Origin of the sequence: Bradyrhizobium sp. OAE829 (assembly GCF_040546575.1) — a bacterium.
In the GTDB taxonomy this organism is placed as follows: domain Bacteria; phylum Pseudomonadota; class Alphaproteobacteria; order Rhizobiales; family Xanthobacteraceae; genus Bradyrhizobium.
The window spans coordinates 5,886,630-5,999,387 of record NZ_JBEPOE010000001.1 but is presented as its reverse complement, the minus strand read 5'-3'; the positions used below and the strand labels follow the sequence as shown (position 1 = coordinate 5,999,387).

Sequence of the window (112,758 nt, the reverse complement as noted above, 5' to 3'; positions counted from 1 at the left end):
CAGTGGCCATTCCATTTCGAAGGTGTTGCTTCGAAAATCGGCAAGATTCCAGTAGGCCTCACCAGGCCCGGTCTCCCCGGCAAAGTCACGTCGGGCCGCTGCAAGCGGATTGGTGTTCTCGCTGCATGCTACAAGCGGGCTCAGCCCGGCATCTTGAACTGCTTCGGCTTGCTGCATGACGGCGCCGGCACGGTAGCGCCTTGCAATATGTTAGATTCTGGCACCACTTGGTGTACGCTGTCACCGTCCATGGCGTGGAGACTCGATATGCTGCGACGAATTTTCATCGCAGGAGTAGCGGCCACTGGTGCTTTGTCGTCATTTTCGCTGGGCACAAATGCGCAACAGCCGGCGGCCAGCCGCCCCCGCGTTGGGGTGCTGATCTACGGCTCGCTAGAGCGCAATCCGAATACACAAGCACTTCTGGAGGGCCTCCGGCAGAACGGCTATGTCGATGGCCAAAACCTCACCATCGAATACCGGTATGCTCAGGGGCGGGCGGAGCGACTTCCCGCGCTCGCCGCGGAACTGGTCCAGAGCAAGCCCGCTGTCATAATTGCCCTAGGTGGCGATGTTGTGCCGCATGTTACGAAGGCGACGCAGTCTATCCCCATCATCTACGCCATGAGTGCCGATCCGGTTCAACTCGGCATTGCCAGGAGTTTAGCAGGGCCTGGAGGGAATGCGACCGGCGTCACATTTTTGTCGGATCATCTCGCAGCCAAGCGGCTCGAAATCCTCAAGGAGGCGGCGCCCCGTATTGCGCGCGTTGCACTCGTCCGCGATCCAGGCCACCGCGACAACGAGCTGCCGGTGGCAGAGCGCGCAGCAAAGTCGCTTGGTCTCGAACTCATACCGGTAGACATCCGCGATCCAGCCGAGCTTGATCAGACACTTGAAACGGCGAGGAAAGCCGACATCGACAGTCTCTATGTCGTTTCTTCGCGGCACACGGATGCCAACGCGCCACGGATCGTCGAGTTTGCTAACCGGCATCGTCTTCCGATGGTAGCTGGATGGGGTGCATGGGTTCAGGCTGGTGGCTTGATCTCGTATGGACCCAATGTTGGGGAAATGGTCCGTCAGGCGTCGCGTTACCTCGAGCCTGTGCTTAAAGGAGCAAATCCCGGAGAACTTCCCGTGCAGCAACCGACCCGGTTTGAGTTGTTCGTGAATTTGAGGACGGCCAAAGCGCTCGGCCTTAACATTTCGGAGGCGTTTTTGCTTCGTGCCGACAAGGTGGTCGAGTGACGACCCAGATGCTTTTAACAGTAACAGGCTCGCTCTTTAGCGGACAGTCTTGCCGAAATCGACGAATGGGTGACTTGGCGACCTGATAAGACCTGCGGCAGGTAGAATGGCAGCTACCCATGTTCACTTTTGGGCATATATGCGGGGACTAGCCCCCTTCCCGCCGTTTGAGCATGGAAATTTGCAGGCGGGATAAAGTGGCAGAACACCTTTTAATCGTACTTATCGTTGAGGACGATGCAATAGTTCAACCTATCGTCGAAGACGCATTGAACGAGGCTGGCTTTGAAACTGCGATTGCTCAATCGGCTGAGGTCGACAGCCCATCGTTGCGACGTACCAGCGGCGGTTGTGGGCTTAATGGCCTACGGTCCTAGTCTAGCGGAAGCGCCTAGCAGAACAGACAAAGCGCGCCTGCGTGATGGAGGCGCGCGGCACCCGCCCTGAATTGAGCGTGAGAGGCTAATCCGCAGGGCGCGGCAGCCGGAGACCGGCGCCGATATGCAGGATTAGCTAAGGCTGCCCGGCCTCCAGCCTCCGAAGCAAACGATGCCAGCATGGGGTATTATGCCTACGTCATTGGCGACGACGGACATATCCGTAATCGCATTGAGGTCCACTGCGACAATGACGAGGAAGCCAAACGCTGCGCCGAACAGTTAGTAGACGGGCACGCGAGAGCTGTGGCAAGAGGCGCGCAAGGTAGCCACCTTTCGACCTAAAGGTCCGACGCTGTTTTTCAAACACTGTTTTCAAACATTCGCAATCATCAAACTACACCTGAACGTCTAAAAGCGAACCGACACCTTTAAAGCCCCTTACTATCTTGACGGTACGCAACTGGGGATCGTGGGGCGCGGCCGTGTTGGAAGTGTTGGTTACCAAGCGAAGCTCGACCAAGTGGGAATGGCGGGTCTGCGACCGCTGCGGGGTCACGATTATCGGCGGGTTTGAAAGCACCCAGCCAGCGGCCAAGTACCGGGCTAATCGGGCGCTATTTCTTTTGCTGTCTACGCGCTGGACACGATGATTAGCGAAGTTGCGCGCTAGAGTGCGATCAGCAGTCGAAGTAACTAGCGGCATTAGCATTATTGGGATGGCGGGAGCTAACAAATGGCCCCGAGGCAATTGCGCGTCGAGGCCGTTCAAGATCTTCCGGCCGGTTAAAAGCAAGCCCTGATCACGATGCCGGACTCGCCGAGTCATTATGGGCGGGCCGCGGAGGCTTCAGTGTGCCCCTGACCGCGGTCACCGGACGGATAGTTGGCCCCTGACTCTGTAATATGGCGGCGTACGGCGGCGACCAACGCGTCGATATCACGTGTCTCGATCGCAGAGACGATGTCGACGTGGTGCGCGGCGCTTCTTTGGAGATCGGCATACGAGGGCCACAGCGCGATCGGTCCGGGAATGACGCGATTGCGGATTTCGACCACGAATTTGGACAGCGATCGGTTCGGCGCATGACGATAGATCTCGTCGTGAAAAGCCGCGTTGGAGTTGGCCTGGTCCGCCTTGCTGCCGCGGGCCACCGCGTTCTCGAACGCTTTCTGAGCGGACTTGATCCGTTCGAGTTCGGCCGGACCGATAAGCGGCAAAGCTTGTGTGACGGCCTCGACTTCCAGCAGAATTCGGATCGCCAGCATCTCGCGAACGATCGTCAGGTCCGGCCGCATTACCTGGTATCCGCGATTTGCCACGTGGGTCACCATGCCGCGCGCAGCCAGTTCGCTGAGTGCGCTGCGGACATCGAAACGTTTGGCAGCGAACGTCTCCTCGAGATCGATCTGTCGCAACCATTCTCCTGGGCGATAGGCGCCTTCCGTGATCGCGGCCGCGATCTCTGCTGCCAGATGCCGTTTTAGATGTTCCTTCCGGATTTTTGTCATCGCCTCGCCTGCACCGCCCCTTGACACCAATCCATTATTGCGCACAAATTGGCGCCAATATAAGCGCAGATCTACAATAGCGCAGATCGGGAGAAATACAAAGATGCCAAGCATCGATCGCAGAAGCGTGCTGGTGATGTCACTTTTGGGAGCCGCCATGGGCCTCCCCGCCGCCCGCGCTCAAACCGGAACGAGCGGCTATCCCGATGTCTATCGCCAGATCATCGCCGATGCTGAGCGCGAAGGAAGCCTGCTGATCTATTCCATCATGTCGCCCGAGAACTGGCGGCCGGTTATCGAAGGCTTCAACAAGCTCTATTCAAAGATCAAGGTCGAGACGCTGGATCTGCCGGCCTCGCGTGAAAGCTTCGAGCGCTATTTGGCCGAGCGCAGCACCAACAGCCGAACCTGCGATCTGATCGCCACCGCAGATCCCGGCGGATGGATCGATTTCCAGAAGCGCGGCGAGATCCTGGACTACATGTCCCCCGAGGCGCAGGCGTGGCCGGACTGGGCGAAGCCGTTTCCCGGCGTCTACACCGTCTCGTCCGACCCCATGGCGATGATCTGGAACAATAGCCTGGTGCCGGAGGGCAAGCGGCCCAAGACGTTCGCGGAGTTCGTGGCGCTCGCGACGGCGAACGAGCGGCCCTGGCGAAACAAGATCACCAGCTATGGCGTGCATCAGACGACCTTCGGCTATGGCATCAACTACGCCTTCGCAAAGAAACACGGCGAGAAGGCATGGCAGTGGTTCGCGGAACTCGCGAAGCTCACACCACGCTTCGAACGCTCGGGTGGACCGATGACCGAGAAGGTTACCGCCGGCGAGTATGCGGCTGGGTATTTCGTCTCGGCCATCACCTTCTGGCCGCGCCTGAACGATCCGGCGCGGGCACGCATCCTGGGCTGGAGTTTCATCGCCGATGGTCAGCCTGTGGTACTGCGCGGCGTGGCGATCCCGAAAGGATCTCGCAATGTCAACGCCGCCAAGTTGATGATCGATTACATCATTTCCGAAGATGGCCAGCGCGCATTCGGACGCGGCGGGCTGACGCCGGCGCGTCCAGGTATCAAGCCCGGCGATGGGATTCGGCACACCTACTCTTCGATTGCCGAAGCGGTCGGCGAACAGAATATTTGCTATATCGGCTACGACCCGGACGCCCTGCGGGATTACGACGCCTTCGTGGCGCGCTGGAAACAAACCTTCAATGTCTCCTGATCCCGGCGGCGCGCAGACAGCGGTAATAGCCGATGCCTTGCCGACACCCCTACCCGGCCGCGACACCGCCGTACAATACGGCATGGCGCTGCTGACTGTTATCCTGGTCGCCGCGCCGCTCATTCCCGTTCTGTACCAGTCGCTGCTGGATCGCGCGCTCTACGACGCTGGGCAACAGTTCACGCTCGGCAATTTCGGACGACTGTTCCAGACCAACGGCTTCGGCTTGGTGGTCTGGAATACGGTCGTTTTCGCAACACTTACCACCGTGATTTCGCAAACGCTCGGCACCCTGGCGGCGGTGCTGTTCGGCCGCACCGACATGCCCGCCGCGCGGTTGTTCGGCGAACTGTTCCTCTGGCCGATCTATCTGTCGGCGCTGGTATTGTCGTTCGGGTGGTACACGATCTACGGCCCCGCCGGTTATCTCACACTGTTGACGCAGGATATCTTCGGCGATGCGCCGTGGAATCTCTACACTCTGCCAGGAATGGCGATGATCGCCGGCGTCTCGCAAGCGCCGGTCGCCTACATTTACTGCATGTCCTCGGCGACCATCACCGATCCCTCGCTCGAGGAAGCAGCGCGCGTCGCCGGTGCCGGTACCCTCAGGACGCTGTGGCGGATCACGCTGCCGCTGTTGCTACCGGCTATCACCTACAGCGCGGTGTTGAATTTCACCGTAGGACTGGAACTGCTCGCCATTCCCTTGGTATTCGGCGATCCCGCCGGCATCACGGTGCTGACCACTTTCCTCTACAACAACGGCGTAGCGTCGGCCCGGCCCGACCACGGACTGGTAGCGACCGCTGCCGTACTGATGCTAGTCGTGGTCTGCGTACTGGTCTGGCTGCAAGGACGACTGCTGGGCAATACCAGGCGCTTTGTCACCCTCGGCGGCAAAGCCACGCGGCCGCGGCCTTTCCGTCTCAACCGGCTGCGCTGGCCGCTGTGCCTGGTTTCAGCGATCTATATTCTGGCGACAGTGGTCGCACCAATCGGTGTGTTGGTGCTCCGCTCGTTCACCAGCCTGTTGTCGCCGATGGCGCCGCTCGCTGAGGTGCTGACCCTCGGCAATTTCACCAGTATGCTCGAATATCCGGTTTATCTGCGCTCGATCTGGAATTCCTTCCTCGTCAGCGCCGTCGGCGGAGTGTTGGCGACGGCTATGATCGCGCTGATTGCCATTATCGTGCTGCGTTCGGATTTCCGGTGGCGCGGGCCGCTGCATTATGTCGCTCTGTTTCCGCGCGCAGTCCCCGGCGTCGTCGCCGGCATCGGGTTTTTCTACGCGTTTGCACTGGTGCCGGGCCTGGGAAGCTTGCGCAACACCATCTGGATCCTGATCATCGCCTTCACCATGCACTACATCCCCGTTGGTCTCGGCGCGGTGGCGCCGATGTTGATGCAGATGAGCCCGGACCTCGACCGAGCCGCGCGCGTTCAGGGTTCGGACTGGTGGACGGCCAGCCGCCGTATCGTGCTGCCTCTGATGCGACCGGCTCTAGTTGCTTGCTTCATTATTCTCTTCATCACCTTCTTCAAGGAGTACACCACTGCGATCTTTTTGTTTGCGCCCGGCAGCGAGGTTATCGGCACCACACTGCTGCAGGCATGGACGCAAGGTGAGGTCGGCTTGGTGTCGGCGCTGGCGACAGTTCAGGTGCTGGTGATCGGAATCTGCGTCACGGCTGCGCGCGCGATATTCGGGGTGAAGCTTTATGGCTGAGTTGTTGATTGAAAACCTGCACAAGCAGTTCGGGCCGGTTCACGCCGTCGATGACGTCAACATCCGTGTCGCCGATGGTGAATTCGTCACCCTGCTCGGACCGTCGGGCTGCGGCAAGTCAACCACGCTCGGCGCCATTGCCGGATTGGATCAGCCGACCAGCGGGCGTATCCGCGTCGGTAGCAAGACCTACTTCGATGGCGACAAGGGGATCTTCCTGCCACCGGAAGCGCGCAATTGTGGACTGGTGTTCCAGAGTTATGCGTTGTGGCCGCACATGACGGTTTACGACAATGTCGTATTTCCGTTGACCTTACGAAAAGTTTCCTCAGCTGATCGAAAACGGCGCGTGGCGGAATGCCTCGCGCTGGTCGAGATGGAGCGATTTCAGAATCGTTATCCACATGAGTTGTCCGGAGGACAGCAGCAGCGCGTCGCTCTGGCTCGAACGCTGGTCTATCAGCCGGAAATCCTGTTGCTCGACGAGCCACTGTCGAACCTCGACGCTAAGCTGCGCGACCGCGCGCGAACCTGGCTTGCCGAACTGCGTACGCGCCTTGGCCTCACCACCATTTATGTTACGCATGATCAGGTTGAGGCGTTGGCGCTTTCCGACCGCATCGTGGTCATGAATGGCGGCCGGATCAGTCAGATCGGCACACCGCAGGACATCTACGAACGGCCCGCCGACAGTTTCGTGGCCGACTTCATCGGTACCACCAATTTCCTGGCCGGCAACGTCGTCGAAGCACCGCGCGCCAACGGACAAACGCTGGTCAGCCTCGCCGATGGGCAGCGCGTCACGATCCAGTCCGCACGCCGCCCGGCATTGGGTGACAAGGTCACCTTTGCCTATCGGCCTGAACAGATGCGGATCGCCACCGACAATGAGACAGCGACAGATGGCACCATCGTCAATGCAGCGGTGATGAGTCATTCCTATGTCGGCGGCCGTTGGCAGATCGGACTCGATGTCGGCGGCAATCAGATCCGCATTGAAACGCAAGTTGCAACCACCGACCGCCGGTTGCGCTTGTGGCTCCCCCTAACTGGCGGCATTCTTTTTACAGAACAGGCCCATGCCCAATCCCATTGACGCAACCCCAGCCGTGTCCGGACTGCCGCGCGCGGACTACACGCCCGGCGCGCGTGGCCCGCTGAGCGGGCTTCGCGTCATCGATCTCTCGCGTCTAGTTGCCGGCAATCTGTTGACGCAGCACCTCGCCGATTTTGGTGCCGACGTCATCAAGGTCGAACCGCGCGAAGGCGACACGCTGCGCGGCTGGCGCATCAACAACATCGAAACCACCTGGAAGGTGCATTCGCGCAATAAACGCAGCCTGTGCGTCGAATTCCGACACGATGACGCCGTGCCCCTGATCCGCAAGCTGATTCCCGGCGCCGCGATGCTGATCGAGAGTTTCCGGCCCGGCACTTTGGAGCAAATGGGCCTTGCGCCGGACGAATTGCTGCGTCTCGAACCCAAGCTCGTGATCATCCGTATCTCAGGCTGGGGACAAACCGGGCCGTACCACCGTCGACCCGGCTTCGGTACGCTGGTCGAAGGCTTCTCCGGGTTTGCCGAGATGAACGGTTTCGCCGATCGCGAACCGGTGTTGCCGCCTATGTATCTGGCCGACGCATTGTCTGGCCTCACCGGCGCCTTCGCCGCCATGGCGGCATTACGCGAAGTCGAAATAAATGGCGGACGGGGCCAGGTCGTCGACCTGCCGCTGCTCGACCCGATCGTCAATTCGCTGGGACCGCAAGCGGCGAATTACCGGCTCACCGGCAAGGTCAAGCCGCGCAGCGGCAGCCGCTCGAGCGGATCAGTACCGCGCAATGTCTATCGGACGCTCGATGATGGTTGGGTTGCCCTGTCGGCATCCACCCAGGGCATGGCGATGCGGGTGTTGCGTTCGATCGGCCGGCCTGAGCTCTGCGACGATCCGCGTTTCAAGACCAACGAACAGCGCCTCATTCATGTCGTCGAACTCGACCGAATCATCGGCGATTTCATCGGCGCACGGACGATGGACGACAACGTGGCGTTCTTCGAAGCGGCTGAAGTGACCATCGGCCCGGTCAACGATATCGTACGGTTGATGAACGACCGCCATGTGCAGGCGCGCGCCCTGCTCGCCGATTATCCCGACGAGGACATGGGATCATTCCCGATGCATGCGGTGCCAGCACGCCTCTCCGAAACGCCAGGGACGATCCGGACACCGGCGCCACGCCTTGGACAGCATACCCGTGAAATTCTGGCTGAAGCCGGCCTGACGGACGAAGACATTAAGGCCGTCTTAGCCTCTGGCCTTGCGAAGGAGAAGACGACATGACGATGCCGCAAAAATTCCCTGTCTGGCGTTCTGCGCTGTTCGTGCCCGCCAACGTCGAACGCTTCGTGGTTAAAGCCGTCGCCCGCGGCGCGGATGCGCTGATCATCGATCTTGAGGACAGCATCCCACTGGCGCAGAAGGACGCCGCCCGCGCGCTTGTGCCAGACATCGTCAAGCGCTTCCGCGACACCGGCCATTCTGACGTGATGGTGCGGATCAACCAGCCGCTCGAATTGGCGGTGCGGGATTTGGAAGCCGCCGTCATCCCCGGCGTTGATGCCATCATGATTACGAAGGTGGAAGGTCCGGAACATCTGCGCCTGCTCGATGAGATGGTGACGCGGCTGGAACTGAGCCGCGGGTTGCCGGCCGGCAAGATCTGGTTCATCGGACTGATCGAGGCGCCGGGACCGCTCGCCAGGGCATATGACATTGCGCGATCGACGCCGCGGCTGGCCGGCATTTCGCTGGGCGCTGAGGACTATGCCACCGCCATCGGTGCCAAGCCGTCGGAAGAGACCATGCTGATGCCCAAGCAGCAGATCGTGCAGGCGGCTTGTGCCGCTGGCATCATGCCGCTTGGCACCATCGGCTCGGTGGCGGACTTCGCCGATCTCGATGGTTACACCCGCATCGTGAGGCGCTCGGCGGATTTCGGTTTTGTAGGGTCGGCCTGTATTCATCCATCACTGGTGCCGATCCTCAATGCCGGTTTCAGTCCGTCGGCGCAGGAAGTCACGGATGCCGAGCGCATCGTGACGCTCGATCGGCAAGCAGCGGCCGAGGGGCGCGGCTCGTTCGCCATCGACGGCAAGATGATCGACATCCCGGTCGTACAGCGCGCCGAGGCCCTTCTCGAGCGGGCCAACGCGATTGCAGCGCGAACCCGAAGGGCCCCGGCGCCGACATGAGAGCTGTCGTCTGTTGAAGACATCGTACCGCGACCGGTCCGGCTTGGCCGACCCGATCCGCCTTCTCCCGCACCCAACGTGAGATGTCGGATGTCAATCATGACCGGCGCGGTGTCCTTAGAACGGTTCAGTTGCCCTGCCAAAGCCTGCTTGCCCGGCTCAGCGGATTATAGGTGATGAACGCACAACGCGGTGGCAGGTTCACAAAGCCAACGCGACTGGCGGGCGCACTCGGGCGGCACAAAGAACCAGAGCCTTCCACCAGGGCAGCGCGCGGCAGGCTGGTTGGGTGAGCTGCGTTATGTCAGTTTTACCTTCGAAACACGCTGGGAGCGAACGGTACGTCGTTACTCAGGCCGCGAAGCCGAATTCCACATTTCCGCAGCTAGGCTCTCTGCACGCAAAGTAGTCCTCCAATTCGGACAACGCACGGCGTTCCCACTCTTTAGCTTGACCCAGCAGAGACCAGCTTTGGCTAGGCCGAAACGCTGCGGTCTGTCGATATAAAGATGCTGTCACGCGATATCGGCGGACGTTCTCTAGAATGGCCTCCCCATTCATGGCCAGAGCTCCATCATCATCCCATTAGTTGGCCAGAACGTGCGTCAGAACGATTTTGAATTCGTTACTGGTCGTTCCTAAGATGTAGAATGGTTTGCGGATTCTTGCCGATCTCTTGGGGTGATTCAGGGATCGTTATCTCTCTTCCCGTCTCCAACACGTGCAAGCACCAGCAAGTGGGCGTTTTCCTCATGCCTCTTTCGCGGCCTTGCGCCAGCGGTCATGCTCTCTGATGGATGAACCACTGGCATGACCGTCGGATTGAAGACCAGCCTTAGCAAGTCGTCCCTCTCACGCACCTGCGAACGGCTCGACGCGTGTGCCGCACGGTCGTTCGTGCCACGCACACGCCGTTAATTCGGGTCCGGCCTACGCCGCAAGCAGCCGCGACTTCCGTAACCATGCTATCTGGCTGGGCAATGGTCGGCGCAACCGTCATAGCCTGCGCCGAGACAGCGATGGACACGGCGAAACCAGCAATTGCAATTAACCGAATCATCGTTACCTCCCTGAAAGCGTCCAATTGCCTGCCCGCTGCGGACAGAGCATGGACTGGGCCACAGGCTGACAGCGCGGATGCTTCCAAGAGTTGAGATAGATCAAGGTCTCTCAGCCGCCAAATGATTTCTGTCCAATTGCTGAGCCAGGTGGAAGCGCCCCATCGCGACGCGTTACTGGGCGCGGCAAAGTTTGCGCTGGACACCCTGTTCGATCGTATCCAAGCAGAAATCATCCAACGCTGAGATCATTGGCAGCTTGTCACCGAACCCCCACGATGTCTGAGTTGGGTCAAAAACGGAAGCCGATCAGCGCCCTTTCCTCGCCCGCTTCAACCTCAATAGCGGACATGTCACACGATGGGCTCCATAAGAGGAATTGGCGGCGGCGGACGCAAACCCAGGGAGTGAAACCGCGCTCGCGCAAACCCGCATCGCCCGGTCAGCGGCCTTGCCGATAGCGGCAATATTCGTCGCCGTTGTCGTACTCGACGCAGACCTTCACGCGCCTCCGCGGCGGGCCTTCATCGTGGGTTCGATGTTGGTCTTCTTCCACGCGATCCCAGTTCCAATTGTCCCGATCACCATATCGACCGCGATCCTTGTCGCGATCGCGATATTCGTCCCGGTCACCGCGCCGCAAATCATGACCAGAATCCCGATCGTCCCGGCGCATGCGGTCCTCATCACCCCGGCGATCCCAATCACCGTATCGACCGCGATCCCTGTCGCGATCGCGATATTCGTAGCGCTCACCGCGCCGCATGCCTTGACCAAATTCCCGGTCGTCCCGGCCCCTGCGGTCCCCGTCCCCCCGGCGCATCCTCCAATCGGGATCCATCTCGCGGTTGTCGCCTTTGGATTGACTCCGATCGGTTCGCTGATCCGGCGGTTGCTGGGCCTTCGGGTCAGATGGGGTGGGTTGAGTGGGATCGCTTTGCGGAGGCGGCATCGGAGGCTTCTCTTCTCCTTGGGCAAATGAGGACAGGCTCAACGAGGCCAATAGAAGGCTGGCGAGGACAAGAGCGCGCATGGATTTTCCTCCCGTGAAGTCGCCAATAGTAACCATTGGCTGATAAATTGGTTCAACCCGAAGGAGCCTCGCCTGGAGAAGCCATGCGTGTCGTGATCTGCGGCGGCGGCGTGATCGGCACCTGCACCGCCTATTTCCTCAGCCAGCGCGGTATCGATGTCACCGTCGTGGAACGAACCGAGGTAGCCGCTGCTGCGTCCGGCAAGGCGGGTGGCTTCCTGGCCCTCGACTGGTGCGCCGGCTCCCCACTTGATGCGCTGGCGCGGCGGAGCTTCGCGCTTCACGCCGCGCTGCCCCACGAGATTGCGGGCGATTGGGGCTATCGCCGCATGACCACCTATAGCGAGATCGCCGTTCGCGAGCGTGATCCCCGCCGTCACTTGCCGGCCAAGCTCGGTTGGCTCTCCGACGGCATCCTCATCACATCTCGGCTCGGCACGATGGAGACGACCGCGATCGTTCACCCGCAGGCCTTCACCGCCGCCATGATGAACGCCGCCGTGGAGAACGGTGCCGAACTTCGTTACGGGCGAGTCACCGGCATCGTTCGGACTGCGAATGGGTCGGCCGCGAAGGGCATCGAGGTCGATGGCGGGGTTGTTGAGTCAGATGCCGTTGTCGTGGCGATGGGACCTTGGTCGGTGATAGCGGCCGAATGGATCGGCTTGCCCGACGTGTACGGGAGAAGAAGCCCCAGTCTCATCTACGACACCGGCATGGATGTCCCTGCGGATGCGCTCTTTCTCGAATATCAACAGGAGACCGGCGGCGCTGTTACGGTCGAGGTCTTCCCAAGGGCCAATGGGCACACCCTGATTACCGCCTTCTCCGACGAACCATCACTTCCGATCGATCCAGTCGCCGTGACGCCGGATCAGAGCGAGGTCGATCGCCTTCAGATTATCGGCGAGCGGTTGTCACCGGCACTGCGACCAGAGAAGATCATCGCTCGGCAAGCCTGCTTCCGTCCCTTCACTCAGGACGGCCTGCCGTTGATCGGCAAGGTCTCGCAGATCGAGGGCGCCTACGTGGCTACAGGTCACAGCGTCTGGGGTATCCTCAACGCGCCAGGGACTGGGGAAGCGCTGGCGGAGCTAATTGCTGACGGCGGTACGCGCTGCACCGATCTGAGGCCCTTCGACCCGACCCGACTCCAGCCGCTCGATCCGTCGCTACTACGCTCTTGTTAAGCGAAGATGATCTGCGGCGCCTTCGTTCCGCACCGACAGAGCCGCGCGGTGCGGGGAGACGACCCAATAATTGCGTTGACAGCAAGGCTCCGCCAAATGTCCGAGTTACCGAGCTTACGGCCTCATAAGATTACCGCGTCACGCTTCAGCACCTATATTGTGGACGAACAAGGCAATTCTGGAAAGTCACCGGCGCGAAAGGTCTAGTAAGCCTCGACATTCTTAACCAACGTAGCCAAATGACCGCTGTTGGTGCAAAGCGGCCGTTCGTGCGAGGCTTTGTACATATTCGGTGACGTTATCTTTTCCTTCCCGCCGAACCGGGTACCCGATCTCGTAGCGCAGGCCGGCTTGCCTGCGATCGGCTTAGAGCTGAGCTTTGCGCAAAATGGGGGATTGTTGGCTTACGGGCCAGACTTTATGGCGCTCGCCCCGGCGTGGGGCTCACTATGTCGATCAAATTGTGAAAGGCGAGATTTTCCTTGATCTCTCGATGCGGACATCGTGCACGCGCCACCCTCGACATTCTCCATTTCGTCATAGAACGTCGGCGCCTGTCTCCGACTTATTGCCCTGAGACGATTGAAACGACTCGATTGCGAGCGGGATATCTCTTGCAACGGCGTAATGCTGAACAATCCAAACGTATCACGAGGTTCGCTTGTCGCGCGCCGTCTTTTTTGCGCCTTGTAAGCTTCCGCACATTAAAAACCGTTTGAAAAGCTCTGTTTGGTAGCGCCTTTTCAAACGGTGAAAACGGCTATCTATTTGAAAGGCTTGGTGGGGCGCACCAGGGCTCGAACCTGGGACCCGATGATTAAGAGTTAGCAGGTCCTAGGGCGATAATCCGGTGCACGATCCCAAATTCCCTAAACGTTTTATCACCGCACCAGTTTCGCACCAGAAACGTCCTGAACAAACCAAAACAAACACGATCGAAATCGAACAAAAACAAAGGAAAATCAACGAACCCGATCGATAGTCTGCCGCTCATAACGGTCTGGTTGCAGGTTCGAGTCCTGCCGGGCCCACCAAAAATCAATGGGTTAGTTCGTCCTGCTTCATTGCCCACTCAACCACCGCACCAGAAACGCCCGGCTTCGTCGCTCATTGCCGTAGTCCAGTGCCCGCAAATTAATGTTTCCCGTTCGATCGGGCCATGGTCTCTCCGCTTTGATCGTAGACTTGGCGGCAATATCGCACAAACAGGCGAACCCGCACTGCTCGCTTTGTTCATCGCACGGCCCGTCAACGGTCGGCTATATTTCGTGTCGTGATGGACCGCTTTGCGCCAATAGCCGCCCTTCGGAATTTCGAGGTAAAACTCCCGCTTTACACCCGAAAGCGGACTAAAACTCAGAAATTGCGGCACGTCCGAAAAGTGCCCACCACCGCGGCCCTTCCATAATGGTTCATTCTACGAATTGAGCTCTGCGCAACGGAAAAATCGTGACAACGCTGAGGGTGGAGATAGCCGTTGGGCAAATTTCCTCCGAGGCATCTGGATCGACCGCGAAAATTTTCAATCGCGAAGCCACCGCGCATGAATCTCCGGATTGAGAACGTTCGGTGGCCACTTCCCAAGAAGAATGGTTTTTGCCGTCTCCGCCGCGAGGCGGTGCATTTCTGCCTGCGACTCCATCGAGTAGTACGCAGTGTGTGGATTGATGATGCATCGGCCCGCGATCCACGGCAATCGACTCTGCCAGGCCTTGATTAGACGATTCGGCTGCGGCGGCTCCTGAGGCATTACGTCGAAACCAATTGCAGAAAGCTGCCCACTTTGTAGCACATCCGCGATCGCATCGAGATCCAGAACGACACCGCCGCGCGACGTGTTGACCAGGATGGCGCCTGGCTTCATTGTTTCGACAAATTTTCGATCGACGAGCCCCGCTGTCTCGGCACTGAGGGGCGTATGAAGGGAGACGACGTCGCTCCCCTGCAGCAGATCTTCAAGCGTTTCCGCCCGCTTGCTCCCTAGCACTTTCTCCGTACCGGATGGCACATAGGGATCGAAGAACTGCGTGGCGAACCCAAGGGCTCGGAACTTCAGGAGAGCGGCACTACCAATGCGGCCCGCGCCAACGACACCGACCATAGTTTGACTGGTGCGCCGGATCGTCTTTTGAACGTTCTCTTGCCAATTGGCAGGGAGTTTTTGAGCGATCGGACACGCCGTGAGCGGCCGCTTTGCGCCACGAGCGGCCGTTCGCTTACCACGCATCAGGCGAAGACTTCTCGTCACATGGCACGCAGCCAATCGCCGGCCCTGGTTGCCGAGACGCTGACCCTGGTGGTTCCCTAACCCGATATCACCGAAGTCAGACCGCCGTCGACGGCAAGGATCTGGCCGGTGATGTGCTTGCCGGCGTCGCTGGCGAAGAGAACCGCGGCGCCTTTGAGATCGTCCTCGTCGCCGATGCGGCGCAGCGGCGCGCCGGCAGCGAGCTTTTCGACACCGACAGCCTCGATCGTGCCCTTCGTCATCCTCGACGGGAAAAAGCCAGGCGCCAGCGCGTTGGCAGTAATTCCGTGACGCCCCCAACTCCCCGCCAGCGCCCGCGTGAGATTGACCACCGCGCCCTTGCTTGTATTATAGGCGACCATCTGCATATCCCCGGAGCTTCCGAACAGGCCCGCGATCGAAGCAAGATTGATAATGCGGCACCCCGGTGAACGGACATTCTCGGGATAGGCAGGCATGTTCAAAAGTGCCACTTCCGGAATCTTGCGCGGCAAAAGAGGAAACTCACTCAATGACGTCATCGGCGCGGCTCACGAGCGCCGGCGGGATGTTAAGACCCAGCTTCTGAGCGGCCTTCATGTTGATCACGAGTTCAAATTTTACGGGAGTCTGGACAGGAAGCTCGCTCGGCTTCTCACCTTTCAGGATGCGGTCGGCATAGTTCGCCGCCCGCCTGTATTCCTCGGTAAGATAAGGACCGTAGGAAATAAGGCCACCGCCTTCGGCAAATGAACGGGACCAATTGATGGCGGGGACTTGATAACGAGTAGTCAGGGCAACAATTTCCGCGCGATGAAGCTCCGTGAAAGCATCCGGTAACACGATCAGCGCGCCATTCGGCTTACGCGCTTCCGTCGCAACCAGCGACTCGACGGCAGTCATGTTCTCTACCGGTCCAACCATCGCCTGCATGCCGAGAGTGGATGCGGCGGCTTTGAACGGCGTCACGTAGCTGTCGATAAAGGTCGCCGAAAGCGGATTAAAGAGCATTGTGGCCCGAACGACACGTGGCGCGACCTCTTTGATTAGTTCAGTCCACTTGCCGCCGAGTGAGGGCACGATCGGGGCAAAGCCGGTCATGTTGCCGCCCGGTCGCGGAAGGCTTGCAATTAATCCAGTGCCGACCGGATCGGCGACCAGAACAAAAACGACGGGAATGCTACGGGTCGCTTGCAGCATCGCCGCAGCAGCCGGCGTCGAGCTTGTGAAGATAAGGTCGGGTTGAAGCGCAGCGAGTTCCTTCGCGATCCGTTTCATCGCCTCGACATCCGCTGCAGCCCATCTTACGTCAAAGGTGACGTTGCGGCCAACGGCCCAACCTGCCTGCTGTAAGCCCTGGACGAACGCGGCGAGGCGGCTTTGTCCATCCGGATCGTCCGCAGCCAGATGCATCAGAACGCCGATGCGGCGGACGCGCTCACGCGGCTGCGCGCGCGCCACCCGGGGCCACGCCGCCACCGTAGCGCCTATGAGACCGATGAACTCCCGCCGCCGCATTGCAACTCCGACTGTGGAAGTGAGTGTAACCGTGCAGATAGCTTACTTGGAAGAGATCAAGGCCGCTGGAAATGAAATATCTTCTGCGCTTGCGGACCTCCGATACGGATCAAAAGCTGTGCTATGACCGCGAAACGGCCGTCTTGCTGCGGTGCGACTAAACATCAAAGTAATGAGTTGGACATCGGTATATATCTCTTCATACCCAGGAGAATTCCTGCATGACAGGAACAGTGCCTCAACAGTTTGCGTTGATCACTTGTTTCCATTGTTTGTGAGACCGTCCATGCGTCTTATTTCTAAAATAGTCGCGATTGCGACAGTCCCGGCTTGGTTGTGCATTCATGTAGATTCTGCTGCAGCACAGACGTTCATCGATAGATGGTCTATCATTCCAAAAGCGCACGCAGAACCGGCACCCGAGCCACCCGACCAGACCACCAGGCAAAATCCGCTTGAGCAACCTCCGACTGGAGAAGAGACGGCTCGTCTTCCGGAAGATCAATCAGCGCCTCGATCTTCAAGCCGGGTTTTCTCTGGAAAAGCCTCTTACTATTCATATCCTACAGGGAAAACAGCGAGCGGTGCCCCGTTCATTCGGGATTCACTGACCGCTGCCCACCGCAACCTACCGTTCGGCACAAGAGTTCGTGTAACTGATCTTGCCAGCAGCAAGTCAGTAGTAGTTCGTATCAATGACCGGGGACCTTGGATTCGCGGCCGCGTCCTCGATCTTTCGCTCGGTGCTGCGCGCAGTTTAGGAATTACGGACCGTGGCGTGGCCCAGGTTCGCGCTGAGGTACTTTAGCTTGTGTCTAAGGTCAGGCTTGGAAGTTGAGCGACGCAATAGTGGCTTCCCAGCACGCGCTAACGGACTGTCGTGATAGTCAGTTAGTGCAGGGTCGCGGACGGCGCTCAATCATCGCCTCGACAAATTGCCGCAAGCCATCCATAGCCTTGCTGCGCCACACCTCCAGCTCGACGGCGTATTTGCTCAAGGCCGCGCGAAATTCTTCCCCTCGTGTTCCGGTTTTGAAGCGCGGCCGGTCTCATGGCTTGGCGCTTGGGACCCTCCGTTGATCTAAGTTCAAGGAAAGCAGCCGCCGAACGTTTTTTGAGGGCGGAAGAATTGGAGCGCCTTGGCGACGCGATCCGCGAGGCGGAGACTAGCGGTATTCGACTGTAGATGAGACCAAGGCGACTTCCAAGCACGTTGCGAAAGAAGAACGCTTTACCCGGATCGCGCCAACTGCGGCAGCGGCATTGCGCCTTTTGCTTTTCACTGGGTGCCGCCTACGTGAAATCCTTCACCTGCGGTGGGAGCATGTCGATTTCGAGCGAGGCTGCCTCTTCCTGCCCGATAGCAAGAGTGGTCGAAAAACCGTGATCCTCAATGCGCCCGCACTCGCTGTCCTGAATACCTTAGAGCACGTAAGTGCTTACGTCTTGCCCGGCAACGATCTGGAAAGGCCGCGCCATGATCTGAAGCGGCCGTGGCACGCGGTCACCAAGCGGGCTGCACTAACGGGGGTTCGCTTGCACGATCTCCGACACACGTACGCTAGTTTTGGCGCTGGTATCGGGCTAGGTTTGCCCATCCTCGGAGGACTGCTGGGACATGCACAGGCGGCGACCACCGCACGCTATGCCCACCTCGACAACGACCCACTGCGGCGCGCCTCAGAACTCATTGCCGGACGTATGGCTGCAGCGTTAGGTGGAAGCCAGCCTGCGAAAGTGCAGCCGCTGCAAGAGGTGAACAAACGAGCTTAGTCGAAATATTGCTTGGCCTGTCCTTCGGAGGAAAGGCCTATCTTCTGTTCAATTGTGTCGAGGACTTTCCTAATAAAGAGGGTGGAAGATACACGCGTGATGTCGCGGCGGGTGGAGAAAGGGAGACGCCTATCCAGCCAGTTTACGAGCGCTGATTTTGTCCAGCCCTTTTCCGAAAGTGCGAGCGCCAACTGTTCGTGCAAATCGGTGACGAATGCGACCATGACTTTGCCCGCTGTATCCACGTCTATGCGAGCTTCGTCCACTGCCCGAGACGGCGGCTGGAACAAATCGAGGATGAATCGACGGATCGCGGTCTTCCCGCAATCAGAACAATTCAGCTTCGAAAACCGGAAGCGCGGTATTTCGTCTGATCGAATCAAACGCTCCCAACTCAAATCATTATATGTAAGTGATCTTGAGCAGCAATCAATTGCGCTTTGTTTACTCCTAGCAGAGTGATCGTATTTTGATCGCCATCCGAAATGTAGGCATTTCCTAAGCCGTCGTCGTGAGTGGCATCAAGGACTGCCTCGACGTCGTCAAATAATGCTTGGAAAACAATATTATCGACGTCCAGATTAAGATCCGTAATCGTTTGATGCTGCGAATTAGTGTTGAATACGAACGTGTCGCCTCCTCCCCCGCCGGTCAAGGATGCTCCGGCAAAGCCTACAAGCGTGTTATCGCCAGCATTTCCATGAACGCTGATCGCATCTTTTATGACATCAACCGAGCCCTGCAGGAAGACAGCGTTGCGCTGATCTTCTGTGAAAATAAAGCCCTGGCCAATTACGGTATCTTGTCCACTGCCTCCCACAATATGAGCAGCCGTACCCGGGTCGGTAACAGTGAATGTGGTGCCGGCAAGGTTTTGAGAAGTGACTTTCGAAGACACGGTGATGTTAGAGAGATCGAACGTTGCCGCATCCGTTGTCAACACGCCATCGCCATCGATATTGGCAATGCCCGCGAGTGAAGCACTAGCAACTTTTAGCGATGCACCGCTGGAGATATTGTAATTTTCGATATTCGCGAATGTGGTGCTATGGGATGTCGTCAAGTCGTAATTGAAATTGCCACTGAAGGACACAGTATCGAAACCGAACCCCTCCGGACTGCTTCCTCCATCGAGGCTGGATGCTGTCTGAAGCTGCGATGGATCGGTAAGAGTAAAGTGATCATTGCCGTAGGCACTGCCATGTAGAGCATACGTCCCGGACGAAAAATTATAGTAATTCTCCAGCCAGCTGTAAGGGTCAGTAGACGTTGAGGCGTAGACCGTGGCTGTCCCGCTGGAAAGATTGTAATAGCTGAATCCATTTCCGAAATCGTGAATCGTGGCATCGCCAGTCGAGAAAACAAAAGTTGCGGAATATATACTAGCAGCAGCGTTCACGGTCGTATCAGCATTTGTGCCGAGATATACGTTGGCTTGATAGACAAACTCGCCCAGGCTGCCGATCGTAACCGAGATGTCTTCCCCATCCCGCAGATAAATCTGTGAGGAGGAATTCCCTAAATTTTTAAAATTGACCTGCTCGAACCCGTTGAGTTGCGAAACCGTATCGAGATGGTAGGTCCCAGCACCATACAGCGTGAGCACGTCAAATCCAGCTCCGCCATCTATCTGATCCGACGAGTTCAGAGTCGAAGACGTGCCTATAACAGCGTCATTCCCAGAAGACCCAACAAAAGCATCGGTAGCAGCGGTCAACTTGTTCGGACTAATATAGGTACCGCTGCTATCGACTAACGTTTCAACCGAGCCCTGCAGGAAGACAGCGTTGCGCTGATCTTCTGTGAAAATAAAGCCCTGGCCAATTACGGTATCTTGTCCACTGCCTCCCACAATATGAGCAGCCGTACCCGGGTCGGTAACAGTGAATGTGGTGCCGGCAAGGTTTTGAGAAGTGACTTTCGAAGACACGGTGATGTTAGAGAGATCGAACGTTGCCGCATCCGTTGTCAACACGCCATCGCCATCGATATTGGCAATGCCCGCGAGTGAAGCACTAGCAACTTTTAGCGATGCACCGCTGGAGATATTGTAATTTTCGATATTCGCGAATGTGGTGCTATGGGATGTCGTCAAGTCGTAATTGAAATTGCCACTGAAGGACACAGTATCGAAACCGAACCCCTCCGGACTGCTTCCTCCATCGAGGCTGGATGCTGTCTGAAGCTGCGATGGATCGGTAAGAGTAAAGTGATCATTGCCGTAGGCACTGCCATGTAGAGCATACGTCCCGGACGAAAAATTATAGTAATTCTCCAGCCAGCTGTAAGGGTCAGTAGACGTTGAGGCGTAGACCGTGGCTGTCCCGCTGGAAAGATTGTAATAGCTGAATCCATTTCCGAAATCGTGAATCGTGGCATCGCCAGTCGAGAAAACAAAAGTTGCGGAATATATACTAGCAGCAGCGTTCACGGTCGTATCAGCATTTGTGCCGAGATATACGTTGGCTTGATAGACAAACTCGCCCAGGCTGCCGATCGTAACCGAGATGTCTTCCCCATCCCGCAGATAAATCTGTGAGGAGGAATTCCCTAAATTTTTAAAATTGACCTGCTCGAACCCGTTGAGTTGCGAAACCGTATCGAGATGGTAGGTCCCAGCACCATACAGCGTGAGCACGTCAAATCCAGCTCCGCCATCTATCTGATCCGACGAGTTCAGAGTCGAAGACGTGCCTATAACAGCGTCATTCCCAGAAGACCCAACAAAAGCATCGGTAGCAGCGGTCAACTTGTTCGGACTAATATAGGTACCGCTGCTATCGACTAACGTTTCAACCGAGCCCTGCAGGAAGACAGCGTTGCGCTGATCTTCTGTGAAAATAAAGCCCTGGCCAATTACGGTATCTTGTCCACTGCCTCCCACAATATGAGCAGCCGTACCCGGGTCGGTAACAGTGAATGTGGTGCCGGCAAGGTTTTGAGAAGTGACTTTCGAAGACACGGTGATGTTAGAGAGATCGAACGTTGCCGCATCCGTTGTCAACACGCCATCGCCATCGATATTGGCAATGCCCGCGAGTGAAGCACTAGCAACTTTTAGCGATGCACCGCTGGAGATATTGTAATTTTCGATATTCGCGAATGTGGTGCTATGGGATGTCGTCAAGTCGTAATTGAAATTGCCACTGAAGGACACAGTATCGAAACCGAACCCCTCCGGACTGCTTCCTCCATCAATGCTGGATGCTGTCTGAAGCTGCGATGGATCGGTAAGAGTAAAGTGATCATTGCCGTAGGCACTGCCATGTAGAGCATACGTCCCGGACGAAAAATTATAGTAATTCTCCAGCCAGCTGTAAGGGTCAGTAGACGTTGAGGCGTAGACCGTGGCTGTCCCGCTGGAAAGATTGTAATAGCTGAATCCATTTCCGAAATCGTGAATCGTGGCATCGCCAGTCGAGAAAACAAAAGTTGCGGAATATATACTAGCAGCAGCGTTCACGGTCGTATCAGCATTTGTGCCGAGATATACGTTGGCTTGATAGGCAAACTCGCCCAGGCTGCCGATCGTAACCGAGATGTCTTCCCCATCCCGCAGATAAATCTGTGAGGAGGAATTCCCTAAATTTTTAAAATTGACCTGCTCGAACCCGTTGAGTTGCGAAACCGTATCGAGATGGTAGGTCCCAGCACCATACAGCGTGAGCACGTCAAATCCAGCTCCGCCATCTATCTGATCCGACGAGTTCAGAGTCGAAGCCGTGCCTATAACCTTTGTGTTCAGCTCAGACGGAAATTGAAGGTCAACCCCTGTGGTCAGAAACACATTTTCGTTATACTGGCTCACTACAACATTCGTCGATTGACTTGATATTGCCTCGTGGGTTCCTTTGCCATCAACATAGCTCGCTACCACTGAAATGGTGTGCCCGACATCAACGTCGAGGACTTCGTAGTCAACTCCTACAGCTCCGACGATGTTCGAACCATCACGCAGCCACTGGTAGCTGACCGCCCCCAATCCATCGGCATCGGCTAGCGTATTCGCGGCCGTCAGCGTTTGATCTTCGGTCGGCGTCCCCGAGATCGTCACCGATCCCGTCGGGGCATCATTGACGTTGGAGACCGCCGTTGTCGCTGCGCTGTTCACGGCCTCTGACGCGCCTCTCGCGTCCGTGTAGGTTGCCCGAACGCTGATCTGCGATCCGACGTCGGCATCGCCCAGCACATAAGTCGCGCCGGTCGCACCCGTATCAACGCCGCCGCGCAGCCAGTGATAGGTAATCGGGCCAAAACCGTCCGCATCAGCTAGCGTATTCGCGGCCGTCAGCGTTTGATCTTCGGTCGGTGTTCCCGAGATCGTCACCGAGCCGGATGGGGCGTCGTTGACGTTGGCAACCGTCGCTGTCGCGGTGCTGGTGACAGCTTCCGCCGCGCCTCTCGCGTCGGTGTAGGTCGCCCGGACGCTGATCTGGGCGCCCACGTCGGCATCGCCCAGCACGTAGGTCGAACCGGTCGCGCCGGTATCCACGCCGCCGCGCAGCCAGTGATAGGTGATCGAACCAATTCCGTCGGCATCCGCCAGCGTGTTCGACGCCGTCAGGACCTGGTCCTCGGTCGGCGTGCCCGAGATTGTTACCGTCCCGGGAGTAAACTCGCCACTCGTGATAATGAGGTTATTATCGTAAAACGTTTCAGCACTAACTCCTACGCTCCAGATCCTCGGGGAGGAATACTGATCGGGACCCTCGGCCGCGTCGATAAACACCTCATCACCGTTAGACCATGGATAGACGGTGAGGTAGTGGCCGTCGGATACAACAGTCCCCGTCGAGAAACCGTTGTTGTACGGACTTCTCTCGCCCTGCGGCTCGTCAAAGTTTTCCAGGACGATGTAGTCCATCGTCGGATCGAAACCGAAGATTTGCGCGCCGTCTGGTTGGGCCGAGTCTAGGTGATTAACGTCAAACACAAAGTAGTCCGCGCCTTCGGTAGCCTGATACTGCTGTGTAAACCATCCGTTGATCTCAATGATGTTGCCTTCGAAGGGTCCGGAGAGCGTCACTGCGCCGGTCGGCGCATCATTGACGTTGGCAACCGCCGTCGTCGCCGCGCTGGTCACGGCCTCCGCCGCGCCGCGTGCGTCGGTATAGGTTGCCCGAACGCTGATCTGGGCTCCCACGTCGGCATCGCCCAGCACGTAGGTCGTACCGGTCGCGCCCGTGTCAACGCCGCCACGCAGCCAGTGATAGGTGATGGCACCAATACCGTCGGCATCTGCCAGCGTGCTCGACGCCGTCGGCGTCGCATCTTCCGTCGGCATCCCCGAGATCGTTACCGAACCGGTCGGTAAGTCATTGACGTTGGCAACCGTTGCCGTTTCCGCACTGGTCACGACCTCGGCCGTGCCACGCAGGTCGGTATAGTTCGCCCAGACGCTGATCTGAGCGCCGACGTCGGCATTGCCCAGCAAGTAGCTCGTGCCGGTCACGCCCGTGTCAACTCCGCCGCGCAGCCAGTGATAGGTGATAGCACCAACGCCGTCGGCATCTGCCAGCGTGTTCGAGGCCGTCAGCGTCTGATCTTCCGTCGCCGTCCCCGAGATCGTCACCGAGCCCGATGGAGCGTCGTTGATATTGGCAACCGCCGCCGTCGCCGCACTGGTCACGGCCTCCGCCGCGCCCTGACCGTCCGTGAAGCTCGCCACAACACTGATCTGGGCACCGACATCCGCGTCGCCCAGCAGGTAGGTCGAACCGGTGGCGCCCGTATCCACCCCGTCCCGCTGCCAATGGTAGGTAATAGCCCCCAGCCCGTCGGCATCGTTCAGCGTGTTCGACGCCGTCAGCGTCTGATCTTCCGTCGCCGTCCCCGAGATCGTCACCGAGCCCGTCGGCGCATCGTTGCCGTTGCCAACCGCCGCCGTCGCCGCACTGGTGACAGCTTCCGCCGTGCCGCGCGCGTCTGTGTAATTTGCCCGGACGCTGATCTGGGCGCCCACGTCGGCATCGCCCAGCACGTAGGTCGAACCGGTCGCGCCGGTATCCACGCCGCCGCGCAGCCAGTGATAGGTGATCGAACCAATTCCGTCGGCGTCCGCCAACGTGTTCGACGCCGTCAGCGTCTGGTCTTCGGTCGGCGTCCCCGAGATCGTCACCGATCCCGTCGGGGCATCATTGACGTTGGAGACCGCCGTTGTCGCTGCGCTGTTCACGGCCTCTGACGCGCCTCTCGCGTCGGTGTAGGTCGCCCGGACGCTGATCTGGGCGCCCACGTCGGCATCGCCCAGCACGTAGGTCGAACCGGTCGCGCCGGTATCCACGCCGCCGCGCAGCCAGTGATAGGTGATCGAACCGATTCCGTCGGCGTCCGCCAACGTGTTCGACGCCGTCAGCGTCTGGTCTTCGGTCGGCGTCCCCGAGATCGTCACCGACCCCGTCGGGGCATCATTGACGTTGGAGACCGCCGTTGTCGCTGCGCTGTTCACGGCCTCTGACGCGCCTCTCGCGTCGGTGTAGGTCGCCCGGACGCTGATCTGGGCGCCCACGTCGGCATCGCCCAGCACGTAGGTCGAACCGGTCGCGCCGGTATCCACGCCGCCGCGCAGCCAGTGATAGGTGATCGAACCAATTCCGTCGGCATCCGCCAACGTGTTCGACGCCGTCAGCGTCTGGTCTTCGGTCGGCGTCCCCGAGACCGTCACTGAGCCCGTCGGTGCGTGATTGGGTGCCAGTATATTGATGGTCGCAGTCGTCACGCTCGCATCTGCGCCACCGTTTGCTTTCCCATCTCCGTCCACGACGGTGAATTGCACTGTGCGCGTAAACGACGTCGGATTTGCCGAAGAATTCGAGTAAGCAACATGGTCTAACAATGTTGAAACGGCGCTAGGCGTCGCGCTGTTGCTAAAATTGATCGTCAAGTCAGACCCATTGCTTCCAGTCTGACCTGCAAGGATCGTTCCGACCTTAACACCGCCTACGAAGATATTTCCGTTGCTCACGCTTACGGTAGCATCCGTTGCGATACTAAGCTTGTCTGTCGATGCCGCTTGCGCGACGGCAATTTTCAGTGAGCCTCCACCGAAGTTTGTGGAATCCACGTCGGTCACGATAGCCGCAGGGGCAATCAGCGTTGCGGGACCATTGACCGAATAATTGGCGATCGCCGAGCTTCCAGCAGCTGAACCGTTGAGGTCAAGGATGGGAGCATCGTTGACTGACGACACGGTCAGACTCGCGACCGCCGGAACTGAAACGCCCCCTTGATTATCCTTCACGGTGTAAGAGAAATTTGCGGTACCGCTAGAATTAGCGCTCGGCAAAAAGTAAAAGGTACTAGTGCCATAAGCTACGTTTAGACTAGCGACTTGAGTGAGCGAGGCATCTAAATAAAGTACGCCGTTCGATGGCAGGGATGTCAGGGAATAGCTCGATATCGAACCGTCTGCATCGCTTCCGCTGAGGGCAACGGTAATGCGCTGATCCTCGAAGCCAAAAACGGAAACTTTGTTTGCTTTGGGAAGTTTATTTGGCATAACCGCCCCCGTGTGGGCCGCCAACTCTGATCCCACTTCGGATTGAATGGGCAGCAAAAAAAAACAAAATATGGATCAATTTTTCATATGCGTCGGGTCGGGAAAAATAAGCAAGGTAAAAGTGCACACAATGACCCCCCGTACATTTACGGGATCACGTGTGTCACTTCTTCCCGATTCAAAAATCGTCACGGCCTGGCGTTCTCGCAACGAACACGTTTCAAAGCTGCGATGGCGGAGAACATCCCCTTGCTTCCGCATCGCCCAACCTGCCCGCTGACGCTTATTTTCAAGGATGACCGGGATAAATGCCTTGCAGAAATCGGACTCGTATGGACGAGTCGGCGCGCTCCGCACGTCGTGTTGCCGTAACTAACGCCCAGTCAACTGCCACTTGTTCCCGATCAGGTTAGCCAGATTGAGTACCTCTTGCTGGCCGCAGCTTTCAGTTGAAGTTCCGCGCAATCGCGGTAATCCACACAAGCAGGTCTGGGGGGAACGGAGGTTCCTATGACCAGCTCGGATGGCCCCGTGCGTCTCTATCGATTGATCGTAGCTCGCATGGCGGGATGGAGTGCGGTTGCTTTTCTCGGAATCAGCACAGCGTATCCGCATGACGCGATGCGGCCAGAACTCAACACGTGGTTCAAAAGTCTCAAGAACAAGGCAGGCGAAGCGTGTTGTGACACCGGAGATGGCCACCACGCGGAGGCCGAGTGGGACATGGCGAAAGGTGGCTATAGGGTCCTGCTGAAGCATCCCCATCGGCCAACCGAACCCGGGCAATGGTTCGACGTGCCATACTCCGTCGTGATCGACCAGCCGAACCTCAGCGGCATCGCGATGGTTTGGTGGGCGCCGTCCTACGACAGCCGCGATGGGAGTATGACGCCTATGTGGCGCTGCTTCATTCCGGGACCAGGGGGTTGAATCCCTTTTCCCTGACGCTCGGTGTGCGTAACTGTGATCGGAGAGGCCCCATGATGGTCAAAGAAGCAGAACTGGCAGAGCTTCGAAAGGCGATCCGGGGCTCCGTGCTCACGCCCGGCGACATCGGTTACGCCGCCGCACGGCAGATCTTCAACGCGATGATTGACTGTAGGCCAGCGCTGATCGCGCGATGCGCGACGGCCGCCGATATCCGCGCTTGCGTCGGATTTGCGCAAGCGCACGGGCTTGTTGTTTCGGTGTGCAGCGGGGGCCACAACGTCTCTGGCAAGGCGGTCATCGATGGCGGGCTGATGATCGACCTCTCGCTGATGAAGGGATGCCGCATCGACCCGGTGCGCCGCACGGCCCGTGCCGAGCCGGGGCATCGGCGCTGGTCGATAGCGTGGAGTTGACGCTCAGCTCGTCTGGGCAGCTGCGTGCGAAGTCGTCGTAAAAGGCGAGTACGGTCTTGTAAACGGAAACACGACGCTACCGCCCAGCACCGGCCCCACTTCATGCAGGCGGTACTCGAACGACGTGACGATGTCGACGTGGGTGCTCAAGAGGGCTGGCAGGCCCATCGTGGTGGCCAAGCCGAAAACTTGGCAGTTATGGTCGAATTCCGCGAGCGTCAGCCACAAGACAATCGGAGAGATCTCAAAACGAATGGCGGGGATCGACATTGCGATCCTATCTACACATACCGAGGGCGGTCAGATTGCCAACCGGCCGATGAGCAACGACGGCGATGTAGAATATGACGGCACGTCGTACTATTTCACCTACGAGCAAGCGCGAACCGTCGCCGACATAGAAGCCAAACCCAAAGTTGCGCTCGGATTTACCGGTGAAGGCGGGATCTTTTCCGGTGCGATTTATGTGGCAGTCGAAGGCACGACGGAACTCATCCGCGACAAGGCTGTATTCAAAGCACCACTGGACAAGCGACCTAGATCGCTGGTTCGACAAGGGCGTCGACACACCTAACATCGTGCTCATTAAGGTAAAGGCGAATCGAATCGCCTATTGGGACGGCGAATTGGAAGGCGAAGTTCGGGTGTAGGCGATCGACGTCGCTACCCCCGTAGTCGCGGCTTCGTTGATGAATGCGGCAAGCGGGTTGCCGGTTTACGGACCATGTCTGTTCAGAGACTGAGAGCTTTCCGCCGGCGCAAAGCCCAACGACTAGAACGGAAACGGATCGCGTGGTTCCGGCAGTCCACACTAATTAACAGTGATCGTCTTTCGGGAGACGTAGTTCAAGCCGCTTGGCTGAGGCCCCCTTTCACTTCCTCCGTCACAACATTAAACCGGGCAAGCGCTGCACTGCCAAACTGGGTCGAGATCGCAACGTCTGCGGCGTCGCGTCCGCGTGCTATGACGATCCGCCCGATACGGGGGACGTTGTGCCTGGCATCGAAGGTGAACCATCTCCCGCCGAGAAACACCTCGAACCAGGCGCTGAAATCCATCGGCGCGGGATCTTTGGGCACGCCGATGTCGCCCAAATAGCCGGTGCAGTAACGCGCCGGAATGTTAATGCACCGACACAGCGCGACAGCCAGATGAGCGAAGTCACGACAGACCCCAACCCGCTCTTCGTGACCCTCTGACGCCGTGCGGTCGGAGCGCGCGTGGTGGTAGCCAAACTGAATGCGTTGATGGACGTAGTCGCAGATCGCCTGCACGCGTTGCCAACCGCCCGCGATCGGCCCAAACAGCGACCAAGCTAGATTAGTGAGGCGTTGGGTGTCGCAATAGCGGCTTCCATAGAGGAATGGCAGGACCTCGTCGGGCAGGTTATTGACGTCCCATTGCTGGGCTGCCGGAGCCGACTCATCGGGCTGGCCACTGTCCTCAATCAGGAAGTCGTTCCGGATTTCGATCCGGCCGGCGGGCGCAACAAATCTGCTCCAAGTATTGCCAAAGGGATCGAGGCCGTCGCGGGTGACAACGCGTGGCGACACTTCAATCTTGTGCTCGCTGCGGAGATCTTGCTGGCGTGACGGATGCACGGACAGAAGCACCACCATTGGCACCTCTTGATAAGAATCAAATGCGATGTCGTATCCTGCACGGATGATCAACGGTGACTCCTGAAATGTAGTATTTCTGATGGCCTCAAATAATCCTGCGCACGTGGGTTGGTTCCGGTCCGAGCTTGCGCAAAAATCAGCCAAAAAGGCGCGGACGCTGCCTTGTGTTCACTTTTGTGCTCTGGCGTGCGAGCCACGCTACGTCCGTACCGAAAGCTCCAGGCGTGTAACCGCTGCAATCCGCGTGCTGGTCACCAAATCGTCAAGCAACTCGGGCGCTCTCCCTTCGTTACATCCGCTCACAAAGGAGAGTAATCATGGATAAAGACCGCATTGAAAGGTGCGGCTAAGCAGGCAAAGGGCGCGATCAAGGAAACTGTTGGTAAGGTGACGGGCGACAGTAAGACCGAAGCCGAAGGAACTGCAGACAAGGCCGAGGGCAAGGTGCAGAATACCGTCGGCGGCATCAAGGATAAGGCTCGTGAAGTGCTCAACAAGTAACGTATCGACCTTGGGTCGTTGGAAGCCGGACGTGCGGGTTAATCCCGTACGCCGGCTTTTTTTGCAACGTTAAGCCCCGCTGCCACTTTCAAAACCTCTTCTTCGTGCTCTTGTCGAAATTGTCGAATTTCCAAGTCCAGTACGGCCGGTCTGGATAACGCTTCTTCCTCGGCAACTTTACGATCGGTAGGCGCTGCTGGCTACCGTCGGCAAAGGTCTTGACGATGAAGCGCTCCTCACCCTCTTGAACGATCTCGATACTGAGGGGAGTTTTCGCCATGCCCATCAAGTGCCGCGATCGTACGATGGTTCCCACGAGTCGCGGACAGCCTGCCGGATATTGACCGGACGCTGTGCTCGACGCGTACAGAAGCGGGCGTGCTCAGTCCCTTTCCGCATCTACGAGCCGCGCGCAATAGTCGGCGACGCGGCAGAGACTGATGATTTTTGACAATACGGCGCCGGGCTCGCGGTGATGGAAAACACGCTCTCTCGCTAATGATCAGCTCTCGTCAATCTGACCACCGCCTCCAACAGACGATCGATAAAGAGGACCTGACCTTTCAGAATCTTTAGGCGCGCCTCGTACACGTTGAACCAAGCTGCCCGATCGAGCTCGGGAAATGGCTGGCGCCGCCCGGATCGCGGTGGCCATTCCACTTCGAACGTATTGCTTCGAAGACCAGCAGGATCCCAGTCACCTTGAATAGCCCAAGCGTGAACCACCTTCCCGCCCGCTTGCTTCACCGCGCCGAGCGGGATGAAATCTCCCGTAGGATGGTGCCCGGTCTCCTCGGCAAACTCACGCCGCGCGGCCGCAAGTGGCTCCTCGCCGGGAGAGATCAGCCCTTTCGGTATGCTCCACGCACCAGCATCCTTACGGCTCCAGAACGGGCCCCCCGGGTGGCCGAGCAGGAACTGGATGTCACCATCACGGTTTTTGAACAGGAGAAGACCCGCACTCTCAGCCTTAGTAGTTGAAGCTTTCGCCGGCAACGATACCTCCCCACAACCGTTACTCGTTGCGCAGGTTTATCGAAGTTGCACAGAAGACCAAACGGATTACGAAAATTGTGGTTGAAAGCGAAAGAACATCCAAACGAAATACAGCGGAGCGAAATCCAAAACGGTTCGCACGGCTCTTTGGCAGCGCGCCAGCCATACAATCCTCACAATTGGGTGTCTTCCGCCCTTTAACCGCCTGAATCCATACTGAGGCTACCCGCTGATACCTGTCTGGGGCAGAAGATGATTAGGACGGTCTGGCTTGCGATCGTATGTCTAGCGCTGCTCAGCGCCTTGGCTGTCGGCCAGGTGCTCAGAACGCCTGCCGGCATCCCAGCCGCAGAGATGTCAGCAGACGGGTCGACCGTCGGCATTGCTGACGCTGACCACGCGCTCAGCAAGGCCGATCGACTTGAGATTAACTACGTGCGTCAGGAAACCCCGCCCCAAGCTGTCTTGCAGCCAATCGAGCCAACCGCACCTGTCGTAATTCCGCCTAGCCCGCCGGTGGAAACCAAGATCATAAGCCGACACTGGCGCGATCCTCATGCCTCTTCACCTTCGCTCCAAGATTCGCGGCGGAGCGAATTCAGGAAGACGAGAAAGAACGTCGACCGAAAACGAAATCAAGCTATCGATCGATCCAAACCGCCTGATCCGGTCAAGCCTTGCAGCCGGCCTGGTCCTTTTGGGGATCTGTTAAGGGCTGTGAATTTGGCGCCCGCTTGCGCATCGTAGGTTTCAATCTGTTGCATTCACTGCCATTAGCCAATCGGATTTTATTGTGGTCGATGCGCGCGTTGGCGACCAGGTAAAGCTGACGATCGACCGGGCCGGCGTCGTCCACACCGCGACCGTCGCCGTGGGTCCCGCAACCGAACCATCATCAACGTCTGCGACAAGGAAACGGCCCTTGTTAAGTCCGTAAAGCGAGCGCAGCTAGTGAACGGCTAGCCCGGCTTCCTTCCCACTGGAACGTCCCGCGAACGCTAGCGCTATTAGACCAGAAAGAAGCAACGACGGGTCATAGGATGACTCACCGGGATGGTCTCATGCGAGAGAGAGGCTGCCGACTGGAATCTGACAGCCCTTGACTCCCGCGCCTCATTAAAAATTACGCTGCCTTGCGGTTCACACTCTTGAGTGCCATCGCGTTCAGCTTGCTGTCAGTCGCCTTTTCCTCATCGAGATTTTGCTGCAGAAGTGACGCGCAGTCACTGCGGCCAAGCATATTCGCCCATGCGATCAACGTTCCGTAACGCGTGATTTCGTAGTGCTCGACTGCCTGGGCTGCAGCAATCAGGGCCGCGTCGAGCACGCTCTTGTCGTCAACGTCGCCGGCAACTTCGCTGGCTTCGTCCAGGATGCCGTCGATGGCGGGGCAATCGACACCCGTGGCTTCGACACCGTGCATTTGGAATACTTTCTCGAGGCGGACAATCTGTTCCTCGGTCTCGGCAAGATGGGTCTCAAAGCCGTTCCTGAGGGTTTGATCAGTCGCCTTCTCGATCATGTCCGGAAGACTTTTCGCGATCTGCTGCTCTGCGTAATAGATATCGCGCAGAGTATGGACGAAGAGATCGTCGAGGGTTTTAATGTCTTTGGTAAAAAAGCTCATGGCTTCCTCCCTGAGGGTGTCATTAAGAAACAAACCAGTTGGGAGAACTAGTGTTCCTATCGACGTTACAAGGCGGCTAATTCTTGGACCCTGATGACGACTCCTCCGGAAAGCTCCTGATCTAGCCTCGGTAGAAAAATGGCCGATAGGCAGGCGTTTGGTACAACCCGGCGCCGGAGCCCTCACGAGCTTGCCCTGCGGCGAATGCAAGTGGGCACGCAGCATCGACCTCTGCCAGTTTCGACATGTTGCACTGCCCCGCATCCACGACCTCGCCAGCCCCTGCATGAAGTCTTTGACTGAACGTAGTCGAAAGTATGATCCGGGTTATTATGCTGTGCCCTATGTATCAGCGGCGACTGCGTTGAACCGCTCTCCGCATGGCTAAGGCCAAACCGGTTACACGCAGCAATCTCAAGGCGAAATCAAGGTCAGCGCTCTGGCATCATGTCTAATATTTTCTGCGAGATGAGACAAAGAGCAGGTGCGGACGCAGTGATTTCCACTTAGGTAAAGCGGACCTCAGCGAGAGCCTTTGCCCGATGCCAGGCTCGGGCCATCACCTTAGCAATTATAGGCCCGCTTGGCTTGCATGGAAATTCGCACGGAAACGCCACGCCGGGCATGCTGTATGGTTCACCATTTCTGTTTTTCTTTTGCGCTTTTTCCATCGGAGCCTCGCGCAAGCCTTCAGCGGCCCGTTGCCCCTCTTTTGATGATTTTCGTTCGTCATCCATTTGAAGCTCCTTCCCTAATAAAAGCTCTCCGAGAACACTTCGTTTTCTATCTCAGTTAAGCTGTAACAATTCCCAATCAGTTCGCTTGGACATTGTTCCACTTACGTTGAGGCTCGTGCACCTCCTGGCGTAAAGCTGATCTCATTCGAGGCGCGCGGTCCATGTCCGCTAAACAGCGGAAAAGCCGAACCTCGAAGATTACAAACAGCATGTCCGCTAAGGTTCAAATAGCGAAATCGGCCGACAACAAGACTATGCCCGCTTTGCCCTAGGATCGGAAATCCGCGCGGCTGGCGTCCGCTAAGGTCCGATTGTGTTGAAGAAGTCGGCGTCCCAAATGTTTGGGATGTTGCAAGGAATCAGGGCGCACGTGAGTTTGTTTGCTCTCAGGCCGGCATTGGGCCACGCAGCGGGATCAGCTTTGCCAGTTTTCGGAGGTTCTGGGCGGTGGCAGCCAGCAGGAACTCGTCCTGAGCACCAAATGGACCTCTCAGCCTGAGCCGATCGAGGCGCAGGATGCGCTTCAGATGCGCGAACAGCATTTTGATCTTCTTCCGCTCACGGCGCGACCTGACATAGGCATCGGTCTTCGCGATGTCGCGCGCAACGTCTCGGGCCTGTTCGTGGATTGAACGCGGGACCTTGCGGGCAGGCATTTTCGGACAACACCGCGGCTTCAGTTCGCAAGCATCGCAGTCATATTTGCTGGCGCGGTAGAGCAGTGTTGCCCCATCATTCACCAGAGTTCCGGTAGAGCTCAGTACCTTGCCGGCTGGACAGACGTAGAGATCGTGTTCCTGATCGTAGGCGAAGTCTTCGCGGGAGAACGTCCCATCGTCCCGGGCCGACTTGTCGAACACCGGAATGTGCGGCTCAATCGCGTGCTCGTTAACCAGCCACCCCAGCATCTCGGCTGAGCCGTAAGCACTGTCGGCGGCCAAGCGCTCGGGACAGAGCCCGAAGCGATCTTCGGTGCGCTCAATCATTGTGCGTGCCGCACCGACCTCGGCCTGCCGGATAGCTCGCGTCGCCTCGACATCGACGATGATCGCTGCCTTCAGGTCGATCAGGTAATTGTCGGCGTAGGCAAAGAAGGCATGCCCTTTGTGAGCGCCGGTCCATTGCGCGGCCGGATCCGATCTGGAGATGAACTTCGGTACCGTCTCGCTGGCTGCGCCCCAGGCAGCCTCATCCAGGGTATCGAGATATTCCCGGACGGATCGGCGCGTCTTGGCGACGGCCTCCCAGTCGATATCATCAGACCCGGCAGAAGAGCGCTGCTTGTTGGCATCGGCGGCAATCAGGCTGGCATCGACAGCAAAGGCCGTCCCATCAACCAGCCCTTCTGCCATGCAGCGTCGGACTACGGTCTCGAACAGCTTACGCAGCAGATCGCAATCGCGGAAGCGGCCATGCCTATTCTTGGAGAAAGTCGAGTGGTCCGGCACCTCGCCATCGAGGCCGAGCCGGCAGAACCAGCGGTAGGCGAGGTTCAGGTGCAGCTCCTCGCACAACCGCCGTTCGGAGCGAATGCCGTAGCAGTAGCCAACCAGCAACATCCGGACGAGCAGTTCGGGATCAATCGAAGGCCGGCCGGTCGAGCTATAAAATGGCGCCAGATGGCCGCGAACTTCTGACAAATCGACAAAGCGATCAATCGACCTCAGCAAGTGGCCGGCCGGAACGTGTCGCTCAAGTGAGAACCCATAAAACAGTGCCGCCTGATCGACCTGCCGAGGACCCATCATCGATTCAAGTCTCCACCCGCTAAGGGGAATGAATCAGCGATCTCCTTCGGCTTCAACAGTCGAGTTTTTCAACAAAATCGTCCACGAGCGGACTCATGCATCGCAGCAAACTGCCTCATTCGATCACCTCATCAGCACGAAGGAGTAACGGGGTTGATCACGAACTTGAATTCAGTCGGCTGCTCTACCGGCAAATCGGAGGGCTTGGTGCCTTTGAGGATCTTGTCGACGTAACCGCCTGCACGGTGGAACAGATCGTCTATATCGGGCCCGTAGACGATTAAACCCCAACCTCGCCATGGCGTTTCACCTAAGCGGTTGGATCAGATGTTTTGTCGGTGAGCCCGACCTGGCAATCAAACATCTTGAGCGGGCCGTTCGCCTCAGTCCCTTGGATCCACAGCGCCCGGGAATGCTGGCCGCAATAGCCGCCGCTCATTTTGCGGCCGGCCGCTTCGACGTCGCCGCTTCCCTTGCCAACAAGGCTATGCTCGAACAATCGGACAACTTCATTGCATCGCTCGTCGCGGCCGCGTCGAACGCCCTCGTCGGGAACCTGGGCGCGGCCAAGAGGGCGACGAAGCTAGTGCGTGCGAGTGACCCGAATTTTCGGATACAGAACGTTAAGTATCGCCTGCCGCATCGGCAGCCCGAGGTGCTGGCGCAATGGGAAGATGCGCTACGCACGGCGGGTATACCGGAATAACTAACGTAGACTTCGCTATACCGACAATAAACGGCGTCACGCGGACGAACGGCAGCTTTGCGCCAGTAGCGGCCAGTCGTGTCTGCCTTTCGCTCGGAAGCGGGCATCCCCGTCAGATTAGCCAGATGAGATCAGGAGAAGGCGAGAACGCTATCGCCCGGACATTAGGGCGCTCAGGATCATCAAAGTGATCGGAAGCAGCAGGCTCTGCCGAAAGGAACGAACATGCCAGATCTTCTGCAATTCGCGCTCATTCGGTAGGCTCGCCCGACGTCCTGCTCAGATATTTGAACCATTACAGTGCTTGCGACGTTCTCCACAACTGGAGGAAGCGACAACGTGCTAATGAGGAGCAGATCAACATGAGGGTATTGATCGTCGACGACCATCCCGTTGTCGTGACCGGCTTTCGGGCTTTGTTCACGTCGGACCCTTCCGTCGAGATCCTGGAGGCTTCCGGTGCAAAGGACGGGCACCGTGCTTACTTGCAGACGCATCCCGACGTGACCGTGGTTGACGTGAGCCTGCCCGATCTTACCGGCTTCGAGTTGACCCGGCGAATCCACACGGATGATCCGGCCGCCAAAATAGTCATGCTCAGCGAGAGTGAGGATCCGGCCTTCGTGGTGCGCGCTATGGAGATGGGCATTCAGGGATATGTCTCGAAGAGCGATGATCCTCGGCTCCTGGCCAAGGCCATCCGGAAGGTTGCAGCCGGGGAGCGCTTCGTCTCGCCGCGTCTGACGGGAGCGACGACCTTCGCGGGTGCGGCGATCAAGGCCAGCCCTTTGACGCAGATGAGCCCACGCGAACTCGATATCCTGAAGCTCTTGGGTCGTGGCGACCGCATCTCAGAAGTCGGGTCCGAACTCGGCGTCTCCTATAAAACCGTTGCCAACACGACCTCCATGCTGAAGTCCAAGCTCGGCGCTAAAAATCACTCCGACCTCGTCCGGATTGCAGTCGAGATCGATTTGCACCGGTGAAGGGTCGCCGACTGGGAGCCTGTTTTTCGGCAGTTTTCGCGCAGTAGCGGCATCGGAGAGAGTCGTGCTCACCCTGCGCACTTTTGTACGACCTCTGACGCGCGCGCGACGAAAGAGGGCGAGCCATATAGAGCTATCCCGACGACCTAACTGACTCATCGTCAGAAACATCCGCCACAAATTCTTCTGACAATTTGGAACGCAATCGGCCGAGCGGAGTTACACCGCCGCTTGTCATGTTATGATGCGAGGCCGAGCGAAGGAAGCCCATGCGTCGCGTTCGACTTGTGATAGCAGATCGACGTCCCATTGTTCTGCAGGGTTTTGCGTCGCTGCTCGGAGCGCAGCCCGATTTCGAAGTGGTTGCGTGCTGTCTGGATGGAGCTAGTTGCCTTGCAGCCATACGCAGTTTGACGCCCGATGTGGTGTTACTGGACGACGGATTCACCGATGTAACCGCCTCCGACATCCTCGCCGTCGTGGATGACGAAGCCCTTTCCCCCCGGCTGGTGTTCTTCACTGATACTGTCGCCTGCGGCGATCTTGCCAGGGCACTGGCGACCGGTGCTTGCGGTGCGATTCCGATGAACGCCCAACCAGGAGCGCTGGTCCAGTCCCTGAGGCTGGAAAAACCGGGGTCAGACCTGGCGAGGGTCGGCAATGAAGCTAATGGAATCGCATCGTTCGGCAATAATGTTCTGGCGGTTTTGACCGTCAACGAGCGGACGATTATGGATCTCGTCGCCGAAGGTTTGTCGGACAGTGAAATTGCTCGGGTCTTCGGTGTGTCTCTGGAAATCGTCAGCATGCACATCGACCACGCGCGACAGAAGCTTGGAATCAACAGCCGGACGGAGCTCGCCGCGCTGGCACTGTCGCGCCGTTATGGCGCGATGAGTATCCTGGCAGCTGCGATCCTGGCAGCGTTGGACGATTCGCCCGGTCACGCCGCAACGGAAAGTTTCACGGTTCTGGCGGCAAACGGATGCACGGAAGTCGTCACTTTTAAAATCAGCCGCAAGGAAGCAGTATCAGGCGGCACCCCGGCCAGAGGCGCGAGCAAGGACCGCGCCGGCGCCGCAACCGGGACGTCATCGCCGACCGGCAAACTCGTCGACTCCGTGGCCGAGATTGCCGCAAGCCAATTTGCGCAGGCAGCACTGAACGCGCCGAGGCCGGGATCGAGCAGCTATAGCATCTTTATGGTTGCAGCTTTCGCCGCCTTGATCTACGAGCTCGATGGCGCCAACCACGCCGTGCAGGCGTTCGATTTCGGCGACGACATCGTCACTTCATCTACCACAAGCGACGCCAACGGACTGGCATCTGTACTTCCTGGCTTCGCAAATTTCGGCGGCACAGCCGTGTACGATGGAGCGTACGCACTCGAGTTCGCCAATGGCGATACAATCGCCACAGACGGCAGCGAGCTTTATGTCGGCAATTCCCAGGTCGAGGATGGCGGCAGTGACCGAGAAACTCCTATTCCCCAAGGTTCCGGGACCGTTGATGTTGTTGCGGCAGCCGCGAATGAAGTCGCGCAGCGTGACCCAACGCAGACAGGCCGGGATAACGGGTCAAATCAGGGTCGATCGCAATCCGATTTGCGCGCTTCCAACAACAGCTCCGAAGCCGCTAAGCGTGAGGCTCCGGGAGACGATTTAAATCATGGTCAATCGCAGAAGACCTTACATGACTCCGACCACAGCTCCGGCGCTGCCCAGGGGCACGCCAAGAATGACGCCGCGGGAGACGGTTTAAACCATGGTCAATCACAGAAGGCCTTGCATGAGTCGGACAACGGCTCCGGAGCTGCCAAGGGGCACGCCAAGAATGACGCCCCGGGAGACGGTTTAAACCATGGTCAATCGCAGAAGGCCCCGCATGAGTCCGACAACGGCTCCGGAGCTGCCAAGGGGCACGCCAAGCATGAGGCCTCGGCAGAGGGTTCACCGGATCAGGATATACAAATGGCGTCCGTAAATTCTGCCAACGACGCAAATTCGGCATTGAAGATTAAGACTGAAGGAAAGGGCGGGCCTTCTTCCGACAATGCAGATCAGGCCAAATTGGTTGGCACCGACCTTGGCGATTGCTTTCATTTTACGAGTGGCGCCGACAATACGTCTTTAGGCATGTATGACCTTCAGAAACTGAGCCACGGAAATGGAAAAGCCTATGGAGATGGTCAGCATGCTGTTGCGCACGAGAGGCCGGAGCCGGTCCATGATGCTGACGGGATTGATATTTCAGATGCGCACCACAATTACTCATGGCACGCCGATCTCCATGCGACTCATGATTTGATTGTGTAGCAATTTTACTGATCGAACGGCCGGGCCGCGCTTTTTGTGTATTGCGTAACCGGCTGCATGGGCGCCCCGCATTCGGGAGGCATTGAAAGCGTGCCAACAGCAGCATTGCGCCGGCTTTTCTGTAATTCGGTGGCGTTTGCCCCATCGGCACCAAAGGTTGACTCGAAGCGGCGGTGCGCTCAGCCAGGGCCTGAGCAGGGACGTTCTGGGACCGCAAAGGTCGAGAAATGGCGACCGATAATTTCATCCGCCTCGTAGCCCTTGAAGCACCTGGCGCCAAGGTTCCAACTGGTCACGCGACCCTCGCGATCCAACATGTAGATCCCGTAATCAGTGATCGACTCGACGAGGAGCGGTAGCGACCGTCGCTGGTCTGAGCGGCTTCGAAGCGGCGGTTTGAGATTTCCATACAAATCCTATCCCAGCCCCAATGTGGGTTAGGACACAGTCAAGAATACACGGCTAAATCGATTCGGTTCCATTAAACCGCGGCGCCACTAGCCCTCGACGGTCGCGGCCCGCGCGTTCGCTATTGAATGTCCGCTTCAGGCCAACTCAGAAAATAGCCAGGCTAAATCAATAGCATTTTACCAGGAACCGACGAGCGGCGACCGCTTTTTCATTATGCACAGCCCCTGATTTTAGGTTCAGGAAGATGTACCGGAGACTTTTAGGTTCAGGAAGATGTACCGGAGACCTGTGCTGTAGTTGGAGAGTCGGGATGTGCCCAATTCGCTCAGTGACGGCGCTGCTTCTTATTTTAATTTCCACCCGGGCATTCGCGGAAAGCACGGAATGGCAGAGATACCTTATTCCTAGCACCGGAGCCAATGTGGACATTCCGGTGGATATTTTCACAGAGGACGCGGGCTCACCGGAGGGTGAAACTGGCCGGCGCTTCTTTACGCGTGACCGCCGCGCAGATTTGACGGTGCAGTCTGTCCCGAACCCCGACAATGATTCACCTGCCACCTTCCTCGCCAAAAGGCGGCCGCCAGCGAACATTCAGTACAAGCGAGTAACGCCGCGATTTTTCGCAGTATCCAGCGTTCGTAACGGGCGCACTTGGTACAATCGATGTAATCGAGTAGGCGCATATATGAATTGCGTAATGATAAACTATCCCGCTGTAGAAGAACGAAAGTGGGATGCCGTTGTAACTCGCATTAGCTTATCGCTGAGCAAATAAGGAGGGTCGTCGGCCGGAAATAGTCAGCAAAACCCTTTGGCCTGGTGTGGGATCTTCAACATACTGCTGCCCGAGGTCAGATCAGTCGAACGGCGGGCGTTCACGTCGCAGCAGTGTCCGTCTGAAGTCGGATGGTCATCTTGCATGCACCATATCTCAATCCGCCTTGATCAGATACTTCCTATGGTCGCGCGCTTGCATGATCAGATTGCCACTAGCACCATACTGCGTCCCGGAATAAAATTTTCGGCGTTGTGTGCGTATGCCGGGAAACCCGAAGCCTGTGGGAAGCTCACGCGACCCGCGAATGCGAGCACGGCTGGATGCGGAACCACCGGATCCGCCGCCCGGCGTCCCTCCGGATCAGGCAGTTGCGGAAATTCGGGATGTCCTGAACTCGATCGGCGATAGTTGCCCCGAGCGCCCGCCGGATTGCGGCTAGGCCGCCTGGCCGGTGCGCCTTTCGGGAGCGCCGCCCGCGTACGCGGGCGAGCTCTCGTCAGGCCTTGGAAGCTTCATGGTCGTTTCGGCCTCGCGTTGGGGATCGTAGTCGTCCATCGAACGGAAACGTAGTCGCAGATCGTAAACGATCAGCTGAAGAGAGCTGCGTAGGATTCCGGTGAACGATTGAGGGTTAGAGGACCGACTGCAGCCAGGTCGCGAAGGCCTGGATGGTCTTCTCGCGCGGATGATCCGTCGTTCGAACCACATAGAACCGATATCCCGGCAAGCACAAATTGAAAGGTCTCACGAGCGTCCGCGCCGCGAGTTCGCGCGCCACGAGGACGTCGCTGAAGATGCCGATGCCCTGACCGGCAACCACCGCCTCGATGGCATGCAGCTCCTCCCTGAAGCTCAGGTGGTCCATTTCCTTGAATTCCGGCACGTCGCGCCATTTGCTTCGCGTTGCGGCGAGCCATCTATGCCAGGTCGGTGCCTCGGTATCGGACGGTGACCACCAGCAATGAACGAGAACCTGTCCGCGAAGGCCGGCGGCACGCTTCAGGCCCGAGGCCAAGGGCTGCAGACAGGCCAGTACGTGTCGCTCAGGAATTCCTTGGCGGGCCCCTCCATCGGCAAGGTGCGGGCATAGCGGATCGCGACGTCGGCATCGCCGGCATGCAGGTCCAGAACGCCGTCGGTGCCGATCACGTCGAGCGGCGCATTGGGACGCGCCTTCTTCCAGCGCGGCAGCCGCGGCACAAGCCAGCGGCTCGCAAACGCGTTGGTCGTTGTGACCCGAAGAGGTTGCGCGTCGTCATCGCGCCTCATGGCGGCAAAAACAGTGACGAACGTTTCCAGACCCTCACGCACTCTGGGAAAAAGGCGTGCTCCGGCGTCCGTCAGAGACAGTGGTCGCGGCCTCCGCCGAAATAGGGCCCGCCCGCAATACCGCTCCAACTGCCGTATCTGATGGCTGATCGCCGTCGGCGTCACGCCAAGCTCGGCCGCGGCTTTCTTGAAGCTCAAATGCCGTGCCGCCGCATCAAAGGCGCGCAGCTCGATCAGTGGCGGAAGCTTGTCCATACCCTAAGTGTAGATGAAGATCCTTCACCCTGGGCTGAATTATTCGAGTTTGCTCCCGGTACGGTCTGGGCGGAAGAAGGCATGAGACCCCCAACCCGGAGCGCCCCATGAGCTCAGTTCAATCCGTGGCCGAAGTCACCGGTGAGCTTTCCGCCACTTTCTCCGGCCAACTCCTGAGGCCGGCGGACGCAGGCTACGAGGAAGCGCGAAAAGTCCACAATGGCTTGGTGGACAAGCGTCCCGCGCTGATCGCCAGGTGCCGTGGCGTCGCCGACGTGGTCGATGCCGTAAACCTCACGCGCAAGCTGGGTCTCGAAGTCGCGGTTCGAGGTGGCGGTCACAACGTGGCGGGCCGCGCGACCATCGACGGCGGATTGGTCATCGACCTCTCGCTGATGAAAGGCATCGAGGTCGATCCCAAGGGTCGGACGGTACGTGCCAAAGGGGGCGTCACCTGGGGCGAGCTCAACCGGGAAACCCAACTGCACGGTCTGGCGGTCACGGGCGGGGTTGTTTCCAGCACTGGAATAGCCGGGCTCACCCTCGGTGGTGGCCTGGGCTGGTTGATGGGCAAGTATGGCCTCGCCCTCGACAATCTTCGATCGGTCGAGCTCGTCACCGCCGAAGGCAAGGTGGTGCGGGCAAGCCGGGACGAAGAACCCGACCTTTTCTGGGCCGTTCGCGGCGGGGGCGGAAACTTCGGCGTGGCAACTTCACTCGAATATCAGTTGTACCCGGTCGGCCCCACCGTAACCGCTGGCCTCGTCATCCACACCTTCGACGCAGCCCGCGAACTGCTGCGATTCTTTCGGGAGAGCACCGCCTCGGCCTCCCTGCCCGATGAACACACGATTTTCGCAACCCTCACACATGCTCCCGACGGCTCTGGCACCAAGGTGGCGGCCATGGCGACGTGCCACTGCGGCTCGGTCGAGGCCGGCGAGGAAGCCATGCGGCCGCTGAAGCGCTTCGGGTCCCCCGTCATCGACGCGATCGGTCCGATGCCCTACTGCCAACTCAATGGGATGCTCGACGGCGCCTATCCCCCTGGCGCCTTCAACTACTGGAAATCGAGCTTCCTCGCCGGATTGAGCGACGATGCCATCGAGACGATGATCTCCTGCTTCGCGCGATGCCCAACCCCGATGGGCCAGTTGCTCCTGGAGCACGTCCATGGCGCGGCGGCCCGGATCGGCGCCGGCGACACGGCCTTCCCGCACCGCGCCGAAGGCTATAACTTCCTGGTTCTCTCCCAATGGAGGGATGCGGCCGACACCGACGCGTGCATTGCGTGGGCGCGGGAGACCTATTGCGAGATGCAGCCCTTCGTCGCCGCAGGCCGGTACGTGAATTACCTTGACGACGACGAGACGGGCGATCCGGTGCCCGCCGCCTATGGGCCCAACTACCGGCGCCTCCAGGAGCTCAAGACGAAGTACGATCCGAAAAACTTCTTTCGCATGAACCAGAACATTCGACCGTCAGCCTGAGTATGGGGAAATTGCCGATGCCGATCACGTACCGGCCCGCCCGCGATGGGGACCTGGAGATAAGCGATAGGTTGGTGGTCGCCAGCATAAACGACCTCACGCAGCGGCACGGCTTCGGCCCGATCGCTGCATCGAGGCCACCCGCATTTCAGCTGTTTTCGCTAAAGGATGATGCTGACGGGCTGTGGGTGGCGGAGGAGGCCGGCGAAATTCTCGGCTTCGCATGGAGCTGGGTTTGCGGCGACCTGTGGTTTCTCGCGCAGCTATTCGTGTCGCCCGATCATCAGGGGCGCAGCATCGGCAGTGAACTGCTCAAGCGGACATTCGAACATGCGAAGAACTCGGGCGCTACCAACAGGGCGCTGATCACCTTCACGTTCAACACGGTGTCGCAGGGGCTTTACATCCGGCACGGCCTATTTCCGCGCTGTCCGATCTATAATTTCAGTGTCTCGCGTGAACTTCTGAGGGACCGTTTGAAAGGGCGGCAACTCCGCAGCGTGCCTCTCGAGGAAACAGCTTCGGACCTGCAAAAACTCACCCGCATCGATGCAGGGGTTGTGGATGTCTCGCGAGAGAAGCATCACCGCTATCTGCTCAGCGACAAGGCGACGAAGGGCGTGGCGCTTTATTCCGGAGAAGAGTGCGTCGGGTATGCCTATGTCAGCTCGAGCGGCCACATTGGTCCGCTCGCCGTCGCACGGGCCGATGCTCTCGGCGGTGCGTTTACGACCGCGCTGGCTCTTGCGCTGGAAATTGGATCTCCACAGGTTTCGGCCTTTCTTCCCGGCGCGGCCGAAGCGGCTCTCAAGACCGCGGTCGAGCACGGGATGCGCATCACCGTTCCGATGCTGTTGATGTCGGCGCGCGAGTTCGGCGATTGGAGCGGATATCTGCCCCGCAATCCAGGCTTTATGTGATCCAACTTAAACCTCATTGGCGGAGGCACGATCCGCGCAGTTGAAGCGATGATTGCGAATGCAGGCGACTGGCACGGCATCCCGTAAGCAACAGGTCAGAGCTCAGGGATTATAACGAGATGCTAGTGGCGATCCGTGATCGCGTAGGTACGCTGAAGAGGCAGAAGTGGACCCGGCAGGCCTGCCGACGCTTGGTCGAACGTCGATTCCTGAGTGGCGAAGCCGAGCCAAGCCGTGTAGTATCGGCGTCATTGACAGTCATTGCGCGGCGGACCGTCACGTGCTGTCAGACCACGAACGCAGGTTCCTGTTGACGCGACGGGTCGGGCATCTTGCCACGGCCGATAGCCGGGCCATCCCGCACGTCGTGCCGGTGTGCTTTACGATTTCGCAAGGCACTCTTTACATCACCATCGACGAGAAGCCGAAGCGTGTGGCTGGACCAGCACTGAAGCGCGTCCGCAACATCGAGCGCAACCCGATGGTCGCTATCATGGTTGATCGGTACGACGAAGACTGGACGCGGCTTGGCTGGGTTATGTTGCGTGGACGGGCTGAGATCTTGCGTGCCGGAGCGGAGCACGATCGCGCGCAGGAACTGCTACGATCTCGGTACCGCCAGTTGGCGGCGATGCAGATCGCTGAACGTCTCGTCATAGCGGTCCGCCTGGAGCGGGTGACGAACTGGGGCAACCTGTCCGTGGACGCGGACGAGGCCGATTATGATAGTCAAGCCTAGAGGCTGTGCGACCGTAATGGCGTAAGGCCCGGACGTCCCACTCTGAGACCCTGCAATCCCGCCCGATGTGCGAAGCTCGACAAGCCGTCGCTGCGATGAGGGACAGCGTTGCGACAAACAGCGCTACGTCCGCTCATTTCTTTGATAGAGTTGAAAAGGACATTGGCGCGCCCCTGATATGTGCGACCACCCCGTGCGGTCGCGTGTGATGGAGCCTGGCCTCAACCGAGGAGCACTGAACATGCATGTCGGGCTTACGATGTTTCCGACGGATTACTCGATTCCACCGCACGACCTTGCCGTCGCGGCGGAGGCGCGGGGATACGAGTCATTGTGGTTGCCGGAGCACAGTCACATTCCCACCAGTCGCAAATCGCCGTGGCCCGGGGGCGCCGAGCTGCCGAAGTATTATTACGATACCTACGATCCGTTCCTCTCGCTGGCCGCTGCCGCCGCGGTGACGAAAACCATCAAGCTTGCGACGGGGATCTGTCTTGTCGTCGAGCGTGATCCAATCCACACCGCCAAGGAGGTATCGACCGTCGACCAGCTTTCCTCGGGCCGGTTCATTTTTGGCATCGGCGCTGGTTGGAACGAGGAGGAGATGGCCAATCACGGCACTGCGTTTGCAACCCGCTTCAAGCTGATGGGTGAGCGGATCCGGGCGATGAAGCAAATCTGGACGCAGTCAACGGCGGCATTCGACGGCGAATTCGTCAAGTTCGAACCCATGATGCAGTGGCCCAAACCGGTTCAAAAACCTCACCCGCCCATCGTTGTCGGGGGCGCATTCCCCCACGCAGCAAAACGGGCGATCGCCTATGGCGACGGCTGGATTCCGATCGGCGGACGCGCGCTGGATCCGCTCGAGGTGCTGCCGCAATTCCGTCAAATGGCAAAGGACGCTGGCCGCGATCCCGCGTCGCTCTCCTTCAACGTCTTCGGTGCACCCCGAGACTTGGAGCTGCTAAAACGCTATCGTGACGCCGGTGTTGATCGGGTCGTCCTGATGCTTCCGCCCAAGCCCCGCGACGCGATTTTGCCCATGCTGGATGAAAGCGCCTCCTTCGTGACGGCGCTCTAAAGAGTCTGTGCATCTGCCACCCGACGAAACCAAAGCTCGGGACTGCTGTGGCCACCGTCCCGCAACGAACTCTCACCGTTGCATGTATTCCCCCTTTTTGAGGACCGCGCCAAACCTAAGGGGCATGGCCCTACCCCCGAAAGCGGGACACGGTGTGTCCGCTCCGAGTCATATTCAGAAGTTCCGGTGCGCTACATCGCCAACCGTTCTTCTGGTAAACTGGGTTTTGCAATCGCCGCCGCAGCCCAGGCCGCGGGTGCTGATGTCACGCTGGTGTCCGGCCCGGGCTCGACCTCTTCGGCCGCGGCGACAATCACCGCCCGGGCGAACGGGTCCGGACTGGTCTGGATGTCCATGCGTCACCTCTGATTGGCAGGGCATTGCGGCCGCCGCGCGCGCGAACCGGGCTCCCCTACCCGCGGTATCTCCACGGCGTGCCACCGGCCGCAGTCTCGTCAATCGTCCACTGCGGCAACGCCAACCCTGGCGCAACATCGGTGAACACCATGCGTACCCGGGTGCCGATGCCTACCCGCTCGACTTCGGCCTTCGGCGCGAGCACACCGTCCGGCCGCACCAGATTGCCGATCACGCGGAGCCCCTCTTCCCTGGTCGGCACGCCGCTCTGAGTGGCCAGTTCGACCAGCAGCACGAGATATGGCGTGTACTGCTTGAAAGCCGGTTGAATGGCATGATGGACTTCGGTGTAGGAATGCACGGTGCCGCGACCCTCGACCGACACCCATTCCGAATCCGGCCCGCTGCACCAGGGGCAAGCCGTTGTCGGTGGGTAGCGCAGCAGCTTGCATGAGGCGCAGCGCTGCAGACGAAAATCGTGCTTCGCACAGTAGCCAAAGTAGTCGAGGTTCTCATGGTCGAGATCATTGATCTCAAGCGGCATGCCAAGATATTGCGCGGATATCATTTGCCTATCCCCTCCGCATCACCATGGCCGATCCCGTGCCGGGCATCGCCCAGCCAAGATTGGCCGATACTTCGGCGTTCTTCACCTGCCGACAACCACCCTCCCGATAATCGTAGGTGTGCTGCCGCCTGCCATCGGGCCCGATCGGGCAACTATCATCTGCATCGTGGCGGAGCTGGCGCACGTTCTCGATCACCATAGCGATGCCATGGGTATAGCCTTCGCAGAGATGGCCTCCCGAAGTGTTATTCGGCCTTTTCCCGCCGAGCATAATGGTGCCGTCGGAGACGTAATGGCCGCCGTCGCCTTTCTTGCAGAAGCCGTAATCCTCGAGCTGCAACATGGTCGTGAAGGTGAAGGCATCATAGGAGCCGGTGAGATCGACATCATCCGGGCCCACACCAGCATTCGGCCAGAGGATTTCCCGGGCGTAGCGGCCGGCGACGGTTGAAATCGGCCCGGTCTGGTAGTGCATGTCGACTCGCGGCTTCGAGCAGCGGCCGACTACACCGCGGATTTGCACCAGCGGCTGCTTCAGATCTTTGGCCCGTTCGGCCGTGGTCACAATGATGGCATTGGCGTTGTCTGTCTCCACGCAGCAGTCGAGCAGATGCAGCGGTTTGCAGATCATGCGGCTGCCAACGACATCCTCCACCGTGATGCGCTTCTTGTAATAGGCTTTGGGATTGTTCGAGGCGTGATGGCTGTGGGCCACGCGGACATGGGCGACCTGCTCGGCAGTGGTCCCGAAGTCGTGCATGTGTCGCATGAAGCTCGGCGCGAACGACTGTCCCGCGCTCTGCCAGCCATAGGCGCGGCTATGCAGCATGTCGCCCGAGACAGGCACCGCGGAGCGCACACCGGTGCCGCCGATCCGCACCTGCGAGAAACCGTTCATGGAACGGAAGATCACCACCGTCTTGCACATGCCGGCCTCGATGACGCCGATGGCGATACCGATCAGCGCCTCGGTCGACGATCCGCCACCGAATACGTCCATGTAGAAATTGAGACGGATACCAAGGTCGCCCGCGACGAACGGCGAGAATACCGAGTCGTTAAATTGATAGGACAACATGCCGTCGATCTCAGAAGGTCTAAGTCCTGCGTCGACCATTGCGTTGCGCACTGCGATAGACGCGAGCGCCCGCGTCGACTTGTCCGAGCCGCGCGTGTAGGTGGTCTCTCCGACGCCGACAATGGCGTACTTGTCGCGCAGGAATTTCGGGGTAGTCGCCTCGACATCTTCTCTAGGCAGCGGCATTTCGTTGGGCTCCCGGTTCGCTTTCCGTTTCTTGTCCTGTTCTCGCGCCTGAACGAGGATGCTGGATAGCTTGCTCTTTGTCCATCACTCGCGATCACGACGGAGTCGCAACGCCAAACGCTTCCGACACTCACGCGTTCGCGTAAGGCTTGATGATCTCCTCGCCGAAACGGGCCAGTGTGGTTTCGAGATCGGGCATGAACGCCGTCACTGGCAGCGCAAGGCGGCCAGCACCACGCGCGATGCGCTCCTCGACGGCCGCGCGCGGATCGGAGCCGGAATTCGGCAACGCACCGGGACAGCCAAGGATCAATTCTACCATCGCCGGATCGCGGCCGGCCTGCTCGGCCGAACGGCGAACGACGTCGAGTAGTGGCATGGTGTCGACCTGGGCGCCGATCGAGGGGAAGAAGCCGTCGCCTAGCCGACCGGCGCGGCGGGCCGCCGCTTCCGAGTGACCACCGACGACGATTGGCACTGATTTCGCAACCGGCTTCGGATTGGAATTGACCTTGTTGAAGTTCACAAACTCTCCGGCAAAACTGGCACTGTCGCTGGCCCACAAGGCGCGCATGGCCGCGACATACTCATCGGCGCGCTTGCCGCGACGCTCGAAGGGAATGCCGAGCGCCTCGAACTCCTCCTTGAGCCAACCGACCCCAATGCCAAGTTCGATCCGGCCGCCGCTGAGATAGTCGAGCGTGGCGACTTCCTTGGCCAGCACCAGCGGGTTGCGCTGCGGCAGGATCATCACCGCCGTCATGAAGCGCAGCCGTGTGGTCGCGGCGGCGACCCACGTCAGCCAGATCAGTGGATCGGTAAAGTTCACCGTCGGGCCGCCCGGCAACCGGCCGCCAGGTGCATAGGGATAGACGCTCTCATAATTATCGGGAACCACGACGTGTTCGACAGCGAACACCGAGTCGAAGCCCGCCGTTTCCGCCAGGCGAACCAAACGGCGGGCGCCTTCCGGATCAGGGAATGCGAAGTTGCCGAAATGCAGGGCAAATTTCATGTGGCGATACCTTCCCCGATCAAGCGCTCGGTCGGCGCCTTCCAATCATGATCATGACACAGGGCGACGACATCGGGGAGCCACCGTTCATCGCAGCAACCCATGCGTCCGCCGAGACTGTTCAAGCGACCGCGCGCTTCGTATCCTCCGGCCAGGGAGGACCTGACGATGAAGCTGGGGCTGTCAATCGGCTATTCGGGCCCGCAACTGGAAGTGCCGGTCGCACTCGTGCAGCGGGCGGAAGAACTGGGGTACGACTCGGTCTGGTCGGCCGAAGCCTATGGCTCCGATGCGATCACGCCGCTTGCGTTCCTCGCCGCCAAGACCAACCGTATCAAGCTCGGCACCGGCATCATGCAGTTGGCCGCTCGAACGCCGGCCAACGCCGCGATGTCGGCCGCCAGCATTGATGCGATGGCCGGCGGTGGCCGCTTTATCGCAGGCCTCGGTGTTTCGGGACCGCAGATCGTCGAGGGCTGGTATGGCCAGCCATGGGGCAAGCCCTATTATCGGGTCAAGGACTACGTCGCGATCATGCGCAAGATCTTCAAGCGCGAAGCACCCGTGACGCACGAGGGCCGCGAGATCAGCCTACCCTACACGGGCGAGGGTTCCGCGGGACTCGCCAAACCCTTGAAGTCGATCCTGCACATGAACCCCAACATCCCGATCTATCTTGCCACCGGCGGCGAGGCGATGGTCAAGCTGACGGCCGAGATCGCCGACGGCTGGCTGCCGATGGGGTTCGTACCGGGCGCCATGGAGGAGTACGGCCCGTGGCTGGAGGAAGGTTTTCGGCGCGCCGGCAACGGCAAGAGCATGAAGGATTTCACCATCCAGGCCTCCGTCCATGTCGAGGTTGACAACGACGTCAAAGGAGCGCTGGCACGCCTGAAGCCGGAGGTGGCGCTCTATGTGGGCGGCATGGGTCACCGGACCAAGAATTTTCACAACGACATCATGGTCCGTCGCGGCTTCGGCGGCGCCGCTAACCGCATCCAGGAACTCTACCTCGCCGGCCACAAGGATGAAGCCATCGCCACCGTGCCTGACGAATGGGTCGATCTGAAATCGCTGGTCGGTCCACCGGCGCGCATCCGCGATCGCTACCGCGCCTGGGAGGACAGCGGCGCGGATTCGCTCAGCGTGCGATCGCGCCAACCTGAGGCCATCGAGGTGATGGCAAAGGCCGCGCGGCTGAACTGAGGTCCTGACCAGCGGAGAACAAGCGTGATGCGTCCACCCCTTCGTGTCGGCACCGTCTACGATTTCCGCAACACGCCGGAATCGGGCATGGACATGCCGAGCCTGTATGCCGCGATCATGGACCAGGTGGTCATGCTCGACGGGATCGGATTGGATCTGGTGTGGTTCACCGAGCATCACTTCCTCGATGACGGCTATTTGCCTTCGTGGGTGCCGATGGCGGGCGCGATCGCCGCACGTACCAAACATGTGCGGCTTTCGAGCGACGTCTGCCTGCTGCCGTTCAACCATCCGGTGCGGCTGGCCGAAGACCTCGCGGTACTCGACAATATCAGCAATGGCCGCGTCGAGGTCGGCGTCGGCATGGGCTACGCGCCGCACGAGTTCCGCGGCTTCGGTCTGCCTGTCGCGCGCCGTGTGTCGCTGACGGACGAAGGCATCGAGGTGCTGCGCCATTGTTTCACCGGCGAGAAGTTCAGTTTCCATGGCAAGCGCTACGATTTCGACGAGGTGGTGATCCGGCCCCGCTACGTGCAGCCGGGCGGTCCGCCGCTGTGGATTGCGGCGATGTCGGAGGCCGGAGCGCAGCGCGCAGCGCGCAATGACAGCAACTTCCTGCCGCAGGGCGCGCGGTCGATGGTGCTCGACCCGTGGCGCGCGACGCTGAATGCGTCCGGCCGCAACCCCGACAGCTATCGTGTTGGCATCATCCGCTCCTGCCTCGTGACCGACGACGCCGAGCGCGACTGGCCGGCCGTGCGCGCCGCCGAGCGCTATCGCGGCCAGGTCTATCGCAGCTTCAACAAGGACGAGAGCGCCGCCGGCGGCGTTTCGGGCAACACGCGGGAAGCCAGCATCCCGCAGACATGGGTGGTCGGCAACGTCGAGCACTGCGTGAAGGAGCTGTCATCCTTCGTGCGCGAATACGGCATCACCGACCTCGTCACCTGGGCGGTGCCGCCGGGCATGCGGCCGGAGCAGATGAACGGCAGTCTCGAACGCTTCGTGCGCGATGTCGCGCCCCGAGTCAAAGCCGCAGCAGCAGCGGCCTAGCGGGGAAGGAAAAGACGCATGGGTGTCGGGATCGGATTGGGCTGTGCGGAGTTTCCATTTTCCGGCGCGGCGGCCTTCTGGCGCTGGGTCGATATGTGCGAAGCCGGAGGCGTGGATTCGATCTGGCAGAGCGACCGGATCGTCGGCCGTCAGCCGTTCCTCGAATCGATGACCACGATGGCGGCCTTGGCCGGGCGCACGCGGCGCATACGGTTCGGCATGAATGTCGTGTCGCTGACGTTCCGCGATCCCGTGCTGCTGGCCAAACAATGCGCCACCGTCGACATGCTGTCCGAAGGCCGCCTGCTGCCTGCTTTCGGCATCGGCAGCCCCTTGGCCCCCGAATGGGAGGCTCTCGGAATTGATACAAAGACTCGCGGGCGCAAGACCGACGAGTGCCTCGATATCATCCGAAGTCTCTGGCGAGAGGAGTCGGTCGACTTCAGCGGCACCTTCTACCAGCTGAAAGGCGTCACCATCACGCCAAAGCCCGTGCAGCCTGATCTGCCGATGTGGATCGGTGGCTCGACGGACGCTGCGATCCGGCGGACGGCGCGGATCGGGACCGGCTGGCAGGCCGCTGGTGACCCGCCGGCGGAGGCCGGCCGCATCGTTGCCGCGATCAAGGTCGCCGCGCGCGAAGCCGGCCGGTCCATCGACGAAGATCATTATGGCGCCGGCTTTGCGTTCTACTTCGGCAGCCGGGACGCGCCCGGTGTCGGCAGGGCGATGGATGCCTACGCCAAACGTACCGGACGTGACGCCAAGCACGCGTTCGCGATCGGCGACGCCGACGCGATCCTCGCGCGTATCGCCGAATATGTCGACGCCGGCATATCAAAATTCATCTTGCGGCCGCTGGGCAGCGACGACGACGCCCTTCTGGCCCAGACCCGACTGCTGATCGAACAGGTGCTGCCGCGTGCGGAAACGCGCTGGCCAAGACGTCCAAAGACAGACGGTAAATAGCGCAACAACAAAAGGGAGCGAACGATGCGCATCGGCGGGGCCATGTTTTTCACTGACTACTCGATGTCGCCGGCCGAACTGGCGCGGGCGCTGGAGGAGCGCGGCTTCGATTCGCTCTGGGTCCCCGAACACTCCCATATTCCGCTGTCACGCAAGTCGCCGTTCCCCAGCGGCGGCGACGTGCCGAAAAAATATTACGACGTCATGGACCCGTTCGTAATGCTGGGTGCGGCTGCGGCGGTCACCAAAACGCTGCTGCTCGGTACCGGCATTTGCCTGATCGCCCAACGCGACCCGATCCAGACCGCCAAGCAGGTCGCTTCGATCGACCAGATCTCGGCCGGCCGTTTCCTGTTCGGCATCGGCAACGGCTGGAACGAGGACGAGATGGCCAACCACGGCACGGTTTTCGAAAGCCGCCACAAGCTGGCGCGCGAGCGTGTCGAGGCGATGAAGGAAATCTGGACCAAGTCAAAACCCGAGTACCATGGCGAGTTCGTAAATTTCGACCCGATGATGACCTGGCCAAAACCCGTGCAGAAACCGCATCCGCCGATCATCGTCGGCGGCGCCTTCCCGTTCGGTGCCCGACGCGCCCTGCGCTATGGCGACGGCTGGATGCCCCACCGCACGCGAAGCTCGTATGCGGATGTGCAGGCCCTGCTGCCGAAATTCCGCGAGATGGCAAACGAAGCTGGCCGCGATCTCGCGTCGGCGCCGATCACGATCTGGGGCGCCAAGGAGAACCTCGACCTGCTCAAGCGCGACCGCGACGACGGCGTCTCGCGCCTCGTCGTCAGCCTCGATTCCGCCAAGGCCGATACGATCCTGCCGGAACTCGACCGCTGGGCGAATTTGATCCGTCAGCTCGACAGCTGAGCCCCTAGATCAGCGGCAAGACCTCGGCCCGGAATTTCTGCATGCCTGCGAGCACTTCCTCGGCCGTCGCGCCGCCGAAACCGAAATCGAGGCTGCCGACACCCATGTCGCGCAGCGCCCGGATATCGGCGGCGACCAGCGCCGGTGAACCGGCGAACAGGCGATGTTCGCCGTCATTGGCCTGTGGCGGCGCGGTCTCGCCGAACACCGTTACGCGCAGGCTCAGGCCAACCGCCTTGGGATCGCGGCCTGCTTCGGCGACCATCTTGCCCAGACGCGCCGCCTGAGCCTTGAACCGCGTCAGGCTGTCGAGCGGATTCTGCGGGTTGGTCCCGATCGGATACCAGGCATCGCCGATGCGGGCAGCCCGCCGCAGCGCCGGACCGCTCTCGCCTCCGACCCAGATCGGCGGATGCGGCTTCTGCACGGGCTTCGGATCGAACCCGATATTCGAGAATTTGACATGCTTGCCATCGAACTTCGGCGCGTCCTTTGTCCAGAGTTCGACGAAGGCGCGAAGATATTCGTCCGTCACGGTTCCACGCGCATCGAAATCCGGCGCATCGATGGCCTCGAACTCCTCGCGCATCCACCCCGCACCGATACCCAGCGTCAGCCGGCCACCAGAAAGGACGTCGATGGTCGAGAGGATTTTGGCGGTCAGCACGGCCGGCCGGTGCGGCACCACCATGACCGATGTCACGAGACGCAACCGCGTCGTTTTCGCGGCGATCCAGCTAACCTCGGTCAGCTGCTCGTGCCTCTCGCCGCGGGTGCCGCTGGGGAACTCCCCCGAGGCGCTGTAGGGATATTCAGCTGCGATCGCGGTCGGAATCACGACGTGGTCGCTGAATGTCGCATAGTCGAAGCCCATCGCCTCGCCGCCAACCACTATTCTTGTCAAATTATCCGCGGTCGACAGGGGCCCGGCGGTTGGTGCGTTGAAGCCGATCAGCATTTTGTTGCGTCCTTCTTTGCATTGCATTGCTGGCGTCGATGCGACACCATGCGACCGCTAACGGGTGACGGCAAGCGCGTCCCGCGACGACATTGCGACCCTCTGCGGGCGGAGACGACAGACCATGACGGCGGCCGGTAGGCAGGCGATACGGCAGCGGTTCGACGCGCCACTGCCCGAACTGATAGCAGAAGCTGCGGCCTTGCGCGATTCCGCGCACGGACGGCTGATCTCCTACTCGCGCAAGGTCTTCATTCCCCTCACCAAGCTCTGCCGCGACGTCTGTCACTACTGCACGTTCGCGCAGGTGCCGCGCGCGGGCAAGCCCGTCTACCTCTCATCCGACGAGGTACTCGCCATAGCGCGCGCCGGTGCGGCCGCGGGTTGCACCGAGGCGCTGTTCACGCTGGGCGACAAGCCCGAGATGCGATACCAGGGCGCCCGCGACGCATTGAAAGCACTCGGCCACGAAACGACGATCTCCTATCTCACCGAGATGTGCGCGCTGGTGCTACGCGAGACCGGATTGCTGCCGCACGCCAATCCCGGCGTGATGACGCGCGAGGAGATTATCGGCCTGCGCGAGGTGACGGCGAGCCAGGGCATCATGCTGGAGTCCACCAGCGAGCGGCTCTGCAGGCAGGGCGGCGTTCACTACGGCTCTCCCGACAAACACCCCGCGGTCAGGCTGGAGACCCTGCGTCTGGCTGGCGAGTTCAAGGTGCCGTTCACGACTGGCATCCTGATCGGCATCGGCGAGACTCGCGACGAGCGGATCGACGCGCTGGAGGCGATCAGGGATCTGCACGCCGCCCATGGTCATATCCAGGAAGTCATCATCCAGAACTTCCGGGCCAAACCGGACACCAGGCTCGCCGATTCCGAGGAACCCGATCTCGAGGACCTGCTGTGGACCATCGCGACGGCGCGTTTGGTTCTCGGTCCCGACATGAATATCCAGGCGCCGCCAAATCTGTCGCCTGGAATCTATCAAAAGCTGATCGGCGCGGGGCTCAACGACTGGGGCGGCATTTCGCCGGTCACGCCCGATCACGTGAACCCGGAAGCGCCATGGCCTGCCATTGCCGAACTCGCCCGCAAGAGCGCGGAGGCCGGCAAGCTGCTGGTGAATCGCCTGCCCGTCTACCCCGTCTATGCACGCGACGCTGATCATTGGCTGGCTCCCGAGATCGCCATCCGCGTGCGGCGTATGAGTGATACCGAAGGCTTCGCGCGCGACGATGACTGGGCACCGGGCAACACCCAGCCACCGCCGGCGCCGCTGGTGCTCGCCCGTAACGTCGATGTGGGAATTGCTGGAATAGTCGAACGCGCGACCTCGGGCGAACGGCTCGCCTCGAACGACATCGTGCGCCTGTTCGCGGCGCGCGACGCCGACTACCGGTACGTCACGCAGGCCGCCGACGCACTGCGACGCGCGGTCAGTGGCGACGTCGTGCGTTACGTCGTGAACCGCAACATCAACTACACCAACATCTGCTACTTCCGGTGCGAGTTCTGCGCCTTCTCGAAAGGGCGCACGCACGAGGATCTGCGCGGCTCACCCTATGACCTCGCCATCGAGGAAATTACGCGTCGCTCGATCGAGGCGTGGGATCGCGGGGCGACGGAAGTGTGCCTGCAAGGCGGCATCCATCCCGACTACACCGGCGTCACCTACGAGGCGATCTGCCGGGCGATCAAAGCGATCGTCCCCGAGATGCACATCCACGCCTTCTCGGCTCTGGAAGTGACGCAAGGTGCGGCCACACTCGGACTGCCGATCCACGAGTTCCTTACGAAGCTGAAGGCAGCCGGTCTCGGCACCCTGCCCGGAACGGCGGCCGAAATCCTCGACGATGACGTACGCGCCATCATTTGCCCCGACAAGATCAACACCGCCCAGTGGCTCGACGTGCAGCGCGCCGCCCACCAGGCGGGCTTGCGCACCACCTCGACCATCATGTACGGGCACGTCGAGACGTCGAAATCGTGGGCAAAACATCTGCTTGCGCTGCGCGACTTGCAGGCTGAAACGGGCGGCTTCACCGAGTTCGTGCCGCTTCCCTTCGTCCACATGGAAGCACCGATGTATCGCCACGGCATGTCGCGCTCCGGCCCGACATTCCGCGAAGCCGTGCTCATGCATTCGGTCGCGCGGCTGGCCCTGCATCCGCTGATCCCGAACATCCAGACGTCCTGGGTGAAGATGGGCCCGGCGGGCGCCGCGAGCTGCCTGAAGTCCGGCGCCAACGATCTCGGCGGCACACTGATGAACGAGAGCATCTCGCGCGCCGCCGGCACCCAGCACGGCCAGGAGTTTGCGCCTCACGACATGGAAGCGCTGATCCGCTCGATCGGCCGCGAACCGATGCAGCGCGACACCCTCTATCGGCCGGTCCCGGAAGAGCGCCGAGCCGCCTCCCTGATCGCGGCCGACTTGGCGCCGATCGTGCAAACGCCGCCGCGCAAGAAGGCGGCGGTCGCTTAAGTTATGCCCCGCTTGGCCAGCAGCGCGGGCACACCAAGTTCTTCAAGCAGTGTTCGGGTACGCGTGCCGGCTGATTGCGGCAGGCGCAGGAAAAGCGCCAGATCGACCGGGTGATCTATGTCCATCGCGATTCCGGGTTGACGGATTACGGTCGGCTCGATGCCTTGCAGACGCGCGGCGTCGAGGTGCGGAAAATAGCTGTTATCACCGAAGCGAAGTGGCACCGATTCCGGCGGCGAGCAGACGACGGCATTGGATCCGAGATCGTCATGCGCCGGCGAGATTGTGAAAGAGCGCGCGGCGCGATGCGACGATAACACCGCGTCTATCTCGCCGGCGCGGGTAGCTGGAATGTCTCCAGGCATCGTGATCATGCCGTGACGCCCTTCACTCGCTAGAAGGCGGCGGCCGGCATTCACGCTGCCGGTATGTCCGTCCCGCGCCCCCTCGGTCACGATCCGTGCACCGATCTTGTCGCCGAGCACCGTCGCATGCGGATCGAGGGTCACGATCATCACCCCCGCCAAAAGGCGCGAGCCTGCAACGGCATCGATCACGTCCGTCAGCATGGTCTCGGCGAGGAGCCGACGTTGCGACGGCGACAGAAAGTCCGACAGCCGATGCTTGGCGCCATCGAACTCCTTGACCGGTATGACCGCCCAGATGTCGCTCATCGCTGCGAGGCCAGCGCGTCCGCCGCATCGAGCGTCACGCGCGCCAGCGTCTCCCGGTCATCCAGAGTCTTCATCAAGGTCTTGGCGATGGTGACCTGCGGTCCAACATGGCCAACTCCACCGGCGTCGACGTGGTCGACGATATAACCATCTAGCAGGTCGCCGTAGCGCGCGGCGACGCCGGCGGCGCTGGCCTCGAGGCCGAGTTCGCGCATCATCTTCGTGGTCGGGCCCTTGACGGCCTGCCCGCCGATGATCGGCGACACCGCGACGACCGGTGCCCCACTCGCCTTGATCGCATCGCGCATGCCGGGGATCGCGAGAATCGGCTCGACGCTGACGAAGGGATTGGACGGACAGATGATTACCACCCGCACATCGCCCGAGCGCAGCGCCGCCGTGATCTCGGACTGCGGCCGCGCAAGCGTCACGCCGTCGAATGCCAGCTCATGCACGACCGGTCGGCACTGCTGGCGGACGAAATAGTCCTGGAAGTCGATCCAGCCCGCCTCAACGCGCACGCGGGTACGCACGCGGTCGTCGCTCATCGGCACCACGCGGCCACCGATGCCGAGGCGCCGGCAAATGTCTGATGTCACCTCGGACAGGGTCTGCCCCAGGCGCAGGCGACGGGTGCGCTCGACATGCAGCGCCAGATCGCGGTCGCCGAGCCGAAACCAGTCTTCGCCGCCGAGCGCGCCGATGCTGTCCATGAACGACCAGGTCTCGTCACGCCGGCCCCAGCCGGTGACCGGATTGTCGATGCCTGCGAGCACGTAGGTCAGCGTGTCGATGTCGGGCGAGATGCTCAGTCCAAGATGCTCGAAATCGTCTCCGGTATTGGCGACCACGAGTAATTCGTCGGCTGGCAGAATACGACTGAGACCGAGCGCAAGTTTGGCGCCGCCAACGCCGCCGGAGAGCGCCACGACAAGTCGTTTGCTCATCTGAACATGTCCTCGTCAGCCGGCCGCACCAGCTCGGACGCAGCATTGTCGGGACCGCGCCAGGTCAGGCCGCGCACGATCACGACGGGCTGGCCTTCGGCACCCTGCCCCATCACCAGCGACGCTGCAGCGGCAATCTCGTCCGCATGCCCGGTGACGCTGACCTGGAGCGCACGGCCGAACAGGTCGGGCGAGCCACGTAAGTCCATCAGCGACGGCAGGCCGGCGGCGCCAATCGCTACGCCGCAGGTGCCGCGCCGCCAGGCACGACCAAAACTGTCGCTGATGATCACGGCGATTGGCACGCCGAATTTTTGCGACAGACGCTCCTTCAATGTCGCTGCGCTGCCGTCGGGATCGACCGGCAGCATCAGGGCGCGCGGGGGGGCACCGGGCGAGGCCAAATTGGATTGGTCGATACCCGCATTGGCCATCACGAAACCCAAGCGGTGCTCGACGATCAGGATGCCGGGCCTTGCCCGCACGACGCGCACCGATTCCGACAGGATCAACTCAACGAGGCGTGGATCCTTCTGGACCTTGCCGGCAAGTTCGATCGCCTCCGTCGAGGGTTTGACACTAGCAAGATCGACCATGCGACCTTCGGCCTTGGACACGATTTTCTGCGTGAGCACAAAGACGTCGCCGCCACGCGGCACAATGCCACCGCGCGCGACCCCTTTGCCAATAAGGGCGACGAGATCGTCGTCCCTGGCTACCCGCGGAAGGCCGGGGACGGCAAGAAGCTCGACGGCGTTGCTGCGTTGCATCGGCCGGGCCCGCGCGCTCAACCGAAACGCTTGCGAAGGCGTGGAAGCACATGCTCACCGTAGAGCTTCAGGAAGCGCGCTTGATCCGGTCCCGGGGCGTGGAATACCAGATGACGGAAGCCGAGGACGACATAATAACCGATCCGCTCGACGTGCTCGTCGGCATCGCTGGATACGATCCATCGGCTGGCGGCGCGCTCCAGCGGCAGCGCGTCAGCGAGGCGCTGCATCTCGACGGGATCCTCAACCGTCATCTTTTCCTTGGGCGTCAGCGCCAGCGCCGCCCAGTGGCGCGTATCCTCGAGCGCACGCGCCTTGTCGGTATCGAACGACACCTTGACCTCGATCATGCGATCGTAGGATCGCGACGGATCCTCCGACGCCGCGATGCCTTCGGCGACCTTCGGCAACAAGGTCTCGGTATAGAGTTCCGGCTTCTTGCCGCTCGTGCAAATGAACCCCTCGCCGGAGCGCCCGGCGTAGCGCGCCACGAGGGCGCCGGCGGCGGCGATATAGATCGGCACGGGCTTGTCGGGGCGGTCGTAGATCGTCGCCTTCTCGGTCTTGTAGTACTGGCCTTCGAAGCTGACACGCTCCTGCGTCCAGAGTGTCCGAATTAGCGTGACGGCTTCGCGCAGGCGAGCGAAGCGCTCCTTGAATTCCGGCCAGGGCTGGCCGGTCGACGGCACTTCGTTCAGTCCCTCGCCGGTGCCTATGCCGAGCACGACGCGTCCGGGGAACATCGCGCCCATCGTGCCGAACGCCTGGGCGACGATGGAAGGATGGTAGCGGAACGTCGGCGTCAGCACGCTGGTGCCGATCACGGCGCGCGACGTTCTGGCGCCGAGCGCGCCCAGCCAGGTCAACGAAAACGGCGCATGGCCGTCGACATGCTTCCAAGGCTGAAAGTGATCGCTGATGAAAACGGAATCGAAGCCGACCTCCTCGGCAAGACAGGAGAAGCCCAGCAGCGCGCCCGGCGCGAATTGCTCCGCCGATGCCTTGTATCCGAGCTTGATCACGGCAAATCTCCTGGTTGGCGCCGGCAAATGCCGATGCCATGACACCCGTCGTGGAAATCTATAGATTAGCGGGAAAGCAGCGACCAGCCAAAAAGGGGAAGCGACCATGCATCTCGGAATAGCCCTGCCCTACGGCGACATCGGTGGCGATGGCTCGATCGTGCGCGAATACGCCGAGCTCGCCGAGGCCGAAGGTTACGACGGCCTGACGCTGGCGGACCACGTCCTCGGCGGCAACCCTGCGAATCCCGCCAGCGGCCGCGCGGGCGGGCTCGGCCTGTTCCACGATCCCTTCGTGGCGTTCGGCTTCATCGCCGCCTGCACGAAAAAGGTCGAACTCTCCACCCAGGTGCTGATCCTGGCGCAGCGTCAGACTGTGCTGGTGGCCAAGCAGGCTGCCAGTCTCGACGTGCTCAGCGGCGGCCGCTTCCGGTTCGGCGTCGGCGTCGGCTGGAACGAGATGGAGTTCGTCGGCCTCAACGAGAATTTCCATAACAGGGGCAAGCGGTCCGAGGAACAGGTGCAAGTGATGCAAGCGCTGTGGGCCGATCCCTACGTCACGTTCGAGGGCAAATGGCACCGCCTTCCCGACGCAGGCATCAATCCCCGGCCGCCGAGCCGCAAAATTCCGCTGTGGTTCGGCGGTCACATGGACGTGACGCTGCAGCGGATCGCCAAATGGGGCGATGGCTGGATGATGCTGTCTGAACCGCCGGGACCCAAGGCCGTTACCGAATTCGACAAGCTGCGCCGCTTCGTGGAAGCCGAGGGACGCGATCCGGCCTCCGTGGGCCTCGAAGTCTGGACCTCAACCGGCACCGGAACTGAGAAGGATTGGCGCGAGGAAATCAGCTTCTGGAAGAAGGCCGGCGTCACGCATGTCACGCTGCACAATACTTTCGGCGGCTACCATCACAAGCGCATGGCCGGCCGGAGCATGAGCGACCATGTTGGCGCGATGCGCCGCTACCGCAACGCCGTCGCCGATCTGCTCTGAGGTTCCCCTCAGGTATCGGCGAGCGCGGTCAGCATGCGGTCGCGGGCGACGAAATCGCCGTCCGGATGGACCGGTTGCAGACAGACATGCGTGGCTCCGGCCGCAAAATGCTCTCGCAGGCCGCGCCTGACCGTGTCGGCATCGCCCCATAGCACCATGGCATCGATGAACCGATCGCTGCCGCCGTCGGCGAGGTCAGCTTCGGTAAAACCCTGGCGCAGCCAGCTGTTGCGGTAGTTCGGCAGCACCATGTAGCGGGACAATTCCTTGCGCCCGAGCGCTCGCGCCTTTGCCGGATCGGTCTCGAGTGTCACTTTCTGTTCCACAGCAAGCCATTTCGATGGCCCGAGGATCGCCGCGGCCTCGGCCGTATGCTTTGGCGTCACATTATAGGGGACCGCGCCGCGCGACTTCTCGCCGCTCAACGCCAACATTTTCGGGCCCAGCGCTGCGACCACAACCGGCAGTTCGCCTGCAGTCGCCGACTTGTTGATGCTGTCCAGATAAGCGCTCATCGCCGAGAGCGGTTTATCGTAGCGATGGCCGCGCAGGCCCTCGACCATCGGAATATGGCTGACGCCCAGACCGAGCACGAACCGGTTGCCGTAGAGCGCGTTCAGTGAGATCAGGGCGCGCTGCGCGGTGAAGGAATCGCGGGCATAGATATTGGCGATTGAGCTGCCGATCACCAGCTTCTCGCTGCTCGACAGCAGCACGGCCGCCAGCGACATCGACTCGTAGCCCCGCGATTCCGGGTACCACAGGTTCGAATAGCCGTTGTTTTCGACCGTGCGCACGAAATCGCGCAGCTGCGCGCCGTCGAGCTTGTCGGTGCTGTACCACACGCCAAGGCGTCCGAGTTTCATGTCGATCAACTCCGGTTGAAGGTGCGTGCGAGCCGACATCCCGTGTCCCGGCAAAGGGAAGGCGTGCGAATAATGAGAAGCCGTCCCTGCGAAGGTCGGCCACCGCCCTAATGAACTGGATCCAGCACGACCACCGGTATCTCGCGCTCGGTCTTGAGTTGATAGTCGGCGTAGGGCGGCCAGAATTCGAGCCCTTTTTTCCAAAGCCTGAGGCGTTCCTCGCCCTCCGCCGTCCGGGCTCGCGCATTAATTTTCTTGGTCCCGACTTGTATTTCAACGTCGGGGTTCGCAAGAATGTTGCGATACCAGCCGGGGTGTTGGGGCGCGCCTCCCTTTGAGGCAATGATGAAATAACTGTCGCCTTCCATGCCGTAAAAACAGCGGAAATACGAACTTGTCGCCAGACTTGCGGCCGGTAGTGGTCAGCAGCAGCGCCGGCACGGTCATCTCACCATGCTGGGGCACCGTTACCTTGTACATATGACCTTCGGTTCCGCCGCTCGTTATATAGCGGTTCGCGTGCTCGAGCATCCAGTCCGGCAGGTTCGGAGCAAGTTTCGCTTCAGCCATCGCGCCCTCCCAACAAAGCTACGGGAACATACCATCGGGCGCCGGATCGGCCAAATTCGAATTCAAGAGCAAGGTGATTTGGCGCTTTAGGGTAACGAAGTTGTTGTGTTCCGCTGGATAATCTGTTGTTGGCCTTCAGCGACGTGCAAGATCGACCGAAGGTCCGCTCTGCGCCAGAAGCTGCCGCTCACCATTTTGGCCGAAAGATGCAGGGGTGCAGGGATTCGCCCATGTCGATTGTGCAGCCGAAGTCTCAATACAGGACCGTCAAGGATCAGGCTTCAGAAACGCCGCACCAGTTTCGCACCAGAAACAACCTCATCAGAACGCAACGAACGCGATCGAAATCGAACAAAAAGGCAGCAAACTCAACGAACCTGATCGATATTCTGCCGCTCATAACGGTCTGGTTGCAGGTTCGAGTCCTGCCGGGCCCACCACGCTTCGCCCTTCGGGCTACGCGTGGCGCAGCCAAGCGGAGGCCGAGGGGCGAAGCGTGGTGTCCGGCGTAGCTTGAGCGAAGCGAAAGCGAAGACGGACGGGGACGCTCATCAGGCGAAGGCGGCCGCGAGCTACGGCTCGGCAAGCCACAGCCCTTCGGGCTACGCGTGGCGCAGCCCCGCTCATAACGGCGCGATCGCCGGCGAGCGGGAAGCCCCCCCGGCGACGCATCGCCATCAGCAGAGTGCCATCCTGTTACCGCGTCAGGCGAACCACGTCCTGCCTCAGAAGATAGAACGAAACAGCGAGCAGAACGACGTCCTTCATCAGGAAGGGAACGTTCCCCGTCATCGCGGGGAATCCGCCCGCGGCAACATCCCAGCCTTCCGGCATGAACGGAATGATCGTGACCGTCGCGATGAAGGTGCCGGTCGAGCCGAGCGCGCCAAGGATGCCGAGCCGCTTGTCCCAGAAGCCTGCGAGCAGCAGGGACCCAAAGGTCCACTCCGAGACGCCGAGGAAGTAGCTGGCGCCGGCGTGGCCGAATACCGGATAGAGCCACCAGATCAGCGGCCCGTTGTCGATGAAGGGGACCAGTCTTTCGAACTCGTACGCAAACCACTTCTGGTAACCGAAGAAGAAGAACATGATCACCATCGAGGCGCGGACAACGTGGTAGTCGAGATCCTCAGCAAGGAGGCCGGACCGGTGCAGCGCACGGACAAGTGGAGATTGAGCGGTATTGGCAAGCGTGGTCATGGTCGTGATCCTTTCAATATCTGACGAACATCGGCTTCACGCGACCGCGGGGAAGTCGATCTCGGTGTCGTTGATGCGATTGAAGACGTTGGTGAAGACGGTGGTCGCGAAAGCCAGGCTGATCTCGACCAACTGAGCGTCGCTGTAGTCGGCCGCCTTGATCGCGGCGAAATCCTCGTCGCTGACGGTGCCGCTGGACTGCGCAAGCTTGCGGACGAAGCCGACCAGTGCATCGCGCCTGGCGTCACCGGTAGGTTGGCCCTCGCGGATCTGCGTCAGTACCTCCGGCTTCACACCGGCCAGCCTCGCGAGGTGACTATGGGCGGCAACGCAATAGTCGCAGCCGCCGGCGGCGCTGATGACGAGCTTGATAATCTCCTGATCGCGCTTGGTCAGGCTGCCTGCAGCGAGGACGGCATCGGCGGCGAGGACCGATTTGAGGGCGGCAGGGCCGTGCGCGGCGATGGCCGCGAACGTGTTCGGCACGCTGCCGATCGCCTTCTTGATCTGGGCATAGATCTGGCCCGACGCGCCGGCGTCGGATTCGAGATTCGGGACTGAAAGACGTGACATGGGACGCTCCTTGGTTTCGTTGGTGAACGATTGCGGAGCGACGATACGATCGTGATTTGAGACGTTGAATGTTACATAACCTCGATTATATGCTCTATCGCCTCAAGTATGCTGCTAAGGGGACGCCGTGGATTGGCTCAGCCGGCTGTTCGAAATGATGCCGGTGCGCGGGCGGCTCGACCTGCGCTGCTCTTACGGCCCCCCTTGGCGCATCGACCAGGGGCCCGGCGAGGCCAACGAAATCCCGTACCACGCCGTGCTCGCCGGCTCCGCGATGCTGGAAGATCCGGCGGGCGGCCGACCGCTGCAGCTGAACGCCGGCGACATCCTGCTGCTTCCAGGCAACCCGCGGCACGTGATGCACGACGGCAGCGGGGCCACGCCGCTGCCGGCCCGCAACCGCGCGGCCCTCAACTTCACGATCAGCGAAAATCACGGTTCGGAGGGGCTCGATCTATTGTGCGGACACTTCGCCGTCGCTCCGCCGCACGACCGCCTGCTGCGCAGCTATCTGCCGCCGCGCCTGGTGGTGCATGCCGGGCCCTTCGCTGGACAGAAGGAAACGGCTGCGCAACTCGCGAGCCTCGTCTCGCTGATGCGGAGCGAGTCGGCGGACGATCGCATGGGCGGCCGCGCCATGCTGAATGCGCTGTCGACGGCAATGTTAGCGCTTGTGCTACGCCTCGCGAGCGAAACCCAGGTTTCCCCGCGGGGTCTTCTTGCCCTGGCCGGTCATCCCCGCCTGGCTCCGGCGGTGGCCGCTCTATTCAACGAGCCCGCACGCGCATGGTCGCTGCCTGACCTTGCGCGCCTCACCAACATGTCGCGAGCCACGCTTGCGCGGCAGTTTCAGGAGAAGCTGGGAAGATCGGCCAGTGATCTCCTGACCGACATCCGCATGACGCTCGCGGCCAACGAACTCAAGAACCCTTCGCTTTCAACCGGCGCTGTGGCGGAGGCGGTCGGTTATCAATCCGAAGCGGCCTTCCAGCGCGCCTTCAAGAGCCACATGGGCGTCACTCCGGCGCAGTGGCGCAAGATGCAGGAGCTGCCTGCCAGGGGCGTGTTCGCAAAGCGCGCAGCACCTGTCGAAGGGAAGACTGAGGAAGCGCAGGGTTAGCATCCGCGCTTTGCCCCATTAGCGGCCGTTGCGTCAGCTTTGCGCGCCGTGCCTGATCCGCCAGCCCTATTGCTGTATCTTGAGCCGATGTCGATGAGCAGCCTGTTTCGCACGGTTGCCGCAGATCGCTATGCTGCACCATCTGCGCGCACGGCCTCGCGTGTGGTCGGCGACCGGCGCGCAAATGCGGATTCTCCAGCACTGCCGCAAATCCCTTGTTGGCGAGCGCGAGACCAAAAGGCAGCGTCGCATTATTCAGCGCCTGGCGGGAGGTCAGCGAAACAGCGCCCGGCATGTTGGCGACGCAGTGTAGTGAAAAACTGGTTCGAAGAAATAAGGCAGGCCATCTGCTGCTCGCGACCGCGGCTTGCCTTGCCAAAGCGCAGGAAAAACGCAAGGTTCGTGCGGTTCGGAGTTCATTCAGAGAGTCTCGGCTATGTTTATTTTTTCTATCAGGACCGCTCTCCTCGCCGTCGCAGTGTCTGCTTCATCTCTTTCCAGTGCAGCTGCTTTGTCCGCGCAGTCAGAATTGTTGTGTAGCCCAGAAGGCTTGATGCGTTTAATCCCTCAGTTTAGTGCAAATGGGAAATTCACAATTCCAGATCCCAATACCGACTTGCAGACATTCTTTTCAGCGCAACAAGGTCTTTCAAATGCGATTGATATGATCTTGGCTCAAGAAAACATAAGCCAAAATCCGTCTGACGTCGGAAGCCTTCCATCCCGGCCGTTAACATTCGCAAGCAACTGGTTATCCAGTGAAGTGGGAATACAGACAGATGGAACAAATTTGAGTTCTCCTGAGAAAGGCGGAAAGTTTGGTGGTTATCGCGTTCAGTCGTTTTTGACCGGACTTACTCCTGTGCCTTTGTCTCAAGGAAGCATATATGCAATCAAGCAATCAAAGCCGACCTATCCGGCACTTGTTTACCCGATGCCCACGAGCCACCCTTGCGTGAACAGGCTTGTTTTAGGCGCTTACAATACTGCTGGCTCCTGGCCGACCCCGACATATGCTCTTGGTAAGTATCAGCTCGATAACAATGGTCTCCCAATGCGCGATAAGCCATTGGTCACCTACTTGATCGTCAATATTTGTCTTGATCTTGGCAAGTCAGCGACGATCAAAAAACAATGGGTGTTACGCCCAAATGCAATGATCATTCTGGCGCTTCATTGGCCATGTGAGGGCTCAGAATGCGCTAATAATGGAATTGGCCATCAACATTGACTGTGCCTGAATGTGCGCCGTGGGGTCATGCTCGGAAGTCAACACACGCGTCGGCGAGGTCCGCTCTCCCCGGTAAACGGACATCGCCAGCCCGGCTGTTCAACTCCGAAAGCGCCAATCCTCGAAGCCTGGGTTGCCGCCGACAATGCCTGCCCGAACACCGTGCCGTGCGCGATGCCATCATCGCGCGCGAACCGCATCGCGCCTATCAGGCCGTGGTCGATCTCATGCGGACATCGGATTCGGATCTGATGCAGATGCTTGGCATTGCAAAAGCCTCCTGAATGCCAAGCTGAGGCGCGAACCGTCCAGGCAATACCGGTGCCCAATCCTGCAGGACGCCTTAATGTTCGACCCGGTACAGGCGCCATCGCTCCGGCACGCCTTTCAGTCGATGAACGCCGCGATCCTTGAAGAGGATCCCCGACTGCGACATCAGATCCTTGACCGCGCTCGAGACCAGGACTTCGCCGGCACGGGCTTTCGCGGCGACGCGCGCGCCGATGTGAAACGCGAGACCGACCATCTCGGCTCCGCTCACTTTGTATTCGCCCGCATGCAGCCCCACCCTGATCTCCAACCCCAGCGTGCGCACGGCCTCGCGGATCGCGGTCGCGCAACGGACCCCGGCAGCCGGCGCCTTGAAGGTCGCGAGCAGTCCGTCCCCCGTGGTCACGACTTCCTTGCCGCGCAGGGTCTTCAGCTCTCTGCGGACGGCGACGTAATAGTGACTCATCACCTGCGTCCAGCGGGCATCGCCAAGCCGCGCCGCTTTTTCGGTGGACCGGACGATATCGACAAACAGGATCGTGGCGAGCGCCTTTTCGGGTTCGGCGCCACGGCCGGCGGATCGGCGCCGCATCGCAATGGGTCCCGGCAGCGGTTCATAGCGATGGCTACGTCGCCGCGCGATCGCAGCTTTTGTGTAGTCCATGGCACGCTGCGCAGTACCGCAACGAACGGTTTTCACCCTCGGTGGAAGCGTCCAGAAAACCTTTCGCCCATCGCCGGCGCCATGGACCTCCACGGCGCCCCACTTCAGGAAAACCGCCGAGCCAACGCGTCGAATACACCATGCCTTGGACGTGTATCCGGAAACGTTCGACTGATGGACTCCAATGCGAAGGAACTTGGGCATGAACGTGCGGCCAATCGAAAGACCGTTTGGGTCTACCAGAGGTAAAGCGTAGTCGCACATTCCTGGGTTGGCAACAGTACTTCCGATCGAGGATTTGCCGACGGCTCTCGCGTCAACTCACGTTCGCCGGGCTGCGATGTCAGCTTCGAGTCAAAGCGGTGAGAACGGCATGCCGAGGCTTCTGGCCACCGGCTCGCACGTCAGCCGGCCCCGGTAGACGTTCAGACCTGCGCGCAGATGCGGGTTCTCCAGCACGGCCGCAAATCCCTTGTTGGCGAGCGCGAGGCCAAAAGGCAGCGTCGCATTATTCAGCGCCTGGCTGGAGGTCAGCGGAACAGCGCCTGGCATGTTGGCGACGCAGTAATGGATGACGCCCTCCACCTCAAAGGTTGGATCGGCATGGGTGGTCGGGTGCGATGTCTCAAAGCAGCCGCCCTGGTCGATCGCAACATCCACGATCACAGCCCCCTTGCGCATCGAACCCAACATATTCCGCATCACCAGTTTCGGCGCGCTCGCTCCCGGGACGAGCACCGCGCCGATCACGACGTCGGCGGCGAACACCTCTTCCTCAATGCTGTCGATGGTCGAGAATCTCGTGCGAGCACGCCCCTCGAACAGTTCGTCCAGCTCGCGGAGGCGGCCGATCGAACGGTCGAGAATGGTGACCTCGGCGCCGAGGCCGACCGCCATGCGTGCCGCGTGCGTCCCGACGACTCCGCCTCCGATCACCACGATACGTGCCGGCTGGACACCCGGCACGCCCCCGATCAACAGGCCCCGGCCTCCCGCATGCCGCCGCAAGGCTGCGCCGGCCGCTTCGATCGCAAGCCTGCCCGCCACCTCGCTCATCGGCGCCAGCAACGGCAGGCCGCCATGGGCATCCGTCACGGTCTCATAGCCGATTGCGGTGCATCCGGACTCGATGAGGCCCTTGGCCTGCTCGGGATCCGGCGCCAAATGCAGGTATGTGAAGAGAATCTGGTCTTGCCGCAGCTGCGACCATTCCGAAGCTTGAGGCTCCTTGACCTTGACGATCATCTGGCTGGACGCAAACACCTCGCGGGCGGAGTCCAGCACAGTAGCGCCGGCCTTGCGATAAGCGTCATCCGTCGCGCCGATGCCGGCGCCGGCATTGGTTTCGACGACGACGCTGTGCCCCGCCGCCACATATTCGCGAACGGCCCCCGGCGTCAGACCGACACGGTATTCGTGCGTCTTGATCTCCCTGGGCACCCCGACCTTCATGGCAACCTCCGCTGTATGGCACGCCTCTTTTCTAGGAGGGAACCGTGGTTGTTTCTCAGCAAACTTGCGCGCATACCGGCAAATAGTGCAGAAATTCAACGCTGCTTGGCACTATGGCGCAGGATTTTAAACATATGGACCACGACAAGATCGACATGACCATTCTCGCCGAACTCAGCGCCAACGCGCGGGTCAGTCACACCGAACTGGCGGACCGGGTGGGACTTTCGAGCACCGCGATCGCGCGGCGGCAACGCGCGCTGGAAGACGAAGGATATATCAGAGGCTATCAGGCCCATCCTTGATCCGGGCCGGTTTGGCCTCAACACGACTGTGCTGGTCAGAATCGCGCTCAACAGCCAAAGTGACGAGGCGCTGAAATCGTTCGAAGCCGCCGTCGTCAACTGTCCGTCGGTGATCCGCACGTTTCTGATGTCGGGAAACGACGACTATCTCCTGATCGTGCTGGCGCGCGACATCGAAGACTTCGAGAGAATTCACCGGACCGAACTGTCGCGCCTGCCGCACGTCTCGCGCATCCAGTCGAATTTCGCCCTTCGCGAGATCATCGATCGCGCGGTCCCCCCGGCGATCTTCGGAAAACCGGGGCGTCCGGCACGGAAGCCAACCAGAAAACAGCCCAGCTAACGCAGGTAGACCCAAGCCCGGCGGGTAGCCATCGGCAACGACCCGCCGTCTTTGCGCAATACCGGTCGCTCGAGGATTGCCGTCTCGTCGGGCCCGGCGCCGTCGAGAAAAACTTTCACCGCGGTGCGGGCGCGCAAATCGATCTCGGAAAGCGTTGGTATCGCGCCGAGCTGGAGCACAGCTTCCAGGTGAATGTTGCCATAGAGCATGCCGAGAAACTGGCGGGCGCCGGCTTCGCAATCGGCAAGATCGATCTCGCCGGCCTGCTTCGCTCTTGCGAGAATTTTTGTCAGGACCGCGATGGCCCGCTTTGGGCCATGCTGCGCGTAGACCCGCGTCGCGTTCGGGTAGCGGTCCGCTTCGAGGATGGCGGTGTAACAAACCTCCAGCAAGGCCGGTGTCATCATCGTCTCGAGAAGATTGCGCCCGATGATGATGAGCAATTCCCTGAGCGGCAGCGAAAGCTGGTCGGCACTGACACTCAGTGCATTGGACGAATATTGGCTGACGACCTTGGCGAACTGGTCGACCAGAAGCTGCTCCACGTTCTCGCGCCGCGTTGTCTTCTCGCGGAGCAGTTCCTTGTAGAGACCGTGCGGCGTCCACGTCCAGCTCGGTCGCCCGAGAACGAACGCCGTGATGACAGCGCAATTCGACCAGCCGCGCATCTGGCTCGCTCTGCCCGGGACCTGCTCGCGGACGCGAAGGATATCGCCCGTCCCACCCCACCGCAGAAATTTGACGGCATCGGCCGGCGGCAGGATCGTCACCATCATGCGGGTCCACCACGGCTCCACGAGCAGCCAGCTCCCGGTGTTGGTGGGCCGCATGGCAAAGACGTGCTTATGCTTGTGATGGACGAACCGATGCCACCATTGCCGTTTCAGGCCGGGGACGAAGCAAATGATCCAGTCGACGGGCTCGACCGTCACCAGCGATCCATGCTCGTCGGCGCAGTTGGCCAGATCCGACGGGACATCGTCGACGACCTTCAGGCTTGATGGGCTGTCGCTGCTCCGCGCCAGCCAGGACTGGCTCGCACGGACCGTATCATATGGCGCGTTCATATCTGGCGCTCCTCGCGCTTGCACATCCATGCAAGAACCTTTCAACGCCGGCCTTGACGCGGTCGGCGGTTGTTCCGCTCTGGCTCGTCACGGGATTCAGCATCAGTGCCTGGTAGAGCGGCTCCCTCAGCAGTCCCATCAATTGCTCCGCGCATACCTGCGCGTCCGATATCGACAGGATTCCTCTTTCATTGGTGTCCGACAGAAACTCCCGCAGCCTCCGTGTGACGATCTCCGACCCTGCCTCGTACACCCGCTTCTTGAGAGAAGGGTTGCGCGCACCTTCGGCCATCATCATCCGGATGAACCCGACCAGGGTGGTCGAATACTCTCGCGAGGCAACTAGCCCGAAGGCGACAAGGGTATCGCGTACATCGTCAAGGGTATTTGGACGTACCCTCCTCACCAATGGCTGCGATATGAACAGGGCTTCGTGCTCGGCAACCGCGACGACGAGATCGTCGATACTTTCGAATGCCGACCAGATATCGCCTTCCGAATATCCGCTGCGATGAAAAATGCCATTAAGACCGGCGGGCGTATCGCAGGGATCAGCGAGCGCCCCGCTGATCGCCGACACGATGTCGGAGCGAATGTCCGGCCTCGATTCAGCATTATCTGCTCGAGCAGACGCGGGACGTCTCATGTTACGGCTCCTTGCTCCGGGATGACTGCGCCGCGTGCGCTTTCGCGTAGCGGTGGAATCCGATCTTGATGGAAACCAGCACCGGCGCGGCGATGACGAAAAGCAACGCGACGGCATTGAACGCGGTGTCGAAGGCGATCACGGTGGACTGACCTGTGATGGCTCTGCCCAGCAGGCTCGTGGCCGCCCGGCTGGCGGCCACGGCGTCCATTCCTCTTGCCGCGAGCATGGCGGTCGTCGCCGTCAGCCGCTCGCTGACCGCAGGCACACCCGCGGTGACACTGGCGCCGAGCACCGCAACATTGCGGGCGACGTTGTGGTCGATCAGTGTCTGCAGTCCGGCGACCCCCATCAGACCGCCAAGCTGGCGACCCGCATTGAACAGACCGATGCCGGACGCACGTTTGTGGTCATTGAGATGGCTGAAAGCGATCAGCGTGATGGACAGAAACAGGAAGCCGAGGCCGAAGCCGCGCAACAGGATGGCTGCCATCATGTCGTGCGCGCCGCTTTCGCTGGTCGAGCCTGATAGCATCCACATCGCAATCATGATCATCAGGATCCCAAAGGGCACCGTCGCGACCGGAGGAACGCGGCGGGCCTGGAAGAGGAAGGCGGCTATGAGGAGCGTTCCGATAAAAAATGCGCCGCTCGGCAACAACAGCAGGCCGGCGTCTGTAGGCCTGAACGCGAGAACGGAGACGGCAAACGACGGGATCAGGAATGCGCTCCCGAACAGCGCGGCGCCGGCGACAAAGCTGACAATGAAAGCGAAGGAAAAATCTTCCGTCCGGAACAAGGTGAAATCGAGCAGGCCCCGGCCTTTGGCGATCACCTGGTGACCGAGAAACAGCAGCAGGGCGGCGGCGCCCAGCACTGTCAGCCACAGGATGCGAGGTTCCTCGAACCAGCGCCATCGGTTGCCCTGATTGAGGACATAGGTGAAGCAGAGAAATGTGACTGACATCAGCGAGAAGCCGATCCAATCAAACGGACGGCGCACGGCCGCAGCGGGCTTCGGGGCGTCCGCGATCAACAGGAGGCCGGCCGCTGCCAGCGCCACCGGAACGACGCTGACGAAAATCCATGCCCAGGACTGGCTGTCGAGCAACCATCCCTGGAGCGCCGGGGCGATGGTCCCGGGAGCGACGACCGATCCCATCGCGAACAGCGCTTGAAGGATCGGTTGGTGGGCGCGCGGATAGGCGAGGAAAATGATCGCCTGGCCGCCGATAAGCAAGGCACCTCCGGAGAAGCCCTGTATCATGCGGAGCGCGATCAACAGGTCCAGCCGGGCTGTGATGACAGCAATGCCACATGCCGCACCCATGACCAGCGTTGAACCAATGATCAGGCCGCGCGGATTGACACGGGTCATCAGCCAGGGGGCGGTCATGAACCCGATCAGTTTCAGAGCGGTGTATCCGATGTCCAGCCAGGCGGCCTCGTCGGGAGTTGCATAGGTGTCGCCGATGATATAGCCGCGCCCGAGCGACAGCACGGTACCTGCGATCGCCTCCGTCAGCGTCGCAAGCACGACCCCCACGACAAGAAGGGTTCCTGTCGCAGATCTGTCGCGGCTCGGCGTATCAGCGACGGCGATGGTCATGATCCGCTTCTCCGGTCAATTTCGACACGCGCGGACAGGCCGGGCACGAGGCGGCCGGGCAACGGGTTGCTGGCAAAGCGGATCTTCACCGGTACGCGCTGCACGACGCGAATGAAGTTGCCTGTCGCATTGTCCGCGGGGAGCAGACTGAAGGCAGAACCGCTGCCGGGCGCAAAGCTGTCCACCAGGCCTTCAATCTTCTCATTCGGGTAGCCGTCGACCGTGATACGGACGCGCTGGCCGGGCCGGATATGTTCGATCTGGGTTTCCTTGAAATTCGCGACCACCCACACGTCCTTGACCGGAACGATGTCGAGCAACGAGGCGCCCGGCGCGACAAGCCGGCCGATGCGGACCTGGCGGTTGCCGATCACGCCATCGACCGGCGCATGCACCACCGTGTTGTCGAGATCGATCTGGGCAAGATCGCGTGCGGCCTGCGCCTGCGCCACGGCCGCAACGGCAGCTTCGCGCTGGGTGGCAAGGACGGCAATGCGCTGCTGCTGGGCCTCCACCATCGCCGACGCCGCCGATACGCCCGCCTCGGCCCTCGATAGCGCCGCGTCGCTTTCATCGACCGCGGCCTGGCTGACGGCATTGGTGCGGATAAGTTCGCGGCGGCGATCGGAGGCCTTGGTCGCCAGATTCCTCTCGGCCACGGTCGAACGCCGCTGCGCTTCGGCCTGGCGAACCAGGGCGTGCTGAAGCTGGATGTCCGCATCGACATTGGTGAGGCGGGCCTGGGCCGCTTCGACATTGGCCACCGCTTGCGCAAGCTTTGCGCGATAGTCCCGATCGTCGATCCGGAACAGGACGTCACCCGCCTCGACGGTCTGGTTATCCTCGACCTCGAGGGTCGTGACATAGCCCGCAACCTTCGGGGCCAGTGAGGTCACGTCACCGCGGACATACGCATTGTCGGTCGAGGTCTCGCCGATCGAACGCGCCCTCCATCCCGTGGCCACGATCACCACCGCGCCAAGGCACAGCAGCAAGCCGATCGTCTTCTTCCTGTTACGCTGCATGACGGCCTCCGGTAATGGGTGTTACCATTTGACGTCTATGGTAATGATCGTTACCAGTCAAGGGATGGATCGGGATGGATGAATGGCTGTGGCTAAGAAAGGGCGCCCGAACGGTCGCCGGGAGGCCCTGCTTCGCGCTGCGGCCGAGGTGTTTTTTGAACAGGGCTACGCGGCGACGAGCATCGACGCGATCATCGAACGCGCCGGTGGTTCGAAACGCAACATCTACAGCGAATTCGGCAACAAGCAGGGCCTGTTCTCCGCCATCGTCAGGGAGAACGCGGACAGGGTGCTGTCGACCCTGGTCATTGAGCAGACGGAAGGCCACGATCTGCGGGCGACGCTGACGGCGTTTGGTCAGCATCTGATGGGCGTTTACATGTCGCCCACCTTGATCGGCATCTACCGAATTGCCGTCACCGAGGCCAACCGCTTTCCTGATCTTGTGAAGTCGTTCTATGAACAAGGACCCGGCCGGGCGACGTCCCGGCTCGCCGAGGTCCTTGAAGCCGCCAACAAGCGAGGGGAAATTCGGACCGATGATTGCTCGCGCATGGCCGGGCACTTTGTCGGCATGATCCGCGACAACCTTCATCTGCAGGTCGTTCTCGGGCTCCGCGCGGCGCCGTCGGACAAGGAAGTGCAGGCGGCGGTCGGTTCGGCCGTAGAGGTGTTTTTGAACGGTGTTCGACCTGGCCGGAAAAAGTAGACAGCCTGTTGTCGTCTTCGGCATCGAGCGGTTTGCTGAACGGCTGGGCCGAGTGCTGATAGCGATCATCATTTTATCCGTCATGTGAGGAAATGCTCATCGTCCTGCCTAGCGTGCGGTCCAGCCGCCATCGACGGAGATCGCCGTGCCTGTGATCTGCTCTGCGGCAACCGAGCACAGGAACGCGACGGTGCCGCCAAGCTGCTCCGGCGAGGCAAAATCCAGCGACGGCTGTTTCTCCGACAACAGCTCTTCGGCCGCTTGCTTCTGGCTGATGCCGCGTTGGGCTGCGATGTCGCTGATCTGCTTTTCGACGAGCGGCGTTCGCACCCAGCCGGGACAGACCGCATTGCAGGTGACGCCGCTCCCGGCGGTCTCCAGGCCGACCACCTTGGTCAGGCCGACCATCCCGTGCTTGGCCGCGACGTAGGCGGCCTTGTGCGTCGACGCGACGAGGCCGTGCGCGGAAGCGATGTTGAAGATCCGTCCCCAGCGCTGCTTTTTCATCTGCGGTACCGCCGCGGCGATGCCGTGGAACGCCGCCGACAGGTTGATCGCCAGGATCGCATCCCACTTGGCCGCCGGAAACTCATCCACCGGCGCGGTGAACTGGATGCCGGCATTGTTCACGAGGATGTCGAGGCGGCCGAATTTCTCGATCGTCGTATCAATCAATCCGCGCACGGCGTCGCCCTTCGACATGTCGGCGCCGTCGTAGACGACGCGCACGCCGTGCTCGCGTTCGATCCCACTGCGGATCGCCTCGATCTCGCCGGCCTCGCCAAAGCCGTTCAACACCAGGTCGGCACCGGCCTTCGCCAGTTCCCTGGCGATGCCGAGGCCGATGCCGCTGGTCGATCCGGTCACGATCGCTACCTTGCCCTTCAACATTGGAATTCCTTTCGGATGCTTTGAGAGATGAAGTCCGCCGGGAGCTCAGTCGCGGCGATGCACGTCGTGCGTGACGATGCCGAGTTCCGGCGGCGGCGGGTCGAGGCGGTGCGGATCGGCCAGCGTGCGGCGGATGTCCTCGAGCCCGCTCTGCCAATGTGAACGCATCGCGCTCAACCCGAACTCGTAGTCCCGCGAATGGCCTTCGTAGATCTTGGACTGGTAGATCAGATGAACGATGTTGTAGGAGCGATGGCGCGCCATATCGGCGATGGCGCGGATTTCCGGCTTCGCCTTTGCGCTTGCCGGCAGCTCTTCCATGGTCCGCTGCAACGCCTGACGCATCTTCTGCATCCGCAGCACCTGGTCGGTGACGGCGCGCGTGCGGCTCGAATACTGGATGTCCTTCTGCCGGCTCGACACCTCCATCAGGTCCTGGGGAACGCGGCCCCTGGCCGACCAGAGATCGATCTGGAATGTCAGCGTGTCAGATGGCTCGCCGGACAGCACACGGGACAGCGGCGTGTTCGAAACCACGCCGCCATCCCAATAGTGCTCGCCTTCGATTTCGACGGCAGGAAATCCCGGCGGCAGCGCGCCGGAAGCCATGAAATGCTTTGGTCCCAGCCGGCGTTCGGCGGTGTCGAAATAGGTCAGATTGCCGGTGCGGACGTTGACCGCGCCGACGCTGACGCGCACTTCGCCCGAGTTCAGCCGGTCGAAGTCGACCAGCCGCTCCAGCGTCTGTTGCAATGGCGCCGTGTCGTAGAAGCTGGTCGCGGCATCGCCCGTGAACGGCGACCACAGCGGCGACGGGAAGCGCGGCTTGAAGAAGCCGGGCTGCCCCTGGACCAGGGCCCGCGTTGCCGCCAACCTGTTGCGCACCGAGTTGATGTCGAAAGCAAACGGCAAGGCGTTGGCCAGCCCCTCGCCGGCGGGCCACTCAATCGAAAAGGCGCAGATCGTCTCCCAGAACTCGCGCAGACGTGCGACACGCTCGCCTTCCGGCGAACCGGCGATGATCGCGGCGTTGAGCGCGCCGATCGAGATGCCGGCCAGCCAGTTCGGCCGGATGCCGGCCTCGTGCAGGCCCTCATAGACGCCGGCCTGATAGGCGCCAAGCGCGCCGCCGCCTTGCAGCACCAGAGCGACGACATCGTACGGCAACGGCCTTTCTTGCTGCGGCACCGGACTTGATTGTTTACGCATCACGTTCAGCATTGCCAAAACTCCCTGCATTGTGGCTGATCCCATCAGCCGGCATTCGCTTCGATCAGGATTTCGGACCCGGTCCCGCGTCGGCGCAGCGTTGCGCCAGGCGCCAGATAGTCGTGGACCACGGTGCCAAGCCCGAGCGTGAGGTCGGCAACAACGTGCTTGGCGGACAGCACCTGAAGCACCGGCAGCTCGGCGACGGGAGCGAGCGCATGCGAGCACAGGTCGAGCGCCGCCGGCCCGGTCCATGCGCCTTTCACGGTGATGTCTTCGAGATGGAAGCGCACCAGCTCGCAAATACGTGCCGTGCCGTCGACATGCGGGATGATCTTGAGCAGGAAGTTGGGTGCGGCGAGTTTTTTGGCTTCGACAGATGTGTCGAGGGCGCGGTGCTTGTAGCCCATGGTGCCGGTGGCGATGCGGACCGAGCCGTAGTTCAGCGTGCCGACCAGTGTATCGGTCTCGACCGCCAGTTTTGGCTGCGCCAGCTTCTTGGGAAAGCCCCACAGCTCGCGCCCGCCGGCAATGGGCGGATGATCATTGAGAAACATCTGGTGGACGAAGCTGCCGGCCTCGCCCCGGTAGGACACCGGTATGACCTGGCCGCTTTCGGTGTAGTCGCCGAAGCCGGTTGAATCAGGCATGCGGATGAATTCGTAATTCACCACCGGCTCGGTCAGTTCGAGCGGTTCCGGCACGACCCGGCGCAGCGCCTCGGGATCCGTCCGGTAGCGGATGATGAAGTACTCGCGGTTGATGAACCGGTAGGGGCCGGGTGGAAAGGCCGAGTTCGTTAGCGGCATGGCGAACGCGGTCGCGCGAACGGTCTCGTGTTTCATCGAGGTCGAACTCCAAAGGGATTTTGGGTGGGCGGGCCGCGCTCCGGCGCTGGTGACGCGGCCCGTATCGGATGAAGCGCTTACGCGCGCCCTCGTTCAGACCGTGCGGTCAGTAGTCCCAGAAGACCGGCACCCAACGAAAGGCGTCGCCTTCGACTGCCACATGGCCGACGGACGGAAACGGCAGGTGAGTTGCCACCAGCAGCCCGCGGGTATCAGCCAGTTCTCGCAAAAGGTTGATGCGAACGCGGGCCGACTCCTCGGGGTCGTGTTCGAAGCCGTTGTACCACTCGGGGTGCTCGAACCCGACCGCGAACACGAGGTCGCCGGCGAACGTCAGCCGGTCGCCGCCGGACACCACGCGGACCACGCTGTGCCCAGGGGTGTGGCCACCGGTGCGAGTGACGACCACTCCCGGTGCCACCTCATACTCCTCCTCGAACGTGTGCAGCTGGCTGCGGTACTCTTTCACGAACCGCTTGGCAGTCGATCGAAGCGCGTCCGGGAATCCCGGCGGCATGGAGACGTGGGAGAAATCGGGCGCCTCCCAGAACTTGACCTCGGCGGCCGCCACGTGGATCCGCAGGTCCGGACGCAGCCGCTCCTTGACCCCGTCGACGAGCAGCCCGCCAATGTGGTCCATGTGCATGTGCGTCAGCACCACGTCGGTCACGGACGCTAGATCGATGCCGGCGGCTTCCAGTCGCTTGATCAGCTGCCCGGCCCGCGGCAAGTGCAAGTCAGGATCTAACCCAAGCCCGGCGTCGACGAGGATGGTCCGGTCGCCGCTACGCACCACGACCACGTTCAGCGCCCAATCGTAAGCGTCCGGCGGCAGGAACATGTCCTTGAGCCAGGTTGCCCGGACGGCCGGGTCGATGTTGTGTGCGAGCATGGCGGTCGGAAGCGGCAGCACGCCGTCGCTGACCACCAGCACCTCAATGTCGCCGACCTGCACCGCGTAGCGCGACGGAACCAACTCGTTAGGGCTCGGTGCAGCGGGGTGCGAGGTGTTGGCCAGGCTTGTGTCTAAATTCATCTTTGTCTCCCGTTTAATGGTGAAGGTTGCTGGCTGGTCTTGGTTGAGCAGGCCGCGCAGCCAGCGCGGAACGCGGCCCGTTTCTCGCGAAGGGTCTAGAAGAAGCCACTCACGTCAGTGACACGCTCCGGATCGGCCGAGGCCAGCGCGGCAGCACGTTCGGCCTTCGGCGGATAGATCCAGACGGTGTTGATTTCCTGCTTGGTCTTCTTGCCGACGTCGCCGACCATCCCGACCTTGCGCTCCCAACCGATCGTGAACAGCGCGCCGGCCTCTCCGAGATCGAGACAGGTGACGTATCCCTTCTGGTGATAGGGCTTGGTCGGAACGCCGAGCAATTCGGCGACGGCATTGTTGCCGGCGAAGGCGCCCATCCGCGTGGCGTGCTGGCACGACATCAGCGCGTAATTGCCGACATCGTCGCTGGCAGCCCTGGCGGCATCGCCGGTGGCGAAGACGCCGGGCACTGATGGTACGCGCAAGTCGCGATCGACCAGCAGCCGGCCGAAATTGTCGCGCTCGGCCGGGATCTGCTGGGTCAACGGAGCGGCGCGAATGCCGGCCGCCCAGATCACGGTTTCGGTTTCGATGTGTTCGCCGTTGGAAAGCGTGACGCCGGATTTGTCCAGCGACGCGACGCCGGCGCCGAGCCGGGTCTCCACGCCGACCTTGCGCAGGGCATCCTCAATGACGGGGCGCGGACCGGCGCCCATATCCGGAGCGATCGCGCTGTTCCGGTCAACGATGATGACGCGCGTCTTGGTATCCTTGCCGAGGATCGCACGAAGCCGTGTGGGCATCTCCGTCGCCGCCTCGATGCCGGTGAACCCGCCGCCGGCAACGACGACCGTGTCGCGCCCGTTCTTTGCCGGCCGATCGGCCAGGCCGTGCAGATGCCGGTCGAGGGCGATCGCATCGTCGAGCTGGTCGACGCTGAAGCCGTGTTCGGCAAGGCCGGGAATATTCGGACGGAACAGCCGGCTGCCGGTAGCCACGACCAGCCGATCGTAGGAGAGGCTCTTCTTCGCGCCCTTGGCGCCGACGATGTTCACCGTCCGGGCCTTGGTATCGATGGTCTCGGCGCTGCCCTGCACGTAGACAACATCGACCGCCTTGAGCACATCCAGCAGCGGCGCGGTCAGCGTTTCGGGCTTCGGTTCGTAGAGCCGAGGGCGAACCACCAGCGTCGGCTCTGGTGCGACCAGCGCGATCTCGAGCTGTTCGGGGGAAACGCCCTGGATGTCGCGCAGGCGGGCGGCGGAAAGTGCAGCGTACATGCCGGCGAAGCCGGCGCCTATGATGACTAGTCGCATGTGATCTACTCCTGTGGTTTGATCTTCTCAAAATTCCGCGCGTTACCGCCGCTGCACTTCGTTGACGGCAGCGATCGACCATGACGCGGAGACGTGAAACGAAGGTGCCGGCCCCCTATGGAGGCAAGCAGTCCAGCATTAGCGGCATGGGTCGTTCACATACCGCGCGGCAGCTTCTGGAACTGCGTGAGCTGCGTTGAAAGACGATCGAGTGAACGGGATTCGGTGGCCAGCTCTTGAAGATCTGGGCGCCGTCGTTGATCACGATGGAGCTCACCGGATTCTTGCCTTGGGTAGCTTGCGCCGAATTTTCCGCTTCCTCACCGGTCGGTGAGGTGAAGCGCACCGTCAACGAAAGGCCGTACATGAGGGCGCTCGCGACCACCCTTCGTCGTGACGTGATCGCATTTGGGCCGACGAAGTTCTTCCAGGCCATTGTTTGTCTCCCTAGTTCTCGGCGTGACCATCGCATGGTCTTTATCTAGCGGACCAAACCTCTGACTGCCCCAGAGCGATTGACGTACCTGTAGAGAGATTGCTGTTAACGCATGCGCCTGCGCCAATCGCTCGGGGTCTCGCCGGTCAGCTTCCTGAATGCCGCGGCGAAGGCGTTTTGGGAGGCGTAGCCAAGCGTCGCTGCGATCGAGACGACCGACGTGTCGGTGTCGCGCAGCATGTTCATGGCCTGCTCGAGCCGGTGCTGGCGCAGCCATGCGTGTGGGGAAAGCCCGGTGCTTTCCTTGAAGGCACGGCAGAAGTGGAAGCGCGACAGCCCGGCATCGGACGCCAGCGCCGCAAGAGATACGTCCGCATCGCTGTCCGAACGCAGGCGTTCGATGGCGCGGCGCAGTACCGTGGGCGCGAGGCCACCTATGGTCGGCTGGAACGCGGTTGGCGAGCCAATGTGCGCAGCCAGGAGATGAGTGGCCAGGACGTCTGTCAGCTGATGCCTGAACAGGGCATCCAGTGCGGCACTGCCTCCAATCATATCCGCCGCGCTCAAGAGCAATCGGGACGCGGTGAGATCGGGATGTCCCGTTCTTTCCAGGAGATCACCGGGAGCGGCCATATCGGCTTCGCCGGCGACGCGTTGCAGCGTTGTGGGCGGAAGATAAAGCTGAACGACATTGACGGGGCCGGGAATATCCCATCGGGCGCTTGAGCCGGCGGGAATGATCGTCACAACCCCGGAACGCGCCGTTCCGATCGCCACCGATCTTCCCGAGCGTCGCTCCAGCTGTTGCAGGCCGGTCGGGTAAGTCATGATGACGTGATCAGCCATGGGCTCGACGACGTCGTGCAGCGCATTGTGCTTCCAATGCGCGATCACTCCACTGGACGGATCGGAAGCCTGGCGCAGCGGAGCGGTCTTGAGCACGCGCGCCATCTCCACACCGGCAGGACGCCGGTCGGCATTCGGCGAATCAAGTCGGTGCGCCTTGGAAGCGTCTTCCTGATTCTTCTGCGAGAAATCGCGCAAAATTGGCTTGCAGCTCATGACTTGTCCTCGCCATTGAGGGCGGTCGGTTAATCGCAGAGCGTTCGCTGTTATCGCGTCCGCCGTCTCCACTCGCCCGGCGTTTCGTTGGTCAGCTTCCGGAATGCGGCGGCGAACGCGGTCTGGGAGGAATAACCAAGCGCGGCCGCGATCGAGACGACGGAATCGTCAGTGTCGCGCAGCATGTTCATGGCCTGCTCGAGCCGGTGCTGGCGCAGCCAGGCATGGGGTGAAAGCCCGGTGCTCTCCTTGAAGGAGCGGCAGAAGTGGAAGCGCGACAGTCCGGCATCCGAAGCCAGCGCCGCGAGCGAAACGTCCGCATCGCTGTCCGAGCGCAGGCGTTCGATGGCGCGGCGCAGCGCCGACGGCGGCAGCCCACCCAGGGTCGGCTGGAACGTGGTCGGCGAGCCGGTATGCGCAGCCAACAGGCGCGTGGTCAGCAGATCCGTCAGCTGATGCCTGAACAGCGTATCCAGGGCCCCATTGCCCTCCATGGCATCGGCCGCGGTCAGGAGCAGTCGGGATGTAATGGGGTCGGGATGCGCCGTGCGCTCCAGGAGGTCGGTTGGTGCGGCCGTGTCGGCTTCGCGGGCAACGCGCTCCAGCATTGTGTGCGGAAGATAGAGCTGAACGACATCAACGGGTTTCGGAATATCCCATCGGGAGCTTGATCCTTCCGGAATGATGATCACGACCCCGGGACGAAACGTTCCGATCGCAACTGATTTTCCTGTCCGCCGCTCCATGCGCTGCGTCATGCCGTTGTAAGCCATGATGACGTGATGGGTCATGGGCTCGACGACGTCGTGCAACGGTTCATGCTTCCAGTGGGCGATCCCGGCACCCGAGGAATCCAACGCCATGTGAAAGGGCGTGGTCCCGAGTACGCGCGCCATCTCCACATCGGCAGGACGCCCATCGGCACTCGGCAAGTCGATCCGGCGCGCTTCAGGTGCGGCCGGCAGATCCTCCGAAGGTTCACGCAAGTTCGGCTTAGTCATGGTCTCGTGCTCGCGTCAGCCATTGCTTTTTTTAGGCCTACAGGATGATGGCAAACGCCGGGTGACGGTATCGTGCGGCGAGGCTGATCCCGCTGGCCCGGCGGATAGATCAACCAGTACCTTGGGATAGGGTTGGCAGGCCGTGTGTTAAGCCGCAGACAATCGCGTCATGCGGCCGCCGTGCTCGGCAATGCTGAGGTTGGGAGGCACAGTTCGTCGTCAGTCCCGGCATCCGAACTGATCGGAACCGTGAATTGAAACGCCGCACCGCTTGGGACGTTTGCTGCCGCCCACAACCGTCCTCCGTGGTCCTCGACGATCGAACGGCAGATGGAAAGTCCCATCCCCAGACCGCTCGACTTCGTCGTATAAAATGCCTCGAAGGCTCGATCGATCGCGCCCTCCGACAGCCCCGGGCCGGAGTCTCGCACCGCAATGAGAATACAGTCAGCTTCAGCCTGGGTGCTGATCAGCAACTCCCGAGGCTCGACGCTCATCTGGCTCATCGCTTCGACTGCATTTACGATCAGGTTCAGCATCACCTGCTGAATTTGGACCCGACTGCCTTGAATGAGAGGTAAACCCTCCGCAAACTGAGTCCGCAACTGAACGCTGTTTTTCGACACTTCACCGCGCGTCAACCCGATAACTTCCGAAATCGTTTCATTGATCTCCAGGCTGTCCTTTCGCGTCGGCTCCTTCCTGACCAACGCGTGCGTCCGGTCGACAACTTCAGTGACACGCATGCCGTTCAGCACGGCCCGGTCTATTGCCTTCTTCGCCCTCTCGACATCCGGCTGCTCGCGAGCGAGGAAGCGCTGAGCGGTTTGGGTATTCAGGAGCGCGGCCGTGATCGGCTGCTTGACCTCATGCGTAATGGACGCCGTAAGCTGCCCCAAGGTTGCCAGCCGGTTGGCGTGGGCCAATTCCGTCTGCATGCTGCGGAATCGCCGCTCGCTCTCACGCGCTTCCACTTCTGCCCGTCTGCGTTCGGTTAGATCGAGCACAAACGCGACACCCTGGCTGTCTGTCCCTTCAAGGGTCGCGATGCCGATCAACACCGGAATACGGCTGCCATCCTTCCGGATGTACTCCTTTTCAAAGGGTTGCACGGCTCCCTTGTTTTTTACCTCGGACATCATCAACGCATCGCGATCGCGCCATTCGGGGGGCGTCATGTCAGCCCAGCTCACGCGGCCGGACAGGAGATCGTGCTGATCATACCCGACGATGCGCAAATATTCGCTATTGGCATCAAGAATCCGCCCCTCGTCATTCCAGATGACGATGCCGATGATGTTGGCATCGACGAGGCGGCGAATTTTCGCTTCACGTTGTTCAATCTCCCGCTGCGTGGTTGCAATGGATCTCAAGTCCGCCTGCAGCACGTCGCGCCACTGCAACAGCAGTCTGAGATAGAGATCGCTGTATCCGTTGCTTTTCCTGTCGAGAACACAGATCGTCCCGAATATCTCGCCATCGGGCCAACTGATCGGCACGCCGAGGTACGAGATCATGCCCAGCTTGATGTCAGGGTTTGATTTCCACGCCTCGTCCTGCAGAGCATCCGGGACGATCAGCGGTCGACGGGTGCTCATTACGGTCTCGCAATAAAGCCCTGTATTGAGACATGCGAGTTCGTCCCGTTCGTAAGGATTTTCCTTGGACTCGCTGGAAACCAGGACTTTGATATTTGGCGGCTCTACCCTCATGATCAAGGCGGAGGGAACGTTTACAATATCGGCCAGAAGGTCTGCGATCTCCTGCCATTTTCGCATGATGTCCGCGGGTACCTGCATGTTGTGGAGCCTGTCCACCTCGACACGCATGTCCGCTGCGCGCAAGTCCTCCGAACGCGATCCCACGCTTTCAGATGCGAGACCGGACAACGCCATCCCCGGCGGAGATGTGAAGGATTGTTCGCGGCCGCCCGGGGCGGCGTTGTGGACAGGACTAGCCATCGGAAAGCCTCTGTCCATCGCCGTCAGGGCTAGAGCCCACGTGCCTCAGGGCGGACTGCAGGTGACGAAAGAGGACGTCGCTGCTTACCGGCTTGGTGAGGTATGCATAGGCACCACCTCTCATGGCGCGGGATCGGGTCGCCGGATTCGTGTCAGCCGTGACGATGATGACCGGCATCGCGGAACCGAGACTCCGCAAATGCTGCAGCAGGTCAAGCCCGCTATGGCCCGGCATGCTCACATCGGTCATCAGGCAAGCGAACCGGTCAGGGACATATTCCGCCATGAAGGCCTCCGCTCGATCGAAAGTGCGACACGATAGATCCAGCACCATAAGGAGGTCGGAAAGGGCCTCCCGAACAGCTTCGTCGTCATCTACGATTGCGACCAGGGGCGCTTTGGACAAGCCGATAACCTTCGCTAGCGTGGCCGGCTGACCACACTCTCGTCTCGCCCATTGCTGGCCGGGTCGTAACCATCCTTTGGTCTAGGGTGATTTTTGCTCCCGGATCTCCGCAGGCAGCAATTCCCAGATGCGAATGAGCTGCCCGACGGACGCGGCCTGCATCTTCTTCGTCACGTTGCCGCGGTGGAGCTTGACGGTGATCTCGCTGATGCCGAGATCGAACGCGATCTGTTTGTTGAGGCGGCCCTTTGCCACCTCGCGCATGACCTCGCGTTCGCGCGGCGTCAACTTCGCGTAACGGTCGACGTGCAGCTTGACGTGCCGGGCGGCGGTCCGTAGCGAAATGTCCTTCTCGATTCCGGCCGTGACGGCGTCGAGCAGCGTCTGGTCCCGGACGGGCTTTGTAAGGAAGTCCATGGCTCCCGCCTTCATCGCCTGCACGGTCATCGCGATGTCGCCATGACCGGTGAGGAAAATGATCGGTCTCGTATGACCGTTCAAGGCGAGATGATGTTGTAGATCGAGGCCGCTTGCGCCGGGCATGCGAACATCGAGGATCAGGCAGCCCGGCCGCTCCGGAAGATAGGCCTGCAACAGTTCCTGTGTCGATCCGAAGCAACATGCGTCGATTCCCACCGACAGCAGAAGTTCTCGAATTGCGAACCGGACGTCCTCGTCATCGTCCACGATCAGGACGAGTGGGCGATCCGTCTTTTCGGCAGCCATGCTCATGGGTAATCGGGGTAAGGTTGGTAGGGCGGATGAGCGGGCAAGTGCGGTGGTGGCAAGCATTGCTTAGTCTCCTAATCGCTACTGCCCCGTTGCCTGTCGCGGTCGTTCAACTTGAGTCGATCGTTCGGGCCGTGTTCTAAACTCCGTACAAGTACGGCGTCTTTCCTAAAGCCGCCGTCCTTTGTCGGAACCTGCTCCAAGCGCGCAATCGTGATACTAATGGCTGAGACGCCGCAGACGCGCGACCTGGTGATCAAGCCGGAAAATCATTGAATTCGCTCCGAAAATCGCCTTCCCGCGATCGATCCGGTTGATGTCGCAGCAGCTTCGCGTTTTACGAGCACGTCTAGACGGTCGTTCGCTGATGTCAGATAATCCGGCGCGACCTCGCGATACGATGATGACCTGCCTGGTCCAATTCCGCGCATGAGACCAAACCAGATGATACAGACGGGCGCCTTCGGGCAAAGGCTCGGGCAAATCCTGCATTTGAAGGATGCGCCGCCGTCGCTGATGACGCGGTCACTGCGCGGTGTGCAGCTCGCATTCACTGAAACCCGAAATGACAACCCCGTGCCGGGTCTTTCCGGCTCGTTCGCGCTTGAGGATGCTTTTCTCGTCAGCCTGAAACTTCACGATTTCCCGGACTGCGAACTCTGGGAGAATGGCAAGTGCGTGATGAAGGCGGATGTCCCGGCGGGGACGACATATCTTTACGATCTCAAGCGCGATCCCCGCTATGTGATCGACAAGCCATTCCACTCCCTGTTTTTCTATCTGCCGCGCTCCGCGCTCGACAGCCTCACCGAACAGGCCCGCACGCCTCGCGTCGGAGAGCTCGCCTGCGATCTTGGTGTCGCCCATGATGACGCGGTCGTCCGTCACATCGGCGCCACGCTGCAGGAAGGCTTGCGCCGGCCGGGCGAGACCAATCAGCTTTTCGTCGATCACATGATGCTCGCCCTCACCGCACACGTCGCGCAGGCGTATGGCGGACTGCGTCCCGACGCCAAACCGACCCGCGGCGGTCTGGCGCCGTGGCAAATGAGGCGCGCCTGCGAAAGGATCGAGTCCGATCTTGGCGGGAAGATTTCATTGCAACAAATAGCGGCCGAGTTTGACCTGTCGGTCAGCCATTTCTCACGGGCTTTTCGTAGCTCCACCGGCCTGCCGCCGCACCAATGGCTGCTTCGCCAACGGGTGAAGGCGGCCAAGCAGTTGATGACCGTCCCCGACCTGTCGCTGTCCGAGATTGCGATATCGGCCGGGTTTGCCAATCAGAGCCACTTTACGCGGGTGTTTTCCGACGTGGTCGGCGTCAGCCCGGGAGCGTGGCGCCGCGAAGCGCAAAATGCCCCGGAAAGCGAGAATTGATCCAGGCCAATGCCGGGCGTAGCGGGTCAGCGGCGCTTCCCCAGTGAGATGACGTAGGCGGCGCGGCGCGCCGCGAAGATCTCGTCGGGCGGATGAGCGATGCCTTCGGCGAGAGTTGCCGGATTGAAGACGGAGGCGTCGCACGCCTCATCGGCTTCAACACCGGTGATAACGATCGTACCCAGCCGCACCGATTCGCGGGCATCCTCATTCGGCCATCGGCTGGTCACGTCCATGACGGGATCGCCGGGACGGCCGAGCAGCGCCATCACATTGAGCCGGACACCGCCTTTGGCGATCCGGTTCTTGAGATCGTCGTAAAGGAAATCGGCCGACTTCGCCCTCGCCTCGTCCCCGGTCAGCGTGACGTCTCCGCCGACTGGCGCGACCTTGAACTTGATAAACCGCGTCTCGCCGTTCGAACTCGTCGCGGGAAAGGCGTGCACACCCCAATAGGTCGTGCCGGAAAAACTTCCGGACAGCGGAAGCGCGGCGATGTAGTTGGCCTGATGCAGCGTTTCGGGATTGGCGACGGAGAATGCCTTGAGCTTCCTCATGTTCGGCTTGCCGCTTGGTCCCGGCATGCGCGCCTTGAGGTAAGCCAGCATCTGGTCGAGCGTCCTTGCAAAATGCACCGGAGCGCTTTGCAGGAGCATGTCCGAGCGATGACCTTGGTCGCCGAGCCTGAAGCTGAAGCCGCGCAGCACGCCGCTGTCGATATCCGCTACTTTGGGATCGCCGCCGCTCACCGAGAAGCGCGCCAGCACGCGTGATGGCTTTGTGAAGCTTTGCGATCTCGTTACTTCCGGCGCATGGTCCGACGGAATATAGGTGCCGCGAACGCATCGGCCCTCACCAAAGCTCGCGCGTACCCCTGAGCGTACCCTTGGCGGATGACCGGCTAGCGCGTTCAGGGCGTCGACGATGGACGCGGGTGTGGCCGCGCCGGCTGGGAACTGGACCACGGCGGGACCCTGGGTTTGAGCACTCGGAGCGCATTTTAGGCGCTGTGCATATCGGGCGTCTTTCCCAAAGCGACCATGTATTGTCCGATCCTGCGCCCCATCCCCACTGCACAGGCTCATTCACCCTAGACCAGGGGATTAGAAGCACGCACCCCTCGTAGGGTAGCGCAAACGACTCCATGCGACGCATCCTCAGCGCCATCGCGTCAAGAAAATGGAGCGGACGATGCCCGGAATCGCACAGCGGCAAGCAGCGGAGAAGCCTGTTTCATTGCCGGATCGGTATCGAGATAAAGTCCTTTCGCGCGGCTCCCTGCCGACTTCTCCGGCCGCGATCCTGCCTGACTTCATCGGCAAGAACCGTAAGTGCCTGGCCGGGCAATCCGATGCGATCAACGACGGCAAGCTGGCCTATGCCACCTGCCATGCGACAGAGGCGGAGGAAAGCATCTCCGACGAGATGCTTCTCAAGAGCGTTGCGGAGGGTGACAAGACCGCGATGCACATCATGTTTGCCCGTCACCGCGCCAGAGTACTTCACTTCATCAAACGGACGGTCCGCAATCCGGGCATTGCCGAGGATCTCGTCAGCCAGGTATTCCTCGATGTCTGGCGCTCCGCGAACAGGTTCGAATATCGCGCGCGGGTTTCCACATGGCTGCTCTCGATTGCCCGTTTCAAGGCGATCAACTCGCTGCGAGAGCGCATTCACGAGAGCATCGATCAGGACGATGTGCACGGAATCGCAGATGCCGGTGACACGCCGGAAATCGCGCTTGATCGAAAGCAAACCAACAGCATTTTGCGCGCATGCATCGCCAGGCTGTCTCCAGCCCATCGCGAAATCATCGACATGGTCTACGAGCGCGAGAATTCGCCCGCTGAAGTGAGCGAGATGCTCGATATTCCTCTTGCCACCGTGAAGAGCCGAATGTTTTACGCGCGCAAGCAACTTGCGAGCATGCTCGTGAATGCCGGTTTCGAGGTCCCGACATCAACAAGGCGGGGAAAGCAAAGTCATCTGGCCGCCTGCATCTAAAGTGCGGACGCAGCTATCGGCAACGATGGACCTTCCCCGGCCGGCCCCCTTTGCGACACGTTAAGGGAGCCGGTTCGAGCGGCGAACATGACGCGGCGACGCAACAATTGCGGCCGGGAACGCTGCTATCGCGATCAACCGCCCGGCAAAGCCGTTGACATTCCAGCGCATTGTCAAAATACTCGGCCATAACAAAGAAAAATCGATGGGAGGACACGATGCCCACTTCACGCAGAACACTGCTGAAGACGTCTGCGGCTGCGGCCGCCGCGTTCAGCTTCGATTGGACACGTGCCCAGGCACAAGCCGAAACGGTACGCATCGGCCTGATCTACGACTTGACCGGCCCCTTTGCAGCCGGCGGATCGGTCGCCTCCTCGATCGGCGCGCAGATCGCCATCGATCTCGTCAACGAAAAGGGCGGAATCGGCGGCAAGTACAAGGTCGCCGCCGTCGCCGCCGATTCCCAGAGCAAGCCCGAGGTCGCGATCAATGAGGCGGTGCGCCTGATCGACCAGGAGAAGATCGACATCATCAACGGCGTCTATGCGAGCTCGCATGCGGTGCCGCTCGCGGCCAAGGTCGAGCAGCAGAAAAAGATCCTCTGGATCACGACCGCGGTCTCGACCGCCGTGTTCAAGGACAAGAACCTGCAATACGTCTTCCGCGCCCAGATTCATTCCGATCAGTATGGCCAGGCCTTCGCCGGCTTCATCGTCGAACACGCCAAGGCGAAGCTCGGGATGGAGCCCAAGGACGTCAAGGTCGCGCTGATCCACGAGGACGGCCCCTATGGCGTCGGCGTCGCCGCCGCCGACGAGGCCTATTCCAAGGAGGCCGGCCTTCAGATCGTGCTCCGCGAGGGTTATTCGGCGTCCGCACCCGACCTCTCGGTGCTGGTGACCAAGCTCAAGCGTGCGAGGCCCGACGTGATCTCGCACGCGGGATACAATCCTGACATCACGCTGTTCCTGCGCCAGGCGCGCGAGAACGGCCTCAAGTTCAAGATGCTGTTCGGGGCCGGCGCGGGCTACAGCCAGCTCGACAAGCTGCGCGCCACCTTCGCCGCGGACATCGACAATTTCTGCAATATCGATCCGGTGCCTGCGCAACTGCTCGACGCCGCCAAACTCGCGCCCGGGATCGGCGATCTCACCAAGACAATGATCACACGCTACAAGGAGAAGACCAACGCGACCGATGTGCCGCCGCACTGCTCGATGGGCTTCAATCAGACCTGGATCCTGCTCAACAGCGTGCTGCCCGTCGCCAAGGACAAATACGGCGGCTTCAATCCCGATGCCATTCGCAAGGCCGCGCTCGACGTCGACATCCCGCCGGGCGGCACGATCCAGGGCTACGGCGTCAAATTCTTTCCGCCGGGCACGCCGCTCGCCGGTCAGAACGAGCGTTCGACCCCGGTCGTGATGCAGAATGCCGGTGAGCACATCTCGGTGGTTTGGCCGACCAATATCAGGACGCAGGACCCGGTGTTCCCGCTGCCGAAATCGTCGGTCTACGCGTCGTAGCGTATTCGATCGGGGGGCTTGCCCAATCAGGGGCGCTCGGCGCGGGGTTGCTCTCCCGGGCCGTGCTCGCGAGCGATGAAATCCTCGAGCCATAGTGACCCGTTGCCCTCGACGGGAACGCGCGTCGACTGCAGAGGTCTCGTCCAGTTGCAGGCTTGCGGGTGATAAAACACCTCTCGACCACCCTTCGCCAGGATGGCGAAGAAAACATAGCGCTGCCCAGGCTGAAAAAAGAACTCGCAGTCCAGCGTTGCGTAGACGTCCATCAACTTGATGGTGCGAGCGAGCCTCTCACCGCCTTTCCACGCGCGCTCGACCTCGATGAGCCAGGCGTGCTGGTCCGCGCGGACGACCTTGCCGGCAAACACATATTGGGCGCGGTCGAAGCCGGCTTCGGGAGAGACGGGATCGCAGGAACATGCGAGCGCGGCGCCTGCGCTCCACATCCAGCAGATTGCCAGGACCAGCAACCTCGTCAGATTCATCATCGGAACCTCCTGGCAGCCCGCAGGAAGCGGGGCGTGGGAGATCAACTCACAGCGTCACTCTCCGGCCCTCTTCAGCGGCCCAATAGCCGGCGTAGTTGACCTTGATCGTCTCAAAGGCCAGCGCGAGATCCGAGAGTGGCTGTCTCCCCGTCGCGACGCATTCCATGAAATCCTGGATTTCCTGCAAGTAGCCGCGCGTCCATTCTTCCTCGAGGCAGACATATTGCCAGCCGGTCTTGCGATCGACCTTTTCGGTGATGTAGACGCTCGCCAGTTTTTCCTCTGATGTCTGATAGCTCATCATGTGCGTGTTCGGCGTGATGTTGGCGAACAGCGCGCCGCCGCTGGTATAGGTTTCGATCAAATTGCGCACGCCGCCCGCGATCATGTCGCCGGAAAATATCGTCGCCTTGGTACCGTCGGAGAAAGTAGTGGTGAGCGTACCCCAGTCTTCGACGTCGACGGGATTGGACTTGATGACGCCGCGCTCGTCCGGCCGCAGGCACGCCGCGACGTTGCCGACGTCGCAGCTCACGCTGGCGACGCTGATCGTCTCACCCCGTGCTTTCGCCTCGACCTGCTTGAGATAAAGCACCGCTGACAGCGGGTGGCATCCCATCCGGATCAGCGAACCGCCGCCGGTCATCGCCCATTGCGCGGCATGCGCCGCATGCGAGCCGCTGTGGCTCTCCTCGCCCTTCATGAACAGGATCTTATCCCCTGTGGCACGGAGGATCTCCACGGTCTTGGTCACCGCAGGCGCGTAGATCCAATCCTCCGCATACATGAACAGCCTGCCGGTCTTCTCGATCGCCGCGCGGGTGCTTTCCATCTCTTCCAGCACGCGCCGGTACATCAGCGCCTTGGACACGTGTCTACCGATCGGCGCCTTGTCACCTTCTCGCCCGAAATAACCCGCGAACGGCTTTTCGCAGATCACGTGCTTGCCGGCCTGCATCGCCTCGACGATCATTGAGGCGTGCAGATTGGGCGGCGTGCATATGTCGATGACGTCGAGCTCGCCATCGGCGATCAAATCGCGAAAACTGCGATACGCCGCCGGGATCTGGTGCCGGCGGGCGAACTCAAGGACATGATCGCCGCGTGCCGCGACGGCCCGGACCTCGACATCCAGGCCGTAGACGCGCTTGTACGCATACATATGCAGCTCCGACACAAAGCCGCAGCCGGCCAGACCGACCCTGATCTTTGCCATGATACCTCCAGGAGTCTTGTCTAGCCGGCCGCAATTCGGCCCGCTAGCCCCCCTTCGACGTTGGTGGTTCGTAAGGGCAGACCATCGTAAAGTTGAGGGTGGGCTCACCCCCCATGGTCGTCCATTCTATCTTGAGGTCGTGGGCGGCTGGATCTTTTTCGCCGGCCTCTTTCACCTTGACCGCGATGACGATTTGGATCGGCGGTACCGAGTTAAAACACTTTCGAATCGCGGCGTCGGCCAGATCGCACTTTGTAGCAGGCACCGCGGCATCGTCCGGCGAGAGCTGCAGCTTATTGGGTTGCGTCGCGAGACTGTCTCGGGCCGCCAGCATCGATTCCTGCCAAAGTTCGTAGGTCTTTCCGGGCCATTTATCCCGCGGCGTCAGGACCGGCTGATATTCACCCCACTTCATGGTCGCCAGGCTAATGCTTGCATGACCTTGCAGCGTCTTGACGCTCTGCTTCATCGCACTGGTCGTGTAGTTTTTGTTCATGGCGTCAATGAATTTCGGATCCTGATAGAATCCGGCAAAAAAGCTCTTCTCAGCCATTGTCACCTCCACTTTGCTTCACTGCCTCGAGAGGCCGTTTCACACCAGACGTAAATTGACGATGCCTTCAAAGTTGATGAGCAGCTTTTAGTGTCGAACGGACTCGCCGTTCACCTTGACCAGTAACGCCTCCGCCTTCGCGACAACAGGCTTATGCTCAAGCCGCTCGGCAATGGCGATACAGTTCCGCAAGCATTGGCTTATTTGTTCCGGATCAGCCTCCGGCCGCGTCGCGAACATCCTCCCTTCCGATAACCATGTTTCCGCTTCAAGACCTTCGTACCCTTGCTGGCGAGCTCCAGCGCGAACGGATCTGACGTTTTCCAGCGCCTCCGCAGACGCGTTCTGTGCAAGCGCCAAATAGCTGGGCGCGCGCAACATGACTGATGAATGACCGACCGCGTGTGCCTGGTCCCGCGCTTCTGTTAAAGCGATCTTGGCCTCGTCGATCAGGCCGAGCTCCAGATTTGCCATTCCGCAAAGGCAAGCAAGAATTGGGATGTATAGTTTTGTTTCGTGTTCCTTGGCCAGCTTTAACGCCTTCTCAAGCTCGACTTTTGCGCCGGCGAAATCACCGCGGTTAAGCAGGATCGAGCCCGAGCAATAGCCAACCGACACGCGATCGATGGGTCGGCCGGTGCGATCGGCAATCGCGCGCGCATGACCTTGAACGACCTCTGCCTGGTCCCAGTCACCCCGCATACTCAGCACGACAGCCCACATCATGTAGCAAAGGATAGCCAAACCTTGCGGGGTGTTGCCGAGCGGAGCCTTGGGATCCGGACCCGTCAGTTGCTGGCATGCTCGCGCGAACATTTTCTCCGCTTCACGGCACCGGCCCGCGACATAATATGCCTGACCCAGGCCAAACTCCGCGTAGCTCAGCCATCCACGATCGCCGAGTTGCTCGGCCCTCCCGACAGCCTCCTCCCCGGCCTCGATCGCTTCGACGGGCGCGCCATAAAAATTGAGCGCTGCCGCGCGCACCGCCATGGTCGCAACCTTGCGCGCATGGTCCCCGATCGCCGCCGCGCGCGCATCGGCCTCCTTCGCCAGGCTCAGCCACTTGTCGACAACGCCAAAGGAAGAAAACGCCACGCGCGACTCAATCCGCAGATCGATCGCAAGCGTCTCGCGCTCGGCCGATAGCGGCGCCTTGTCGAGCGCATCGATCGCAATCCCGAAATAATGCGCGCCCTCGGCCAGCGCCGAGCGATCAATACATTTCCTGGCAATGTTGCGGGCGAACAGCGCGCTCTTGCGCCAGTCCTTTGCGCCTGTTGCGTGGTAGAGAAGAACGTCGGACTGGTCGTCCAAACGACCCGACGCTCCGGCCTCGATACTGGCGAGGATTCGCCGATGCAGTTTTTCACGCGCCGCTTCCAGCATGGATTCGTACGCTTCCTGGCGGATCAGTTCGTGCGGAAACTCGTAGACGTGGCTTGGCAACAGGCTGACTTCGATCAGGAGTTCGGCGCGGTCGAGCGCGGCCAGTTGAGACTGCAGCTGCTCGTCAGACAGACCAGTTACCTCCTGCAAAATGCGGGCGGTTGCCTGTGTTCCGACCGTAGCCGCTGTTCGAAGGAGAATCTTTTCATCCCAGCTCAAACGATCAATGCGCGCGGCGATCATGCCTTGGATGGTCGCGGGTATACCCAGTTTATCCGGAGATATGTCAACGCCGGCGCTATCGTGGTGCCCGCCGAGAACGACCTGATCGGAAAGACCGCGACACACCTCTTCGATGAAAAGCGGTACGTTGCCGGTATGTCGGAGGATCCGGTCCTTCAAATCCGTCACCGACGGGGAGTGCCCAAGGATATCGTCCAGCATTTCTCGACCGGCGTCGTCGTCCAGCGGACGCAACCACAGACTGACCGAGCTTCGTCGGCTACGCAGCTCCGGCGTTCCGGTGGGCCTGCTGGTGGTCACGATCAACAACGGATGACGGGCGGTCAGTGATTCCAGGGATTCAATTGGCGCCGCACTCGCACTGTCGATCCAGTGCAAATCCTCGATCAGAAGCATGACCCGCGATTCCTGGGTTATCCGCTCAATGACGGCACGGCTTGCCTCTGCAATTGCCCGACCACGTTGCCTGGGCTCAAGCTTGCTCCAGTCGGGATCCGAAACCGGGAGGTCCAGCACGGCATCGATCGCCGCATGCCAGATCGGCGGCAAACCAGCGAGCGGATCCTCGCCCGGGATCGGCTTGCCGGCCCGCAAATGTGGCGAGAGGGCCGATTGCAGAACGTTCTTCAACACGGCAAAGGGCGAGGCTTGCAAGGGCGGGCTGCATTCGGCCTCGATCACGCGCCATCCGGCCGCCCGCAACTCCTCCACAAACTCGTACACCAGACGCGATTTTCCGATGCCCGGATCGCCAAGCACGGAAACCATTTTCCCGTCTTTAGCGATTGCGTCGGCCACCGCTCTAAGAGACTTCATCTCAGGGTTTCTTCCGACGAACCGCCCGATGCTTCGAGCCTTGCGAACCTGCCAGGTTGAAAGCTGGTGAACCCCGACCACCCTGTACATCGGAATTGGGTTTGCGAAGCCCTTCAGATGCCTTGGCTCCATCGTCTCGAAGTCGATGAATCCTTCGGATAGCAGCCGGCACGCTTCCGAGGCCATAATCTGTCCCGGTGGGGCGACCGCCTGCAGTCGTTCCGCCAGATGCTGTGCTGATCCGCCGAATTCGTAGACGTGGGAGACGTCACTCGAAACGACATAGGCCAGGACGTAGGCGGAGTGCAGCCCCACGCGCACCTGGATGCTCGGGTCGCCAAGTTCTGCGACACGCCGGATCAGTTCGATCGCTGCGTGGCAGGCAAGGCGACTATGGTTATCGTCAGCGCTCGGGGCGCCAAACGCGGCGACCAATCCGTCCCCGAGCTCCTTGCTGATCGTACCGCGAAATTGTCGAACCGCGGCTCGCATCGCCGACAGAGCGGGTTCGAGACGGGAGACGGCATGTTCGGGATCGAGGTCCGCAACAATAGTCGTCGAACCGACGATATCCGCACGCAGGATCGTTACGAATTTGAGTTCGGCCTTGGGTTCGGTAGAGGCTTGGGCATCTTCGGCAACAGCACCGCCGCCGTTGATGGTTACGCGTAGCGAGTCTCCGCAATAAGCGCAGAAACTGCTTTCCGGCCGATTGGATTTACCGCAGCTGTCGCATCGCTTTTGCAGCGCCCGAGCCCCGCAGGCCGCGCAGTACTTGTCCCGCTCATCCATTGCCGATCGGCACGCATCACAAAACATAATCGCGTCCTGACGGGATCAGTCGATTATTCGAGTAATTTCTTGTGCTTAGCCTTTTGCTGCCATTTGGAATGGTGACCCATTCCTCCCGCCTCTGCAAGGTTGTTAACCACCGGATTAGGACGGCCTTTGTCTGCCCCGCGCCTGGATGCGCCGATGGTCATTTTGCGGGGGCAAGCCTTAACCATGTCGGCTCATCGGAGCAGATCGGATGCCGGCAGCCCCGAACTCTCGGGGTACCCGGCGTTAACCAGTCATACCGCCCGACGGAAAAAGGCTGACCTTCGGTGGATGGACTCGACATTCATCGCGAATGAGAGGGTCACCGCCTTGCTCCACCCGAACAGCAGTTGCGCGGCGATGTAGTCTTAGACGTTGAGGCTCGACTTTGTTGGCTGCCATCCAACGCTGATAACGGTTTTCGCACCCAAGGTAGATGCAAGCGATCAGTGAGGAGAAAGCCTACTCCCCCCTTGAGGTCCGCATCGCAGACTACCGCGCTCCACTTGCGCGTCTCGTCATCGATGGATTTGCCGAACTCCACGGCCGTGCCGCTGCCCGTCGGCGATCCCCGGCCGCCGTCCCGCGGCGGAAATGGGCGATCTGCCATGTCTGCTCCGGCGGCCGGCCAGCACGGCCAACGGTCGCGGTGGCGTCACTTCGGATGATCCCCCGAACGTAGGGTCTCAAAGGTTGCATCCGCGTTCCATTGTGGCTTGTGGCCGGGCGGGCTTTAGTTCTAACCTTGCAGCAAGGGCGCCATAGAGCGCGGACAGGCAACAAGAACCAAACAAAAACAGGATCTTTGGGAGGATCAATGGAACGCAGGACGCTTCTCGGCGGAACGATCACCGCCGCCGTGCTTGGCCTAACTTTTGGGCTCACCTCAGCCGCGACAGCCCAACAACCCCCCATCAAGATCGGTATGTCGATGGCGCAAACCGGCGGCCTCGCCGGCGGCGGCAAGGCCTCGCAGCTCGGCATCGAGGTCTGGCGAGACGACGTCAACGCCAGAGGCGGCCTGCTCGGCCGCAAGGTCGAACTCATCGTTTATGACGACAAGTCGAGCGCTTCGGAAACGCCGGCGATCTATTCCAAGCTCCTGGACGTCGACAAGGTCGATATCCTGTTCGCCCCCTACGCGACCGTGCCGACAGCGCCCTTGATGCCATTGGTCAAGCAGCGCGGCATGTTGCTGATGGGCAACTTCTCGTTCCAGGTGAACAGCAAGGTTGGCCACGACATGTGGTTCAACAATGCACCGTGGGGACCGGCCGACAGCTGGGCGGCGTCCTTCCTCGATCTTGGCCAGAGGGCCGGCGGCAAGACCATTGCACTGCTCGCGGCGGACCAGGAATTCGCCCAAAATCTGGCCAAGACCGCGAGGGAGGTCGCGACCAAGCTCGGCATGAAGATCGTGTTCGATCAGGCCTACCCGCCGAGCACCGTGGAATTCTCCGGCATTCTTCGCGCGCTGAAAGCTGCCAAGCCCGACATCGTCTATGTCGCGTCCTATCCGCCGGATTCGGCCGGTATCCTGCGTGGCGTGAACGAGATCGGGATCGGCGACAACGTCAAGCTTTTCGGCGGCGGCATGGTCGGCCTGCAATTCGGCGCGGTCATGGAAAACCTGGGCTCGCTGCTTAACGGCGTCGTCAACTACAATACATGGCTGCCGGAACCGAGCATGTACCACGAAGGCACCAAGGCGTTCTTCGAGACCTATACGAAGCGCGCCGTGGAAGCCAAGGTCGATCCGCTGGGCTATTATCTGGCGCCCTACGGCTACGCCAGCGGTCAAATGATCGAGCAGGCCATCAAGGCCGTGGGTTCGCTCGACCAGAAGGCGCTGGCGAAGTATCTGCGAGAGAACACCCACAAGACCATCGTCGGGCCGATTACGTTCGCGGCGGACGGCGAGTGGAAGGAAAGCGGCGTCGTGCAAGCCCAGTTCCGCGGGATCGCTGACAAGAACATGGAACAGTTCCGCAGCTCGGGCAAACAGGTGGTCCTTTTCCCGGACAAAATGAAGTCGGGCACTCTCGTCACTCCCTTTGAGGCCGCCCGGAAGTAAGCTTCCCGGCTTTTCACCGGATCATGGTGCGCTGACAGGGGATCAGCGCACCTGCCTCTAAAAAAAGCGGAATGGGATGGACGGCGTGCGCGAACCGGGCGGCGGCCCAAGGACGGGCCAAGGGGGATGCTAGGTGTTTTCATTTGAACTGCTGCTCGATGCGGTGGTGATCGGCGTATTGCTCGGCTGTTTCTATGCGGCGGTCAGTCTTGGGCTGTCGATTTCGTTCGGCCTGCTCGACGTACCCCACGTCGCGCACCCGGCCTTTCTGGTGCTCGCGGCCTACGCGGTGTTCTTCCTCAACGAACATTACGGAATCGATCCGCTGGTGGCAGGCCTCCTGATCACGCCGCTGTTTTTTCTGTTCGGCCTGCTCGCTTACCGCCTGTACTACGAAACCTTCGAGAAGCGCGGCAGCGATGCCGGCGTGCGCGGCATCGCGTTTTTCTTCGGCATTGCCTTCATCATCGAAGTGCTGATCATCCTGCAGTTCGGCGTCGACCAGCGCTCGGTCACCGCGACCTATGTCGGCAAAGCCTGGCGGATCGGCGACATGAGAATTCCGTTCCGCCTGATTGTGGCGTTCATGGTTGCCGTCGCGCTGACGATCCTGCTGACCCTGTACCTGTCGCGAACCTTTATGGGACGCGCGATCCGCGCGGTCGCGCAGGACCAGGAGGCGCTGCGGCTGCATGGGCGCCGACCCGATCCGGATCAAGCAATGGGCGTTCGGTATAGCGACCGCGGTGCTCGGAATCACCGGCGCCCTGCTCATCATCGTGGCACCAGTCGAGCCAACGCTTGACCGGACCTATATCGGGCGGACCTTCTGCGTCGTCGTCATGGCCGGACTCGGCAGCATGAGCGGCACGCTGGTCGCCGCCATCATCCTCGGCATCGCCGAGACCATTGTCCTGACCCTGTTCGGCGCATCCTGGGCGCCGGCCATTTCCTTCGCGATGCTGCTCGGCGTCCTCGCCGTGCGGCCGCAAGGCCTGTTTGGCAGGCGATCATGAAGCGCAACGGCATCTTTTTCTGGGTCGGCGCGGCGGTCTTTCTGATCGCGATTGCGCTGATGACAAAGCTCATCACCAACGAATACCCGTTTTTCGCCGGCTACGTGATCCTGCAGTTCATCGTGCTCGCGGTGGCCTGGAGCATTCTCGGTGGCCATGCCGGCTATGTGAATTTCGGCACCAGCGCGTTTTTCGGCATGGGCGTCTACACAGCGGTATTCCTGTTCAAGGTCACCGGTGCGCCGCTCCTCGTGCAGATCGCCGCCGCCGCTGCCGTCGGCGCGCTGATGGGCTTTGCGCTTGGCTTGTTGACCCTGCGCATGCAGGGCATCTTCTTCTCGATCGCCACGATCGCGCTGACCATCGTGATCGAGACCTCGATCACCAATTGGCGCTATGTCGGCGGCGCGGCCGGCATTCAATTACAGCGCCCCCCGGTGACGTGGCCGTTCTCGGGCTATGTCCAGATGCTGTTCTTTGTCCAGGCGGTGCTGGTGGTGCTGGCGGTTGTGGTTTCGCGCTACATCCAGAATTCGTGGATCGGCCGCGGCCTGCAGGCGCTGCGGGACGACGAACTCGCCGCGGAATGCACGGGTGTGCCGACCCTGCGGCTGAAAGTGCTGGCCTGCGTCGTCTCCGGCGCGCTGATGTGCGCGGCCGGCGCACCCGCCGCGATGTATCTGCAATATGCCGACCCCTCCTCCGCGTTCAACCTCAACTATTCGGTCTCGACGCTGGCGATGTCGCTGATCGGCGGCACCGCGCATTGGGCCGGCCCGATCGTCGGCGCCATCCTGCTGGGCACCACGCAGCAATTGCTGACCGTGACCATCTCCTCGGAAGTGAACGTGCTGGTGCTCGGCGTCATGCTGGTGCTGTTCGTGGTGGCCGCACCGGAGGGCTTGATCGGCCTGCTGCGCCGGGTTCGCGACAAGCGCAGGGAGGGCAAGCAATGACGCCCCCCGACACCAGCGCACCCCTGCTGCAGATATCGGGGCTTACAAAGCGCTTCGGCGGCTTCACCGCGCTCGACAATGTCAGCGTCGACATCCGCCCCGGCGAGCGGTTCGGCCTGATCGGCCCGAACGGCTCGGGCAAGACGACGCTGATCAACTGCATCTCCGGCGCGTTCCGCACCGAGGCCCGCACTGTGGTGTTCCGCGGCGAGGACATCACGCAACTGCCGGCGCATGTCCGTACCCGCCGCGGCATCGCCCGCAGCTTCCAGATCCCGCGGCCGTTCAAAAGCATGACGGTGGTCGAGAACCTGATGGTGGCGCTTGATTTCGCGGTGGCCACGGATCCGCTCGTCTCGGCTGCGCACCGGCACGAGACCGCGATGTCGATCCTTGCCGGCATGGGTCTCGCGTCCAAGGCCGATGCATCCGCCACCACGCTCAGCCAGGTCGAACTGCGCAAGATGGAGCTCGCCCGCGCGATGGCGACGCGGCCGAAGCTGCTGATATCAGACGAGGCGATGGCCGGGCTTTCCTCTTCGGAAGTCGACGAGGTGCTTGATCTCCTGATGAGCCTTGCGGACCAGGACATCACCGTCATCATGATCGAGCACATCATGCAGGCGGTGATGCGTTTTTCGCAGCGCGTGATGTGCCTCGACGCCGGCAAGATCATCGCGATCGGCGCGCCGAGCGAAGTCATGGCCAACCAGCGGGTGCAGGAGGCCTATCTTGGCACTTAGCCTCGCGATCTCTGGCCTCGATGCCGGTTACGGCGCCGTCAAGGCGCTGCGCGGCGTCTCGCTCAATGTCGAGGCCGGCGAAACCGTCGCCCTGCTCGGCACCAACGGCAACGGCAAGAGCACGCTGATGAAGTGCGTCGCCGGGCTGGTACGGCCGCTGCGCGGAACCATGCAGCTGACGATCGACGGCACCGCGCATGACCTCACCAAATTGTCGCCGGAAGCCATCGTCGATCTCGGCGTCGCGATGGTGCCGGAGGGACGGCGGCTGTTTCCCAAGCTGACGGTGCTGGAAAACCTGATGCTCGGCGCCTTCCGCAAGGCGGCCCGGCGCGACATCGACAGGAATCTGGCGCAGGCCTTCGAAACCTTTCCGGTGCTGAAGGACCTGCAGAAGCAGCTCGCCGGCACCATGTCCGGCGGCCAGCAGCAGATGCTCGCGATCGCGCGCGCGCTGATGTCCTCGCCGCGCCTGCTATTGGTCGACGAGCCGTCGGTCGGGCTGTCACCCCTATTGGTGTCGCAAACCATCACCAAGATCGGCGATCTCAATCAGCGCCTCGGCCTCACCGTGCTGATGGCGGAGCAGAACTTCAACCAGGCGATCCGCATCGCCAATCGCGGCTACATCATCGTCCACGGCGAGATCGTCGTCGCGGCCGGTTCGGTCGACGAACTGAAGGGTAACGACATCGTCAAGCGGCTCTATCTCGGCGGCATAGCCTAATGGCGCAAGACGGCGCGCACGCGTCCTTGTAGAGTCGGCGACCTGACCGGAGAATTCAGCCGATGCGTCTCCTGAGTGAAGACTTCCCCTTGGGCCTGCCCGCCGGGCCCGTATTCCCCAGAGCCTATCCCGAAGTCGAGCCGGACGCGTTGTCCAATGTCGAACTATTCCTGCAGGGTCAGCCGTTCGACATCTACGCGCAGCTTCGCGCCGAAGCCCCGGTGGCGTGGCAGCGCGAGGGCAGTAACGGCCCCGGCTTCTGGGCACTGACCCAATATAACGACGTGTTGCGCGTCGATGGCGATCCCAAAACCTTCTCGTCGCAGAAGGGCGGCATCCTGATGGCCTATGGTCCGCCCGAAACGCGGCATCCGCTGCTGTTCCGCGCCTCCGTCGACGCCATGATCAACATGGATGCGCCCTGGCACCTGCAGCTCCGCAAGGAGCACATGCCCTATTTCACGCCGGGCTATCTTGCGGGCATCCGGGAGAAAGTGGCTGCCGAGACCACGAGGCTGATCGACGGCATCGCCGGCCTTGGCGAATGCGACCTGGTCGAGACGCTGTCGTCGCGGCTGCCGCTGTTCACGCTGTGTGAAATCCTCGGCGTCCCCGAATCCGACCGACCGAAATTTCTCGACTGGATGCATTATCTCGAAGTGGCCGGCCATGTTTCGGCGCAGCAGCGCAAGAACCCGCAGCCGACGCCCGAGTTCATGGCATTCGTCAAGGCGTTCAACGAGAACGTCGCCGAGATGTTCGCCTATGGCCAGCACATGCTGCAGAAGCGCCGGGCCGATCCAAAGCCCGATCTGATGAGCGCGATCGCGCGCGCCACCATCGACGGCGAATTGCTGCGCGACGAGTACCTCGACGGCTCCTGGCTGCTGATCGTGTTCGCCGGCAACGACACCACGCGCAATTCGATTTCCGGCTCGATGAAGCTGCTCACCGAATTCCCGGACCAGAAGCGCGCGCTGATGAATGATCTGTCGCTGCTGCCGAACGCGGTGGACGAGCTGATCCGCATGATCAGCCCTGTGATTTACATGCGCCGCACCGCCACGGAAGATACCGAGATCGGGGCGCAGAAGATTGCGGCCGGCGAGAAGGTCATCATGTATTACGGCGCCGCCAATCGCGATCCGTCGATCTTTCCGGAGCCTGACAGGCTCGACATACGCCGCGCCAACGCCGCGAAAAACATCGCCTTCGGCTTCGGCCCACACGTCTGCATCGGCAAGCGGGTGGCGCAGCTGCAGCTCGAGGAAGTCTATCGCCAGTTGCTGACGCGGCTGCCTGATATCGAATACGCCGGCGGCATCGAAATGGCGCCGAACAACTTTGTTCATGCCATCCGCAAACTGCCGGTGCGATTTACTCCGCAGCGCGCGATCTAAGCCCCTAGCCGTATCGAGAGCGCATTCGCGACGAGCGGATATCCTCGAAACATTTTGTTACCCAAAGCAGGAACTTTTCGCAGCGGCGAACTGGACGTGTGCTAGGCATTGATAGCGACACGCGGATTTGGACTCGGTAGTTCTATGCGCAAATTCCTCAGAAGAGCGCTGATAGTCTGCTTGGCGATAGCGGCTGTTCCGGCCGCCCTGTTCGTATCGCTATGGCTTTGGTTCTCGTACAAGGCCGCCGAAGTTGATGGTTTTTACCGAGAGAATCGACTTCTTGGCGAAATGCGCGCTGTCGAAAAGGAAAGCACGAACGACTCTTCGCCAGCACGCGAAGCACTATTGAAAACGGTCCCGCTGGGAACGACCAGAGAGGCAACGCTTGCCGTGCTCCGCAAGGAAAAACTCGGCTGTCAGGACACCGCCGGTCCGACCACATGCGGGACGATGTCTCCCAATGTTCTTGGACACAAGCAGTGGATGATAAACCTGGAATTCGATGGCGATGGACGCCTCAGCGAAGCACGTATCGCCATTTGGAATATTTTTCTCTAGCGATTAGATTTCGTCACCGTCAGCCCTCGCTGCATGCGCGCTCACGGCTCGACCTGCAGCCACGGTTATATGTTCACTCCGCAGCGCTCGATCTAACGCTTGGCCGGATCGAGGGCCTCGCACCCGAAGTAAACACGATGTCTTCATAGCCCTTGGCGATGGCGTCGTTGATGGCGGCGACGTATTTCGGCGTGCCGCCGTTGTAGACGAAATAGCGGTACTTGCCGTGTTCGTGGCCGGGCACGTTGGAGTTGTAGCCGGTGAACCACGACTTGGCCTCTCGCATCAGCATGATGGCGTACATTTTTTTCACATGCGCGCTCCAGCGCTCCTGCGCTGCCAAAGTTGGATCGGCGCTGGTGTAGCCGCGATCCCAGATGTGCTCGAGCAAGCCCATGCACCAGTTGACGCCGGTCTCGATGCCGCGCGGGAAATTGGTCGAAGCCGAGCCGCTTTGCGGGCCGGTCGGCATCAACAGGTTCGGAAAACCGTGGACGAGCATGCCGAGGAAGGTCGACGGACCGTCCTTCCATTTGTCGTATAGCTTCTCGCCATCGATGCCGGTGATGTCGATCTGGTCGTACGCGCCGGTGATGGCGTCGAAGCCGGTCGAATAGATGATGATGTCGAAATCGTAATCGCGCGCCGACGTGCGCAGGCCGGTTTCGGTCACGCGTTCGAGCGGCGTCTCGCTGATATCGACGAGATGTACGTTGTCGCGGTTATACGCCTCGAAATAATTCGTCTCCAGCGGCACGCGCTGCACGCCAAAACCATGGTCCTTCGGGATCAGCTTCTCGGCAGTAACCGGATCCTTCACGCGCCGGCGGATGCGGTCGGCGATGTAGGCGGAGAACTCGGCGTTCGCCACTTCGTCGGTAAAGATCTCGCGAAAATTACTGAGCCAGATGCCAAACCCGGGTTCGTCGTAGAGCTTGTCCCAGAGTGCCAGCCGCTCCTCGCGTGTCACCTCGTAGAAGCCGCGCCGGTCGGGCTCGTGCTCGAAGCCGCCGGGGCTGCGGGCGCAGGCCGCGAAGATGTCGTCATAGCGCGCGCGGATGTCGGCCATCTCCTCGTCCGAGATCGGTCCGTTGTTGAGGGGAGCTGCCCAGTTCGGCCGCCGCTGGAACACGGTGAGTTCGCCGACCTTGTCGGCAATCTCGCCGATGATCTGGATCGCGGTGGCGCCGGTGCCGATGATCGCGACCTTCTTGCCCGCCATCTCGACCGGCTCGTGCGGCCAGTAGAAGGTGTGGAACGAGCGGCCCTTGAAGGATTCCACGCCCTCCAGCCGCGGCAAGGTGGGCGTCGAGAGCAGGCCGATCGCCAGAATGACGAACCGGCAGGTCAGCTCGCGTCCATCGTCGATCCTGAGCCGCCAGATGTGCTGCGCCTCGTCGAACTGCGCCGCCTCCACCTTGGCGTTGAACTGCATGTACTTGCGCAAATCGAACTTGTCGGCGACGTGGTTGAGGTAACGCAGATTTTCGGGCTGGCCCGAGAAGCGTTCCTTCCAGTGCCACTCGTCGAGCAATTCCCGCGAGAAGGAATAACCATAGGTGTAGCTCTCCGAGTCGAAGCGTGCGCCCGGATAGCGGTTCCGGTACCAGGTCCCGCCAAGATCAGGGGAGCCGTCCAGCACCGTGGCATCCACCCCGAGATCGGCGAGACGCTTGATCTGATAGATGCCGGCCACACCCGCGCCAATCACGATCACTTCGTAATGCGACTTGTCGCGGGGAGCTTTGGTCCCTTCGGTCATATTCCACCCGGTCTTTGTTGTTCTTGGCAACGGCGGCGCTTGTGCCCACCATACCAATAATCCGCGCATTGCACTTGCGTCAGGATGCCAGGGTTGCGCCTGATGGCTTTACCTGGCGCGGGCTGTTCCGTACCCTAGCGGTTCCTGTGGCAATGAGAGCAGCCCCATGCGCGACCAGTTCACCAACACCCAGCAGATCCGTAAGCCCGCGGTCACCGCGAAGGGCGGCATCGTCGCCGCGCAATCCGGCAAGGCGGCCAAGGTCGGCGCCGAGGTGCTGGCGGCGGGCGGCGATTGCGTCGACGCCGTGATCGCGACCACGTTTGCGCTGGGCGTGCTGGAGCCCTGGATGAGCGGGCTCGGCGGCGGCGGCGCGATGGTGCTCTACCGCGCCCGCGAAGACCGTTATGAAGTGATCGACTACGGCATGCGGGCGCCGCTCAGCCTTCGCCTGGAGGATTATCCGCTGAGCGGCGGTGCGGCGTCCGATCTGTTTCCGTGGGCGCGGGTCAAGGACGACCGCAACATCCATGGCCCCGGTTCAATCGCGGTGCCCGGCGTGGTCGCCGGCATGGAGGAAGCGCATCGCCGCCACGCCAAAATGCCGTGGCAGGAACTGCTCGCGCCCAGCGTCGCGCTCGCCGGTGAAGGCCTTGCGGTGGACTGGTGGACCACGCTGATGATTGCGAGTGCGGCGCTTGATCTCAGGCGCTATCCGGCCAGCGCCGCCGCCTATCTCGTTGATGGATTGCCGCCGAATGCACCATGGGGGATCAAGACCAAGGTTCGCCTGCCGCAGGACAAGCTCAAGGCCACGATGGCGCATCTCGCAGCCCAAGGCCCGCGCGATTTCTACGAAGGCGATCTGGCGCGCAGCCTCGCCGCCGATGTGCGGAGCGCCGGCGGCGCGCTGTCGGTCGAAGATCTCATCCCGTTCAAGGCTTTTCTGCGCGAACCGCTGGCGATCCCCTATCGCGGCGGTAAGGTGTTTGCGACGCCGGAACTGACCGCCGGGCCGACACTGGCGCGTACGCTGGACCTGCTGCAGCAAAACCTGCAGCCCGCGAAAAGCGGACCTGACGCCGCGACCTACACGGCCTATGCCGAAGCGCTGCAAACGGCCTACCGCGAACGCCTGAAGGACATGGGTGACGCCGACGGCCGCCGCACGCTCGGCGCCGAAACGCTGGCGCCGGCCTGCACCACGCATTTCTCGGCCGTCGACCGCGACGGCAACATGGCCGCGGTGACGCAGACCCTGCTGTCATCGTTCGGCTCCAAATTCGTCTGCCCGCAAACCGGCATCACCATGAACAACGGCATCATGTGGTTCGACCCGACGCCGGGCACGCCGAATTCGCTGGCGCCCGGCAAGCGCTGCCTCACCAATTATACGCCGGTGGTGGCGCAGGCGTCTGACGGCCGCCGCACCGCCATCGGCGCCTCCGGTGGACGGCGCATCCTGCCCGCGGTGACGCAGCTTCTGTCGTTCGTGATGGATTACGGCATGGATCTGGACGCGGCGATCCATCAGCCGCGCATCGACGCCAGCGAAGGCGCCATCGTGATCGGCGACGTGCGCTTGCCGAAATCAACGCGGGAGAGCCTGCGTGCGCAGTTCGATTACGAGGAGGCGCGGATCCAGACCACGCCGATGAAGTTCGCCTGCCCGAGCGTCGTGCTGCGCGACGGCGCCACCAACAGCGGCGCCACCGAGGTGTTCCAGCCATGGAGCGAGGCGGTCGCGGAGGCGTAACGCGACAATCGAAAGAAACGCTGTCGTGCGAAAAGTCTGGATCGTCCGCGCGGCTCTTTCCCGCCCGCCGCTCACCCGCCATCGGCAACATGAGCAGCTCGATCCGATGAGCTGATTCAGCCGCTCAGGACTCAAGCGAGAGCAAGGGAATATCGAGGAAGTAGACGAACCCGCTCGGCTCGTACGTCAATCTGACATTGCCTTTGAGTTGCCGGCCGAGTGTCTCGATCAGGCGCGTGCCAAAACTCTGGCGCGTCGGGGCTGCGACCGCTGGGCCATCCTGTTCTTTCCAGGTGAAATGCAGCCGCGATGCCGGCGCATCCACCGCCCAGCTGATCGCCACATGACCGGCGGGCACCGACAATGCGCCAAATTTCGTGGTGTTGGTGCAGAGCTCGTTGAGCGTCATCGCGATCGCAATAACCGCGCCTGATGCGATCTGCACATCGGATCCGGCAATCGAAAACCGGGGCTTGTCCGGATTGTCGAACGGCTCGGTCGCCCCCTGGACGATCTTCCGCAGCTCAGCACCGGTCCAGCGCGCCTGCAACAGCAGATCATGGGCCCGACCGAGCGCCAGCAAACGGCCTTCGATCGCTTGCTGCGCATGCTGCGTGCTCGGCGCGTTGCGAAGGCTTTGCGACGCGATGGCGCCAACGGTTGCCAGCGTGTTCTTGATGCGGTGATGAAGCTCTTCGAGGATCAGTTTTTGCAGCTTGTCGGCGGCTTCGCGCTCCTTGGCGTCGATGCCGGCCTGCTCAAGCAGCGTCTCAGCGCTGAGCTTGGCCTGTGTCAGCAACAGCCGGAGGCTGACGTTTTCTGCCGCCAGTTCCTCCTGCGGTGACGTCGGATCGGACGCCTCAAGGGAGTCATACGGATCAGGGGCTGTTCTGAACATCGACAACGAATACCACCATCTGTCCGGTTCCGGACATTTCTTTATGCCAATGATTCAGCCGTCTGACCGTTACGGTGCAGAGCCATCGGATGTCCATCTCCTGCCGATTTCAGGCCGGGCCGAGCATTTCGCGCATTTCCGCGATGATTTCGTCGGATTGCAGCGGTTTCCCGAAAAATCGGCTGTCCAGCGGAATGTCGCTGTCGGACAATTTCAGCTGTCCGGACGCCAGGATGATCTTGATGGGCGGCCAATTCTTGTGGACCGCGTGCGCCAGTTGCAGCCCGTTCATGCTGCCGGGCATCTGAACGTCGGTAAGCATCAGCGCGATATCGGATCGGGAACGGAGGATGGTCATGGCTTCGTCCGCGTCCACGGCCTCGACCGGGACGTAGCCAGCGTCTTCCACCATATCGACCACGCGCATGCGCAGCATCATCTCGTCTTCAACGACGAGCACGACATGCGGAAGGAGGGAATGATCCAGGGGCATCATATGCGGCTCAACGGCGCGCCGTGACCAGGCGCACCTCACGAATGGCCGCACCCGATTCTGTGCCGCGCAGGCAGGACGAGGAGATGTTCGGCCAGTTCTCGCTTGCGCAATTTCCAGCAACCGCATGGACGGCCAGCCGGTCTGCCTTGGCAAAAGCAATGGCCTCGTCTGCTTTGACGACGGGCGCGAAGCCGGGCAGCGCAATTACCGACGCTCCTAGCAGCGCGAATATCGCGAACGCCGAGATAGATTTGATCATTTTAAGCTGCTGACTGTAGCGGATCGCCAATCCCGCTGCGCTTGGGGATCGGTTGGCAACGGCGCTGCGGATGCAGAGTTCCGCAACGACGACTTATATTTGTCATCTCCGCCTGCCAATTAAGGCAAGCGCCGATCCCGGCTCGCAAGCGGCATTGTCAAATATGGTCCGCGCCGCGACCTCGGCCATCAGCCGCGGAAGTCGATGCTGCGCAGGATGATGCCGGGAGGCGTGCCCTCGAACTCCCGCGCCTGGAACTTGCGCGAGGCGCATTGTTCAATCCGGTCGCGCAGCCGGACGAACTGTTCTTCACGCCGTTCCGGCGCCGTCCGCGACACACGCTCGAGGTCGTCCATCGCCGACGCACTGACGGCGCAGGGGACTTCCCTGCCGTCGTCCATCATGGAAAACTTCAGCACCATGCGATCGTATTCGTAGCCGCCGATGCTGCCACGCGCGAGCGTCATCGGGCGGCCCTCACCAATCGAAACCATCGTTCCATCGATTTCTCCCACTCAACCCACCATCATCTTCTTCTTGGCCGGCGGCGGATTGATCTCGGCAATCCTGCGCAGGCAGTCGGCTTCGGAATCATGCGGGCCCGAAACGAAGGTGCCGCTGACCTTGGTCGAGTACCAGCCGGACACGACACCGAGGCGCAGCGATTCTTCTGTCTTGACGTGACGGGGCGAGAGATTCTTCATCAGATAAGAACTTTCAGTTTGGCCGTTCGATCTTGCATCGAACACGCTGGATAAAGTCTTGGTTGGTCGAAGCCGCTTGTTCGTCTTGTTCAGGCATCATCGCCGGCGAGCCGGGTGAGATCCGCAAGCACCGCGCTCACGAGGTCGCGGTGATGCGTGTCCGATGGCGCGAGGCTGGCCGAATAGAGGTTGAGCACGTAACGCGCCTTGGCCACCGCCTCGGACCACGAGGCGGCCGGTACGGCCAGGAGCTGGATCTCGACCACGCCCTGCTTGTCGCGCAGCAGCTTGGCGTTGGCCTCGACGTCGGCGAGCACGCGGCGGATATCGGTTGCCTTCTGCGCCGCCATGCCGCGATGCTTGTCGAGCTCGATCGGGATCTCAGTCACTTGGGCGCGCTCGCGTCGATCCGCTGCGCATCGGACAGATCGACCGAGCTGATCGAGATCATTTCCATCGAAGATCGGTGCGGCGCCGCTGCAGGGACCATGATCATGGTGGCGACGCGCCGGAAGCATGGGAACGACAGCCCTTCGATCATCTCCTCATCGGTGACGACTTCGTAAGCGCCGGGCGCGAGTTGGCGATCAATTCCCTTGATGCGGAACGGGTGCCTGAAATGAATCGTTTCCCGTCGCGAGCGCATCGTCATGGCAACAGACCTCGTCTGTGCACGGAACCATCGGATTGTTCGGACATCGGCGCAGCGTGCGCGCTTTTGCGGCAATTAGCTATCGTTTTCTCTGTCGAGAGGCGCATTTGGTCGAATAAAGCAGCAAAAGCCTTGTATTCGGTGGTTTCGTAGCCATTTCAAGCAGGTATTCAGCCAAGAAAGTATTTCGAATGAAGCTGCGCGTCGGATTCGAAATGCTCTACGATTTCCCGCAGCCGACCCCCATGATCATGGTGCTGGGCACGCATTTCACGCGCGCCTCCGATGTCATCGTGCCGGACTTCCTAACCACCACGCCTGCGGTCGAGATCACCCCCTATCGCGACATGTTCGGCAATTGGTGCAGCCGCATGGTGGCGCCTGCGGGCCGCCTCCGTCTTGCCGCCGATGGCGTCGTTCGCGACTCCGGCCTGCCCGATCAGGTGTTTGCCTCGGCGGTCCAGCACGCGGTCGAGGATCTGCCCGCGGACACACTGGTCTATCTGCTCGGCAGCCGTTATTGCGAAACCGACCGGCTTTCTGAAATCGCCTGGCAATTGTTCGAGAAGACGCCGCCGGGCTGGACGCGGGTGCAGGCGATCTGCGACTTCGTGCATCGCCATATCGCGTTCGGCTACGAGCACGCCCGCGCCACCAAGACGGCGTGGGAGGCCTATAGCGAAGGCAAGGGCGTCTGCCGCGACTATGCTCATCTCGCCATCACGTTCTGCCGCTGCATGAACATTCCGGCGCGCTATTGCAACCGGCTATCTCAGCGACATCGGCACGCCAAAACCCTGGGCCGTGGGGGATTTCGCCGGCTGGTTCGAGGCCTATATCGGCGGGCGATGGCACATGTTCGATCCGCGCAACAACGTGCCGCGGGTCGGCCGCGTGCTGATTGCGCAGGGCCGCGATGCCTCCGACGTGCCGATCACCCAGACCTTCGGCCCGAACACGCTGGCGAGTTTCAAGGTGTGGACCGACGAGGTCACCGCATGAGCGAACCACACCCTGCCCTCAGCGCCGACGAATTCGCCTCCTTGCGCGAAGTCAGCAAGGGCGATGCGCAGCGTGAAATTCCCCAGCTGCACTGGGAGCGGCTGGTAGGTCTCGGATATGCAGTGCGCCGGCTCGGCGAACTCGGCTTGACTGCGTCGGGCCTGCGGCGCCTGGCGAGCGGCCAATAGCCCCTTACAGCCGGAGCCACTTGCACCGCTGGCGAGATGGATGCAACTTTCGGCCGACTTGGCCGTAACTAGTAGCATCAGCCAGGGAACATCCGCATGCGCGCTCTTGCACTCCTCGTGGTCTTCCTGATCGGCCTGGGCTCGCCGGCCTTCGCCGACGACGTTGCCGCCGCGCAAAGCGTGATCCGCGCGCAGGAGCAGGCTTTTGGCCGCGACGATTCCGCCGCCGCCTATTCTCACGCGGCACCGTCGATCCAGCAGATTTTTCCGGAAGCCGATATCTTCATGCAGATGGTCCGGCAGGCCTATCCACCAGTGTACCGCCACAAGAGTTTTGAATTCGGCGAAGCCCGCGCAGCGGGTGGCCAGATCGGCCAGCGCGTCCACATCGTCGATGCCAATGGCGAGGCATGGGAGGCGTTGTATACGCTGGAGCAGCAGCCCGACGGCAGCTTCAAGATCACGGGCTGCTCGTTGTTGAAGGCAGGCCAGGCGGTGTGAGACACATGTTGCGACAGAGGGCCGCACCAAGCCTCGGCATCAGAATTCGCACGCAGTCCTTTGCCATTGCAACCGCCGGGGGTTTACGCCTTACTCGCCCCAATGGACGCGACCGCGTCTTGATCCCGGAGGAAACAAAAATGAAAACAGTGCAGACGATGCTGGCCGAGGCCGAAGCCGAGGTGCCGCGTATCAGCCCGGATGAAGCGAAGAAACTGGTTGGCCGGGCCGACGTGTTGTTTCTCGACGTCCGTGAACCGGCTGAGGTCGCAGCATCGGGCAAGGTCCCGGGCGCGCTCGCCATCCCGCGTGGACTTGTGGAATTTCGCGCCGATCCAGCTTCCGCGCTGCACGACGCGGCGTTCGATCGATCCAAGACGGTGGTCGCCTACTGCGCATCCGGTGGGCGCTCGGCGCTGGTCGGCAAGACCCTGAAAGACATGGGATACGATAACGTCCGCAACCTTGGCGGCTTCAAGGGCTGGCTGGAGGCCGGCGGCGAAGTCGAAAAGGGATGATCGGCGCGAGCATGATCCAGACCCGCAGGGCCGCGTTAGCGCAAAGCGGGTAGCGATTTTCCCCTCGCGACAAACGCGGAAAAGCGTTTGCGCCGGAGATCATGCACACACAAAAAGATGGAACGGGATGACGGTTCGAAACAACGTCATCCCGATCTAGGCCATCGCCATCCGCTGCCGCGCGCGCATCAGCAGCAGCACCATGATGGCGATGTTGACCAGGTTCCAGGCGACGCCGTTGGTAAACGCCGCGGCGTAGGAGCCGGTGGCGTCGAAGATCACGCCGGATATCCACCCCCCGAACGACATGCCGAACACCGAAGCCAGGATCACGAACCCGACGCGTGTCGCTGCCTCCGAAGCCGGCATCGTCTCGCGGACGATGATGGCGTAGCTCGGCACGATGCCGCCCTGGAACAGCCCGAACATCGCGGAGATCAAATAGAGCGAGGTCAGGCCGTCGAAGAACAGATAGAACAGCAGCGCGGTGCCTTGCGCGACCGAGCCGATCAGCAGCGTCGGGATGCCGCCGATCTTGTCGGCCAGGAAACCAGAGCCGATCCGGCTGATGATGCCAAGACCCAGCATCAGCGACAGCATTTCGGCGCCGCGCGCCACGCCATAGCCGAGATCGTTGCAATAGGCGACGATGTGAACCTGCGGCATCGACATCGCCACGCAGCAGGAGATGCTGGCGAGCCCCAGGATCACGGTGAGCGCATTGGTTGACAGCTTCAGGTCGAGCCGCGGCGGCAGCGCGTTGGCGTGGCTGCGGCGCACCCCTGCGCCCATCAGCACGCGCAAGCCGATCAGCGCCAGCGTCATCGCCACGGCGGTGAAGATACCGACGGCGATATGGGTGGTGCGCCAGTCATAGGTCTGCATGCCCCAGTTCACCAGCGACGGCCAGACCGCGCCGCCGATGTAGTTGCCGCTGGCGGCGATCGCGACCGCCAGCCCGCGGTAGCGCTCGAACCAGTGCGAGGCTTCCGCCATCAGCGGGCCGAAGGTTGCCGCCGAAGAAAGCCCGATGGCAAAATGCACGAGAATGTACGGCCAGATCGACCATGACATGCCGGCGACGATATAGCCGAGGCCCAGAATACTGATGCCAAGCCCGATCGCGGTGACGATACCGTAACGGTCGGATATCTTGCCTGTTATCACCTGGCCCAAACCGAAACCGAGCATCATCATGGTGAAGGCCAGCGACGCCGTGCCTCG

At 60.9% G+C, this 112,758-nt stretch carries 107 protein-coding genes and 5 pseudogenes (1 of these 112 cut by a window edge); 46 read left to right on the top strand and 66 right to left on the bottom strand.

All coding sequences use genetic code 11. The features are described from left to right. Positions 1 to 267: 267 nt before the first annotated feature. Positions 268 to 1,251 (top strand): ABC transporter substrate-binding protein, encoded by a 984-nt coding sequence (locus ABIE49_RS28805; RefSeq protein WP_192740794.1) that lies wholly within the window; start codon positions 268 to 270, stop codon positions 1,249 to 1,251. Positions 1,252 to 2,456: 1,205 nt separating this feature from the next. Here the strand turns inward: ABIE49_RS28805 and ABIE49_RS28800 are convergent. Next, positions 2,457 to 3,140 (bottom strand): GntR family transcriptional regulator, encoded by a 684-nt coding sequence (locus ABIE49_RS28800; protein WP_192740795.1) that lies wholly within the window; start codon positions 3,138 to 3,140, stop codon positions 2,457 to 2,459. On the opposite strand from ABIE49_RS28800, the gene ABIE49_RS28795 reads away from it, so the two are divergent. The 5 genes from ABIE49_RS28795 to ABIE49_RS28775 are packed head-to-tail and all read left to right on the top strand — an operon-like array spanning position 3,076 to position 9,347. Then, positions 3,076 to 4,365: an ABC transporter substrate-binding protein gene (locus tag ABIE49_RS28795; protein ID WP_354067031.1), complete on the top strand. Its 1,290-nt coding sequence runs from the start codon at positions 3,076 to 3,078 to the stop codon at positions 4,363 to 4,365. The genes ABIE49_RS28800 and ABIE49_RS28795 overlap by 65 nt on opposite strands. Next, complete coding sequence (locus ABIE49_RS28790; protein WP_192740796.1) at positions 4,355 to 6,094, top strand: ABC transporter permease; 1,740 nt, start codon at positions 4,355 to 4,357, stop codon at positions 6,092 to 6,094. Before ABIE49_RS28795 ends, ABIE49_RS28790 begins: the two co-directional genes overlap by 11 nt. Then, positions 6,087 to 7,190 (top strand): ABC transporter ATP-binding protein, encoded by a 1,104-nt coding sequence (locus tag ABIE49_RS28785; protein WP_192740797.1) that lies wholly within the window; start codon positions 6,087 to 6,089, stop codon positions 7,188 to 7,190. Before ABIE49_RS28790 ends, ABIE49_RS28785 begins: the two co-directional genes overlap by 8 nt. Beyond that, positions 7,174 to 8,436 (top strand): CaiB/BaiF CoA transferase family protein, encoded by a 1,263-nt coding sequence (locus tag ABIE49_RS28780; RefSeq protein ID WP_192740798.1) that lies wholly within the window; start codon positions 7,174 to 7,176, stop codon positions 8,434 to 8,436. Before ABIE49_RS28785 ends, ABIE49_RS28780 begins: the two co-directional genes overlap by 17 nt. Then, positions 8,433 to 9,347 carry an HpcH/HpaI aldolase/citrate lyase family protein gene (locus ABIE49_RS28775; protein ID WP_192740799.1) on the top strand — a complete coding sequence of 305 codons (915 nt, stop codon included), beginning with the start codon at positions 8,433 to 8,435 and terminating at the stop codon, positions 9,345 to 9,347. The genes ABIE49_RS28780 and ABIE49_RS28775 overlap by 4 nt, the downstream gene beginning before the upstream one ends. A 351-nt stretch (positions 9,348 to 9,698) precedes the next feature. Here ABIE49_RS28775 and ABIE49_RS28770 read toward each other — a convergent pair whose 3' ends face one another. Together ABIE49_RS28770 and ABIE49_RS28765 are read right to left on the bottom strand one after the other, a co-directional pair. Next, positions 9,699 to 9,908 (bottom strand): hypothetical protein, encoded by a 210-nt coding sequence (locus ABIE49_RS28770; protein ID WP_354067029.1) that lies wholly within the window; start codon positions 9,906 to 9,908, stop codon positions 9,699 to 9,701. 939 nt (positions 9,909 to 10,847) lie between these two features. Next, entirely contained in the window at positions 10,848 to 11,438 is a 591-nt protein-coding gene (locus tag ABIE49_RS28765) for a hypothetical protein (RefSeq protein ID WP_192740800.1), read from the bottom strand. A gap of 83 nt (positions 11,439 to 11,521) precedes the next feature. Between ABIE49_RS28765 and ABIE49_RS28760 the strand changes: the two genes are divergently transcribed. After that, the gene (locus ABIE49_RS28760; protein ID WP_192740801.1) at positions 11,522 to 12,628 is read left to right on the top strand and encodes an NAD(P)/FAD-dependent oxidoreductase; all 1,107 of its coding nucleotides are present in this window, start codon (positions 11,522 to 11,524) and stop codon (positions 12,626 to 12,628) included. A 1,522-nt stretch (positions 12,629 to 14,150) separates the two neighbouring features. Here ABIE49_RS28760 and ABIE49_RS28755 read toward each other — a convergent pair. The 4 genes from ABIE49_RS28755 to ABIE49_RS28740 form a co-directional block, all read right to left on the bottom strand. Then, the gene (locus ABIE49_RS28755; RefSeq protein WP_192740802.1) at positions 14,151 to 14,855 is read right to left on the bottom strand and encodes an NAD(P)-dependent oxidoreductase; all 705 of its coding nucleotides are present in this window, start codon (positions 14,853 to 14,855) and stop codon (positions 14,151 to 14,153) included. A 77-nt stretch (positions 14,856 to 14,932) separates the two neighbouring features. Beyond that, positions 14,933 to 15,397 (bottom strand): SDR family oxidoreductase, encoded by a 465-nt coding sequence (locus ABIE49_RS28750; RefSeq protein WP_354067028.1) that lies wholly within the window; start codon positions 15,395 to 15,397, stop codon positions 14,933 to 14,935. Then, positions 15,381 to 16,373: an ABC transporter substrate-binding protein gene (locus tag ABIE49_RS28745; protein ID WP_192740803.1), complete on the bottom strand. Its 993-nt coding sequence runs from the start codon at positions 16,371 to 16,373 to the stop codon at positions 15,381 to 15,383. Before ABIE49_RS28745 ends, ABIE49_RS28750 begins: the two co-directional genes overlap by 17 nt. Positions 16,374 to 16,762: 389 nt before the next feature. Further along, positions 16,763 to 16,897, bottom strand: coding sequence for a hypothetical protein (locus ABIE49_RS28740; RefSeq protein WP_354067757.1), 135 nt, complete (start codon positions 16,895 to 16,897; stop codon positions 16,763 to 16,765). Between the two features lie 71 nt (positions 16,898 to 16,968). On the opposite strand from ABIE49_RS28740, the gene ABIE49_RS28735 reads away from it, so the two are divergent. Then, entirely contained in the window at positions 16,969 to 17,181 is a 213-nt protein-coding gene (locus ABIE49_RS28735) for a septal ring lytic transglycosylase RlpA family protein (protein ID WP_502916006.1), read from the top strand. Positions 17,182 to 17,636: 455 nt separating this feature from the next. Next, complete coding sequence (locus ABIE49_RS28730; RefSeq protein WP_354067026.1) at positions 17,637 to 18,146, top strand: site-specific integrase; 510 nt, start codon at positions 17,637 to 17,639, stop codon at positions 18,144 to 18,146. Here the strand turns inward: ABIE49_RS28730 and ABIE49_RS28725 are convergent. Continuing rightward, on the bottom strand, positions 18,143 to 18,370 hold the full coding sequence (locus tag ABIE49_RS28725; RefSeq protein ID WP_192740805.1) for a hypothetical protein: 228 nt from the start codon (positions 18,368 to 18,370) through the stop codon (positions 18,143 to 18,145). The genes ABIE49_RS28730 and ABIE49_RS28725 overlap by 4 nt on opposite strands. Before the next feature lie 170 nt (positions 18,371 to 18,540). Further along, positions 18,541 to 25,644 carry an Ig-like domain-containing protein gene (locus ABIE49_RS28720; protein ID WP_354067025.1) on the bottom strand — a complete coding sequence of 2,368 codons (7,104 nt, stop codon included), beginning with the start codon at positions 25,642 to 25,644 and terminating at the stop codon, positions 18,541 to 18,543. Positions 25,645 to 26,154: 510 nt separating this feature from the next. Here ABIE49_RS28720 and ABIE49_RS28715 point away from each other — a divergent pair. Beyond that, the gene (locus ABIE49_RS28715; RefSeq protein ID WP_192740007.1) at positions 26,155 to 26,574 is read left to right on the top strand and encodes a hypothetical protein; all 420 of its coding nucleotides are present in this window, start codon (positions 26,155 to 26,157) and stop codon (positions 26,572 to 26,574) included. A 50-nt stretch (positions 26,575 to 26,624) separates the two neighbouring features. Further along, positions 26,625 to 26,987 (top strand): FAD-binding oxidoreductase, encoded by a 363-nt coding sequence (locus tag ABIE49_RS28710; protein ID WP_192740006.1) that lies wholly within the window; start codon positions 26,625 to 26,627, stop codon positions 26,985 to 26,987. Positions 26,988 to 26,990: 3 nt separating this feature from the next. Here the strand turns inward: ABIE49_RS28710 and ABIE49_RS28705 are convergent, their stop codons facing one another. Continuing rightward, the gene (locus ABIE49_RS28705; RefSeq protein WP_354067755.1) at positions 26,991 to 27,257 is read right to left on the bottom strand and encodes a hypothetical protein; all 267 of its coding nucleotides are present in this window, start codon (positions 27,255 to 27,257) and stop codon (positions 26,991 to 26,993) included. Between ABIE49_RS28705 and ABIE49_RS28700 the strand changes: the two are divergent. Continuing rightward, positions 27,241 to 27,637 (top strand): annotated as a pseudogene (locus tag ABIE49_RS28700) (pyridoxamine 5'-phosphate oxidase family protein). The gene ABIE49_RS28705 and the pseudogene ABIE49_RS28700 overlap by 17 nt on opposite strands. A gap of 196 nt (positions 27,638 to 27,833) precedes the next feature. Here the strand turns inward: ABIE49_RS28700 and ABIE49_RS28690 are convergent. After that, positions 27,834 to 28,661 carry a transglutaminase-like domain-containing protein gene (locus tag ABIE49_RS28690; protein ID WP_192740005.1) on the bottom strand — a complete coding sequence of 276 codons (828 nt, stop codon included), beginning with the start codon at positions 28,659 to 28,661 and terminating at the stop codon, positions 27,834 to 27,836. Positions 28,662 to 28,943: 282 nt separating this feature from the next. Between ABIE49_RS28690 and ABIE49_RS28685 the strand changes: the two genes are divergently transcribed. Next, positions 28,944 to 29,111, top strand: coding sequence for a CsbD family protein (locus tag ABIE49_RS28685; protein ID WP_210337529.1), 168 nt, complete (start codon positions 28,944 to 28,946; stop codon positions 29,109 to 29,111). 88 nt (positions 29,112 to 29,199) lie between these two features. Here ABIE49_RS28685 and ABIE49_RS28680 read toward each other — a convergent pair whose 3' ends face one another. From ABIE49_RS28680 to ABIE49_RS28655, 6 genes are all read right to left on the bottom strand, one after another. Beyond that, a complete protein-coding gene (locus tag ABIE49_RS28680) occupies positions 29,200 to 29,397 on the bottom strand; it encodes a hypothetical protein (protein WP_192740004.1) in 198 nt (65 codons plus the stop codon). Positions 29,398 to 29,606: 209 nt separating this feature from the next. Continuing rightward, positions 29,607 to 30,107 carry an NUDIX hydrolase gene (locus tag ABIE49_RS28675; RefSeq protein WP_192740003.1) on the bottom strand — a complete coding sequence of 167 codons (501 nt, stop codon included), beginning with the start codon at positions 30,105 to 30,107 and terminating at the stop codon, positions 29,607 to 29,609. Between the two features lie 1,123 nt (positions 30,108 to 31,230). Beyond that, the gene (locus tag ABIE49_RS28670; protein ID WP_192740002.1) at positions 31,231 to 31,734 is read right to left on the bottom strand and encodes a YciE/YciF ferroxidase family protein; all 504 of its coding nucleotides are present in this window, start codon (positions 31,732 to 31,734) and stop codon (positions 31,231 to 31,233) included. A gap of 506 nt (positions 31,735 to 32,240) precedes the next feature. Beyond that, complete coding sequence (locus tag ABIE49_RS28665; protein WP_192740001.1) at positions 32,241 to 32,471, bottom strand: hypothetical protein; 231 nt, start codon at positions 32,469 to 32,471, stop codon at positions 32,241 to 32,243. 386 nt (positions 32,472 to 32,857) lie between these two features. After that, positions 32,858 to 34,219: an IS1182 family transposase gene (locus ABIE49_RS28660; protein ID WP_192740000.1), complete on the bottom strand. Its 1,362-nt coding sequence runs from the start codon at positions 34,217 to 34,219 to the stop codon at positions 32,858 to 32,860. Between the two features lie 131 nt (positions 34,220 to 34,350). Next, positions 34,351 to 34,473 (bottom strand): ABC transporter substrate binding protein, encoded by a 123-nt coding sequence (locus ABIE49_RS28655; RefSeq protein WP_354067642.1) that lies wholly within the window; start codon positions 34,471 to 34,473, stop codon positions 34,351 to 34,353. A gap of 158 nt (positions 34,474 to 34,631) precedes the next feature. Between ABIE49_RS28655 and ABIE49_RS28650 the strand changes: the two genes are divergently transcribed. From ABIE49_RS28650 to ABIE49_RS28640, 3 genes are all read left to right on the top strand, one after another. Beyond that, positions 34,632 to 34,925, top strand: a complete 294-nt coding sequence (locus ABIE49_RS28650) for a hypothetical protein (protein ID WP_192739999.1) — start codon at positions 34,632 to 34,634, stop codon at positions 34,923 to 34,925. Positions 34,926 to 35,287: 362 nt separating this feature from the next. Further along, the gene (locus tag ABIE49_RS28645; protein WP_192739998.1) at positions 35,288 to 35,911 is read left to right on the top strand and encodes a response regulator transcription factor; all 624 of its coding nucleotides are present in this window, start codon (positions 35,288 to 35,290) and stop codon (positions 35,909 to 35,911) included. 269 nt (positions 35,912 to 36,180) lie between these two features. Next, positions 36,181 to 38,226: a LuxR C-terminal-related transcriptional regulator gene (locus tag ABIE49_RS28640; RefSeq protein ID WP_192739997.1), complete on the top strand. Its 2,046-nt coding sequence runs from the start codon at positions 36,181 to 36,183 to the stop codon at positions 38,224 to 38,226. A gap of 179 nt (positions 38,227 to 38,405) precedes the next feature. Here the strand turns inward: ABIE49_RS28640 and ABIE49_RS28635 are convergent, their stop codons facing one another. The 3 genes from ABIE49_RS28635 to ABIE49_RS28625 form a co-directional block, all read right to left on the bottom strand. Next, complete coding sequence (locus tag ABIE49_RS28635; protein ID WP_192739996.1) at positions 38,406 to 38,543, bottom strand: PAS domain S-box protein; 138 nt, start codon at positions 38,541 to 38,543, stop codon at positions 38,406 to 38,408. Between the two features lie 1,506 nt (positions 38,544 to 40,049). After that, positions 40,050 to 40,301: a LysR substrate-binding domain-containing protein gene (locus ABIE49_RS28630; RefSeq protein ID WP_354067024.1), complete on the bottom strand. Its 252-nt coding sequence runs from the start codon at positions 40,299 to 40,301 to the stop codon at positions 40,050 to 40,052. Positions 40,302 to 40,417: 116 nt separating this feature from the next. Then, the gene (locus ABIE49_RS28625; protein ID WP_192739994.1) at positions 40,418 to 40,942 is read right to left on the bottom strand and encodes a LysR family transcriptional regulator; all 525 of its coding nucleotides are present in this window, start codon (positions 40,940 to 40,942) and stop codon (positions 40,418 to 40,420) included. Between the two features lie 107 nt (positions 40,943 to 41,049). Here ABIE49_RS28625 and ABIE49_RS28620 point away from each other — a divergent pair, with 107 nt between their 5' ends. The 5 genes and pseudogenes from ABIE49_RS28620 to ABIE49_RS28600 form a co-directional block, all read left to right on the top strand. Continuing rightward, on the top strand, positions 41,050 to 42,432 hold the full coding sequence (locus ABIE49_RS28620; protein ID WP_192739993.1) for an FAD-binding oxidoreductase: 1,383 nt from the start codon (positions 41,050 to 41,052) through the stop codon (positions 42,430 to 42,432). A 17-nt stretch (positions 42,433 to 42,449) separates the two neighbouring features. Continuing rightward, a complete protein-coding gene (locus ABIE49_RS28615) occupies positions 42,450 to 43,352 on the top strand; it encodes a GNAT family N-acetyltransferase (RefSeq protein WP_192739992.1) in 903 nt (300 codons plus the stop codon). Between the two features lie 166 nt (positions 43,353 to 43,518). Then, positions 43,519 to 44,091, top strand: a complete 573-nt coding sequence (locus tag ABIE49_RS28610) for a TIGR03668 family PPOX class F420-dependent oxidoreductase (protein WP_210337527.1) — start codon at positions 43,519 to 43,521, stop codon at positions 44,089 to 44,091. A 241-nt stretch (positions 44,092 to 44,332) separates the two neighbouring features. Beyond that, complete coding sequence (locus ABIE49_RS28605; RefSeq protein WP_192739991.1) at positions 44,333 to 45,175, top strand: LLM class F420-dependent oxidoreductase; 843 nt, start codon at positions 44,333 to 44,335, stop codon at positions 45,173 to 45,175. A gap of 183 nt (positions 45,176 to 45,358) precedes the next feature. After that, positions 45,359 to 45,460, top strand: a pseudogene (locus ABIE49_RS28600) (phosphopantothenoylcysteine decarboxylase domain-containing protein); the annotation flags it as partial. Between the two features lie 127 nt (positions 45,461 to 45,587). Here the strand turns inward: ABIE49_RS28600 and ABIE49_RS28595 are convergent. From ABIE49_RS28595 to ABIE49_RS28585, 3 genes are all read right to left on the bottom strand, one after another. Beyond that, on the bottom strand, positions 45,588 to 46,100 hold the full coding sequence (locus ABIE49_RS28595; protein WP_192739990.1) for a Zn-ribbon domain-containing OB-fold protein: 513 nt from the start codon (positions 46,098 to 46,100) through the stop codon (positions 45,588 to 45,590). Between the two features lie 4 nt (positions 46,101 to 46,104). Next, positions 46,105 to 47,364 carry a thiolase C-terminal domain-containing protein gene (locus ABIE49_RS28590; protein ID WP_192739989.1) on the bottom strand — a complete coding sequence of 420 codons (1,260 nt, stop codon included), beginning with the start codon at positions 47,362 to 47,364 and terminating at the stop codon, positions 46,105 to 46,107. A gap of 130 nt (positions 47,365 to 47,494) precedes the next feature. Then, positions 47,495 to 48,379 carry an LLM class F420-dependent oxidoreductase gene (locus tag ABIE49_RS28585; protein ID WP_192739988.1) on the bottom strand — a complete coding sequence of 295 codons (885 nt, stop codon included), beginning with the start codon at positions 48,377 to 48,379 and terminating at the stop codon, positions 47,495 to 47,497. Positions 48,380 to 48,547: 168 nt separating this feature from the next. Between ABIE49_RS28585 and ABIE49_RS28580 the strand changes: the two genes are divergently transcribed. The 4 genes from ABIE49_RS28580 to ABIE49_RS28565 are packed head-to-tail and all read left to right on the top strand — an operon-like array spanning position 48,548 to position 52,486. Continuing rightward, positions 48,548 to 49,585: an LLM class F420-dependent oxidoreductase gene (locus ABIE49_RS28580; RefSeq protein WP_192739987.1), complete on the top strand. Its 1,038-nt coding sequence runs from the start codon at positions 48,548 to 48,550 to the stop codon at positions 49,583 to 49,585. 27 nt (positions 49,586 to 49,612) lie between these two features. Continuing rightward, the gene (locus tag ABIE49_RS28575; protein WP_354067640.1) at positions 49,613 to 50,638 is read left to right on the top strand and encodes an LLM class flavin-dependent oxidoreductase; all 1,026 of its coding nucleotides are present in this window, start codon (positions 49,613 to 49,615) and stop codon (positions 50,636 to 50,638) included. A gap of 18 nt (positions 50,639 to 50,656) precedes the next feature. Next, positions 50,657 to 51,607 carry an LLM class flavin-dependent oxidoreductase gene (locus ABIE49_RS28570; protein WP_192739985.1) on the top strand — a complete coding sequence of 317 codons (951 nt, stop codon included), beginning with the start codon at positions 50,657 to 50,659 and terminating at the stop codon, positions 51,605 to 51,607. Between the two features lie 24 nt (positions 51,608 to 51,631). Further along, complete coding sequence (locus ABIE49_RS28565; RefSeq protein WP_192739984.1) at positions 51,632 to 52,486, top strand: LLM class F420-dependent oxidoreductase; 855 nt, start codon at positions 51,632 to 51,634, stop codon at positions 52,484 to 52,486. Positions 52,487 to 52,490: 4 nt separating this feature from the next. On the opposite strand, the gene ABIE49_RS28560 is transcribed toward ABIE49_RS28565, so the two are convergent. Beyond that, complete coding sequence (locus tag ABIE49_RS28560) at positions 52,491 to 53,444, bottom strand: TIGR03619 family F420-dependent LLM class oxidoreductase (protein WP_192739983.1); 954 nt, start codon at positions 53,442 to 53,444, stop codon at positions 52,491 to 52,493. A gap of 124 nt (positions 53,445 to 53,568) precedes the next feature. On the opposite strand from ABIE49_RS28560, the gene cofH reads away from it, so the two are divergent. After that, positions 53,569 to 55,935 (top strand): 5-amino-6-(D-ribitylamino)uracil--L-tyrosine 4-hydroxyphenyl transferase CofH, encoded by a 2,367-nt coding sequence (cofH, locus tag ABIE49_RS28555; RefSeq protein WP_192739982.1) that lies wholly within the window; start codon positions 53,569 to 53,571, stop codon positions 55,933 to 55,935. Here cofH and cofC read toward each other — a convergent pair. Genes cofC through fgd form a run of 4 tightly spaced genes read right to left on the bottom strand, consistent with a single transcriptional unit; the run spans position 55,932 to position 59,348 of the window. Further along, positions 55,932 to 56,609 carry a 2-phospho-L-lactate guanylyltransferase gene (gene cofC / locus ABIE49_RS28550; protein ID WP_192739981.1) on the bottom strand — a complete coding sequence of 226 codons (678 nt, stop codon included), beginning with the start codon at positions 56,607 to 56,609 and terminating at the stop codon, positions 55,932 to 55,934. The genes cofH and cofC overlap by 4 nt on opposite strands. Further along, a complete protein-coding gene (cofD, locus tag ABIE49_RS28545) occupies positions 56,606 to 57,556 on the bottom strand; it encodes a 2-phospho-L-lactate transferase (RefSeq protein WP_192739980.1) in 951 nt (316 codons plus the stop codon). Before cofD ends, cofC begins: the two co-directional genes overlap by 4 nt. After that, positions 57,553 to 58,326, bottom strand: a complete 774-nt coding sequence (cofE, locus tag ABIE49_RS28540) for a coenzyme F420-0:L-glutamate ligase (protein ID WP_192739979.1) — start codon at positions 58,324 to 58,326, stop codon at positions 57,553 to 57,555. The genes cofD and cofE overlap by 4 nt, the downstream gene beginning before the upstream one ends. A gap of 17 nt (positions 58,327 to 58,343) precedes the next feature. Further along, positions 58,344 to 59,348: a glucose-6-phosphate dehydrogenase (coenzyme-F420) gene (gene fgd / locus ABIE49_RS28535; protein WP_192739978.1), complete on the bottom strand. Its 1,005-nt coding sequence runs from the start codon at positions 59,346 to 59,348 to the stop codon at positions 58,344 to 58,346. Positions 59,349 to 59,454: 106 nt separating this feature from the next. Between fgd and ABIE49_RS28530 the strand changes: the two genes are divergently transcribed. Continuing rightward, positions 59,455 to 60,345 carry an LLM class F420-dependent oxidoreductase gene (locus ABIE49_RS28530; RefSeq protein ID WP_192739977.1) on the top strand — a complete coding sequence of 297 codons (891 nt, stop codon included), beginning with the start codon at positions 59,455 to 59,457 and terminating at the stop codon, positions 60,343 to 60,345. An 8-nt stretch (positions 60,346 to 60,353) separates the two neighbouring features. Here the strand turns inward: ABIE49_RS28530 and ABIE49_RS28525 are convergent, their stop codons facing one another. From ABIE49_RS28525 to ABIE49_RS28505, 5 genes are all read right to left on the bottom strand, one after another. Continuing rightward, positions 60,354 to 61,211 carry a TIGR03620 family F420-dependent LLM class oxidoreductase gene (locus ABIE49_RS28525; RefSeq protein ID WP_192739976.1) on the bottom strand — a complete coding sequence of 286 codons (858 nt, stop codon included), beginning with the start codon at positions 61,209 to 61,211 and terminating at the stop codon, positions 60,354 to 60,356. 107 nt (positions 61,212 to 61,318) lie between these two features. After that, positions 61,319 to 61,579, bottom strand: a complete 261-nt coding sequence (locus ABIE49_RS28520; protein WP_354067023.1) for a nitroreductase/quinone reductase family protein — start codon at positions 61,577 to 61,579, stop codon at positions 61,319 to 61,321. Further along, entirely contained in the window at positions 61,485 to 61,781 is a 297-nt protein-coding gene (locus ABIE49_RS28515; protein ID WP_354067753.1) for a PNPOx family protein, read from the bottom strand. Before ABIE49_RS28515 ends, ABIE49_RS28520 begins: the two co-directional genes overlap by 95 nt. A 696-nt stretch (positions 61,782 to 62,477) precedes the next feature. Continuing rightward, on the bottom strand, positions 62,478 to 62,981 hold the full coding sequence (locus ABIE49_RS28510; protein WP_192739974.1) for a YkgB family protein: 504 nt from the start codon (positions 62,979 to 62,981) through the stop codon (positions 62,478 to 62,480). A 36-nt stretch (positions 62,982 to 63,017) separates the two neighbouring features. Beyond that, positions 63,018 to 63,554 (bottom strand): carboxymuconolactone decarboxylase family protein, encoded by a 537-nt coding sequence (locus ABIE49_RS28505; protein ID WP_192739973.1) that lies wholly within the window; start codon positions 63,552 to 63,554, stop codon positions 63,018 to 63,020. A 127-nt stretch (positions 63,555 to 63,681) separates the two neighbouring features. Between ABIE49_RS28505 and ABIE49_RS28500 the strand changes: the two genes are divergently transcribed. Beyond that, on the top strand, positions 63,682 to 64,674 hold the full coding sequence (locus ABIE49_RS28500; RefSeq protein WP_192739972.1) for a cupin domain-containing protein: 993 nt from the start codon (positions 63,682 to 63,684) through the stop codon (positions 64,672 to 64,674). Between the two features lie 66 nt (positions 64,675 to 64,740). Here ABIE49_RS28500 and ABIE49_RS28495 read toward each other — a convergent pair. Beyond that, positions 64,741 to 64,845: pseudogene (locus ABIE49_RS28495) on the bottom strand (CGNR zinc finger domain-containing protein); the annotation flags it as partial. Then, positions 64,843 to 64,984, bottom strand: a pseudogene (locus ABIE49_RS28490) (alanine dehydrogenase); the annotation flags it as partial. The pseudogenes ABIE49_RS28495 and ABIE49_RS28490, both read right to left, overlap by 3 nt. A 126-nt stretch (positions 64,985 to 65,110) precedes the next feature. On the opposite strand from ABIE49_RS28490, the gene ABIE49_RS28485 reads away from it, so the two are divergent. After that, positions 65,111 to 65,905 carry a hypothetical protein gene (locus ABIE49_RS28485; protein ID WP_192739971.1) on the top strand — a complete coding sequence of 265 codons (795 nt, stop codon included), beginning with the start codon at positions 65,111 to 65,113 and terminating at the stop codon, positions 65,903 to 65,905. 343 nt (positions 65,906 to 66,248) lie between these two features. Here the strand turns inward: ABIE49_RS28485 and ABIE49_RS28480 are convergent, their stop codons facing one another. Both ABIE49_RS28480 and ald read right to left on the bottom strand, forming a co-directional pair. Then, entirely contained in the window at positions 66,249 to 67,043 is a 795-nt protein-coding gene (locus ABIE49_RS28480) for an adenylate/guanylate cyclase domain-containing protein (protein WP_192739970.1), read from the bottom strand. Positions 67,044 to 67,193: 150 nt separating this feature from the next. Further along, positions 67,194 to 68,291: an alanine dehydrogenase gene (gene ald, locus ABIE49_RS28475; protein WP_192739969.1), complete on the bottom strand. Its 1,098-nt coding sequence runs from the start codon at positions 68,289 to 68,291 to the stop codon at positions 67,194 to 67,196. Positions 68,292 to 68,425: 134 nt separating this feature from the next. On the opposite strand from ald, the pseudogene ABIE49_RS28470 reads away from it, so the two are divergent. Continuing rightward, positions 68,426 to 68,939 (top strand): annotated as a pseudogene (locus tag ABIE49_RS28470) (Lrp/AsnC family transcriptional regulator). On the opposite strand, the gene ABIE49_RS28465 reads toward ABIE49_RS28470, so the two are convergent. The 4 genes from ABIE49_RS28465 to ABIE49_RS28450 are packed head-to-tail and all read right to left on the bottom strand — an operon-like array spanning position 68,936 to position 73,286. Beyond that, positions 68,936 to 70,006 (bottom strand): TetR/AcrR family transcriptional regulator C-terminal domain-containing protein, encoded by a 1,071-nt coding sequence (locus tag ABIE49_RS28465; protein WP_192739967.1) that lies wholly within the window; start codon positions 70,004 to 70,006, stop codon positions 68,936 to 68,938. The pseudogene ABIE49_RS28470 and the gene ABIE49_RS28465 sit on opposite strands and share 4 nt — an antisense overlap. Next, entirely contained in the window at positions 69,990 to 70,652 is a 663-nt protein-coding gene (locus ABIE49_RS28460; protein ID WP_192739966.1) for a TetR/AcrR family transcriptional regulator C-terminal domain-containing protein, read from the bottom strand. Before ABIE49_RS28460 ends, ABIE49_RS28465 begins: the two co-directional genes overlap by 17 nt. A gap of 1 nt (position 70,653) precedes the next feature. Next, positions 70,654 to 72,261 (bottom strand): MFS transporter, encoded by a 1,608-nt coding sequence (locus tag ABIE49_RS28455; protein WP_192739965.1) that lies wholly within the window; start codon positions 72,259 to 72,261, stop codon positions 70,654 to 70,656. Next, a complete protein-coding gene (locus tag ABIE49_RS28450) occupies positions 72,258 to 73,286 on the bottom strand; it encodes an HlyD family secretion protein (RefSeq protein ID WP_192739964.1) in 1,029 nt (342 codons plus the stop codon). Before ABIE49_RS28450 ends, ABIE49_RS28455 begins: the two co-directional genes overlap by 4 nt. 82 nt (positions 73,287 to 73,368) lie before the next feature. Here ABIE49_RS28450 and ABIE49_RS28445 point away from each other — a divergent pair, with 82 nt between their 5' ends. Then, positions 73,369 to 73,995: a TetR/AcrR family transcriptional regulator C-terminal domain-containing protein gene (locus ABIE49_RS28445; RefSeq protein WP_192739963.1), complete on the top strand. Its 627-nt coding sequence runs from the start codon at positions 73,369 to 73,371 to the stop codon at positions 73,993 to 73,995. A 108-nt stretch (positions 73,996 to 74,103) separates the two neighbouring features. On the opposite strand, the gene ABIE49_RS28440 is transcribed toward ABIE49_RS28445, so the two are convergent. From ABIE49_RS28440 to ABIE49_RS28390, 11 genes are all read right to left on the bottom strand, one after another. Beyond that, positions 74,104 to 74,886, bottom strand: a complete 783-nt coding sequence (locus tag ABIE49_RS28440) for a 3-hydroxybutyrate dehydrogenase (protein WP_192739962.1) — start codon at positions 74,884 to 74,886, stop codon at positions 74,104 to 74,106. 45 nt (positions 74,887 to 74,931) lie between these two features. Further along, positions 74,932 to 76,107, bottom strand: coding sequence for a patatin-like phospholipase family protein (locus tag ABIE49_RS28435; protein WP_192739961.1), 1,176 nt, complete (start codon positions 76,105 to 76,107; stop codon positions 74,932 to 74,934). A 32-nt stretch (positions 76,108 to 76,139) separates the two neighbouring features. Beyond that, a complete protein-coding gene (locus ABIE49_RS28430; RefSeq protein ID WP_192739960.1) occupies positions 76,140 to 76,940 on the bottom strand; it encodes an acetoacetate decarboxylase in 801 nt (266 codons plus the stop codon). Positions 76,941 to 77,049: 109 nt separating this feature from the next. Then, positions 77,050 to 77,979, bottom strand: a complete 930-nt coding sequence (locus tag ABIE49_RS28425) for an MBL fold metallo-hydrolase (protein WP_192739959.1) — start codon at positions 77,977 to 77,979, stop codon at positions 77,050 to 77,052. Between the two features lie 95 nt (positions 77,980 to 78,074). After that, positions 78,075 to 79,292, bottom strand: coding sequence for an NAD(P)/FAD-dependent oxidoreductase (locus tag ABIE49_RS28420; protein WP_192739958.1), 1,218 nt, complete (start codon positions 79,290 to 79,292; stop codon positions 78,075 to 78,077). A 115-nt stretch (positions 79,293 to 79,407) separates the two neighbouring features. After that, positions 79,408 to 79,728 carry a hypothetical protein gene (locus ABIE49_RS28415; RefSeq protein ID WP_192739957.1) on the bottom strand — a complete coding sequence of 107 codons (321 nt, stop codon included), beginning with the start codon at positions 79,726 to 79,728 and terminating at the stop codon, positions 79,408 to 79,410. A gap of 105 nt (positions 79,729 to 79,833) precedes the next feature. Continuing rightward, complete coding sequence (locus ABIE49_RS28410) at positions 79,834 to 80,790, bottom strand: helix-turn-helix domain-containing protein (protein ID WP_192740016.1); 957 nt, start codon at positions 80,788 to 80,790, stop codon at positions 79,834 to 79,836. 50 nt (positions 80,791 to 80,840) lie between these two features. After that, a complete protein-coding gene (locus tag ABIE49_RS28405; RefSeq protein ID WP_192739956.1) occupies positions 80,841 to 81,791 on the bottom strand; it encodes a helix-turn-helix transcriptional regulator in 951 nt (316 codons plus the stop codon). 167 nt (positions 81,792 to 81,958) lie between these two features. Continuing rightward, complete coding sequence (locus ABIE49_RS28400; RefSeq protein WP_354067020.1) at positions 81,959 to 83,752, bottom strand: GAF domain-containing sensor histidine kinase; 1,794 nt, start codon at positions 83,750 to 83,752, stop codon at positions 81,959 to 81,961. Next, the gene (locus ABIE49_RS28395) at positions 83,745 to 84,158 is read right to left on the bottom strand and encodes a response regulator transcription factor (protein WP_192739955.1); all 414 of its coding nucleotides are present in this window, start codon (positions 84,156 to 84,158) and stop codon (positions 83,745 to 83,747) included. The genes ABIE49_RS28400 and ABIE49_RS28395 overlap by 8 nt, the downstream gene beginning before the upstream one ends. An 81-nt stretch (positions 84,159 to 84,239) precedes the next feature. Next, positions 84,240 to 84,950, bottom strand: coding sequence for a response regulator transcription factor (locus ABIE49_RS28390; protein WP_502915929.1), 711 nt, complete (start codon positions 84,948 to 84,950; stop codon positions 84,240 to 84,242). A 381-nt stretch (positions 84,951 to 85,331) separates the two neighbouring features. On the opposite strand from ABIE49_RS28390, the gene ABIE49_RS28385 reads away from it, so the two are divergent. Next, entirely contained in the window at positions 85,332 to 86,264 is a 933-nt protein-coding gene (locus tag ABIE49_RS28385) for a helix-turn-helix domain-containing protein (RefSeq protein WP_192739954.1), read from the top strand. Between the two features lie 26 nt (positions 86,265 to 86,290). On the opposite strand, the gene ABIE49_RS28380 is transcribed toward ABIE49_RS28385, so the two are convergent. After that, positions 86,291 to 87,229 carry a catalase family peroxidase gene (locus ABIE49_RS28380; protein WP_354067019.1) on the bottom strand — a complete coding sequence of 313 codons (939 nt, stop codon included), beginning with the start codon at positions 87,227 to 87,229 and terminating at the stop codon, positions 86,291 to 86,293. 391 nt (positions 87,230 to 87,620) lie between these two features. On the opposite strand from ABIE49_RS28380, the gene ABIE49_RS28375 reads away from it, so the two are divergent. Both ABIE49_RS28375 and ABIE49_RS28370 read left to right on the top strand, forming a co-directional pair. After that, a complete protein-coding gene (locus ABIE49_RS28375; RefSeq protein ID WP_354067638.1) occupies positions 87,621 to 88,268 on the top strand; it encodes a sigma-70 family RNA polymerase sigma factor in 648 nt (215 codons plus the stop codon). 218 nt (positions 88,269 to 88,486) lie between these two features. Further along, positions 88,487 to 89,797, top strand: coding sequence for an ABC transporter substrate-binding protein (locus ABIE49_RS28370; RefSeq protein ID WP_192739951.1), 1,311 nt, complete (start codon positions 88,487 to 88,489; stop codon positions 89,795 to 89,797). A gap of 26 nt (positions 89,798 to 89,823) precedes the next feature. Here the strand turns inward: ABIE49_RS28370 and ABIE49_RS28365 are convergent, their stop codons facing one another. The 4 genes from ABIE49_RS28365 to ABIE49_RS28350 form a co-directional block, all read right to left on the bottom strand. Beyond that, complete coding sequence (locus ABIE49_RS28365) at positions 89,824 to 90,285, bottom strand: hypothetical protein (protein ID WP_192739950.1); 462 nt, start codon at positions 90,283 to 90,285, stop codon at positions 89,824 to 89,826. A gap of 46 nt (positions 90,286 to 90,331) precedes the next feature. Then, complete coding sequence (locus ABIE49_RS28360; RefSeq protein WP_192739949.1) at positions 90,332 to 91,501, bottom strand: Gfo/Idh/MocA family protein; 1,170 nt, start codon at positions 91,499 to 91,501, stop codon at positions 90,332 to 90,334. A 43-nt stretch (positions 91,502 to 91,544) separates the two neighbouring features. After that, on the bottom strand, positions 91,545 to 92,054 hold the full coding sequence (locus tag ABIE49_RS28355) for a hypothetical protein (protein ID WP_192739948.1): 510 nt from the start codon (positions 92,052 to 92,054) through the stop codon (positions 91,545 to 91,547). Positions 92,055 to 92,141: 87 nt separating this feature from the next. Beyond that, a complete protein-coding gene (locus tag ABIE49_RS28350; protein ID WP_354067018.1) occupies positions 92,142 to 95,321 on the bottom strand; it encodes an AAA family ATPase in 3,180 nt (1,059 codons plus the stop codon). An 817-nt stretch (positions 95,322 to 96,138) separates the two neighbouring features. On the opposite strand from ABIE49_RS28350, the gene ABIE49_RS28345 reads away from it, so the two are divergent. The 8 genes from ABIE49_RS28345 to ABIE49_RS28310 all read left to right on the top strand — a co-directional run bounded on the left by ABIE49_RS28345 (position 96,139) and on the right by ABIE49_RS28310 (position 102,798). Further along, a complete protein-coding gene (locus ABIE49_RS28345) occupies positions 96,139 to 97,395 on the top strand; it encodes an amino acid ABC transporter substrate-binding protein (RefSeq protein WP_192739946.1) in 1,257 nt (418 codons plus the stop codon). Positions 97,396 to 97,528: 133 nt separating this feature from the next. Next, positions 97,529 to 98,200 carry a branched-chain amino acid ABC transporter permease gene (locus ABIE49_RS28340; protein ID WP_354067017.1) on the top strand — a complete coding sequence of 224 codons (672 nt, stop codon included), beginning with the start codon at positions 97,529 to 97,531 and terminating at the stop codon, positions 98,198 to 98,200. After that, positions 98,088 to 98,411 carry an ABC transporter permease subunit gene (locus ABIE49_RS28335; protein WP_354067016.1) on the top strand — a complete coding sequence of 108 codons (324 nt, stop codon included), beginning with the start codon at positions 98,088 to 98,090 and terminating at the stop codon, positions 98,409 to 98,411. The genes ABIE49_RS28340 and ABIE49_RS28335 overlap by 113 nt, the downstream gene beginning before the upstream one ends. After that, positions 98,408 to 99,367 carry a branched-chain amino acid ABC transporter permease gene (locus ABIE49_RS28330; protein WP_192739944.1) on the top strand — a complete coding sequence of 320 codons (960 nt, stop codon included), beginning with the start codon at positions 98,408 to 98,410 and terminating at the stop codon, positions 99,365 to 99,367. The genes ABIE49_RS28335 and ABIE49_RS28330 overlap by 4 nt, the downstream gene beginning before the upstream one ends. After that, positions 99,364 to 100,110 carry an ABC transporter ATP-binding protein gene (locus tag ABIE49_RS28325; RefSeq protein ID WP_192739943.1) on the top strand — a complete coding sequence of 249 codons (747 nt, stop codon included), beginning with the start codon at positions 99,364 to 99,366 and terminating at the stop codon, positions 100,108 to 100,110. The genes ABIE49_RS28330 and ABIE49_RS28325 overlap by 4 nt, the downstream gene beginning before the upstream one ends. Beyond that, positions 100,100 to 100,837, top strand: coding sequence for an ABC transporter ATP-binding protein (locus tag ABIE49_RS28320; protein ID WP_192739942.1), 738 nt, complete (start codon positions 100,100 to 100,102; stop codon positions 100,835 to 100,837). Before ABIE49_RS28325 ends, ABIE49_RS28320 begins: the two co-directional genes overlap by 11 nt. Positions 100,838 to 100,899: 62 nt before the next feature. Beyond that, the gene (locus ABIE49_RS28315; RefSeq protein WP_192739941.1) at positions 100,900 to 102,237 is read left to right on the top strand and encodes a cytochrome P450; all 1,338 of its coding nucleotides are present in this window, start codon (positions 100,900 to 100,902) and stop codon (positions 102,235 to 102,237) included. A gap of 144 nt (positions 102,238 to 102,381) precedes the next feature. After that, positions 102,382 to 102,798, top strand: a complete 417-nt coding sequence (locus ABIE49_RS28310) for a hypothetical protein (RefSeq protein WP_192739940.1) — start codon at positions 102,382 to 102,384, stop codon at positions 102,796 to 102,798. Positions 102,799 to 102,871: 73 nt separating this feature from the next. On the opposite strand, the gene ABIE49_RS28305 is transcribed toward ABIE49_RS28310, so the two are convergent. Then, positions 102,872 to 104,560 (bottom strand): flavin-containing monooxygenase, encoded by a 1,689-nt coding sequence (locus ABIE49_RS28305; protein WP_192739939.1) that lies wholly within the window; start codon positions 104,558 to 104,560, stop codon positions 102,872 to 102,874. A 166-nt stretch (positions 104,561 to 104,726) separates the two neighbouring features. Here ABIE49_RS28305 and ABIE49_RS28300 point away from each other — a divergent pair, with 166 nt between their 5' ends. Then, positions 104,727 to 106,316 (top strand): gamma-glutamyltransferase family protein, encoded by a 1,590-nt coding sequence (locus ABIE49_RS28300; RefSeq protein WP_192739938.1) that lies wholly within the window; start codon positions 104,727 to 104,729, stop codon positions 106,314 to 106,316. A gap of 124 nt (positions 106,317 to 106,440) precedes the next feature. On the opposite strand, the gene ABIE49_RS28295 is transcribed toward ABIE49_RS28300, so the two are convergent. From ABIE49_RS28295 to ABIE49_RS28265, 7 genes are all read right to left on the bottom strand, one after another. Next, complete coding sequence (locus ABIE49_RS28295; RefSeq protein ID WP_192739937.1) at positions 106,441 to 107,214, bottom strand: sensor histidine kinase; 774 nt, start codon at positions 107,212 to 107,214, stop codon at positions 106,441 to 106,443. A gap of 109 nt (positions 107,215 to 107,323) precedes the next feature. Further along, a complete protein-coding gene (locus ABIE49_RS28290) occupies positions 107,324 to 107,710 on the bottom strand; it encodes a response regulator (RefSeq protein ID WP_192739936.1) in 387 nt (128 codons plus the stop codon). Between the two features lie 7 nt (positions 107,711 to 107,717). Continuing rightward, on the bottom strand, positions 107,718 to 107,999 hold the full coding sequence (locus ABIE49_RS28285; RefSeq protein ID WP_354067015.1) for a hypothetical protein: 282 nt from the start codon (positions 107,997 to 107,999) through the stop codon (positions 107,718 to 107,720). Positions 108,000 to 108,157: 158 nt separating this feature from the next. Continuing rightward, positions 108,158 to 108,436: a DUF1488 family protein gene (locus ABIE49_RS28280; RefSeq protein WP_192740012.1), complete on the bottom strand. Its 279-nt coding sequence runs from the start codon at positions 108,434 to 108,436 to the stop codon at positions 108,158 to 108,160. Positions 108,437 to 108,484: 48 nt separating this feature from the next. Next, entirely contained in the window at positions 108,485 to 108,673 is a 189-nt protein-coding gene (locus ABIE49_RS28275; RefSeq protein ID WP_192739935.1) for a hypothetical protein, read from the bottom strand. 89 nt (positions 108,674 to 108,762) lie between these two features. Continuing rightward, positions 108,763 to 109,062: a hypothetical protein gene (locus ABIE49_RS28270; protein ID WP_192739934.1), complete on the bottom strand. Its 300-nt coding sequence runs from the start codon at positions 109,060 to 109,062 to the stop codon at positions 108,763 to 108,765. Beyond that, positions 109,059 to 109,325, bottom strand: a complete 267-nt coding sequence (locus ABIE49_RS28265; protein WP_192739933.1) for a hypothetical protein — start codon at positions 109,323 to 109,325, stop codon at positions 109,059 to 109,061. The genes ABIE49_RS28270 and ABIE49_RS28265 overlap by 4 nt, the downstream gene beginning before the upstream one ends. Positions 109,326 to 109,516: 191 nt before the next feature. On the opposite strand from ABIE49_RS28265, the gene ABIE49_RS28260 reads away from it, so the two are divergent. From ABIE49_RS28260 to ABIE49_RS28250, 3 genes are all read left to right on the top strand, one after another. Continuing rightward, the gene (locus tag ABIE49_RS28260; protein WP_354067014.1) at positions 109,517 to 110,515 is read left to right on the top strand and encodes a transglutaminase-like domain-containing protein; all 999 of its coding nucleotides are present in this window, start codon (positions 109,517 to 109,519) and stop codon (positions 110,513 to 110,515) included. 96 nt (positions 110,516 to 110,611) lie between these two features. Continuing rightward, positions 110,612 to 111,016 (top strand): DUF4864 domain-containing protein, encoded by a 405-nt coding sequence (locus ABIE49_RS28255; protein WP_192739930.1) that lies wholly within the window; start codon positions 110,612 to 110,614, stop codon positions 111,014 to 111,016. 140 nt (positions 111,017 to 111,156) lie between these two features. After that, positions 111,157 to 111,534: a rhodanese-like domain-containing protein gene (locus ABIE49_RS28250; protein ID WP_192739929.1), complete on the top strand. Its 378-nt coding sequence runs from the start codon at positions 111,157 to 111,159 to the stop codon at positions 111,532 to 111,534. 156 nt (positions 111,535 to 111,690) lie between these two features. Here ABIE49_RS28250 and ABIE49_RS28245 read toward each other — a convergent pair whose 3' ends face one another. Then, on the bottom strand, positions 111,691 to 112,758 hold the 3' portion of the coding sequence (locus tag ABIE49_RS28245) for an MFS transporter (protein WP_354067013.1). It continues 168 nt past the right edge of the window; the window shows 1,068 of its 1,236 coding nt (coding positions 169-1,236); its start codon lies off the right edge, out of view — the gene reads right to left on this strand; the stop codon is at positions 111,691 to 111,693.

Coding starts and splice junctions, on each gene's coding strand:
- ABIE49_RS28805 (WP_192740794.1), top strand. CDS start 268: ATGCTGCGACGAATTTTCATCGCAGGAGTAGCGGCCACTGGTGCTTTG.
- ABIE49_RS28800 (WP_192740795.1), bottom strand. CDS start 3,140: ATGACAAAAATCCGGAAGGAACATCTAAAACGGCATCTGGCAGCAGAG.
- ABIE49_RS28790 (WP_192740796.1), top strand. CDS start 4,355: ATGTCTCCTGATCCCGGCGGCGCGCAGACAGCGGTAATAGCCGATGCC.
- ABIE49_RS28785 (WP_192740797.1), top strand. CDS start 6,087: ATGGCTGAGTTGTTGATTGAAAACCTGCACAAGCAGTTCGGGCCGGTT.
- ABIE49_RS28780 (WP_192740798.1), top strand. CDS start 7,174: ATGCCCAATCCCATTGACGCAACCCCAGCCGTGTCCGGACTGCCGCGC.
- ABIE49_RS28775 (WP_192740799.1), top strand. CDS start 8,433: ATGACGATGCCGCAAAAATTCCCTGTCTGGCGTTCTGCGCTGTTCGTG.
- ABIE49_RS28770 (WP_354067029.1), bottom strand. CDS start 9,908: ATGAATGGGGAGGCCATTCTAGAGAACGTCCGCCGATATCGCGTGACA.
- ABIE49_RS28765 (WP_192740800.1), bottom strand. CDS start 11,438: ATGCGCGCTCTTGTCCTCGCCAGCCTTCTATTGGCCTCGTTGAGCCTG.
- ABIE49_RS28760 (WP_192740801.1), top strand. CDS start 11,522: ATGCGTGTCGTGATCTGCGGCGGCGGCGTGATCGGCACCTGCACCGCC.
- ABIE49_RS28755 (WP_192740802.1), bottom strand. CDS start 14,855: ATGCGTGGTAAGCGAACGGCCGCTCGTGGCGCAAAGCGGCCGCTCACG.
- ABIE49_RS28750 (WP_354067028.1), bottom strand. CDS start 15,397: ATGACGTCATTGAGTGAGTTTCCTCTTTTGCCGCGCAAGATTCCGGAA.
- ABIE49_RS28745 (WP_192740803.1), bottom strand. CDS start 16,373: ATGCGGCGGCGGGAGTTCATCGGTCTCATAGGCGCTACGGTGGCGGCG.
- ABIE49_RS28725 (WP_192740805.1), bottom strand. CDS start 18,370: ATGGTCGCATTCGTCACCGATTTGCACGAACAGTTGGCGCTCGCACTT.
- ABIE49_RS28720 (WP_354067025.1), bottom strand. CDS start 25,644: ATGCCAAATAAACTTCCCAAAGCAAACAAAGTTTCCGTTTTTGGCTTC.
- ABIE49_RS28715 (WP_192740007.1), top strand. CDS start 26,155: ATGACCAGCTCGGATGGCCCCGTGCGTCTCTATCGATTGATCGTAGCT.
- ABIE49_RS28710 (WP_192740006.1), top strand. CDS start 26,625: ATGATGGTCAAAGAAGCAGAACTGGCAGAGCTTCGAAAGGCGATCCGG.
- ABIE49_RS28705 (WP_354067755.1), bottom strand. CDS start 27,257: ATGTCGATCCCCGCCATTCGTTTTGAGATCTCTCCGATTGTCTTGTGG.
- ABIE49_RS28680 (WP_192740004.1), bottom strand. CDS start 29,397: ATGGGCATGGCGAAAACTCCCCTCAGTATCGAGATCGTTCAAGAGGGT.
- ABIE49_RS28670 (WP_192740002.1), bottom strand. CDS start 31,734: ATGAGCTTTTTTACCAAAGACATTAAAACCCTCGACGATCTCTTCGTC.
- ABIE49_RS28665 (WP_192740001.1), bottom strand. CDS start 32,471: ATGGATGACGAACGAAAATCATCAAAAGAGGGGCAACGGGCCGCTGAA.
- ABIE49_RS28660 (WP_192740000.1), bottom strand. CDS start 34,219: ATGATGGGTCCTCGGCAGGTCGATCAGGCGGCACTGTTTTATGGGTTC.
- ABIE49_RS28650 (WP_192739999.1), top strand. CDS start 34,632: ATGCTGGCCGCAATAGCCGCCGCTCATTTTGCGGCCGGCCGCTTCGAC.
- ABIE49_RS28645 (WP_192739998.1), top strand. CDS start 35,288: ATGAGGGTATTGATCGTCGACGACCATCCCGTTGTCGTGACCGGCTTT.
- ABIE49_RS28640 (WP_192739997.1), top strand. CDS start 36,181: ATGCGTCGCGTTCGACTTGTGATAGCAGATCGACGTCCCATTGTTCTG.
- ABIE49_RS28635 (WP_192739996.1), bottom strand. CDS start 38,543: ATGTTGGATCGCGAGGGTCGCGTGACCAGTTGGAACCTTGGCGCCAGG.
- ABIE49_RS28625 (WP_192739994.1), bottom strand. CDS start 40,942: ATGGACAAGCTTCCGCCACTGATCGAGCTGCGCGCCTTTGATGCGGCG.
- ABIE49_RS28620 (WP_192739993.1), top strand. CDS start 41,050: ATGAGCTCAGTTCAATCCGTGGCCGAAGTCACCGGTGAGCTTTCCGCC.
- ABIE49_RS28615 (WP_192739992.1), top strand. CDS start 42,450: ATGCCGATCACGTACCGGCCCGCCCGCGATGGGGACCTGGAGATAAGC.
- ABIE49_RS28605 (WP_192739991.1), top strand. CDS start 44,333: ATGCATGTCGGGCTTACGATGTTTCCGACGGATTACTCGATTCCACCG.
- ABIE49_RS28595 (WP_192739990.1), bottom strand. CDS start 46,100: ATGATATCCGCGCAATATCTTGGCATGCCGCTTGAGATCAATGATCTC.
- ABIE49_RS28590 (WP_192739989.1), bottom strand. CDS start 47,364: ATGCCGCTGCCTAGAGAAGATGTCGAGGCGACTACCCCGAAATTCCTG.
- ABIE49_RS28585 (WP_192739988.1), bottom strand. CDS start 48,379: ATGAAATTTGCCCTGCATTTCGGCAACTTCGCATTCCCTGATCCGGAA.
- ABIE49_RS28580 (WP_192739987.1), top strand. CDS start 48,548: ATGAAGCTGGGGCTGTCAATCGGCTATTCGGGCCCGCAACTGGAAGTG.
- ABIE49_RS28575 (WP_354067640.1), top strand. CDS start 49,613: ATGCGTCCACCCCTTCGTGTCGGCACCGTCTACGATTTCCGCAACACG.
- ABIE49_RS28570 (WP_192739985.1), top strand. CDS start 50,657: ATGGGTGTCGGGATCGGATTGGGCTGTGCGGAGTTTCCATTTTCCGGC.
- ABIE49_RS28565 (WP_192739984.1), top strand. CDS start 51,632: ATGCGCATCGGCGGGGCCATGTTTTTCACTGACTACTCGATGTCGCCG.
- ABIE49_RS28560 (WP_192739983.1), bottom strand. CDS start 53,444: ATGCTGATCGGCTTCAACGCACCAACCGCCGGGCCCCTGTCGACCGCG.
- cofH (WP_192739982.1), top strand. CDS start 53,569: ATGACGGCGGCCGGTAGGCAGGCGATACGGCAGCGGTTCGACGCGCCA.
- cofC (WP_192739981.1), bottom strand. CDS start 56,609: ATGAGCGACATCTGGGCGGTCATACCGGTCAAGGAGTTCGATGGCGCC.
- cofD (WP_192739980.1), bottom strand. CDS start 57,556: ATGAGCAAACGACTTGTCGTGGCGCTCTCCGGCGGCGTTGGCGGCGCC.
- cofE (WP_192739979.1), bottom strand. CDS start 58,326: ATGCAACGCAGCAACGCCGTCGAGCTTCTTGCCGTCCCCGGCCTTCCG.
- ABIE49_RS28530 (WP_192739977.1), top strand. CDS start 59,455: ATGCATCTCGGAATAGCCCTGCCCTACGGCGACATCGGTGGCGATGGC.
- ABIE49_RS28525 (WP_192739976.1), bottom strand. CDS start 61,211: ATGAAACTCGGACGCCTTGGCGTGTGGTACAGCACCGACAAGCTCGAC.
- ABIE49_RS28520 (WP_354067023.1), bottom strand. CDS start 61,579: ATGGAAGGCGACAGTTATTTCATCATTGCCTCAAAGGGAGGCGCGCCC.
- ABIE49_RS28515 (WP_354067753.1), bottom strand. CDS start 61,781: ATGGCTGAAGCGAAACTTGCTCCGAACCTGCCGGACTGGATGCTCGAG.
- ABIE49_RS28510 (WP_192739974.1), bottom strand. CDS start 62,981: ATGACCACGCTTGCCAATACCGCTCAATCTCCACTTGTCCGTGCGCTG.
- ABIE49_RS28505 (WP_192739973.1), bottom strand. CDS start 63,554: ATGTCACGTCTTTCAGTCCCGAATCTCGAATCCGACGCCGGCGCGTCG.
- ABIE49_RS28485 (WP_192739971.1), top strand. CDS start 65,111: ATGTTTATTTTTTCTATCAGGACCGCTCTCCTCGCCGTCGCAGTGTCT.
- ABIE49_RS28480 (WP_192739970.1), bottom strand. CDS start 67,043: ATGCCCAAGTTCCTTCGCATTGGAGTCCATCAGTCGAACGTTTCCGGA.
- ald (WP_192739969.1), bottom strand. CDS start 68,291: ATGAAGGTCGGGGTGCCCAGGGAGATCAAGACGCACGAATACCGTGTC.
- ABIE49_RS28465 (WP_192739967.1), bottom strand. CDS start 70,006: ATGAACGCGCCATATGATACGGTCCGTGCGAGCCAGTCCTGGCTGGCG.
- ABIE49_RS28460 (WP_192739966.1), bottom strand. CDS start 70,652: ATGAGACGTCCCGCGTCTGCTCGAGCAGATAATGCTGAATCGAGGCCG.
- ABIE49_RS28455 (WP_192739965.1), bottom strand. CDS start 72,261: ATGACCATCGCCGTCGCTGATACGCCGAGCCGCGACAGATCTGCGACA.
- ABIE49_RS28450 (WP_192739964.1), bottom strand. CDS start 73,286: ATGCAGCGTAACAGGAAGAAGACGATCGGCTTGCTGCTGTGCCTTGGC.
- ABIE49_RS28445 (WP_192739963.1), top strand. CDS start 73,369: ATGGCTGTGGCTAAGAAAGGGCGCCCGAACGGTCGCCGGGAGGCCCTG.
- ABIE49_RS28440 (WP_192739962.1), bottom strand. CDS start 74,886: ATGTTGAAGGGCAAGGTAGCGATCGTGACCGGATCGACCAGCGGCATC.
- ABIE49_RS28435 (WP_192739961.1), bottom strand. CDS start 76,107: ATGCTGAACGTGATGCGTAAACAATCAAGTCCGGTGCCGCAGCAAGAA.
- ABIE49_RS28430 (WP_192739960.1), bottom strand. CDS start 76,940: ATGAAACACGAGACCGTTCGCGCGACCGCGTTCGCCATGCCGCTAACG.
- ABIE49_RS28425 (WP_192739959.1), bottom strand. CDS start 77,979: ATGAATTTAGACACAAGCCTGGCCAACACCTCGCACCCCGCTGCACCG.
- ABIE49_RS28420 (WP_192739958.1), bottom strand. CDS start 79,292: ATGCGACTAGTCATCATAGGCGCCGGCTTCGCCGGCATGTACGCTGCA.
- ABIE49_RS28415 (WP_192739957.1), bottom strand. CDS start 79,728: ATGGCCTGGAAGAACTTCGTCGGCCCAAATGCGATCACGTCACGACGA.
- ABIE49_RS28410 (WP_192740016.1), bottom strand. CDS start 80,790: ATGAGCTGCAAGCCAATTTTGCGCGATTTCTCGCAGAAGAATCAGGAA.
- ABIE49_RS28405 (WP_192739956.1), bottom strand. CDS start 81,791: ATGACTAAGCCGAACTTGCGTGAACCTTCGGAGGATCTGCCGGCCGCA.
- ABIE49_RS28400 (WP_354067020.1), bottom strand. CDS start 83,752: ATGGCTAGTCCTGTCCACAACGCCGCCCCGGGCGGCCGCGAACAATCC.
- ABIE49_RS28390 (WP_502915929.1), bottom strand. CDS start 84,950: ATGCTTGCCACCACCGCACTTGCCCGCTCATCCGCCCTACCAACCTTA.
- ABIE49_RS28385 (WP_192739954.1), top strand. CDS start 85,332: ATGATACAGACGGGCGCCTTCGGGCAAAGGCTCGGGCAAATCCTGCAT.
- ABIE49_RS28370 (WP_192739951.1), top strand. CDS start 88,487: ATGCCCACTTCACGCAGAACACTGCTGAAGACGTCTGCGGCTGCGGCC.
- ABIE49_RS28365 (WP_192739950.1), bottom strand. CDS start 90,285: ATGATGAATCTGACGAGGTTGCTGGTCCTGGCAATCTGCTGGATGTGG.
- ABIE49_RS28360 (WP_192739949.1), bottom strand. CDS start 91,501: ATGGCAAAGATCAGGGTCGGTCTGGCCGGCTGCGGCTTTGTGTCGGAG.
- ABIE49_RS28355 (WP_192739948.1), bottom strand. CDS start 92,054: ATGGCTGAGAAGAGCTTTTTTGCCGGATTCTATCAGGATCCGAAATTC.
- ABIE49_RS28350 (WP_354067018.1), bottom strand. CDS start 95,321: ATGTTTTGTGATGCGTGCCGATCGGCAATGGATGAGCGGGACAAGTAC.
- ABIE49_RS28345 (WP_192739946.1), top strand. CDS start 96,139: ATGGAACGCAGGACGCTTCTCGGCGGAACGATCACCGCCGCCGTGCTT.
- ABIE49_RS28335 (WP_354067016.1), top strand. CDS start 98,088: ATGGGCGCCGACCCGATCCGGATCAAGCAATGGGCGTTCGGTATAGCG.
- ABIE49_RS28330 (WP_192739944.1), top strand. CDS start 98,408: ATGAAGCGCAACGGCATCTTTTTCTGGGTCGGCGCGGCGGTCTTTCTG.
- ABIE49_RS28325 (WP_192739943.1), top strand. CDS start 99,364: ATGACGCCCCCCGACACCAGCGCACCCCTGCTGCAGATATCGGGGCTT.
- ABIE49_RS28315 (WP_192739941.1), top strand. CDS start 100,900: ATGCGTCTCCTGAGTGAAGACTTCCCCTTGGGCCTGCCCGCCGGGCCC.
- ABIE49_RS28310 (WP_192739940.1), top strand. CDS start 102,382: ATGCGCAAATTCCTCAGAAGAGCGCTGATAGTCTGCTTGGCGATAGCG.
- ABIE49_RS28305 (WP_192739939.1), bottom strand. CDS start 104,560: ATGACCGAAGGGACCAAAGCTCCCCGCGACAAGTCGCATTACGAAGTG.
- ABIE49_RS28300 (WP_192739938.1), top strand. CDS start 104,727: ATGCGCGACCAGTTCACCAACACCCAGCAGATCCGTAAGCCCGCGGTC.
- ABIE49_RS28295 (WP_192739937.1), bottom strand. CDS start 107,214: ATGTTCAGAACAGCCCCTGATCCGTATGACTCCCTTGAGGCGTCCGAT.
- ABIE49_RS28290 (WP_192739936.1), bottom strand. CDS start 107,710: ATGATGCCCCTGGATCATTCCCTCCTTCCGCATGTCGTGCTCGTCGTT.
- ABIE49_RS28280 (WP_192740012.1), bottom strand. CDS start 108,436: ATGACGCTCGCGCGTGGCAGCATCGGCGGCTACGAATACGATCGCATG.
- ABIE49_RS28275 (WP_192739935.1), bottom strand. CDS start 108,673: ATGAAGAATCTCTCGCCCCGTCACGTCAAGACAGAAGAATCGCTGCGC.
- ABIE49_RS28265 (WP_192739933.1), bottom strand. CDS start 109,325: ATGACGATGCGCTCGCGACGGGAAACGATTCATTTCAGGCACCCGTTC.
- ABIE49_RS28260 (WP_354067014.1), top strand. CDS start 109,517: ATGAAGCTGCGCGTCGGATTCGAAATGCTCTACGATTTCCCGCAGCCG.
- ABIE49_RS28255 (WP_192739930.1), top strand. CDS start 110,612: ATGCGCGCTCTTGCACTCCTCGTGGTCTTCCTGATCGGCCTGGGCTCG.
- ABIE49_RS28250 (WP_192739929.1), top strand. CDS start 111,157: ATGAAAACAGTGCAGACGATGCTGGCCGAGGCCGAAGCCGAGGTGCCG.